Annotated in this window: 97 protein-coding genes, 2 tRNA genes, 1 rRNA gene and 1 riboswitch; of the genes, 73 read left to right on the top strand and 27 right to left on the bottom strand. The window is 65.8% G+C overall.

Annotated features, from left to right (window positions below):
• The 13 genes from rrf to ASF16_RS04675 all read left to right on the top strand — a co-directional run.
• Positions 1 to 86, top strand: a 5S ribosomal RNA gene (rrf, locus tag ASF16_RS04620); the annotation flags it as partial.
• Positions 87 to 250: 164 nt separating this feature from the next.
• The gene (locus ASF16_RS04625; protein WP_056163464.1) at positions 251 to 997 is read left to right on the top strand and encodes a 16S rRNA pseudouridine(516) synthase; all 747 of its coding nucleotides are present in this window, start codon (positions 251 to 253) and stop codon (positions 995 to 997) included.
• A 259-nt stretch (positions 998 to 1256) separates the two neighbouring features.
• Positions 1257 to 2243 (top strand): YncE family protein, encoded by a 987-nt coding sequence (locus ASF16_RS04630; RefSeq protein ID WP_082516746.1) that lies wholly within the window; start codon positions 1257 to 1259, stop codon positions 2241 to 2243.
• Between the two features lie 20 nt (positions 2244 to 2263).
• Positions 2264 to 3076 (top strand): polysaccharide deacetylase family protein, encoded by an 813-nt coding sequence (locus ASF16_RS04635; RefSeq protein WP_056163791.1) that lies wholly within the window; start codon positions 2264 to 2266, stop codon positions 3074 to 3076.
• Positions 3077 to 3157: 81 nt separating this feature from the next.
• On the top strand, positions 3158 to 4165 hold the full coding sequence (locus tag ASF16_RS04640; RefSeq protein ID WP_056163795.1) for a sterol desaturase family protein: 1008 nt from the start codon (positions 3158 to 3160) through the stop codon (positions 4163 to 4165).
• A 36-nt stretch (positions 4166 to 4201) separates the two neighbouring features.
• Positions 4202 to 5164, top strand: coding sequence for an EI24 domain-containing protein (locus ASF16_RS04645; protein WP_200926867.1), 963 nt, complete (start codon positions 4202 to 4204; stop codon positions 5162 to 5164).
• Positions 5161 to 5985, top strand: a complete 825-nt coding sequence (locus ASF16_RS04650; protein ID WP_056163471.1) for a molybdopterin-binding protein — start codon at positions 5161 to 5163, stop codon at positions 5983 to 5985. The genes ASF16_RS04645 and ASF16_RS04650 overlap by 4 nt, the downstream gene beginning before the upstream one ends.
• Positions 5986 to 6159: 174 nt before the next feature.
• Complete coding sequence (glnA, locus tag ASF16_RS04655) at positions 6160 to 7575, top strand: type I glutamate--ammonia ligase (RefSeq protein WP_056163798.1); 1416 nt, start codon at positions 6160 to 6162, stop codon at positions 7573 to 7575.
• A gap of 213 nt (positions 7576 to 7788) precedes the next feature.
• Complete coding sequence (locus tag ASF16_RS04660; protein WP_056163474.1) at positions 7789 to 8310, top strand: hypothetical protein; 522 nt, start codon at positions 7789 to 7791, stop codon at positions 8308 to 8310.
• A gap of 121 nt (positions 8311 to 8431) precedes the next feature.
• Complete coding sequence (gene glnL, locus ASF16_RS04665; protein WP_056163801.1) at positions 8432 to 9454, top strand: nitrogen regulation protein NR(II); 1023 nt, start codon at positions 8432 to 8434, stop codon at positions 9452 to 9454.
• A 40-nt stretch (positions 9455 to 9494) separates the two neighbouring features.
• Positions 9495 to 11204 (top strand): nitrogen regulation protein NR(I), encoded by a 1710-nt coding sequence (gene ntrC, locus ASF16_RS04670; RefSeq protein WP_056163477.1) that lies wholly within the window; start codon positions 9495 to 9497, stop codon positions 11202 to 11204.
• Between the two features lie 268 nt (positions 11205 to 11472).
• Positions 11473 to 11613, top strand: a complete 141-nt coding sequence (locus ASF16_RS26650; protein WP_235507258.1) for a hypothetical protein — start codon at positions 11473 to 11475, stop codon at positions 11611 to 11613.
• Positions 11586 to 12374, top strand: a complete 789-nt coding sequence (locus ASF16_RS04675) for a PA2169 family four-helix-bundle protein (protein WP_235507259.1) — start codon at positions 11586 to 11588, stop codon at positions 12372 to 12374. Before ASF16_RS26650 ends, ASF16_RS04675 begins: the two co-directional genes overlap by 28 nt.
• A gap of 190 nt (positions 12375 to 12564) precedes the next feature.
• Here ASF16_RS04675 and xth read toward each other — a convergent pair whose 3' ends face one another.
• From xth to ASF16_RS04695, 4 genes are all read right to left on the bottom strand, one after another.
• Positions 12565 to 13341: an exodeoxyribonuclease III gene (gene xth / locus ASF16_RS04680; protein WP_056163483.1), complete on the bottom strand. Its 777-nt coding sequence runs from the start codon at positions 13339 to 13341 to the stop codon at positions 12565 to 12567.
• A 606-nt stretch (positions 13342 to 13947) separates the two neighbouring features.
• Positions 13948 to 14436 (bottom strand): dihydrofolate reductase, encoded by a 489-nt coding sequence (locus ASF16_RS04685; RefSeq protein WP_056163486.1) that lies wholly within the window; start codon positions 14434 to 14436, stop codon positions 13948 to 13950.
• 13 nt (positions 14437 to 14449) lie between these two features.
• Positions 14450 to 15070, bottom strand: coding sequence for a DUF4337 domain-containing protein (locus ASF16_RS04690; protein WP_056163488.1), 621 nt, complete (start codon positions 15068 to 15070; stop codon positions 14450 to 14452).
• 103 nt (positions 15071 to 15173) lie between these two features.
• A complete protein-coding gene (locus ASF16_RS04695; RefSeq protein ID WP_056163491.1) occupies positions 15174 to 16013 on the bottom strand; it encodes a thymidylate synthase in 840 nt (279 codons plus the stop codon).
• 115 nt (positions 16014 to 16128) lie between these two features.
• Between ASF16_RS04695 and ASF16_RS04700 the strand changes: the two genes are divergently transcribed.
• The 13 genes from ASF16_RS04700 (at position 16129) to ASF16_RS04760 (ending at position 31875) form a co-directional block, all read left to right on the top strand.
• A complete protein-coding gene (locus tag ASF16_RS04700; protein WP_056163494.1) occupies positions 16129 to 16641 on the top strand; it encodes a hypothetical protein in 513 nt (170 codons plus the stop codon).
• Between the two features lie 83 nt (positions 16642 to 16724).
• On the top strand, positions 16725 to 17237 hold the full coding sequence (locus ASF16_RS04705; protein ID WP_056163498.1) for a sigma-70 family RNA polymerase sigma factor: 513 nt from the start codon (positions 16725 to 16727) through the stop codon (positions 17235 to 17237).
• Positions 17234 to 18319 carry a FecR domain-containing protein gene (locus tag ASF16_RS04710; protein ID WP_056163502.1) on the top strand — a complete coding sequence of 362 codons (1086 nt, stop codon included), beginning with the start codon at positions 17234 to 17236 and terminating at the stop codon, positions 18317 to 18319. The genes ASF16_RS04705 and ASF16_RS04710 overlap by 4 nt, the downstream gene beginning before the upstream one ends.
• Positions 18320 to 18626: 307 nt before the next feature.
• Positions 18627 to 21077 carry a TonB-dependent siderophore receptor gene (locus tag ASF16_RS04715; RefSeq protein WP_056163505.1) on the top strand — a complete coding sequence of 817 codons (2451 nt, stop codon included), beginning with the start codon at positions 18627 to 18629 and terminating at the stop codon, positions 21075 to 21077.
• 375 nt (positions 21078 to 21452) lie between these two features.
• Complete coding sequence (locus ASF16_RS04720; protein ID WP_056163508.1) at positions 21453 to 22787, top strand: sugar ABC transporter substrate-binding protein; 1335 nt, start codon at positions 21453 to 21455, stop codon at positions 22785 to 22787.
• Between the two features lie 234 nt (positions 22788 to 23021).
• Positions 23022 to 23885: a carbohydrate ABC transporter permease gene (locus ASF16_RS04725; RefSeq protein WP_056163511.1), complete on the top strand. Its 864-nt coding sequence runs from the start codon at positions 23022 to 23024 to the stop codon at positions 23883 to 23885.
• A 16-nt stretch (positions 23886 to 23901) separates the two neighbouring features.
• Positions 23902 to 24750, top strand: a complete 849-nt coding sequence (locus tag ASF16_RS04730) for a carbohydrate ABC transporter permease (RefSeq protein WP_056163515.1) — start codon at positions 23902 to 23904, stop codon at positions 24748 to 24750.
• Positions 24751 to 24801: 51 nt separating this feature from the next.
• Complete coding sequence (locus tag ASF16_RS04735) at positions 24802 to 25854, top strand: ABC transporter ATP-binding protein (RefSeq protein ID WP_056163517.1); 1053 nt, start codon at positions 24802 to 24804, stop codon at positions 25852 to 25854.
• Positions 25851 to 26585 carry an SDR family oxidoreductase gene (locus ASF16_RS04740; RefSeq protein ID WP_056163520.1) on the top strand — a complete coding sequence of 245 codons (735 nt, stop codon included), beginning with the start codon at positions 25851 to 25853 and terminating at the stop codon, positions 26583 to 26585. The genes ASF16_RS04735 and ASF16_RS04740 overlap by 4 nt, the downstream gene beginning before the upstream one ends.
• Before the next feature lie 19 nt (positions 26586 to 26604).
• Positions 26605 to 28008: a D-arabinitol 4-dehydrogenase gene (dalD, locus tag ASF16_RS04745; protein WP_056163523.1), complete on the top strand. Its 1404-nt coding sequence runs from the start codon at positions 26605 to 26607 to the stop codon at positions 28006 to 28008.
• Between the two features lie 30 nt (positions 28009 to 28038).
• Positions 28039 to 28971 (top strand): AraC family transcriptional regulator, encoded by a 933-nt coding sequence (locus ASF16_RS04750; protein ID WP_056163527.1) that lies wholly within the window; start codon positions 28039 to 28041, stop codon positions 28969 to 28971.
• A gap of 330 nt (positions 28972 to 29301) precedes the next feature.
• Positions 29302 to 30798, top strand: a complete 1497-nt coding sequence (gene xylB / locus ASF16_RS04755; RefSeq protein ID WP_056163530.1) for a xylulokinase — start codon at positions 29302 to 29304, stop codon at positions 30796 to 30798.
• Between the two features lie 33 nt (positions 30799 to 30831).
• Positions 30832 to 31875 carry a PfkB family carbohydrate kinase gene (locus ASF16_RS04760; RefSeq protein WP_056163532.1) on the top strand — a complete coding sequence of 348 codons (1044 nt, stop codon included), beginning with the start codon at positions 30832 to 30834 and terminating at the stop codon, positions 31873 to 31875.
• Between the two features lie 110 nt (positions 31876 to 31985).
• On the opposite strand, the gene ASF16_RS04765 is transcribed toward ASF16_RS04760, so the two are convergent.
• Positions 31986 to 32453: a GNAT family N-acetyltransferase gene (locus tag ASF16_RS04765; protein WP_056163534.1), complete on the bottom strand. Its 468-nt coding sequence runs from the start codon at positions 32451 to 32453 to the stop codon at positions 31986 to 31988.
• Positions 32454 to 32710: 257 nt separating this feature from the next.
• Between ASF16_RS04765 and ASF16_RS04770 the strand changes: the two genes are divergently transcribed.
• Positions 32711 to 33763, top strand: coding sequence for a hypothetical protein (locus ASF16_RS04770; RefSeq protein ID WP_235507260.1), 1053 nt, complete (start codon positions 32711 to 32713; stop codon positions 33761 to 33763).
• Positions 33764 to 33841: 78 nt separating this feature from the next.
• Here the strand turns inward: ASF16_RS04770 and ASF16_RS04775 are convergent, their stop codons facing one another.
• A complete protein-coding gene (locus tag ASF16_RS04775) occupies positions 33842 to 35260 on the bottom strand; it encodes an FAD-binding oxidoreductase (RefSeq protein ID WP_056163541.1) in 1419 nt (472 codons plus the stop codon).
• 123 nt (positions 35261 to 35383) lie between these two features.
• Positions 35384 to 35869 carry a DUF2069 domain-containing protein gene (locus ASF16_RS04780; RefSeq protein ID WP_056163544.1) on the bottom strand — a complete coding sequence of 162 codons (486 nt, stop codon included), beginning with the start codon at positions 35867 to 35869 and terminating at the stop codon, positions 35384 to 35386.
• 21 nt (positions 35870 to 35890) lie between these two features.
• Here ASF16_RS04780 and ASF16_RS04785 point away from each other — a divergent pair, with 21 nt between their 5' ends.
• Entirely contained in the window at positions 35891 to 37210 is a 1320-nt protein-coding gene (locus tag ASF16_RS04785) for a YihY family inner membrane protein (RefSeq protein ID WP_056163547.1), read from the top strand.
• A 48-nt stretch (positions 37211 to 37258) separates the two neighbouring features.
• On the opposite strand, the gene ASF16_RS04790 is transcribed toward ASF16_RS04785, so the two are convergent.
• Complete coding sequence (locus ASF16_RS04790; protein ID WP_056163805.1) at positions 37259 to 37648, bottom strand: DUF962 domain-containing protein; 390 nt, start codon at positions 37646 to 37648, stop codon at positions 37259 to 37261.
• A 202-nt stretch (positions 37649 to 37850) separates the two neighbouring features.
• Between ASF16_RS04790 and ASF16_RS04795 the strand changes: the two genes are divergently transcribed.
• Positions 37851 to 39173, top strand: a complete 1323-nt coding sequence (locus tag ASF16_RS04795) for a DUF418 domain-containing protein (RefSeq protein ID WP_082516748.1) — start codon at positions 37851 to 37853, stop codon at positions 39171 to 39173.
• A 60-nt stretch (positions 39174 to 39233) separates the two neighbouring features.
• Here the strand turns inward: ASF16_RS04795 and ASF16_RS04800 are convergent, their stop codons facing one another.
• Together ASF16_RS04800 and ASF16_RS04805 are read right to left on the bottom strand one after the other, a co-directional pair.
• On the bottom strand, positions 39234 to 40043 hold the full coding sequence (locus ASF16_RS04800) for an alpha/beta fold hydrolase (protein WP_056163550.1): 810 nt from the start codon (positions 40041 to 40043) through the stop codon (positions 39234 to 39236).
• A 5-nt stretch (positions 40044 to 40048) separates the two neighbouring features.
• Positions 40049 to 41359, bottom strand: coding sequence for an O-acetylhomoserine aminocarboxypropyltransferase (locus ASF16_RS04805; protein ID WP_056163552.1), 1311 nt, complete (start codon positions 41357 to 41359; stop codon positions 40049 to 40051).
• 153 nt (positions 41360 to 41512) lie between these two features.
• On the opposite strand from ASF16_RS04805, the gene ASF16_RS04810 reads away from it, so the two are divergent.
• Positions 41513 to 41962: a CBS domain-containing protein gene (locus ASF16_RS04810; protein ID WP_056163554.1), complete on the top strand. Its 450-nt coding sequence runs from the start codon at positions 41513 to 41515 to the stop codon at positions 41960 to 41962.
• Positions 41963 to 42037: 75 nt separating this feature from the next.
• On the opposite strand, the gene ASF16_RS04815 is transcribed toward ASF16_RS04810, so the two are convergent.
• Positions 42038 to 44269, bottom strand: coding sequence for an EAL domain-containing protein (locus ASF16_RS04815; RefSeq protein ID WP_056163557.1), 2232 nt, complete (start codon positions 44267 to 44269; stop codon positions 42038 to 42040).
• 139 nt (positions 44270 to 44408) lie between these two features.
• Between ASF16_RS04815 and aroC the strand changes: the two genes are divergently transcribed.
• Positions 44409 to 45506: a chorismate synthase gene (gene aroC / locus ASF16_RS04820; protein ID WP_056163561.1), complete on the top strand. Its 1098-nt coding sequence runs from the start codon at positions 44409 to 44411 to the stop codon at positions 45504 to 45506.
• A 105-nt stretch (positions 45507 to 45611) separates the two neighbouring features.
• On the top strand, positions 45612 to 47465 hold the full coding sequence (locus ASF16_RS04825) for a bifunctional UDP-sugar hydrolase/5'-nucleotidase (protein ID WP_056163565.1): 1854 nt from the start codon (positions 45612 to 45614) through the stop codon (positions 47463 to 47465).
• A 12-nt stretch (positions 47466 to 47477) separates the two neighbouring features.
• Here ASF16_RS04825 and ASF16_RS04830 read toward each other — a convergent pair whose 3' ends face one another.
• The 4 genes from ASF16_RS04830 to ASF16_RS04845 form a co-directional block, all read right to left on the bottom strand.
• Complete coding sequence (locus tag ASF16_RS04830; RefSeq protein ID WP_056163568.1) at positions 47478 to 48380, bottom strand: DMT family transporter; 903 nt, start codon at positions 48378 to 48380, stop codon at positions 47478 to 47480.
• Between the two features lie 443 nt (positions 48381 to 48823).
• Entirely contained in the window at positions 48824 to 49273 is a 450-nt protein-coding gene (gene nrdR, locus ASF16_RS04835; protein ID WP_056163571.1) for a transcriptional regulator NrdR, read from the bottom strand.
• A 21-nt stretch (positions 49274 to 49294) separates the two neighbouring features.
• A complete protein-coding gene (gene glyA / locus ASF16_RS04840; protein ID WP_056163574.1) occupies positions 49295 to 50539 on the bottom strand; it encodes a serine hydroxymethyltransferase in 1245 nt (414 codons plus the stop codon).
• A 36-nt stretch (positions 50540 to 50575) separates the two neighbouring features.
• Positions 50576 to 50727: riboswitch (ZMP/ZTP riboswitch) on the bottom strand.
• Positions 50728 to 50852: 125 nt separating this feature from the next.
• Positions 50853 to 51695 (bottom strand): lytic transglycosylase domain-containing protein, encoded by an 843-nt coding sequence (locus tag ASF16_RS04845; protein ID WP_056163577.1) that lies wholly within the window; start codon positions 51693 to 51695, stop codon positions 50853 to 50855.
• 1155 nt (positions 51696 to 52850) lie between these two features.
• Between ASF16_RS04845 and ASF16_RS04850 the strand changes: the two genes are divergently transcribed.
• Positions 52851 to 55667, top strand: coding sequence for a DUF349 domain-containing protein (locus ASF16_RS04850; protein WP_056163579.1), 2817 nt, complete (start codon positions 52851 to 52853; stop codon positions 55665 to 55667).
• 48 nt (positions 55668 to 55715) lie between these two features.
• A complete protein-coding gene (locus ASF16_RS04855) occupies positions 55716 to 56147 on the top strand; it encodes a GNAT family acetyltransferase (RefSeq protein ID WP_369817113.1) in 432 nt (143 codons plus the stop codon).
• 185 nt (positions 56148 to 56332) lie between these two features.
• On the opposite strand, the gene ASF16_RS04860 is transcribed toward ASF16_RS04855, so the two are convergent.
• Positions 56333 to 56417, bottom strand: a tRNA-Leu gene (locus ASF16_RS04860).
• 385 nt (positions 56418 to 56802) lie between these two features.
• Positions 56803 to 56887, bottom strand: a tRNA-Leu gene (locus ASF16_RS04865).
• A 19-nt stretch (positions 56888 to 56906) separates the two neighbouring features.
• On the opposite strand from ASF16_RS04865, the gene rnr reads away from it, so the two are divergent.
• Positions 56907 to 59243 (top strand): ribonuclease R, encoded by a 2337-nt coding sequence (gene rnr / locus ASF16_RS04870; protein ID WP_056163582.1) that lies wholly within the window; start codon positions 56907 to 56909, stop codon positions 59241 to 59243.
• 123 nt (positions 59244 to 59366) lie between these two features.
• On the opposite strand, the gene ASF16_RS04875 is transcribed toward rnr, so the two are convergent.
• Complete coding sequence (locus ASF16_RS04875; protein ID WP_056163584.1) at positions 59367 to 60404, bottom strand: alpha/beta fold hydrolase; 1038 nt, start codon at positions 60402 to 60404, stop codon at positions 59367 to 59369.
• Positions 60405 to 60558: 154 nt separating this feature from the next.
• Here ASF16_RS04875 and ASF16_RS04880 point away from each other — a divergent pair, with 154 nt between their 5' ends.
• Positions 60559 to 61308 (top strand): AraC family transcriptional regulator, encoded by a 750-nt coding sequence (locus ASF16_RS04880; RefSeq protein WP_056163587.1) that lies wholly within the window; start codon positions 60559 to 60561, stop codon positions 61306 to 61308.
• A 182-nt stretch (positions 61309 to 61490) separates the two neighbouring features.
• Here the strand turns inward: ASF16_RS04880 and ASF16_RS04885 are convergent, their stop codons facing one another.
• The 3 genes from ASF16_RS04885 to ASF16_RS04895 all read right to left on the bottom strand — a co-directional run bounded on the left by ASF16_RS04885 (position 61491) and on the right by ASF16_RS04895 (position 65890).
• A complete protein-coding gene (locus ASF16_RS04885; protein WP_056163590.1) occupies positions 61491 to 63023 on the bottom strand; it encodes a bifunctional ADP-dependent NAD(P)H-hydrate dehydratase/NAD(P)H-hydrate epimerase in 1533 nt (510 codons plus the stop codon).
• 251 nt (positions 63024 to 63274) lie between these two features.
• Positions 63275 to 64507: an FAD-dependent oxidoreductase gene (locus ASF16_RS04890; protein WP_056163593.1), complete on the bottom strand. Its 1233-nt coding sequence runs from the start codon at positions 64505 to 64507 to the stop codon at positions 63275 to 63277.
• 48 nt (positions 64508 to 64555) lie between these two features.
• Entirely contained in the window at positions 64556 to 65890 is a 1335-nt protein-coding gene (locus ASF16_RS04895) for an amidase (RefSeq protein ID WP_056163596.1), read from the bottom strand.
• A gap of 237 nt (positions 65891 to 66127) precedes the next feature.
• Here ASF16_RS04895 and rpsB point away from each other — a divergent pair, with 237 nt between their 5' ends.
• The 21 genes from rpsB (at position 66128) to ASF16_RS05000 (ending at position 88099) form a co-directional block, all read left to right on the top strand.
• Positions 66128 to 66883 carry a 30S ribosomal protein S2 gene (rpsB, locus tag ASF16_RS04900; protein WP_056163599.1) on the top strand — a complete coding sequence of 252 codons (756 nt, stop codon included), beginning with the start codon at positions 66128 to 66130 and terminating at the stop codon, positions 66881 to 66883.
• 122 nt (positions 66884 to 67005) lie between these two features.
• Positions 67006 to 67935 carry a translation elongation factor Ts gene (tsf, locus tag ASF16_RS04905; protein WP_056163602.1) on the top strand — a complete coding sequence of 310 codons (930 nt, stop codon included), beginning with the start codon at positions 67006 to 67008 and terminating at the stop codon, positions 67933 to 67935.
• Positions 67936 to 68000: 65 nt separating this feature from the next.
• Positions 68001 to 68723, top strand: coding sequence for a UMP kinase (gene pyrH, locus ASF16_RS04910; RefSeq protein ID WP_056163606.1), 723 nt, complete (start codon positions 68001 to 68003; stop codon positions 68721 to 68723).
• A gap of 51 nt (positions 68724 to 68774) precedes the next feature.
• Entirely contained in the window at positions 68775 to 69335 is a 561-nt protein-coding gene (gene frr, locus ASF16_RS04915; protein ID WP_056163609.1) for a ribosome recycling factor, read from the top strand.
• A 33-nt stretch (positions 69336 to 69368) separates the two neighbouring features.
• Positions 69369 to 70100 carry a polyprenyl diphosphate synthase gene (gene uppS / locus ASF16_RS04920; RefSeq protein ID WP_056163612.1) on the top strand — a complete coding sequence of 244 codons (732 nt, stop codon included), beginning with the start codon at positions 69369 to 69371 and terminating at the stop codon, positions 70098 to 70100.
• 27 nt (positions 70101 to 70127) lie between these two features.
• On the top strand, positions 70128 to 70985 hold the full coding sequence (locus ASF16_RS04925) for a phosphatidate cytidylyltransferase (RefSeq protein ID WP_056163615.1): 858 nt from the start codon (positions 70128 to 70130) through the stop codon (positions 70983 to 70985).
• A gap of 2 nt (positions 70986 to 70987) precedes the next feature.
• On the top strand, positions 70988 to 72166 hold the full coding sequence (gene ispC, locus ASF16_RS04930; RefSeq protein ID WP_056163617.1) for a 1-deoxy-D-xylulose-5-phosphate reductoisomerase: 1179 nt from the start codon (positions 70988 to 70990) through the stop codon (positions 72164 to 72166).
• 32 nt (positions 72167 to 72198) lie between these two features.
• Complete coding sequence (gene rseP, locus ASF16_RS04935) at positions 72199 to 73563, top strand: RIP metalloprotease RseP (protein WP_056163620.1); 1365 nt, start codon at positions 72199 to 72201, stop codon at positions 73561 to 73563.
• 43 nt (positions 73564 to 73606) lie between these two features.
• Positions 73607 to 75904 (top strand): outer membrane protein assembly factor BamA, encoded by a 2298-nt coding sequence (gene bamA, locus ASF16_RS04940; RefSeq protein WP_056163623.1) that lies wholly within the window; start codon positions 73607 to 73609, stop codon positions 75902 to 75904.
• Positions 75904 to 76428: an OmpH family outer membrane protein gene (locus ASF16_RS04945; protein WP_056163627.1), complete on the top strand. Its 525-nt coding sequence runs from the start codon at positions 75904 to 75906 to the stop codon at positions 76426 to 76428. Before bamA ends, ASF16_RS04945 begins: the two co-directional genes overlap by 1 nt.
• A gap of 24 nt (positions 76429 to 76452) precedes the next feature.
• Positions 76453 to 77439: a UDP-3-O-(3-hydroxymyristoyl)glucosamine N-acyltransferase gene (gene lpxD, locus ASF16_RS04950; RefSeq protein WP_056163630.1), complete on the top strand. Its 987-nt coding sequence runs from the start codon at positions 76453 to 76455 to the stop codon at positions 77437 to 77439.
• A 16-nt stretch (positions 77440 to 77455) separates the two neighbouring features.
• The gene (fabZ, locus tag ASF16_RS04955; protein ID WP_056163632.1) at positions 77456 to 77896 is read left to right on the top strand and encodes a 3-hydroxyacyl-ACP dehydratase FabZ; all 441 of its coding nucleotides are present in this window, start codon (positions 77456 to 77458) and stop codon (positions 77894 to 77896) included.
• A gap of 36 nt (positions 77897 to 77932) precedes the next feature.
• Entirely contained in the window at positions 77933 to 78721 is a 789-nt protein-coding gene (lpxA, locus tag ASF16_RS04960; protein ID WP_056163635.1) for an acyl-ACP--UDP-N-acetylglucosamine O-acyltransferase, read from the top strand.
• Positions 78722 to 78729: 8 nt separating this feature from the next.
• Positions 78730 to 79893, top strand: a complete 1164-nt coding sequence (lpxB, locus tag ASF16_RS04965) for a lipid-A-disaccharide synthase (protein WP_056163638.1) — start codon at positions 78730 to 78732, stop codon at positions 79891 to 79893.
• Positions 79859 to 80485, top strand: a complete 627-nt coding sequence (rnhB, locus tag ASF16_RS04970; RefSeq protein ID WP_056163640.1) for a ribonuclease HII — start codon at positions 79859 to 79861, stop codon at positions 80483 to 80485. The genes lpxB and rnhB overlap by 35 nt, the downstream gene beginning before the upstream one ends.
• A 21-nt stretch (positions 80486 to 80506) precedes the next feature.
• Positions 80507 to 81280, top strand: a complete 774-nt coding sequence (locus ASF16_RS04975) for an RNA methyltransferase (protein ID WP_056163643.1) — start codon at positions 80507 to 80509, stop codon at positions 81278 to 81280.
• 795 nt (positions 81281 to 82075) lie between these two features.
• Entirely contained in the window at positions 82076 to 83248 is a 1173-nt protein-coding gene (gene carA, locus ASF16_RS04980) for a glutamine-hydrolyzing carbamoyl-phosphate synthase small subunit (protein WP_056163647.1), read from the top strand.
• Between the two features lie 17 nt (positions 83249 to 83265).
• Positions 83266 to 83688, top strand: a complete 423-nt coding sequence (locus tag ASF16_RS04985; RefSeq protein ID WP_056163650.1) for a hypothetical protein — start codon at positions 83266 to 83268, stop codon at positions 83686 to 83688.
• A 10-nt stretch (positions 83689 to 83698) separates the two neighbouring features.
• Positions 83699 to 86965 carry a carbamoyl-phosphate synthase large subunit gene (gene carB / locus ASF16_RS04990; RefSeq protein WP_056163653.1) on the top strand — a complete coding sequence of 1089 codons (3267 nt, stop codon included), beginning with the start codon at positions 83699 to 83701 and terminating at the stop codon, positions 86963 to 86965.
• A 178-nt stretch (positions 86966 to 87143) separates the two neighbouring features.
• Entirely contained in the window at positions 87144 to 87620 is a 477-nt protein-coding gene (gene greA, locus ASF16_RS04995) for a transcription elongation factor GreA (protein WP_056163656.1), read from the top strand.
• 11 nt (positions 87621 to 87631) lie between these two features.
• The gene (locus tag ASF16_RS05000; RefSeq protein ID WP_056163812.1) at positions 87632 to 88099 is read left to right on the top strand and encodes a DUF4149 domain-containing protein; all 468 of its coding nucleotides are present in this window, start codon (positions 87632 to 87634) and stop codon (positions 88097 to 88099) included.
• Positions 88100 to 88284: 185 nt separating this feature from the next.
• On the opposite strand, the gene ASF16_RS05005 is transcribed toward ASF16_RS05000, so the two are convergent.
• Together ASF16_RS05005 and ASF16_RS05010 are read right to left on the bottom strand one after the other, a co-directional pair.
• Complete coding sequence (locus ASF16_RS05005; protein WP_056163661.1) at positions 88285 to 89079, bottom strand: hypothetical protein; 795 nt, start codon at positions 89077 to 89079, stop codon at positions 88285 to 88287.
• Positions 89079 to 89552: a YhbY family RNA-binding protein gene (locus ASF16_RS05010; protein WP_056163664.1), complete on the bottom strand. Its 474-nt coding sequence runs from the start codon at positions 89550 to 89552 to the stop codon at positions 89079 to 89081. Before ASF16_RS05010 ends, ASF16_RS05005 begins: the two co-directional genes overlap by 1 nt.
• Positions 89553 to 89652: 100 nt before the next feature.
• On the opposite strand from ASF16_RS05010, the gene ASF16_RS05015 reads away from it, so the two are divergent.
• The 6 genes from ASF16_RS05015 (at position 89653) to ASF16_RS05040 (ending at position 96719) form a co-directional block, all read left to right on the top strand.
• A complete protein-coding gene (locus tag ASF16_RS05015) occupies positions 89653 to 90315 on the top strand; it encodes an RlmE family RNA methyltransferase (RefSeq protein WP_056163667.1) in 663 nt (220 codons plus the stop codon).
• Positions 90316 to 90499: 184 nt separating this feature from the next.
• A complete protein-coding gene (ftsH, locus tag ASF16_RS05020; RefSeq protein ID WP_056163669.1) occupies positions 90500 to 92422 on the top strand; it encodes an ATP-dependent zinc metalloprotease FtsH in 1923 nt (640 codons plus the stop codon).
• A gap of 176 nt (positions 92423 to 92598) precedes the next feature.
• Positions 92599 to 93435 carry a dihydropteroate synthase gene (gene folP / locus ASF16_RS05025; protein WP_056163815.1) on the top strand — a complete coding sequence of 279 codons (837 nt, stop codon included), beginning with the start codon at positions 92599 to 92601 and terminating at the stop codon, positions 93433 to 93435.
• A gap of 107 nt (positions 93436 to 93542) precedes the next feature.
• A complete protein-coding gene (gene glmM / locus ASF16_RS05030) occupies positions 93543 to 94877 on the top strand; it encodes a phosphoglucosamine mutase (RefSeq protein ID WP_056163672.1) in 1335 nt (444 codons plus the stop codon).
• Between the two features lie 192 nt (positions 94878 to 95069).
• A complete protein-coding gene (locus ASF16_RS05035; RefSeq protein ID WP_056163675.1) occupies positions 95070 to 95648 on the top strand; it encodes a GNAT family N-acetyltransferase in 579 nt (192 codons plus the stop codon).
• Between the two features lie 24 nt (positions 95649 to 95672).
• Entirely contained in the window at positions 95673 to 96719 is a 1047-nt protein-coding gene (locus tag ASF16_RS05040; protein ID WP_082516750.1) for an amino acid ABC transporter substrate-binding protein, read from the top strand.
• Between the two features lie 295 nt (positions 96720 to 97014).
• Here ASF16_RS05040 and ASF16_RS05045 read toward each other — a convergent pair whose 3' ends face one another.
• Complete coding sequence (locus ASF16_RS05045) at positions 97015 to 99243, bottom strand: bifunctional diguanylate cyclase/phosphodiesterase (RefSeq protein ID WP_056163678.1); 2229 nt, start codon at positions 99241 to 99243, stop codon at positions 97015 to 97017.
• 166 nt (positions 99244 to 99409) lie between these two features.
• On the bottom strand, positions 99410 to 102388 hold the full coding sequence (locus ASF16_RS05050) for an EAL domain-containing protein (RefSeq protein ID WP_235507261.1): 2979 nt from the start codon (positions 102386 to 102388) through the stop codon (positions 99410 to 99412).
• A gap of 198 nt (positions 102389 to 102586) precedes the next feature.
• Here ASF16_RS05050 and ASF16_RS05055 point away from each other — a divergent pair, with 198 nt between their 5' ends.
• The 5 genes from ASF16_RS05055 (at position 102587) to ASF16_RS05075 (ending at position 108088) form a co-directional block, all read left to right on the top strand.
• Positions 102587 to 103423, top strand: a complete 837-nt coding sequence (locus tag ASF16_RS05055; protein ID WP_056163683.1) for a GNAT family N-acetyltransferase — start codon at positions 102587 to 102589, stop codon at positions 103421 to 103423.
• Positions 103423 to 104301 (top strand): UDP-2,3-diacylglucosamine diphosphatase, encoded by an 879-nt coding sequence (locus ASF16_RS05060; RefSeq protein ID WP_056163685.1) that lies wholly within the window; start codon positions 103423 to 103425, stop codon positions 104299 to 104301. The genes ASF16_RS05055 and ASF16_RS05060 overlap by 1 nt, the downstream gene beginning before the upstream one ends.
• Positions 104298 to 105389, top strand: a complete 1092-nt coding sequence (locus ASF16_RS05065) for a glycosyltransferase family 1 protein (RefSeq protein ID WP_056163689.1) — start codon at positions 104298 to 104300, stop codon at positions 105387 to 105389. Before ASF16_RS05060 ends, ASF16_RS05065 begins: the two co-directional genes overlap by 4 nt.
• A gap of 93 nt (positions 105390 to 105482) precedes the next feature.
• A complete protein-coding gene (ppk1, locus tag ASF16_RS05070) occupies positions 105483 to 107627 on the top strand; it encodes a polyphosphate kinase 1 (protein WP_056163820.1) in 2145 nt (714 codons plus the stop codon).
• Complete coding sequence (locus tag ASF16_RS05075) at positions 107624 to 108088, top strand: histidine phosphatase family protein (protein ID WP_056163692.1); 465 nt, start codon at positions 107624 to 107626, stop codon at positions 108086 to 108088. Before ppk1 ends, ASF16_RS05075 begins: the two co-directional genes overlap by 4 nt.
• A 158-nt stretch (positions 108089 to 108246) precedes the next feature.
• Here the strand turns inward: ASF16_RS05075 and ASF16_RS05080 are convergent, their stop codons facing one another.
• Complete coding sequence (locus tag ASF16_RS05080) at positions 108247 to 108828, bottom strand: hypothetical protein (protein WP_056163694.1); 582 nt, start codon at positions 108826 to 108828, stop codon at positions 108247 to 108249.
• A 97-nt stretch (positions 108829 to 108925) separates the two neighbouring features.
• Complete coding sequence (locus ASF16_RS05085) at positions 108926 to 110404, bottom strand: Ppx/GppA phosphatase family protein (protein WP_056163697.1); 1479 nt, start codon at positions 110402 to 110404, stop codon at positions 108926 to 108928.
• A gap of 264 nt (positions 110405 to 110668) precedes the next feature.
• Here ASF16_RS05085 and pstS point away from each other — a divergent pair, with 264 nt between their 5' ends.
• The 5 genes from pstS (at position 110669) to phoU (ending at position 115260) form a co-directional block, all read left to right on the top strand.
• A complete protein-coding gene (pstS, locus tag ASF16_RS05090; protein WP_056163701.1) occupies positions 110669 to 111691 on the top strand; it encodes a phosphate ABC transporter substrate-binding protein PstS in 1023 nt (340 codons plus the stop codon).
• A gap of 127 nt (positions 111692 to 111818) precedes the next feature.
• Positions 111819 to 112811, top strand: a complete 993-nt coding sequence (pstC, locus tag ASF16_RS05095; protein ID WP_369817112.1) for a phosphate ABC transporter permease subunit PstC — start codon at positions 111819 to 111821, stop codon at positions 112809 to 112811.
• Between the two features lie 37 nt (positions 112812 to 112848).
• Complete coding sequence (gene pstA / locus ASF16_RS05100; RefSeq protein WP_056163706.1) at positions 112849 to 113703, top strand: phosphate ABC transporter permease PstA; 855 nt, start codon at positions 112849 to 112851, stop codon at positions 113701 to 113703.
• A gap of 60 nt (positions 113704 to 113763) precedes the next feature.
• Positions 113764 to 114546, top strand: a complete 783-nt coding sequence (gene pstB / locus ASF16_RS05105; RefSeq protein ID WP_056163709.1) for a phosphate ABC transporter ATP-binding protein PstB — start codon at positions 113764 to 113766, stop codon at positions 114544 to 114546.
• A 12-nt stretch (positions 114547 to 114558) separates the two neighbouring features.
• On the top strand, positions 114559 to 115260 hold the full coding sequence (phoU, locus tag ASF16_RS05110; RefSeq protein ID WP_056163712.1) for a phosphate signaling complex protein PhoU: 702 nt from the start codon (positions 114559 to 114561) through the stop codon (positions 115258 to 115260).
• The last annotated feature ends 83 nt before the right edge of the window (positions 115261 to 115343 follow it).

Consider the following 115343-nt stretch of genomic DNA (forward strand, 5'->3'; position numbering starts at 1 on the left):
CTCCTTCCCATCCCGAACAGGACAGTGAAACGACTTTGCGCCGATGATAGTGCGGGTTCCCGTGTGAAAGTAGGTCATCGTCAGGCTCTTACAGCCCAAACCGCCCTTCTGCTCTATGAGTAGAAGGGCGTTTTGCTTTGTAGCTACGCTTCTGATTGGCACTTTGCAATGAGCATGGCCAGGATGACCAGTAATGCCGCAAGCTAAATCCTGGTGTGCTGATTAAAGGCACTGGCGTGCTGAGGACACAATGCAGTTACAAGACATTCTCTATTCGCAAGGGTTCGGGACGCGCCGCGTTTGTGCTGGGTTGATCCAGCAAGGATTCGTCGAGGTGAAACCGGCTGGTGAGTCGGCCTATCAGCAGTTGCTGGAGGCCGCTGCGCACATCGATGAAAACGGCCTGCACCTTCGGGTCCAGGGCGTCGAGTGGCCTTATCACGATAAAGCCTACGTGATGCTGCACAAACCTGCAGGAACCGAGTGCTCGCAAAAACCTTCCACCTATCCAAGCATCTACACGCTGCTGCCTGCTCCGTTGCGCCAACGGCCCACGAAGAGTGCGGTGCAGGGAATTCAGGCCGTCGGCCGCCTCGATCAAGATACGACGGGGTTGCTGCTGCTGAGCGATGATGGACAGTTCATCCATCGCATGAGCTCGCCCAAGAAGCACGTGCCCAAGGTGTACCAAGTGACGACCAAGCATCCTGTGGATGAAGTGCAAGTCTCGAAGCTGCTGGCTGGCGTGGTTCTGGACGACGACCCCAAGCCCGTAAAGGCCGCAGCCTGCGTGATGGTGGATACCCATCGATTGGATCTCACACTGACCGAAGGTAAGTACCACCAGGTCAAGCGCATGCTTGCAGCAGTGGGTAACCGCGTGGAAGGCCTGCACCGGTCCAGCATGGGCGCCATGGCACTTCCCGCGGATCTGGCTCCGGGCCAATGGAAATGGCTCAGTGAAGCGGATCTGCAACTGCTGACCCAAGCTGCTTAATGCGTTTTTGACGACCGTCCAGGTGAGTCCTTCGCGCTGATGAATCGGTCGCCAAAGCCTTCCGTCCATTCCAGCACACGTACTGGCGATGCGTTGGAGTGGGGCGTGTGCCACGGACGCTGCAATCAGTCCGATCATCGCTTGTCACCATTGGCTTACAAAAGCAAAAAATCGTTCTATATCAAGGATGTTACGTGTGCCGCACCGGGCTTTGCCAAGCCACGGCGCTACACTTGAAGGCTGTGTTGAAAGTGGCTTTGTGAAGATTTTTTCGATTGCACGCGTGTGCGTGGCCCTCGGTGGGCTGTGGATGTCGATGGGCGCTGTGTTGGCTGCACCGCCGCCGCCCTTGTTTGTGCTGAACTCTCTGGAGGCCAGTGTCAGTGTCATCGACCCTGCGACCTGGACAGAGACGTCGCGCATTCCGACCGGCAAGGAGCCCCATCACCTCTACCTCACCCCCGATGAGAAGTCGCTCATCGTTGCAAATGCTCTGGGTGACACGCTGACCTTCCTGGATCCGCGCACGGCGCAGGTCCAACGCACTGTGCGCGGCATCGTGGACCCGTACCACCTGCGGTTCACGCCCGACATGAAGTGGTTCATCACCGCTGCGAATCGGCTGAACCATGTGGACTTCTATCGCTGGGATGGCAAGGACATGACGCTGGTTCAGCGGGTCGCCACGTCGCGCACGCCCAGCCACTTGTGGATCGATAGCAAGAGCACGACGGTCTACTCGACCATGCAGGACAGCGACGAGCTCGTGGCCATCGACATTGCGACGCAGACCATCAAATGGCGCATCAAGACGGGCGCCATGCCAGCGGATGTGTACGGCAGCACGGACGACAAACGCGTGTTCGTCGGCCTGACGGGCAGTGACAGTGTCGAGGTCTTCGACGTGTCGGGCCGTGAGCCGGTGAGCATCCGCAAGATCAAGACCGGCAGCGGGGCGCATGCATTCCGCGCGGCAGGGGATGGTCGGCATGTGTACGTGAGCAATCGCGTGGCCAACACCATCAGCAAGATCGACATGAACACCTACCAGGTCGTGGACTCCTATCCCGTACCGGGCGGACCGGACTGCATGGAAGTGTCAGCCGACGGCCGGTTCCTCTATGTGAGTTCCCGCTGGGCGCGCAAGCTGTCGGTCGTGGACACCGAGACAAAGAAGGTGGTCCGCCAAGTCACGGTGGGCAAGTCACCCCACGGCGTATGGACACTGCAGCACGCGCCACGGTGATGGCTGATCCCGGCGTTGCCATGGTGGCACGGCGAACCCCGCGGAGACGGGTGCTTCGGTTTGCTACGGTATTGATAGCTGCTTGCGCTTACGTATCAAGCGGTAGCGCCCAAAATGCTTGTGAGAAACCAATCTATCTGACCTTTGATACTGGTCACATGGAGATCGCTCCCTTGGTGGCCGAGGTGCTCCATCGCCAAAAGGTGCATGTCACCTTCTTCGCGGCCAACGAGCGCACCAAGCAGGGCGACGGAAGCCTGGGCGACCATTGGGCGCCCTGGTGGAAGGCACGGGCGGCCGAAGGCCATGAGTTCGCCTCGCACACCTGGAACCACACCTACTGGCGCGCGGACCTTGGTGACGCGCGCAACCCGTCCTTTCGCGTCCGTCCCTCTGCGGGGTCGCGTGAGGGGCAAAGTTTTGTTCTGACGGCAGCCCAATACTGCGAAGAAGTCACACACGCTGCAGAGCGCCTGAAAGCCATCACCGGCAAACAACCGTTGCCGCTGTTTCGCGCGCCCGGGGGCAAGACCTCACCCCAGCTGCTGGCCAGCGCGGCGGCCTGCGGCTACGCCCACGTGGGTTGGTCGCCAGCGGGCTTTCTCGGGGACGAACTGCCCAGCGAGAGCGCCAGCAATGATTCCCTGTTGCGCAAGGCGCTGCGCGATGTGCGCAGCGGCGACATTCTGCTGGCGCACCTGGGGATCTGGTCGCGCAAGGACCCCTGGGCGCCTGCGGTGCTGGAGCCATTGATTGTGGGTTTGAAGGAACGTGGATTTTGCTTTCGCACGCTGCGTGAGCACCCCGACTACGCCAAGCCCGCAGGGCGGTAGCGGGCGTTGGGGGCCGGGCGATCGGCACACGACACGATGCAGCGCAGCAACGCGCAGGACTAAACCGGATGGAGCATGAGCATGGGTTGGCTAGGCAACGGGTTTGACACCGCGCAGCAGTGGCTGTTCGAGAGCGTGATGCAGCCCCTGATGTTTGCCATGGGGCTGGGCAATCAGCTGGAAAGCGGCTACGAAGCGTCGGGCTGGATCCTGGTGGGGGTGCTGCAGCTGGTGGTGATTGCTGCAGTGATAGGCCCTCTGCAGCGCTGGAAGCCCGTGGAGGCCGTCACCGACCGGGCCACGATCCGCACCGACATCCTGTACACGCTGATCCACCGGCTGGGTCTTTTCCGGCTCGGCCTTTTCCTGGCGGTGGACCCGCTGGCGGATTCCCTCTTTGGCGCCTTGCGGGTGGCCGGCGTCAGCACCTTCCAGCTCGACGGCGTGTGGCCTGGCATCACCGATGTGCCGTGGGTCAGTCTGCTGCTGTACCTCGTGGTGTTCGACTTCGTGGACTACTGGATCCACCGCGGTCAGCACCACTACGAATGGTGGTGGCGTCTGCATTCACTGCACCATGCGCAGCGCCAGATGACCATGTGGAGCGACAACCGCAATCACCTGCTCGACGACCTTCTGCGCGACACCATTCTGGTGGTGGTGGCCCAGCTCATCGGTGTGGCGCCTGGCCAGTTCATTGCCATCGTGGCCATCACGCAGCTCAGCGAGAGCTTTCAGCATGCCAACGTGCGGTTGTGGTTCGGGCGCTGGGGCGAACGGCTGTGGGTCAGCCCGCGGTTCCACCGTCTGCACCACAGCATCGGTATTGGCCACGAAACACTCAAGCCTCTTGCGCCAGGGGCTGGCGGTGGGGCCACGCACCGTGTGGTTCTGGGCGGGCACAACTTCGGTGTACTGCTGCCTTGGTGGGACATGCTGATGCGCACCGCCAACTTCGAACAACGTTACGACCCCACCGGCATCCGTGACCAGGTCGAGCCCGGCCCGGGCGGCCGCGTGCGCGACTACGGCACCGGCTTCTGGTCGCAACAGTGGCGGGGCGTGCTCCGGCTCATCGGGCGCGCCTGACGGGCCGTGCCACCCTCAGAAGGTATGCTCGCCGACATGGGACTACTGCTTGATTCTTTCTGGCGCGCAGCGGCCTATTGCCTGCGCCCGCGGGTGATGGCGCTGTCGGTACTGCCGCTGTTGGTGATGCTGGGCCTCGCGCTGGGCCTGGGCTATCTGTACTGGGACGCCGCAGTGCAGGGCATGCGCGGCATTCTTGACGCGTCCACAGTGCTGGCCACCTTCTGGAACTGGCTGCAAGGCTGGGGTCTGGGGGATGTGGCCTCGGTGGTGGCGCCTCTGATGGTGATTTTGGCAGTGGCGCCTGTGCTCGTGGTGCTGTCACTGCTGCTGGTGGCGGTGCTGATGACGCCGGCCCTGGTGAGCCTGGTGGCTGATCGGCGGTTTCCCAACCTCGAACGCAAGAAGGGCGGCTCCTTCATCGCCAGCGTGGCGTGGTCGCTCGGTTCGACCGCGCTGGCGTTGATCGCGCTGGTGGTGTCGGTGCCCCTGTGGCTGGTGCCGCCTCTGGTGCTGATTCTTCCGCCGCTGATCTGGGGCTGGCTCACGTACCGGGTCATGGTGTTCGATGCACTGGCCGACCACGCCAGCAAAGAAGAGCGCCAGGAGATATTTCGGCGCCACCGCAGCAGTTTGCTGGGCATCGGTATCTTGACCGGCTACCTGGGCGCTGCACCCAGCATCGTGTGGGCCTCAGGCGTGGTGTTCGCCGCTGCATTTGTCGTGCTCGTACCGCTGGCCATCTGGATCTATACCCTGGTATTCGCCTTCTCGTCGCTGTGGTTCGCCCACTATGGGCTGGCTGCACTGGAGCAATTGCGCGCAGAAAATGCTGCATTGGCCCACGCGCCGCCCGCCGGCACGACACTGACTCCCCGCGGTGCGCCGGACGTTGTGCCACCGGGCGTCGACGCCCCTGTGGCGGTGCCTACAGCACCGCCAGCCCCCGCCGCGCTGCCCGCGCCAGAACCATCAGCCCACGGAACCCCTGCACCATGACGACCCCCCAGTTCGGCCTCATCATCGTCGGCGACGAAATCCTGTCCGGCAAGCGCGCCGACAAGCACATGCCCAAGGTCATCGAGCTTTTGGCCGCCCGCGGGCTGGCCCTGTCGTATGCTGACTATGTGGGCGACAGCCCGGACCGCATCACCGCCACGCTGCAGCGCGCGTTTGCCTCGGGCGACGTCGTGTTTTCGTGCGGTGGCATCGGTGCCACGCCGGACGATCACACCCGGCAGTGCGCTGCGCGTGCCTTGGGACGCGACCTGGCGCTGCACCCCGAGGCAGAAGCCTTGATCCGCGAGCGCATGCAGGATGTGGCGCGGGAGCAGGGCGTGCCGTACGAGGCCGATCGCCCGGACAACCTCCACCGGCTCAACATGGGCACCTTCCCCGCGGGGGCAAGCATCATCGCCAACCCGTACAACAAGATCCCCGGCTTCACCTGCGAAGGGGCAGGGGGCGGGACCGTGCACTTTGTGCCGGGGTTTCCCGTCATGGCCTGGCCCATGATCGAGGCGGTGCTGGACCAGCATTACGCAGCACATTTCAACCGCACGCCGCAGACCGAGCAGTCCGTGGTGGTGTACGGCGCCATGGAGGCTGCTTTGACCCCTTTAATGGAGCGCATCGAAAAATTGCATGCGGGAGTCCGCGTGTTCAGTTTGCCCAGCGTGGATCATCCACAATACGGGCGGCATATCGAGTTGGGCGTCAAAGGGCCCGCGCCGCTGGTCCCAGCGGCGTGGGAAGACCTCCAGCAGGGTCTGCACGAATTTGGTGCGCAATGCGGCCCTGAATTGGTGCGCAATCTTTGAGGCACAAAGATAAATAGTGATTCGCACCTTATTGGTGCAATCCGATGTGTGCGCCCATGGTCTGTAGTCCGTGGCGCTCCTTCATAGTGCGGCGGCTGCACCCAGCTGGCACGCAAACTGCTTTTGTTTACGCAAAATCCTTTTTTCAACAAGCGCTTTACCCAGGAGAACCTGATGGCCAAGACCGTTGCAGACGTGATAAAGATGGTGAAGGAAAACGAAGTCAAGTTCGTTGACTTCCGTTTTACCGATACCCGTGGCAAGGAACAGCACGTGACCGTGCCTGTTTCCCACTTTGATGAAGACAAGTTCACGTCCGGCCACGCATTCGACGGCTCCTCGGTGGCTGGCTGGAAGGGCATCGAAGCTTCGGACATGCAACTGATGCCCGACCCGAACACGGCCAACATCGACCCGTTCTTCGAAGAAACCACGCTGTTCCTGCAGTGCGACGTGATCGAGCCCGGCGACGGCAAGGCATACGACCGCGATCCACGCTCCATCGCCAAACGCGCTGAAGCCTACCTGAAGGCCTCCGGCCTGGGCGACACCGCTTTCTTCGGCCCAGAGCCAGAATTCTTCATCTTCGACGGCGTGCGTTGGTCCAACGAACCCGGCAAGGTCATGTTCGAGATCGAAGAGTACGAAGCCCCCTGGAATTCGGGTGCCAAGCTCGAAGGCGGCAACCGCGGCCACCGTCCCACGGTCAAGGGCGGCTACTTCCCAGTGCCTCCCGTCGACAGCACGCAAGACATGCGCGCTGAAATGTCCCTGATCCTCGAATCCCTGGGCATCCCGGTCGAAGTGTTCCACCACGAAGTGGCAGGCGCTGGCCAGAACGAAATCGGCACCAAGTTCAGCACGCTGGTCGAGCGCGCCGACTGGACGCAGGTCCTGAAGTACGTGGTCTGGAACGTGGCCAACGCCTACGGCAAGACCGCCACCTTCATGCCCAAGCCCTACGCTGGCGACAACGGCTCCGGCATGCACGTGCACCAGTCCATCTGGAAGGACGGCAAGAACCTGTTCGCAGGCGACGGCTATGCCGGCCTGTCGGACTTCGCTCTGTACTACATCGGCGGCATCATCAAGCACGCACGTGCCCTGAACGCCATCACCAACCCTGGTACCAACTCGTACAAGCGCCTGGTGCCCGGCTTCGAAGCCCCTGTGAAGCTGGCCTACTCGGCCCGCAACCGCTCGGCCTCGATCCGCATTCCTTACGTGGCCAACCCCAAGGGCCGCCGCATCGAAGCGCGTTTCCCCGATCCATCGGCCAACCCCTACCTGTGCTTCTCGGCGCTGATGATGGCCGGCCTGGACGGCGTGGAGAACAAGATCCATCCCGGCGAAGCCGCCACGAAGGACCTGTACCATCTGCCGCCCGAAGAAGACAAGCTGGTGCCCACCGTGTGCCACAGCCTGGACCAGGCGCTGGAGTATCTGGACAAGGACCGCGGCTTCCTGACCAAGGGTGGCGTGTTCTCCGATTCCATGCTGGATGCCTACATCGACCTCAAGATGCAGGAAGTCACGCGTTTCCGCATGGCACCTCACCCTGTCGAATACGACATGTACTACTCGCTGTAATTGCCTGCCTGCAGGCTCTTACTTCCCAAAAGGCGGCGCAAGCCGCCTTTTTTCATGGCGCGCTAGCTTTTGACGGCCTGAAACGGAACCAGTGGCTGGGCCGTTGCATCCTTGTACAAAGCCCCGTGGGGGTCTGCTGGTGTTGGATTGGCGATGCACGGTGATTGGTGGATACTCCACCGCACCCCCTGCATGGCAGTGCGAGGAAACCGAATGAAGAAAACGCTCATCTCCCTGTTATTGATCGCTGCGGTGGCTCCGGCCGCCTGGGCGCAAGACCGCATCTACCGCTGTGGCAACGAATACACCAACAACGCCCAGCAAGCCAAGGAGCGCGGCTGCAAGCTGGTGGAAGGCGGCAACGTGACCGTGGTGCAGGGCAACCGCCCAGCGGGCGCTGCGGCCCCTGCAGCTGCGGCCCCTTCAACAGGCGGCGGTGGCGCCACCTCGGCTTCGCCACCGTCTGCGCCGCGCGTGAACACCAACGACCAGAAGGCCCGTGATTCCGATGCGCGCGCCATTCTCGAATCAGAGCTGCGCAAGGCCGAGACCCGCCACGCCGATCTGGTGAAGGAATACAACGGTGGCGCGCCCGAGCGCAATGCGCTCGACCTGCGCAACCCGCAGCGCTACATCGAGCGCACCGCAGAGCTGAAGGCCAACATCACCCGCAGCGAAAGCGACATCGCCGGCATCAAGCGCGAGATCGCGCGCCTGCCTGCTGCCGCCAACTGACTCGCTCACCGCAACCCCGCCCAAACCGCCACCAACCCGTAGTCTTTACAAGCGCGTGAATTCCCAGCACCCCACCGATGCCCCGTCCACCGACACGGGGCGTTTTCATTCTCTGGACCTGATGTCCACCCTGGTGGCCGTGCTGCGGGCCGACGGTGCGGTGCAGTTCGCCAACGCCGCGCTGGAAAACACCCTCGGCCTGTCGCGCCGGACCTTGGAGAACGCGGATTTCTCCACCTTCTTCACCGACCCCGCGCTGCTGCAGACCGCCCTGGCGGGCGCCCGTGGCAAGGACTTTGCCGCGCTGCGCTACGAGGCCGGCCTCAAGCGCGTGCACCAGGACCCTGTGCCCGTGCATGTGAGCGTGGCCGACGCCGAGCAGGTCGGCGAGATTCTGGTGGAACTGTGGCCGCTGGAGCAGCAGGCCCGCCAGGACCGCGAAGAGCGCCTGCTCGACCAGGCCCAGGCCAACAAGGAACTCATCCGCAACCTGGCGCACGAGATCAAGAACCCGTTGGGCGGCATCCGTGGTGCCGCCCAGTTGCTGGAGATGGAGCTCGAAAGCCGCGAGCTCACCGAATACACCCAGGTCATCATCCACGAGGCGGACCGCCTGCAAAGCCTGGTAGACCGGCTGCTGGCGCCGCACCGCCACCCCCATCTGGTGGGCGATGTCAACATCCATGAAGTGTGCGAGCGAGTGCGCTCCCTCGTGCTCGTGGAGTACCCGCAGGGCCTGAAGGTCGTGCGCGACTACGACACCTCCATCCCAGAGTTCCGCGGCGACCGGGCGCAGCTGATCCAGGCCCTGCTGAACATCGTGCAGAACGGCGCCCAGGCCCTGACTGAGCGCATCGCCGCGGGCGACGCGGTCATCACGCTGCGCACCCGGGTGGCACGACAAGTAACGTTTGGTCGCCAGCGATATCGGCTGGCACTGGAATTGCATGTCATCGACAACGGACCGGGCGTACCCGACGCGATCAAGGAGCGGATTTTCTATCCCCTCGTATCGGGTCGGGACGGCGGATCGGGGCTGGGGCTCACGCTGGCACAAACCTTTGTACAGCGGCACCACGGGTTGATTGAATGCGACAGCGTACCGGGTCGCACCGACTTCCGCATCCTGATCCCCTTGCCCTGAGGTCCCTGACACGCAACCACAGGGAAGGTAAGAAAAAGATATGAAGCCGATCTGGTTAGTAGACGACGACCCTTCGATCCGCTTCGTGCTCGAAAAGGCGCTGGCCCGCGAGAACCTGCCCACGCGCAGCTTCACCCACCCCCGCGAAGTGCTCGACGCGCTGGCCGACATCACCGCTGGCGACCCGGCCCGGCAAGGCCCCCAGGTGCTGGTGAGCGACATCCGGATGCCCGGCGGTTCGGGCCTGCAGCTGCTGGAGAAAGTGCGCGAACTGCAGCCTGGCCTGCCCGTCATCATCATGACGGCGTACTCCGATCTGGACAGCGCCGTGTCGGCCTTCCAGCGCGGAGCATTCGAATACCTGCCTAAGCCTTTCGACCTGCCCAAGGCGGTGGAACTGATCCGCCGTGCGGTGGAAGAAAGCCAACGCGAAGAGGTCATCGAAGAGCGCCAGGCCGAGACCCCCGAAATGCTGGGCCAGGCGCCCGCCATGCAGGATGTGTTCCGTGCCATCGGCCGCTTGAGCCAAAGCCAGGTCACGGTGCTCATCACCGGCGAATCGGGCTCGGGCAAGGAGCTGGTGGCCCGTGCGCTGCACAAGCATTCACCGGTGGCCGACGGCCCGTTTGTCGCCATCAACACCGCCGCGATCCCCAAGGACCTGCTGGAGTCCGAACTCTTCGGCCACGAGCGCGGCGCCTTCACCGGCGCGCAGACGCAGCGGCGCGGCCGCTTCGAGCAAGCCGAAGGCGGCACGCTGTTCCTGGATGAAATCGGCGACATGCCGTTCGACCTGCAGACGCGCCTTTTGCGTGTGCTGTCTGACGGCCAGTTCTACCGCGTGGGCGGCCATGCGGCCGTCAAGGCCCATGTGCGCGTGATCGCGGCTACCCACCAGGACCTGGAAAAACGCGTCAAGGAAGGCGGCTTCCGCGAGGACTTGTTCCACCGCCTCAACGTCATCCGACTGCGGCTGCCCGCGCTGCGCGAGCGGCACGAAGACGTGCCCGTGCTCACGCGCCACTTCCTGCAGCAAAGCGCGCGGCAGCTGGGCGTGGAGCCCAAGCGCATTGCCGACTCTGCCATCGCGCGGCTGGAGCAGTTCGCGTTTCCGGGCAACGTGCGGCAACTGGAGAACATCTGCCATTGGCTCACGGTGATGGCGCCTGCCCAGGTCATTTCGCAGCAGGACCTGCCGCCCGAGGTGCTGGAGGCCCCTGTGAACCCCTCAGCGCAGCGCGCAGGGGCCACTGGCGACTTGGCCGGAGCCCAGCAGGCGCCAGCATCTGCCGCTGCGGGGTCTGTTTACGCGGCAAACGCTGCATCCGCAGCGCCCGGCGAGCGGGTCGGTGGTCTGCATCCGCCGGTGCCCTCTGGCGCCGCCTCGACCGGGACCACAGCAGGCTACGGCGCCAACGCAAATTCGACGGCAGCGTGGTCCGGGGCCGTGGATGGCGGTGCGCCTTCGTCTGCCGGAGTTGCGACCGCCGCTGTGGGCGGCGCTCCGGGTGCAGGCGCAGTCAACACCTGGGAGCAGGCGCTGGAGACCGAGGCGCAAAGGCTGCTCGCTGGTGGTCAGCCCGAGGTGTGGGACGCTCTCACACGTCGCTTTGAATCGCGTCTGATCCGTACGGCATTGACCGCGACGCACGGACGCCGCATGGAAGCCGCGCAGCGCCTGGGCATCGGGCGCAACACCATCACGCGCAAGATCCAGGAGCTGGGGCTGGACGCGCCCGACGAAGCATAAAAATGGCCGCTGCCGCTTGATAGACAAGCGGTAAAAGCTATACATTTTGTAGCATCTGCGCGTGATGTGGCATGGCTTGCCGCGTTGCGCTGCAGAAGGCACACACCAGCGCCCCCATCCACAAGCCAAGGCTGGCGCTGTCCTACATTCAAGTCCTCCATGGGCCGACCCGCTTGGCGCGGCGTGACTTCAACAATGAATTCACTGTCAACCAACCGGAGAGCTTCTATGTCGGATTTCAATGATGCCAACCGCGACCCTTTGACCAATGAACCAGGTTCCCATCCTGTGGGCACCGGTGTCGGTGCTGCCCTGGGCGGCGCCGCAGCAGGTGCAGCCGCAGGTGCCTTTGGCGGCCCCGTGGGCGCCGCAGTCGGTGGTGTGGCTGGCGCAGTCGTCGGCGGCCTGACGGGCAAGGCAGCTGCTGAGGCAGTCAACCCCACCGCAGAAGACGCTTACTGGCGCGAAACCTACGAGCGCGAGCCCTACTACGTAGGTGGCCGCACGTATGACCAATACCGTCCTGCCTACGAGCTGGGCTGGTCCTCGGTGGGCCGCTACGAAGGCGACTTCGATTCGGTTGAGCCCCGCCTGGCGGACGACTGGCGCGCACGCCACGCCGATGGCCTGGCATGGTCCGATGCACGCCCCGCAACGCGTGCTGCCTGGGACCGCGCTTCCCGCTACGAAGCAGGCGACACCCGTCCATTCGATGTCGTCGACAACGATGACGTGGTCGATGTGCTGAACGACCTGCTGGAGTCGGCACGCGACGGCGAATATGGCTTCAAGTCGTGTGCCGAACACGCCAAGTCGCCAGAACTCAAAGCGGTGTTCCAGCGCCATGCGCAAGAATGCGCCGCCGCCGGTACCGAGCTGGAGCACGAAGTGCGTCGCCTGGGTGGCGAGCCAGCCTCCGGCGGCACGGTCTCGGGTGCGCTGCACCGCGGCTGGGTGTCTGTGAAGACGGCCCTGTCCATTCAGGACGACAAGGCGGTGCTGGAAGAGTGCGAGCGCGGAGAAGACGCTGCAGTGGCCCGCTATCGCAAGGCACTGAAGAACACGTTGCCCTCCCAGGTGCAGGCTCTGGTGCAGCGCCAGTCGCAAGGCGCACAGCGCAACCATGATGAAGTGCGCGCACTGCGCGACTCGTTCTCCTCGCGCACTTGATCTCCTAGGGGCGCAACCTTCAGACTGAGGGGCAGGGGTTTGGCGTAAAGCCAAACCGCTTCCCTGGTCTTCAAGTTGCCCCTGACTTTGGATCAAAAAAAGGGCTGCCATGTGCAGCCCTTTTGCTATGGAAAGAGCAAAGTTAGTTCATGGATGTCCGCGAGGCGCTAACGTTGCTACGTATTGGCCTTTACCCGAGAGTCGCCACCACCGGCGCGTGGTCACTCGGCTGCGGGTTCTTGCGCGGTGCGCGGTCGACCGTGCACGCAGTCACCGTGGGGCGCAGGGCCTCGCTCACCAGAATGTGGTCGATGCGCAAGCCGCGGTTCTTCTGAAAACCGAGCATGCGGTAGTCCCACCATGAATAGGTTTTTTCAGGCTGCTCGAACATGCGGAAGGTGTCGGTCAGGCCCAGGGAAATCAGGTCCTGAAAATGCTGCCGTTCCTCCACCGTGTGGTGGATCGTGTCCTTGAGTCCTACCGGGTCGAACGAATCACGGTCTTCCGGTGTCACGTTGAAATCGCCCACCAACGCCAGCCGTGGGTGCGCCGCCATCTCCTCGCGCAGCCACCGGTGAAGCGCCTCGAGCCACAGCATCTTGTAGGCAAACTTTTCGGTGCCGGGGGCCTGGCCGTTGACGAAATAACAGTTCACAAAACGCAATGGGCCGGCAGGGGTGTCCAGCGTGGCTGCGATCACCCGGGCCTGCTCATCCGTGTGGCCTGGGATGTTGCGCACCACATCCCGCAGGGGGTGGCGACTCAGGATGGCCACGCCGTTGTAGGTCTTCTGCCCGAAGGTCACCGTCTCATAGCCGGCTTCCTTGAGCGCGTCGTGCGGAAACTTGTCGTCGGTGAGCTTGAGCTCCTGCAGGCCCAACGCGTCCACCGGATTGGCCTGTAGCCAATCCAGCACCTGGGGCAGGCGTACGGACAGGGAGTTCACGTTCCAGGTGGCAATTTGCATAGTTGACATGATGATTGAAACAAGGGCCGCTCAGTGGCATGGGGTATCTGCGACATTCTGGCGGCCGGTAGTGGGCTCTGATTCGTGGATGGTACCTACCATCGGCGCGCGATTGGCATTGCTGGCTGGATCCGGGCGCGGCGCAACTTGCGCTGGCGCCTCTGCCGTTGCGGGAGGTTGTCCGACTTTCACGCGGTGCTTGTGGGGCGAGACTGGTGCCACCTTACCGATGGAGATTGTCCATGCGAGTCATTCATACGCAAACGCTGGCCCTGCCGCTGGCCTTGTCTCTGGCGATGGCCGCCTCGGCAGCGGCCGCGCAGGGCGTCAACACGCCCGCCGTGGTTCCAGGCCTGCAGCCTGCCCAGGCGCCGGCCTCCGCGCCTGCCGCACAGACCCCTGTGGGATCCCCGGTGGGCTCTCCCGGGTCCAGCCTGACGCCCGCCCAGACACCTGCGCCACCTCCCGCGCTTACGCCATCACAGACGCCAGAACCAGCGCCGGCCCAAACCCCATCCCAGACATCTGCACCGGTGTCGCAATAGCGCCGGCCGCAGCCCGCAGTACGCATACCGCGCCGCACACGCTGCTGCACGGAACAACGCTTCACGCTGCGCGCACGTAGCTCACAAAGCTGAAGGGCAGCCCATTGGTGCTGACATGCTCGCTGCGCTCCAATACCACCCATTCGTCGCCCACCACGGGCGCGTATGCATCGCCCTCGAAGTCCCGGTCGATCTCGGTCACTTCCAGCCGGTCGGCCAGCGGCAGGGCCTCCGCATAGAGCTGCGCGCCGCCGATGACCCACACCGTCTGGCCGGCGGTGCACTGCGCCAGCGCTTCCTGCAGGCTGCCTGCGCGGCGCGCGCCGTCAGCCTGCCAGTCACCCTGGCGCGTGACCACGATGTTGGTGCGGCCGGGCAGGGGGCGAAAGCGCGGTGGCAGCGAGTCCCAGGTCTTGCGCCCCATCACCACCGGGCAGCCCTGCGTGAGCTGCTTGAAATGCGCCATGTCCTCCGGCAGGTGCCAGGGCAGGGCGTTGTCCTTGCCGATGACGCCGTTGGCCGCGCGGGCGTAGATGAGGTGCAGGGGCATGTGTGCAGGCTCCTCAGATGTGCAGGGCCGCGGCCACGCCGACGCCCAGGCCCACGGCGGCGACACCGTACATGCCGTATTCCAGCCACTTCTTCTTGGTCAGCAGCGCAATCGCCGCCAGGGCGATGGCCACCTGCAGCGCCGTCGTGGCCTGGGCCCAGCGGTGGTGCTGGTGCATCTGCACTTCGCTTTGGCGGTCGAATTCGTGGGCGTCGGCTTCCAGCTTCTCGGCCACGACCTTGATCTCGTTCTTCTCGGTTTCGTAGCGCTGGATCTTGGTCTGGTAGCCGGCCTTGCGGTCCTCGGGCGCCAGGTCGCGGGCCAGCTCGGCCAGGGACTGCTTGGTGCTCTTGGACTGGAAGTAGTTCCACTGGTTGGACGCCTCGGTCTTCTTGATCGCAGCGTCGTTCTTGAGCAGGCCGGCATTGGCCTGCGTGGCCCCGCCCATGTACGAGAAGATCGCGCCCACCGTGGCCACGATGGCGGTGAACATCGCGATCTTGTTCATCGACGAGATGCCGCCACCCTCGTTGCCGTGCTCTGCAGCATGGTCGCTGTGGTCGCCGTGGCCCTGGGTCGCATGTTCCACCGCGTGGTCGTGGGGCCCGTGTACGTGAAATCCGCCGGAAGACATGGTTGATAGCTCGTGGTGGTGTGGTGGTGGTCTGCAGGCAGGGCACGGTGGCACCTGCCGATGGGCTCAAAAGGTCAGGGGCCGATGAAGCGCCGTGGCGGGATCAGACCGCCACGGGCGCCTTGATGGCTGGGTGGCACTGGTAGTCCAGCACTTCGAAATCTTCGAACTGGTAGTCGAAGATGCTGTCCGGCCGGCGCTGGATGTTCAGCACAGGGTAGGGGTAGGGCGTGCGCGCCAGCTGCGTCTGCACCTGATCGTGGTGGTTGCTGTAGATGTGGCAGTCGCCGCCGGTCCAGATGAAGTCGCCAACTTGAAGGTCGCACTGCTGCGCCACCATGTGGGTCAGCAGGGCGTAGCTCGCAATGTTGAACGGCACACCCAGAAAGATGTCCGCACTGCGCTGGTACAGCTGGCACGACAGCGTGCCGCGCCCGCCGGGCTCCTGCGCTGGCGCCACGTAGAACTGGAAGAACGCATGGCAGGGCATGAGCGCCATCTTGTTGAGCTCGGCCACGTTCCAGGCGCTCACGATGATGCGGCGCGAGTCGGGGTTGGTCTTCAGAGTCCGGATGACGTCGCTGATCTGGTCGATGTGCCCGCCGTCCGGCGTGGGCCAGCTGCGCCACTGCACGCCGTACACCGGGCCCAGGTCGCCATCTTCGCGCGCCCATTCGTCCCAGATGGTGACGCCGCGTTCTTTCAGCCAGTTGTTGTTGCTCGACCCCGTGAGGAACCACAGCAGCTCCTGGATGATGGAGCGCAGGTGCACCTTCTTGGTGGTGACGAGCGGAAAGCCTTCCTTCAAATCGAACCGCATCTGGTGGCCGAACACGCTGGTCGTGCCCGTGCCCGTGCGGTCCGACTTGTGCACCCCGTGGGTGAACACGTGGCGCATGAAGTCTTCGTATTGCGAGCGGACGGGGCGGGCGTGTTCTGTCATGGCGGTTGGAAGGCGAAAGACGCGATTTTAGAGGGGCGCGGGCCGCAGGTGCTGGACAGGCTAAGCTCGCACACCTTTTTGTCCAGCTGCTCTTTTCAGAAAGAAGCCCCCGATCATGCGCCTGGTCTCCCTAGCCCCTTTGTGCCGCGCCGTGCTGGCCGTTCTTCCATTGGCAATCTTGCTGCCAGGCTGCGGCGGCACTGCGCCCACCGCGTCCCACAAAGTCGTGCGCCCCGTGCCCACGGTCGCATCCGCCGCACCGGCCAACCCTTGGGCCAACCTGCAAACCCAGGTGGGCAACTATCCGGTGGGGGGCGCAGACTTCCTGCGCGCCGGCCCGCTGGCCGAGCGGCTGCGCGGGCTGCTCGGCCCGACCAACTACAACGTGCTGCTGGAGAACCTGCAGGTGAGCGGCCCCCTGCGTCAGGACGGCTCGATGCTCTACATCACCGGGAACCGGCAGCATGAGGGCGGCACGGAGGCCGCTGCCGTCGTGGTCCACGCCGCCAACGACACCGTGCGCGTGTGGCTGCTGACCGGTGGGGAGGAATGGGACGTGCAGGACCAGGGCACGCCGAAGACCTTGCCGGCCGACGTCGCCAGAATGATGGAAAACGCAGCGCGCTGAGCAGGCGCCCCCCGCGCGGGGCTGGGCACAACTGGGAATGCATTTCTATAATCAAGAATCATTCTCAAAAAGGCCGCCACGCCATGCCTGCCGCTCATCCCCTGCACGCGCTCTACAGCCACCACCACGGGTGGCTGCAGTCCTGGCTGCGCCGGCGGCTCGGTTGTGCCGACGATGCGGCCGACCTGGCGCAGGACACCTTCGTGCGCCTGCTCGCACGGCCCACCGCCATCGCCCCGGACGCGATGCGCGAGCCACGCGCCTACCTGACCACGGTGGCACGCGGGCTGCTGGTGGACTTCTGGCGCCGGGGTGAACTGGAGCGCGCCTACCTGGCAGACCTGGCCCTGCAGCCCGAGGTGCTGCAGCCATCCCCCGAAGAGCGCCTGGCCGCCGTGCAGATGCTCCACGCGGTCGATGCATTGCTGCAGGGCCTGACGCCGAAGACGCGCGCAGCGTGGCTGATGAACCGGCTCGATGGCCTCACGCATGCAGAGATTGCCGAGCAGCTGCAAGTGTCGGTGCCCCGCGTACGCCAGTACCTGGCCAACGCCATGCGCCACGCCTACCACCTGCGTTTTGGCGGCGCGGCGTGAGCAGTGCGGGCTGGACCACGGGTGGCCCACCTGGTGGTGCAGGCGACGACCACCCCGTGCCGCATGCCGTGCTGGAGGCCGCCATCGGCTGGCAACTGCGCCAGGGCGAGGGCGCGGCCTCGCCGGCGGACGCCCAAGCCCTGGCCGACTGGCTGGCCGCACACCCCGACCACGCCCGCGCCTGGCGCCAACTGGGCGACATCGACCAGCACCTGACCCGCGCCGCCGCAGGTCCCGGAGCCCGCGCAGCGTTGCTGCTGCCACCGCGCCGGCGCCGTTCTGCCCATGTGGCGGGCGCCGTGCTGGGCCTGGCATTGGCGGTGGCCTGCGGCGTGCTGGTGCTGGACCGCTACCAGCCCGTGGGCCAACTGCTGGCCGACCACCGCACCGCCACCGGCGAGCGCCGCACCATCGTGCTGCCCGACCAGACCGTGCTGCACTTGAACACCCGCAGCGCTGTGGATGTCGTGTTCAGCCAAGACCAGCGCACCATCCACCTGCGCGCGGGCGAGGTGGCCGTGGAAACCAGCCATGCCGACCCGGCCGAGCAGCGCCCGTTCGTCGTGCTGACCGAGGACGGCAGCCTGCGCGCTCTGGGCACCCGCTTCACCGTGCGCCGCTGGCCGCAGGCGCACGGCCCTGGCACCGATGAGGCTCAGGGCCGTGGCGCGCTTGCCACCGAGGTCGCCGTCACCCAGTCGGCCGTCGCGGCCCGCCCGGCGACCTGTGCGGCAGTAGCATCCGAGCCGTGCGCTGCCGAGCGCATCGTGTCGGCCGGGCAGGGCGCACGGCTGGCGGGCGGGCGGGTGGACCCGTGGGTGGCCCCGCCCGATGCCGACGCCTGGAAGAACGGCATGCTGGTCGTGGACAACCAACCCTTGGGCGAGGTGGTGGCCATGCTCGCGCGGCACCGGGTCGGCCACCTGGATGTCGACCCCCGTGTGGCCGGGTTGCGTGTGACGGGCACGCTGCCCCTGGCGGACACCGACCAGGCCCTGTTGGCGCTGACCGCGGCCGTGCCGGTGGACGTGGTCTGGACCACGCGCTGGTGGGTCACGCTCAAGCCGCGTGCTGCGCCCTGAGGATGAAAATGTGAAGAAAATCGGCCGCTACCGCTTGATGGGAAAGCGCTAGCAGCTATCAAAAGATGAGCAACTTGGTGCGGCTGATCGACGGTTCCATTCCGTTCAACCCAGATCCAGCAGCCCAAGCAGATCAACCCAGATCGCCCCTGCCAGCCGGCAACTCACCCACCAGCGATGCCGGCCCGAAAAAGAAATTGCCCCGGCCCCCTCTCACTTTTCGGCACCCGTTCGGCAATCAGACAGAGACCGTGCATTGGCGCGGTTGCCCCTCTTTTCTGACGTGACCCGTTTCGGAGCCTGACCCATGCCCTCTGCTCTTCTCCCCTTTCCGCTGAACCCCTGCGCTGCGGCGCTGCTGCTCGCGTTGGCGGCCTCTGCCGCGGCCGCACAGCCAGCCACGGTGCAGGCCCCTGCGGCCCCGGCCAGCGCTGCGGCCGTGCGCGACTACGACCTGCCCGCCGGGCCGCTGGGAGCAGCCCTCAACCGCATCGCGCGCGATGCAGGCTTGGCGCTCACCGCCGATGCGCAGTTGGTGGAAGGCCGCAACGCCGCGCCCGTGCGGGGCCGCTTCGATGCACCCGATGCACTGCGCCGCGCGCTGGCGGGTTCGGGGCTGGAGCTGTTGCGCACCGATGCAGGCGGATACACCGTGCGGCTTGGCGTGCCGATATCCACAGGGCCGTCGGCTCAAGGGTCCGCGCGCGTTGTCTCGCTGCCCGAGGTGCGCGTGGCCGCCGAGACCGACACCGAAGTTGCCATCGGCCCTGTGCACGGTTACGTGGCCAAGCGCAGTGTTACCGGCACCAAGACCGACACGCCCATCATCGAGACCCCGCAGTCCATCACCGTGGTGACGGCCGACCAGGTAGAGGCACAAAAGGCGCAGAGCATCGTGGACGTGCTCGCTTACACCGCAGGCGTCGGTTTTCGCGAGTCGAGCCGCGCCACGGAGGCCTTCGTGCTGCGCGGCTTTCAGGCCGACGGCAATTCGGGCAGCCTGTACCGCGACGGCACCAAGTACTCGAGCGGTCTTTACCAGGGCCAGCAAGAGCCCTACGGCCTGGAGCGCATCGAACTGCTGCGCGGCGCATCGTCGGTGCTGTACGGCAGCGCGGCGCCCGGCGGCGTCATCAACCTGGTCAGCAAGCGACCCACGCTCGAGCCGTTGCGCGAGTTCAATGTCGAGCTGGGTAGCTTCAGCCGCAGGCAAGTCTCGGGCGACTTCGGCGGCAAGCTGTCTGACAGCGGCGAATGGTCGTACCGGGTGACCGGGCTGCTGCGCCAGAGCGACACCTTCATCGACCACGTGAACGACGACCGGGTGTTCATCGCGCCCGCCTTCACTTGGAGTCCGTCGGCCGCCACGTCGCTCACCTTGCTGGGTCAGTACCAGAAGTCCGACAGCCGCTATGTGGCGGCGATGAGCCCTTTCGGCATGATCAAGGCGAATCCCAACGGTCGCATTGAACGCAATCGATTCATCGGCGAGCCCGCGGCGGATCAAGATCGTTTCGAGGATCGGTCGGCGCAGCTCGGGTATCTGGTCGAGCACGCGTTCTCCGACACCATCAAGCTGCGTCAGAACTTGCGCTGGAGCACGCAGGACGTTCGCTACGGCTACACCGCCGATTGGGGCTTTGCTGACGACAACCAACGCGTAATCAACCGGGGCGGCAGTCACACCAGCGCGCGCAACCGCGCATTAACGGCCGACACGAACGTGCAGATCCAATGGGGAAGCGAGGGATCGCGCCACACCACGCTCGTGGGCATCGACTACGCTACCCTGCGTGAGGACGCTGAGCGTTACGACTGGAAAGTCGCTCCGCTGGACCTGTTCGCGCCCGTCTACGGCAGCCCCTGGTTGAATCCCAGCAAGAACATCTATTCCGACAATCGACGCTTGGAGCGCACGGGAGCCTACATGCAGGACCAATGGAAGATCCGCGACCGGTGGGTGTTGCTGGCGGGCGTGCGCTACGACTGGACGGAGAATGGCATCTCGTCCTTCGTGGGCGACGGTAGCTGGTCGTATGAAAAGAACAATGCGTTGACTGGCCGCGTGGGGGCTGTCTATCTGGCGGACAACGGCCTGGCCCCCTTTGCAAGCTTCAGCCAGTCGTTCGAGCCCGCCGCCGGACGTGGCCGCCTGGGTGAGCGTTTCAAGCCCACGGAAGGCAACCAGTACGAAGTGGGTGTGCGCTATCAGCCTGAGGGTTCGCGGACGCTGCTCACCGCATCGGTATACCAACTGACGCAGCAGAACCGGCTGACGCTCGATCCTCTGGACGTGGGCTATCAAGTGCAGACTGGCGAGGTGCGCTCGCGCGGGCTAGAGCTGGAAGCCAAGACACGCGTGGGTAGCCATCTCACGCTGCTGGCAGGCTACGCGTACACCGATGCACGCACCACCCGTAGCAATACGGCTTCGGACGTGGGTGCACGCAACCCCTTCACGCCGCGCCACCAAGCCACTGCCTGGGCTGACTACAACATGGCTGGTGTCGGCTTGCCGGGCGTGCAGCTGGGCGGCGGCGTGCGCTATGTGGGCAGTTCCACGGGCTTTGCATTCCTCAACACCCGTGTGCCGAGCTACGCCGTGTTCGACCTCGTGGCCAGCTACACCACGGGCCCCTGGCGTGTGGCGCTCAATGTGCGCAACCTGGCCGACAAGACCTATGTGTCCAACTGCACCTACGGCTGCTTCTATGGCGAAGCGCGACGCGTGATTGCGACGGCCACTTATCGGTGGTAAGTGGGAAGGGCAGCGCGTTTCTGGCCCTAGCGGGCCAGGCCGCCCGACCTGCAGAAGCAGGGTCGCGCGGTTGGCAGGGCATCCTCAAATTGCTGTTGAGCGCTGACGGTCGTTCACATTGTTGCTATCTTTTGTGTAGCTTATGGGTAGTGCTTTCGACCCCGCGCGCTCCGTGTATCCGGGCTGGTTTAGATACCCAATTGACAAATCTAGGTATAAATCCTGAGTATCTGGTGCAAATTAGTATTTGTGGAGGCGTCTGGAGTACCAATCGAGCATCGCAGCATCGGTATCGTTCAGTCCGTCAATGCCTGCATGCCTTGCGCCGGTGTTGAAAGGCAGATTCCCATACCAACGACCGAGGAGACTTTTCCGATGCCACATTCCACCCCTGTCACCATGCCCCAGCGCCTGGCCGTCGCCGTTGCGCTGGCTTTGACGTCCCTGTGCGGCGCCGCCAGCGCGCAGACCGAGCTCGTGATCGCCACCGTGAACAACGGCCACATGATCGAGATGCAAAAGCTCAGCAAGAACTTCGAGCAGGCCCACCCCGACATCAAGCTCAAGTGGGTCACGCTCGAAGAAGGCGTGCTGCGCCAGCGCGTCACCACCGACATCGCCACCAAGGGCGGCCAGTTCGACGTGATGACCATCGGCATGTACGAGGCGCCCATCTGGGGCAAGAAGGGCTGGCTGCAGGAGCTCAAAACCGACGCCGCCTACGACGTGGACGACCTGCTGCCCGCCGTGCGGGGCGGCCTGTCCATCGACGGCAAGCTGTTCGCCGCGCCGTTCTACGGCGAAAGCTCCATGCTCATGTACCGCAAGGACCTGGCCGACAAGGCCGGCGTGCAGGTGCCCGAGCGCCCCACCTGGCCGCAGATCAAGGACCTGGCCGCCAAGATGCACGACCCCAAGAACGGCGTATACGGCATCTGCCTGCGCGGCAAGCCGGGCTGGGGCGACAACATGGCGTTCCTGACCACACTGGTCAACACCTTCGGCGGCCAGTGGTTCGACATGCAGTGGAAGCCGCAGCTCGAATCCAAGCCCTGGAAGGACGCGATCACCTTCTACGTGGACCTGCTCAAGAACTACGGCCCACCCGGCTCGTCGGCCAACAGCTTCAACGAGATCCTGGCACTGACCAACTCCGGCAAGTGCGGCATGTGGGTGGACGCGACCATCGCGGCGTCGTTCGTGAGCGACCCCAAGCAGTCCAAGGTGGCCGACCAGATGGCCTTTGCCCAGGCCCCCACCATGAACACGCCCAAGGGCGCCAACTGGCTGTGGTCGTGGAACCTGGCCATCCCCGCCGGTTCGAAGAAGGTCGACGCCGCGCAGAAGTTCATCACCTGGTCCACCAGCAAGGACTACATCCAGCTGGTCGCCAAGACCAACGGCTGGGCCAACGTGCCCACCGGCACGCGCAAGAGCACCTACGCATCGCCTGAGTTCCAGAAGGCCGCCCGCTTTGCCGCCGCCGAGAAGGTCGCCATCGACTCGGCCAACCCGACCGATTCGACCCTGCCCAAGAGCCCGTACGTGGGCGTGCAGTTCGCGGCGATTCCGGAGTTCCAGGCCATCGGCATCGCGGTGGGCCAGCAGATGAGCGCGGCGCTGGCGGGCAAGACGACGGTGGATGCGGCGCTGAAGGCATCGCAGGTGTCGGCGGACCGCGAAATGAAGAAAGCTGGCTACTACAAGTAAATAGGCATTCATTCGGCTACTGCGCGGGCCGATCCGGGGGTGGTGTTCCTCGCCGTACGAGAGTACGGCTGCGGTACAGCACCCCCACCTCGGACCGCTCGCTACGCCGGCTGAACGCTTACTTCTCCGATGTCGGTGGCTTCGCCGGATGCACGCCGACTCGAAGCCTGTCCTGTCGCTCTCTTCGCTCTGGCCTTCAGGGTGTGACCCCGTCCAGATTTCTCCGAGACTCCCATGAACCGCCGCCTGCTTCCCCGCCTGCTGCTCACGCCAGCCATGGCCACGCTCTTCCTGTGGATGATCGTGCCGCTGGTGATGACGATCTACTTCTCGCTCATCCGCTACAACCTCATGCAGCCCGACCAGACGGGCTTTGCGGGGCTGGAGAATTTCGAGTACTTCGTCACCGACCCATCGTTCGGCGCGGCGGTGGTCAACACCGTCTTGCTGCTGGGCAGCGTGATCCTCATCACGGTGTTCTTCGGCGTGGCGATCGCGCTGCTCATCAACGAGCCGTTTCCGGGCCGGGGCATCGTGCGGGTGCTGCTGATATCGCCATTCTTCGTCATGCCCACAGTGAATGCGCTGATGTGGAAGAACATGATGATGAACCCCATCTACGGCGTGCTCGCGCAGGTGTGGATCTTCTTCGGCGCGGCGCCGGTGGACTGGCTCACCGACCACCCGCTGTTCTCCGTCATCGTCATGGTGTCCTGGCAATGGCTGCCGTTTGCCACGCTGATCTTCATGACGGCGCTGCAGAGCATGAACCACGAGCAGCTGGAAGCCTCGCGCATGGACGGCGCCAACTACCTGCAGCAGCTGCGCTACCTGTACGTGCCGCACCTGGGCCGCTCGGTGGCCGTGGTGGTCATGATCGAACTCATCTTCCTGCTCAGCATCTTTGCCGAGATCTACACCACAACGGCGGGCGGGCCGGGCGATGCGAGCACCAACGTCACCTTCCTGATCTTCAAGCAGGCGCTGCTCAACTTCGACGCGGGCGTGGCCTCGGCCGGGGCGCTGTTCGCGGTCGTGCTGGCCAACATCGCAGCGGTGTTTTTGATCCGCATGGTCGGCAAGAACCTCGACAAATAAGACCAGAGGCACGCACATGACTGCAACCACCACACGACGCCGTTCCAACTTTCCGCTGGGCCTGCTGGCCCTGCGCACCGCTGCTGCCTGGGGCGTGGCGCTGCTGCTGTTCTTTCCGCTGGGGTGGCTGTTCCTCACCGCCTTCAAGACCGAGCTGCAGGCCATCGCGGTGCCGCCGCTGTTCGTCTTCACGCCCACGCTCGAGAACTTTCATGAAGTGCAAGAGCGCAGCGACTACCTGCTGTACGCCAAGAACTCGGTCATCACCAGCGTGCTGTCCACCCTGGTGGGGCTGATGCTGGCTGCGCCCGCGGCGTATGCCATGGCTTTCTTCAAGGGCAAGTACACCAAGGACATCCTCATGTGGATGCTGTCGACCAAGATGATGCCCGCCGTGGGCGCGCTGGTGCCCATCTACGTGCTGGCGCAAAAGAGCCACCTGCTCGACACGCAGCTCGCGCTGATCATCGTGTTCGCGCTGTCGAACCTGCCCATCATGGTCTGGATGCTGTACTCGCACTTCAAGGACATCCCGCACGAGATCCTGGAGGCCGCGCGCATGGACGGCGCCACGCTGTGGCAAGAGGTGCGCCTGGTGCTGCTGCCGCTGGGCATGGGGGGCCTCGCATCCACCGGCCTCCTGTGCCTGGTGCTGTCGTGGAACGAGGCCTTCTGGAGCCTGAATCTGAGCGCTGCCAAGGCCGGCACGCTGGCCACGCTGATCGCGTCCTACTCCAGCCCCGAAGGCCTGTTCTGGGCCAAGCTGTCCGCCGCGTCGCTGATGGCCATTGCACCCATCGTGGTGTTCGGCTGGTTCAGCCAGAAGCAGCTCGTTCAGGGCCTGACCTTCGGCGCGGTCAAGTAAATCCGCAGCCTGTCTTCCCACAGTTTTTCAAGATTTCAGGAACCTGATTCCATGGCCTACCTTCAACTGCGCGGCATCGAAAAATTCTTCGGCGAGCACCGCGCCATCAAGGGCATCGACCTCACCATCCAGCAGGGCGAGTTCATCGTCTTCGTCGGCCCGTCGGGATGCGGCAAATCCACGCTGCTGCGGCTGATCGCGGGGCTCGAAGCCATCGACGGCGGCTCGCTGATGCTCGACGGCCGCGACATCACGGACCAGCCGTCGAGCAAGCGCGACCTGGCCATGGTGTTCCAGAGCTACGCGCTGTACCCGCACATGAGCGTGTACGAGAACATGAGCTTCGCGCTCAAGCTCGCCAAGGTCGACAAGCAGGTGATCGACGACAAGGTGCAGAACGCCGCGCGCATCCTCAACCTCACCAGCTACCTGCAGCGCACGCCCAAGGAGCTGTCGGGCGGCCAGCGCCAGCGCGTGGCCATCGGCCGCGCCATCGTGCGCGCGCCCAAGGTGTTTTTGTTCGACGAGCCGCTGTCCAACCTCGACGCGGCGCTGCGCGGCCAGACGCGCGTGGAGATCGCCAAGCTGCACCGCGACCTGGGCGCCACCACCATCTACGTGACGCACGACCAGGTCGAAGCCATGACGCTGGCCGACCGCGTGGTGGTGCTGCGAGACGGCGTGATCGAGCAGGTGGGCACGCCGCTGGAGCTGTACGACAAGCCCGCCAACCAGTTCGTGGCCCAGTTCATCGGCACGCCGCAGATGAACGTGGTGCCCGTGGACAAGCTGCCGCAGCCCGTGCAACAGCAGGCCCCAACGGCCCGCGATGGTGCCGCCGTGGGCGCCATCGGCCTGCGCCCCGAGAACATCACCGTGCGCCACACCGGCGCCACGCCTGTGGGCGGCCAGGTGGACCTGATCGAAGCACTGGGCGCCGAGACGCTGATCTACGTCAGCACGCCCGGCGGCGCGCAGTTCGTCTCGCGCCAGAACGACCGCACGGGCCTGCGCGCGGGCGATGCGGTCAGCCTGGACATCGATGCATCGCACGCGCACTGGTTTGACACCGCCGGCCGCGTTGTGGCGGGCCACGCAGCATGAGTGCCGCGCAGACCCTGCAAGGGCAGGTGGCAGCGGTCACCGGCGCTGCCTCGGGCATCGGATTCGCCAGCGCCAAGGCCATGGCCGATGCCGGCGCGCGCGTGGTGCTGATCGACCGCGACGAAGCCGCGCTGATCAAGGCGTGTGCCGCCATCGGCCCCAGCGCCTTGACGCTGGTGCTGGACCTGCTCGATGCCAAACAATGCGCCAGCCTGCTGCAGCGCACGCTGGCGCTCGCGGGGCAGCTCGACATCTTCCACGCCAACGCGGGGCTGTATGTGGGCGGCGACCTGGTGGATGCCGACCCTGATGCCATCGACCGCATGCTGAATTTGAACGTCAACGTGGTGATGAAGAACGTGCACAACGTGCTGCCCCACATGATCGAGCGCGGCCGGGGCGACATCATCGTCACCAGCTCGCTGGCCGCGCATTTCCCCACGCCGTGGGAGCCCGTCTACGCGTCGTCCAAGTGGGCGGTCAACTGCTTCGTGCAGACCGTGCGCCGCCAGGTGTTCAAGCACGGCATCCGTGTGGGCTCCATCTCGCCCGGGCCCGTCATCACCTCGCTGCTGGCCGACTGGCCCGCGGAAAAGCTCGCCGAGGCCAAGGCCAGCGGCAGCCTCATCGAGGCCTGCGAAGTGGCCGACGTGGTGCTCTTCATGCTCACCCGCCCGCGCGGCATGACCATCCGCGACGTCGTGATGATGCCCACGAATTTTGATCTCTGAATACCCGTCTTCACGCACCATGAATTTCATCCTGCATCTGGGCCTGGGCTCCTTCCACCGTGCCCACCAGGCCGTCTACGTCCACCAGCTGCGCCAGCAAGGTGGCACGGGCTGGGCCATCGCGGGCGGCAACCTGCGCCCCGACATGGCCGACACCATCGCGGCCCTGCAGGCGCAGGGCGGCCGCTACACGCTCGAGACCGTCACGCCCCAGGGCGAGCGCAGCTACACCGTCATCGAATCCATACAGCGCGTGATCCCCTACCAGGACGACCTGGCCCCGCTGATCGCTGTGGGCGCCGACCCCACCACGCGCATCATCAGCTTCACGGTGACCGAGGCGGGCTACTACCTCGATGCCCAGAACCAGCTCGACTGGCCCACGTTTGCCGACCTGCGTGCCGACCTCGCGGCCGTGAAAGCCGGCCAGGCAGGCCACACCATCTACGGCGGCCTCGTCAGCATCCTGCGTGCGCGCATGCGCTCGGGCGCCGGCCCCGTCACGCTGATGAACTGCGACAACCTGCGCCACAACGGCGACCGCTCGCGCGGTGGCCTGCTGCAGTTCATCGACGCGCTGGGCGACGCAGAGCTCAAGGCCTGGGTGGTGCAGCACACCAGCAGCCCCAACGCCATGGTCGACCGCATCACCCCACGCCCCACGCCCGACGTGGCCGAGCGCGTGCGCGCGGCCACCGGCTGGGACGACAAGGCGGCGCTGATGGGCGAGAGCTTCATCCAGTGGGTCATCGAAGACGACTTCATCGCCGGCCGGCCCGACTGGGAGACCGTGGGCGTGGAGATGGTGCAGTCTGTGCAGGCGCATGAAGAGGCCAAGATCCGCCTGCTGAACGCCACCCACAGCTGCATTGCCTGGGCCGGCACGCTGGCGGGCTACCAGTACATCCACGAAGGCACGCACGATGCCGCCATCCGCCAGATGGCCTACGACTACGTCACCGACGACGCGATCCCCGTGTTGCTGCCATGCCCCATCGACCTGGCGGCCTACCGTGACGTGGTGCTGGACCGCTTTGGCAACCCCGCCATCGCAGACACCAACCAGCGCGTGGCCATGGACGCGTTCTCCAAGATCCCCGGCATGATCGCGCCCACCATCCGCGACAAGCTGGCGCAGAGCGCGCCGTTCGACAGCGTGGCCATGCTGCCCGCGCTGTTCCTGGCCTACCTGCAGCGCTGGCACGCGGGGCAGATCCCCTACACCTACCAGGACCAGGCCATGGACCCGGCCGTGGCGCACGCCATCTGCGACGCCGCCGACCCGGTCGCCGCGTTTGCCGCGGACACGGTGCTGTGGGGCGAGATGGCATCGCACCCGCGCCTCGTCGAGACGCTGCGCAGCGCCTATGCCCGTGTGCAGGCCTTTGCGGCCGGTCGTGCCGAGCCCGGGGCTTTGGTGTAAGTTGAACGCCCCGCCCACCGGAACGATGCCATGACCGTGAAGACGCCCGTCTCGCCACGCCAGACCAAGCCCGAGCTGGAGCACGACTATGTGCGCTCGACCGAGCTGGGCTACGAGCCGCCGGACACCGCGGGCTTCATCCGCTGCCTGTCGCACGGGTTTCCCACGCCGCTGGCGCGCTGGCACTACCACGACGAGTACGAGCTGCACCTCATCACCGCAACGTCGGGCAAGGTGTTCGTGGGCGACTGGATCGGGCAGTTCCAGCCCGGCCACCTGGTGCTGACCGGCCCGCGCCTGCCGCACAACTGGATCAGCATGGATCTGCCCGAAGGCGGCGTGCCGCTGCGCGACCTGGTGATCCAGTTCTCGCACGCGCCGCTGGTGGCCAGCAGCGAGAGCATCCCCGAGCTGCGCGAGGTGCTGCCCCTGCTGGAGCGCGCGCGCCACGGCATCGAATTCTTCGGCATGGAGTCGCAGGCGCAAGAGCACTGGCACCGCATCAAGGCGCGCCAGGGGCTGGCCCGGTTCGGTGCGTTCTGCGAGTTTCTGAGCGACCTGGCACGCTGCACCGACTTTCGCCTGCTGTCGAGCACCCAGCTGCAAAGCGAGGACAACGATGCCCAGCTGGACCAGATCAACGCCATCGTGAGCCGCATCACCGACCACCTGGCCGAGCCGCTGGCCGCCGCCGACCTGGCGCAGGAGCTGGGCATGACGGAAAGCCGCTTCTCGCGCTTCTTTCGCCGCGCCACGGGCAACACCTTCACCGACTTCGTGAACCTGGTGCGCGTGAACCGCGCCTGCCAGCTGCTCATGGAGTCCGACCGCTACATCACCCACATCGCGTACGACGTGGGCTTCAACAACATGGCCAACTTCAACCGCCGCTTCCTGGACGTCAAGGGCATGACCCCGAGCGAGTTTCGCAAGCAGGGGGCAGGGCGGTTCGGAAAGGTGTGAGATGGGCGGTGCCGTTCGTCGTGCCGTCCGTGGTGCCGTCCGTGACGCGGTAAGTGGTGCGGTAAGTGGTGGTGGGGCCGCAGGCAGATGCCGATGCGGCGATGAAACCACCCACCCCCGTCACCCAACCACCCACCGTTCGGGCTGAGCCTGTCGAAGCCAGGGCGTGCTTTCCGCTGACCCTCTCGCCGTGCGCAGCAATCTTCCATTTACAAGAACCTCGATCCACCATCCACCACCCACCGTTCGGGCTGAGCTTGTCGAAGCCAGGGCCCGCCACCGAGTCCGACCCTTCGCCCGCGTGCCATTCCACCGACCCCGCCATTCACCATGTACCTCGGAATCGATTTGGGCACCTCCGGTGTCAAGCTCCTGCTGCTCGACGCATCGCAGACCGTGCTGGCCACGGCCGACGCTGCCGTGCCCCAGCACCGCCCGCAGCCCACCTGGAGCGAACAGCACCCAGCCGATTGGCTCACCGCCACCGAAAGCGCCGCGGCCCAGCTGCGCGCCCAGGTGCCCGCCGCGTGGGCGCAGGTGCGCGGCATCGGCCTGTCGGGCCACATGCATGGCGCCGTGGTGCTGGGTGCACAGGGCCAGGTGCTGCGCCCCGCCATCCTGTGGAACGACGGCCGCGCCAGCGCCGAATGCGCGCAGCTCGAAGCCGCCGTGCCCACATCGCGCCAGATCACCGGCAACCTCGCCATGCCCGGCTTCACCGCGCCCAAGCTCCTGTGGCTGCGCACGCACGAGCCCGAGGTCTTCGCCAGGATCGAGCAAGTGCTGCTGCCCAAGGACTGGCTGCGCCTGCAGCTCACCGGCACGGCGGTGAGCGACATGTCCGATGCGTCCGGCACGCTGTGGCTCGACGTGGGCCGGCGCGACTGGAGCGACACCATGCTGCAGGCCAGCGGCCTCACCCGCGCGCACATGCCTGCTCTGGCCGAAGGCAGTGCGGCCAGCGGCGTGCTGCGCGATGACGTGGCCCGGCGCTGGGGGCTGCCCCTGGGCGTCGTCGTGGCCGCCGGGGCGGGCGACAACGCCGCCAGCGCCGTGGGCGTGGGCGCGCGGCAGGCGGGGCAGGGCTTCGTGTCGCTGGGCACCTCGGGCGTGGTGTTCCGCGTGACGGACGCGTTTGCGCCCGCCACCGACCGCGCGGTGCACGCATTCGCCCACGCGCTGCCAGGGCGCTGGCACCACATGTCCGTCATGCTCAGCGCGGCCAGTGCCTTCGGCTGGGTCACGCGCCTCACGGGGCAGGCGAGCGAGGCGCACCTGTCGGCCGCCGTGGGCGCGCTTTCGGCGGCACGACAGGCGCAGGCGCCCCTTTTCCTGCCGTACCTGAGCGGCGAGCGCACGCCGCACAACAACGCTGCCGCCACCGGCGTGTTCATGGGCCTCCGGGCCGAGCACGATGCGGCCGACCTGGCCTACGCGGTGATGGAGGGCGTGGGCTTTGGCCTGCTGGACGGCCTCAACGCCATGCGCGCTGCGCGCACGGCCCCGTTGGCCGCATCAGATAGCGCCGCCCTGGCCCTGGTGGGCGGCGGCGCCCGCAGCGACGCCTGGGCGCAAATGCTGGCCAGTGGCCTGGGCTGCGTACTGCACCGCCCGATGGGTGCACACGCCGCGGCTGCGCTGGGTGCCGCACGGCTCGCGGCCATGGCCTGTGGCGGCAATGACGGTCATGACGGCCATGAGGCGAATTGGTGCCAGCCGCTGCCCGCCGACGCCACCTTCACCCCGCAGGCCGCGCAGCAGGCGCTGCTGGCCGAACGCTACGCCCGCTTCGTGGCCCTGTACCCCGCGCTGCAGTCGCAGTTCTGAGCGCGTCCTTGTTTGCCCTTCATTCGCCCTGCCATGTCATCTTCTGCTCCTTCCTCCTCCTTGCCCGTTGATGCGCCTGCCGTCCAGGTCGCCGTGGCCGGCGAGGCCTTGATCGACCTGATCCGCAACCCCGACGGCACCTACCTGCCGTGCCTGGGCGGTGCGCTGTACAACCTGTGCCGCGCGCTGGCGCGCCAGGGCGTGGGCACGCAGTACCTCAACCCGCTGTCGCGCGACCGGTTCGGCCGCGAGCTGGCGGCGCAACTGCAGGGCGACGGCGTGCACCTGGCGCAGCCCGAGCCCGTGCAGCAGGTCACCTCCTTGGCCGTGGTCAACCTCGACGCGCAGGGCCACCCCGACTACGCGTTCTACCGCGACGGCGTGGCCGACCGCGCCGTGTCGGCCCACGGGCTGACAGCCGCATGCAGCGCCTTGCCCGCGCTGCAGCTGGTGTGTACCGGCGCCCTGGCGCTGGACGCGCGCGATGCTGCGGTCTACGTGCCGTGGCTGCAGGCGCAACGCGCTGCGGGGCACTGCGTGGTGGTCGACGCCAACCTGCGCCCGTCCGTCATGCCCGACCTGGCCGCCTACCGCGCACAAGTGCACGCGGCGCTGGCCGAGGCCGACATCATCAAGGCGAGCGACGAAGACCTGGAGCACCTGCAGGTGTCCGGTGCCGATGCACTGGCCCGCGCACGCCACCTGCTGGCCGCCAACCCCCGCGCCGTGCTGATGGCGCTGACCCTGGGCGGCGAGGGCGCCTGGCTGCTGCACAAGAACGGCGGCCAGTGGTTCGCCAAAGAGGCCCAGCCGCTGGCCGTGGTGGACACGGTGGGCGCGGGCGACAGTTTTCTGGCGGGCTTGCTCGCGCACCTGCTGCAGCGGTCGCAGGCGGGCGGGGCTGCTGACGGTGGCTTTGCGGCGTGGCTGAATGGCCTGTCTGCAGATGCGTGCCAGGCAGCTTTGCGCCACGCCCTGGCCAGCGCCAGCCTGTGCGTGATGGAGCGCGGCTGCGTGCCGCCCAGCTGGCAGGCTGCACAGGCGCGGGCGGCGCAATACCCGGCGCTGGCGCGGTAGCACACGGCGATTTTTTGAATGAAAGTTGCTCTACCGCTTGATGAGAAAGCGGTAGAGGCTATCAATTCAATAGCAATTGCAGTCCGTTTGAAACGGCTGCGGTCTGCCGGTCAAAGCTCCTGCGCATACACGATGAAGCCGTGGTGCTTGGCCATCTTGTCGTACAGCATGCGCCCGGCCGCATTGGTCTCGTGCGTCTGCCAATACACGCGCGACGACCTGGCGGCCCGCGCTGCGGCGTACACCGCGTCGATGAGCGCACGCCCCACGCCCCGGCCCCGCGCAGTTTCGCGCGTGAACAGGTCGCTCAGGTAGCACACGGGCTCGATGCGCGTCATGCTGCGGTGAAACACGCAGTGCGCCAGGCCCAGTAGCTCGCCGCTGGCGTCGTCCTGTGCCACCAGGCACCACATCGGCTCCGACTCGTCATGAAACCGCTGCCATGTGGTCTGGGTGATGTGCTCGGGCAGCGCGGTGGCGCCAAAGCGGCCGTAGAACCCGTTGTAGCCGTCCCAGAGCGGGCGCCAGGCGGCGTAGTCGGTGGGCTGCAGGGGGCGTACTGAAAATGCGTGGTTCATGGGCAGCTTGGCAGTGTTGCAGGTAGTTATTTTGGCGCAGGCAGTGCTCGAACATTGCATAGCCGCCAGCGATTTGCCTGCAGGGTACAAGGGCGAAAGTTGATGCGATCGTGACGGTGGGTGCGGCTCTTGCCAAGGCACGGGGCGGCAGCGTTGCGCGCTCGCATACGATGTGCGCTGGATTGCATTCCCTTCCTTTTTTTGCGTTCTGCCCAGTCATGAGCTATGTCCTGCACCTTTGGCGCCATCCCGTTCCTGTGTCCAGCGAGGACGCGCAAGCCATGCTGCGCGACCTGCGCCAGCAACTGAGCTTCAGCCCCGATGCTGCTGCGGGCCAACTGCTGGAGGCCATCGCATCCGCACTGCCCCCGGACGGCGAGCCGGACGACTACTGGACCGAAATCCCGGAGCCAGACCCCTTTGCATTGGTGCAAAGTCTCAGTCCCTCGGTGGCCGAGCTGGAGGTCGTACTGCCGGTGATCGAGAAGACGGCCATTGCGCTGGGCTGGGTGGTTTTTGATCCACAGAGCGGGCAGGTGCACACGCCCTCCGGGCAGGTGATCGGCCCTGCCGGGGCCGGCCCGGCCGTGGCGGATGTGCCTGTGTCGCCGGATCTCGACGTGTCACCCTCGGCGCGCAGCCGCTGGGTGCAGCAATCGCTGGAGCCCTTGTTTGCGCAGCGGGGATGGCGCAAGCTGCGGGGCGAAACCTGGTTCCAGAAAAAGCTGCCTGTGGGCGAGGCGCTGGTTTACTCGAAAATGGTGCGGGACACCTTGCACCACGGCGTGTGGATACGCCTTGCGATGCCCTCCCACCTGCAGCACGCGCTCAATATGGATGGCGGGCCAGACTTTACGGTGTCCCTGCAGCACTTCGCGCAGACGCACAGACTGCCCTTCACTTACCTGGAGCCGCCACCACTTTTCAAGCAACGGGCGGGAGGGGTGACCTACGAGTTGCCCATGGGCAGCGCAGACAGTGCTGCCACGCGCCGCGATGAGCTGGCAGCGTTGTACGACGGGCCCGTGCTGGACTGGCTGGACCAACTGCACACCCTGCAGGATCTGGACAGATGGGCCAACCGCGTGCCGGATGAAGAATGCCCCTTCGTGGGTCTGCGCCAACGCAGCGCCTACCGCTTGCTGAACCACCACCCTGATCTGCTGGTGGCTGCCGCAGTCAACGCCCCTGACTTCGAGCAACGCGCGCTGGAGCGGTATGCCCTGTACGAGGCCGATGCCTTTGGCCAGGGGTTGTTGCCACCTCTGCGCAAGCTGCTGGCTGCCTGCGGCCTGCACTTTGCACGCTGATGCAGCTGATGCAGAGCTGATGGTTGGGCGCCGCCTGCTGCACGCCGATGGACGCGGCGGGACAGCCGCTTGGTTTCGTCAGGCCTGCAGCACCCGCCCGGGGTTCATGATCCCCTGCGGGTCCAGTGCCGTCTTGATGGCGCGCATCATGCCCAGCGCCACCGGCGACTGGTACTTGGCCAGCTTGTCGGCCTTCAGCTCGCCGATGCCGTGTTCGGCCGAGAACGAGCCGCCGAACTCTGCCACGGCTTCGTAGACCAAGTGGTTCACCTGCGCTTCGTGGTCGCGCAGGAAGGCCTTGGTATCGCCTTCTGCGGGCGCCTGCACGTTGTAGTGCAGGTTGCCGTCGCCCAGGTGGCCGAAGTTGACCAGGCGCACGCCCGGGATCTCGCGCTGCAGCACCGCGTCGGTGTGTGCCACGAACGCGGGGATGCGCGAGATCTGCACCGAGATGTCGTGCTTGATGTTCAGGCCCTCTTCGGCCTGGGCGAGCGGAATGTTCTCGCGGATGTGCCAGAGCTGGTTCGCCTGCGTGAGGTTCTCGGCCACCACGGCGTCGGTCACGCAGCCTGCTTCGAACGCGGTTTCCAGCAGCGATTCGAAGCGGCCGCGCGCGTGTTCTTCGGATTCGCTGTCGGAGTTTTCGAGCAGCACGCACCAGGGCGCGTTCTCGTCGCCGAGGAACGGCACGCGCAGCTGCGGCATGTGCTTGCCCACCAGGCTGAGCGCGAACTGGCCCATCACCTCAAAGCCCGTCAGGCCCGCGCCCAGCTGCTTGTGGGCCAGGCCCAGCAGCTCGACCGCGTGCTCCATCGACGGCACGGCAGCCCAGGCGGTAAGGCGTGCGGCGGGTGCGGGGTACAGCTTGAGCGTGGCGGCGGTGATGATGCCCAGCGTGCCTTCGCTGCCGATGAACAGGTCGCGCAGGTCGTAGCCGGTGTTGTCCTTGCGCAGGCCTTTGAGGCCGTCCCACACCTCGCCCTGCGGGGTGACGACTTCGAGGCCCAGGCACAGCTCGCGGGCGTTGCCGTAGCGCACGACCTGCGTGCCGCCGGCATTGGTGCCCAGGTTGCCACCGATGGTGCAACTGCCCTCGGCCGCGAGCGACAGCGGGAACAGCAGGTCCGCCTTCTCGGCCACGTCCTGCAGGTTCTGCAGGATGCAGCCGGCTTCCACCGTCATGGTGAGGTTGTCAGTGTCCACGCTGCGCACCGCGTTCATGCGCGAGAGGCTCAGCACGACCTGCGTGCCCGAATCGTCGGGCGTGGAGCCCACGGCCAGCCCGGTGTTGCCGCCCTGCGGGACGATCGCCGTGCCGCTGGCGGCGCAGGCCTTGACCACGGCGGCCACTTCGGGCGTGCTAGCAGGGCGCACCACGGCCAGGGCCTTGCCGCGCACACGGCGGCGCCAGTCCTGCTCCCAGGCGGTGAGGTCGCCTTCGGTGATCACATGGGCGGGGCCGACGATGGCGCGCAGGGTGTCAAGCAAAGTGGTCATGGCAGAGCTTCTTCAAAAATCAGGAAAAAAGGTGTGGCAGCGGTGGCATCGGTCGAAGCGGTGACGGCAGCAGCATCCACGGTGTTGTACGGCATCGACGGCATCAACCTGCGTTGACAGGCATCAAGGCGCAGAGGTGGCCGCAGGGACTGCCGCCGCAGCTGCTGCTGCTGCAGCCGCCGCCTTGGCATTGCGCTGGCGCAGCCGCACGTGCAGCGTGCACGCGGTGAAGAGCACCAGGCACAGCGCCACCTCGGCCCAGGCGAGCCACTGCGACGGCGGCTTGTCGCTCCAGCCGCGCACCACGCCTTCGATGAAGTACAGCCAGATCACCAGGCTGACCCAGCGGTAGGTGTACATGCGGTTCTTGAGCACGCCCGCCAGCGGAATGCACAGCGGCAGCGCCTTGAGCGCCAGCCACGAGCCGCCGGGGCGCAGCGGTGCCAGCACCAGCTCCCAGGCCAGGCACAGCGCGATCAGCCCCAGCAGGCAGCCGGTGGCAACCCAGCGCGTGGCGGCCACGGCGTTGTCGGTGGGAGCTGCGGGCAGCGCAGTGGCTGGCAGGAGATGCGTGGAGGCGGTGGCGGGGGCGGCAGGGGAGGGCGTCATTGGGGTGGCATCATATCGGCCATGCCCTTCTCCTTACAGGCAGTAGCGTCGCGCTTCGAAGCGCTGATGACCGAGCTGTCCCACTTTCCCTGGAGAACCACCGCGCAGACCTTGCGCGAGCGGTTCCGCGAAGACCACCTGGGCCTGACCGCCAGCAGCCTGACCTTCACCACCATTTTGGCGCTGGTGCCATTCTTCACCGTAGCGCTGGCGGTGTTCACCGCCTTCCCCATCTTCGGCAAGCTGCAGGATGCGCTGCAAGGCTGGCTGGTGACCAGTCTGGTGCCCGACAGCATCGCGCGCCAGGTGCTGGGCTACCTGAACCAGTTTGCCGCCAAGGCCAGCGGGCTGGGGGTGGCGGGCTTTTCGATCTTGCTGGCCACGGCGCTGGCGCTGATCCTCACCATTGACCGCACGCTCAACGACATCTGGCGCGTGCAGCGGCTGCGGCCGCTGGGGCAGCGGGTGCTGATCTACTGGGCCGCCATCACGCTGGGCCCGCTGCTGATGGGCGCGAGCCTGGCGGTCACGTCGTATGTGATGTCGGCATCTGGCGGGTTGGTGCGGCGCCTGCCGGACGGGGTGCAGTTGCTGTTCGACTCCATCCAGTTCGTGGTGCTGGCGGGCGGCATGGCGTCGCTGTACCACTATGTGCCCAACACGCCGGTGAAGTGGCGGCACGCGTGGACGGGCGGTTTCTTCGTGTCGGTGTGCATCGAGCTGGCCAAGAAGGTGCTGGCGCTGTACCTGGGCAGCGTGCCGACGTACTCGGTGGTGTACGGCGCATTCGCCACGCTGCCCATCCTGCTGGTGTGGATCTACGTGGCCTGGGTCATCGTGCTGCTGGGGGCGGTGGTGACGGCCTACCTGCCCAGCCTGCTGGCCGGCGTGGCACGGCGGGCCACGGTGGCGGGGTGGAATTTTCAGCTGGCCATCGAGGTGCTGCAGGAGCTGCATCGCGCGCGCAGCCAGCCCATGAAGGGCCTGCGGCCGAGCCAGCTGGCGCAGCTGCTGCGGGTGGACGTGCTGCAGCTCGAGCCCGTGCTGGAGGCGCTAACGGCGCTGGACTGGGTGGGCGAGCTGACCGAGGCCGCCGTGAGCGCGTCCGACGTGCCCGAGCCGCGCTGGGTGCTGCTGGCCGACCCGGCACGCACACTGCTGGCCCCCTTGGCCGAAAAGCTGCTGATCGAGCGCGCGCCGAGTCTGGCACCGTTGTGGGAGCGCTCAGGGCTCGACCGGCTGTTCATGGCAGACGTGCTGGGCGATGCGGCCGAGGATGCGGTGGTGGCGGCGTTGGCGCTCCCAGCCACCCGGTCGTTCCAGTCGTTTGCTATCAAATAAATAGCTGCTGGCGCTTGTTGGATGAGCGGCAGGGGCTTTTTTGCCTGATCAGAAGCGCACCTTGCCCGTCCAGATGTCCTTGTACATCACCCAGTCGCCCATGAAGCTGTAGAGCGGCCGCTTGAAGCTGGCGGGCTTGTTCTTCTCGAAGCCGAAGTGCCCGACCCACGCGAACCCGTAGCCGCACAGCAGGCCGTACAGCAGGTACTGGGGCTGGCCCGTGACTACCAGCGCGGCCAGAAACGCCAGGCTGAGCGTGGAGCCCACGAAGTGCAGGCGCCGGCAGGTGCGGTTGCTGTGCTCGCTGAGGTAGAAGGGGTAGAACTCCGCAAAGCTCTTGAAGCTGCGCGGGTCGGTGCCGGCCGTGGAGGCGGGCGTGGGTGCAGGCGTGGCTTCAGGCGTAGCTTCAGGCGTAGGTGTCGGGGCGCTGACATGCATCGTTGTCTCCTGGTGGTGGTCCACGGCCTGTCACCGACGCTCTTGCACAATCGCTGCAGGCTCTGTGCGCTTTATACGCCTGCGCGCCCGCCAGCGGGTGCCGCCTTGGAGACGCGGGCAGGGCGGCGTGACCGCGCTGGTCGGCCGGTCCGTCCACCCCACAATTTCCAGGTTTTGGAGCGAATGCTTTGAATGCCGCCAGATGATCACCAACTTGCCCGCCGACCCACCGCCCTCGCATCCGCCTGCCAGTACCTTCGCCCCCCAGGACGGTGGCATCGACCCGCACCCCGAGCCTAACCCCCGCGTTGAACTCGGCCCCCACCGCGAACACGCTATCGACGCGCTGCGCGGCTTTGCGCTCCTGGGCATCCTCATCGTCAACTCGGGCAGCTTCGCGTCCACCTACTTTGGCCTGGGCGTGTTCGAGCCCGCGTTTTCCCGGCCTGTGGACCAAGTGGTGCGCTGGCTCGTGAGTTTTTTCTTCGAGACCAAGTTCTACCTGCTGTTCTCGCTGCTGTTCGGCTACAGCTTTGCGTTGCAGATGGAGTCGGCCCAGCGCGCAGGCGCTGCGTTCGGGCCGCGGTTTTTGCGGCGCTTGCTGGGCCTGTTGGTGCTGGGCGTGGCGCATGCGTGGCTGCTGTATGCGGGCGATATCCTGGTGACGTACGCCGTGCTGGGTTTGCTGCTGCTGGCGCTGCACAAGCTTCGGCCGGGCAGTGCGGTGGCGTTGGCGCTGGTGTTGCTGGCGCTGGTGTCGGCAGGCTGGGGCTTGATCGCCTGGGGCTTTGCGCAGGCCCCGATGGCAGAGGTGCCGTTGGCAGAGCTGCAGGCCAAGGCGCAACTGGCGGCCGATGCCTACCGTGCCAGCGCTGGGGACGCCATCTTGCAGCGGGGGCGCGACATGGCCGACGGTGTGTGGTTCGTGCTGGTGTTCGTGCAGGGGCCGTGCGCGTTGGCGATGTTTTTGCTGGGGCTGGCGGCGCGGCGTTCGGGCTATCTGGCTGCGGTGGCGCAGCAGCCTGCGCGGCTTGTGCGCTGGATGGCGTGCTGCCTGCCGATCGGGTTCGCAGGGGCTTTCGTGTACGCGTGGGGCCAAAGCAGCGGCACCCGCCAGAGCGACCATGTGGCGGCCGCTGCGCTCGCGGTGGACCTGGCCACGTCGCCTTTTCTCAGCCTGGGCTATGCCGCTGCGCTGTTGTGGGTGCTGCAGCGCGGGCCGCTGGGTCGCCGGCTGGGCGCGGCCCTGGCGCCCGCAGGCCGCATGGCGCTGTCGAACTACCTGCTGCAGTCGGTGGTGGGGGCCGTGGTGTTCACGGCCTATGGCTTCGCGCTGGTGGGGCAGGTGTCGCCGCTGGTGGTGCTGCTGGGCTGCGTGGCGCTGTACGCGGCGCAACTGGCGCTCAGTCGCTGGTGGATGGCGCAGCACGCCTACGGCCCGGTGGAATGGGGCCTGCGTGCGTTCACTCTGCTGCGCAGGCCCGCGTGGCGGCGCGACAGGCTCGCCGGAGACGCCCGAGAGTAAGCGCGTCTGGCGCGCACGGGGCCGTGTACTGCGTTACCGGCCCAGGCCCGATGGGCGGGCCTACTTCGCGAGGAAGTCGCGGATGGCCATCAGCGTCTCGTCGGGCGCCTCGCTCATCTGGTTGTGGCCCACGGGCAGGCTGGTGGTCTGCACCACCTTGCCGGCAGCGCGCGCGGCGGCCACCAGGCCCTGGGCGGCCTTGGGCGCGGTCATCTGGTCCTGCGCGCCCAGGGCGAACAGCACCGGGCACTGCACGGCCGCCATGGCCTGCTCGCCGTTGGCATAGCTGTCGCACGCCACGAAGCCGCGGTGGAACACGTTGACGGCAGTGTTGCTGCGCATCACCTTGCGGCCCAGCGCCATGCCCGCGTTGTAGACCCAGAAGCCCGCGCCCGACGGCGGCGCCAGCGTGCTGCGCGAGAACACGTTGACCATGCGCAGCGCCTTCTCGGGCTCGTTCAGCGCGGCGTCGATCAGTGCGGGCGACACCTTCATCGGGTAGGCCGTGCCCACCAGCACCAAATGGCTCACACGCGCGCCCAGGCGGGCTGCGGCTTCCAGCGCGATCAGCGAGCCGAAGCTGTGGCCCACCAGCGCCGCACGCTGCAGGCCTGCCGCATCGAGCAGGGCGGCGATGAAGTCCGCGCCGGCCTCCACGGTGGCCGGCGCCTCGCCCGCGCTGCGGCAGTGGCCGGGCAGGTCCACCGCCAGCACGTTCCAGCCGTGATTGGCCATGTAGCGGCTTTGCATGGCCCACACGCTGTGGTCGTTCAACACGCCGTGGATGAACACCACGGTGGGCTTGGCGGCGTCGAAGGGCTTGCCGCCGGTGTAGCAGTAGGTGGTACTGCCGTTGACTTGGATCTGCATGGTGATCAGGCCCCCGCTTTTTCTGCGGCCTTGAGGGCGCGCTTCAAGTCGTCGATCAGGTCGTCGGCATCTTCGAGACCGATGGACAGGCGGATCGTGCCCTGCGTGATGCCGGCGTTCACCAGCGCCTCGTCGCTCATCCGGAAGTGCGTGGTGCTGGCCGGGTGGATCACCAGGCTGCGGCAGTCGCCCACGTTGGCCAGGTGGCTGAAGACCTTGAGCGTCTCGATGAACTTCTTGCCCTGCTCGCGGTTGCCCTTGAGGTCGAAGCTGAACACCGAGCCCGCGCCGCGCGGCAGCAGCTTTTGCGCCAGGGCGTGGCTTGCATGCGACTCCAGCATGGGGTGGCCCACGCGCGAGACGAAGGGTTGGCTGGCCAGGAACTCGACCACGCGCGCCGTGTTGCGCATGTGCCGCTCCATGCGCAGCGGCAGGGTCTCGATGCCCTGCAGGATGAGCCAGGCGGTGTGCGGGCTCATGCACGCGCCGAAGTCGCGCAGCCCCTCGCGCCGCGCGCGCAGCAGGAACGCGCCCACCGAGCTTTCCTCGCTGAACACCATGTTGTGAAAGCCTTCGTAGGGCGCAGTGAGCTCGGCGAACTTGCCCGCCGAGCGCGGACCGTCCCAGTCGAAGCTGCCGCCATCGACCACGATGCCGCCCACCACCGTGCCGTGGCCCGACAGGAACTTGGTGGCCGAGTGGTAGACCAGGTCGGCACCCAGCTCCAGCGGCTTCATGAGCCAGGGCGAGGTGAGGGTCGAGTCCACCAGCAGCGGCACGCCCGCCTCGTGCGCGATCGCGCTGATGGTGGGGATGTCCAGCACATCGAGGCCCGGGTTGCCCACCGTCTCGCCGAAGAAGAGCTTGGTGTTGGGCTGCACGGCCGCGCGCCAGCCGTCGATGTCGCCGGGCTTGACGAAGGTGGTGTCGATGCCGAAGCGCGACAGCGTGTAGTGCAGCAGGTTCTGCGATCCGCCGTACAGCGCCGTGCTGGCCACGATGTGGCTGCCCGCACCCATCAGCGTGCAGATGGCCAGGTGCAACGCCGCCTGCCCGCTGGCGGTGGCAATCGCCCCCACGCCGCCTTCCAGGGCCGAGACGCGCTGCTCGAGCACCGCATTGGTGGGGTTGCTGATGCGGCTGTAGACGTGGCCGGGCCGCTCCAGGTTGAAGAGCGAGGCCGCGTGGTCGCTCGACTCGAACACGAACGACGTGGTCAGGTGGATGGGCACGGCGCGTGCGCCGGTGGCGGGGTCAGGCGTGGCGCCAGCGTGCAGCGCAAGCGTGTCGAAGCCGGGGTCGGAGTAGCCGGGCATGTGGTTTGTCTCCCAGAGGGTCAGGCGGATGTTCTGAATCCATGTCCTGCACAGTTGCTTGCGGGACAGGGCACGCGGCATTGTGGGCTATATTTGGTGGCAGACCTGTGCAGCGCGCGACGCGCTCTTTTCGCCTTCCCGGAGACCTACACCATGAAAGTCAGCGACATCCTTCGCGTCAAGGGCAACACCTTGTACACCGTCACCCCCGAGGAGCCGCTGGCCGACGCCGTGAACCTGATGGCCGAGCGCGACATCGGCTCGCTGGTGGTCATGGAGCTGGGTGACCTGGTGGGCATGCTCACCTTCCGCGAGGTGATCCAGGCCATCGTGAAAAACGGCGGCAGCGTGGGCACCATGCAGGTCCGCTCGGCCATGGACGATGCGCCCCTGACCTGCACGATGGAAACCGAGATGGACGAAGTGCGCCGCATGATGCTGGACCGCCACGCACGCTACATGCCGGTGATGGACCGCCGCATGCTGATGGGCGTGATCAGCTTCTACGACGTGGCCAAGGCCGTGGTGGACAGCCAGAACTTCGAGAACAAGATGCTCAAGGCCTACATCCGCGACTGGCCCGAGGACGAATCCGGCGGCTGATGCCGGGGGGCAGGGCATTGCCCCTGCACCCTGCGGCCCCAGCCTTGTTGTTCGCGGGCTGCGGTGGCGTCTTCGTCAGCGCTTGTGCGGTGCCTGCGCGCACAGCCAGGCCTCGATCTCGTCGGGCGGCATCGGCTTGCCGAACAGGTAGCCCTGCATCACCGGGCACCCGTGGGCCTGCAGCCACTGCTGCTGGCCGGGTGTCTCCACCCCTTCGGCCACCACCGCCATGCCCAGGCTGTGGGCAATGCTCAGCACCGACACCGTGAGCGCGCGCGCCGTGGGGCTGGTGGTGAGGTCCCGCACGAAGGCCATGTCCAGCTTCAGCTCCGAAATCGGCAGGCGGTGCAGGTAGCTCAACGACGAGTAGCCGGTGCCGAAGTCGTCCAGCGACAGCCTGAACCCCCGGCTGTGCAGGGTGTCGATGTTGGTCCGCGTCATGGGGCGCGCGTCCATCATCACGCTTTCGGTGATCTCCAGCAGCACGTCGCCGGTGCGCAGGCCGTGGCGCGCCAGCGCCTCGCAGACCTGCTGCGCGAACTCGGGCTGGTGAAAGCTGCGCCCCGACAGGTTGACCGCGACGCAGGGCACGTCATGCCCCGCGGCACGCCAGGCGGCCAGCTGTGCGCAGGCCTGGTCGAGCAGCCACAGCGTCAGCTCGTGGATCAGCCCCGCCTCTTCGGCCACCGCGATGAACCGGCCGGGCGGCACCATGCCCCAGTCGGCATGGTGCCAGCGCGCCAGCGCTTCCACCCCGTGCAGGGTGCCGGGTGAGCTGCTGAGCACCTGCGGCTGGTAGTGCAGCGTGATGCCGCTGCGCTCGGCCATCGCCTGGCGCAGCGCGCGCTCCACGGCCACGCGCTCCTGGGCGTGCCGGTTCATCTCGGCACTGAACAGCTGCAGGCTGTGCCGGTGGTCGCTCTTGGCCTGGTACATCGCCTGGTCGGCGTGGCGCAGCAAGGTGTCGATGCTTTCGCCGTCGCCGGGGAACATGGCGATGCCGATGCTGGCGTGGCAGACGTGCGCCTGGCCCTCGATGTCCATGGGCGCTGCCACGGCCTCCAGCAAGGAGCGGGCCGTCTGCACGGCGCGGTCGGTGTCGCATTCGGGCAGCAGCAGCACGAACTCGTCGGCCGCCAACCGGCCGATCAGGTCGTGCTCTCGCAGCGCACGGGACAGCCGCCGGGCGACCTCGCACAGCACGGCGTCTCCGGCAGCGTGCCCTTGGGTGTCGTTGACCTGCTTGAACCGGTCCAGGTCCACGAACAGCACGGCGCCGCCGTGCCGGGCAGCCTGCAGCTGGGCGAGCCGGTGCTCTGCGCTGTCGTGGAACAGTGCGCGGTTGGGCAGACCGGTGAGGGCGTCGAAGAACGCCAGCTGGTGCAGGCGCTGGCGGGTGGCGTTGCGCTCGATGGCCAGTGCGCACAGGTGCAGGCACATGTCCACCAGCCGCTCGTGCAGGGCATCGGGCTGGCGGGGCTCGCGAAAGTAGAACGCGAGCGTGCCGGCGACCTTGCCCTGGTGGTCGCAGATGGGGCTGGACCAGCACGCCTTGAAGCCGCTGGCGAGGTAGAGCGCGCGGTCCTGGTCCGTCCACAGCGGGTCGGTCGCGATGTCGGTGGTGAGCACCGGCTCGCGCCGGTAGGCGGCGGTACCGCACGAGCCGGCACTGGGGCCGATGGGCAGGCCGTCGATGGCCCGGCTGATGGCGGCGGGCAGGCCCGGTGCGGCCAGCGGGCGCAGACGGCCCTGGTCATCCACCGCCAGCACCGAGGCCGTGACCTCGGGGGCGATGCGTTCCACCTCGTCGCACAGCAAGGCCATGAGCCCGGACAGGGGCAGCTCGTTGACCAGGCCTTCCAGCACGCGCTTTTGCAGCATCTCGTGCATCTTGGTGAGCGTGATGTCGGTGAGGACGGTGATGCTGCCGCCGGGCCCGCCCGAGGCCTCGTCGGAGGCATTGATCATCATCGACACCCAGCGCGGCTGGCCCGACTTGCTGTACAGCAGCGTCTCCACATGGAACGAGCCGCTCGTGCCCAGGCTGCCGCGGATCTGCCCGAGCAGGTCGGGGTCGGAGCGCGGGCCGATGAGCACGTGGCTGAGGTTGCGCCCCAGCACTTCGTGGGCTTCAAAGCCGAACAGGCGGGCGAAGCCCTCGTTCACATACACCACCAGCCGCTCGCTGTTGCTCATCACGATGGCGTTGTCGCTGTCGTCGAGCGCCTTGCGCAAGGGCGCATCGGCCAGCCAGGCGGTGGGGGAGGGGCTTGGGATGCCGGGGCTCGGCGGGGCGGAGGTGGGCATGGAGGTCCCGGTGATCGTGCTGCGATGCTAGCAAGCGCGCAGGACAATGCCAAGGCCGCCAGCGTGGCCGCGCGTTGGCGCGGCGCGCCCAGGCCACACCCGGACTTTGGCGGCCTCTGCTCTGGGATAATCCTGCGCCATGAGCGGCAACACCTTCGGATCCCTATTCGCAGTCACCAACTTTGGTGAATCCCACGGCCCGGCCATTGGCTGCGTGATCGACGGCTGTCCGCCCGGCATGCCGCTGACCGAAGCCGACATCCAGGCCGACCTGGACCGCCGCCGCCCCGGCACCAGCCGCCACGTCACCCAGCGCAACGAGCCCGACGCGGTGGAGATCCTCTCGGGCGTGTACGAGGGCAAGACCACCGGCACGCCGATCGCGCTGTTGATCCGCAACACCGACCAGCGCAGCAAGGACTACAGCAACATCGCCGAGAGCTTTCGCCCCGGCCATGCCGACTACACCTACTGGCACAAGTACGGCATCCGCGACCCGCGCGGCGGCGGCCGGTCGTCGGCGCGCTTGACAGCGCCCACCGTGGCCGCCGGCGCCGTGGCCAAGAAGTGGCTGGCGCAGCGCTACGGCGTGCAGTTCCGGGCGTGCATGACGCAACTGGGCGAGCTGGCCATTCCGTTCGAGAGCTGGGACCACGTGCGCAGCAACCCCTTCTTCGCCCCCGTGGCCGACGTGGCGCAGTACGAGGACTACATGGACGCGCTGCGCAAGGCGGGCGATTCGTGCGGGGCCCGCATCCGCGTGCAGGCCACCGGCGTGCCCGTGGGCCTGGGCGAGCCGCTGTACGACAAGCTCGACGCCGACATCGCCTACGCCATGATGGGCCTCAATGCCGTCAAGGGCGTGGAGATCGGCGCCGGCTTTGCCAGCGTGGCGCAGCGCGGCACCACCCACGGCGACTCGATGACGCCCGGCGGGTTTCGCACCAACAACTCCGGCGGCGTGCTGGGCGGCATCAGCACCGGGCAGGACCTGGAGGTGAGCATTGCGATCAAGCCCACCAGCTCGATCATCAGCCCGCGCGAGTCCATCGACGTGCACGGCCAGAGCACCGAGGTCATCACCAAGGGCCGCCACGACCCCTGCGTGGGCATCCGCGCAGCACCCATCGCCGAGGCCCTGCTGGCGCTGGTGGTGATGGACCACGCACTGCGCCACCGCGCACAGTGCGCCGACGTGGCGCCGCCCGTGCCGCCGATCCAGGCGTCGTTCCTGTAGCCGCGGCGCAGCGTCGCCGCACCTTGGCGTCGGGCGGACCATGGCGGCTGGGCGTGCAGGAATGCGCGCCCTTTTTTTATTCGGTTGAGCAACAAAGGCACACCCATGCGCAGATTGAAGGCACAGGCATCCGTGGGGGCGGGATGGGCGCGCAGCGCTGCGGCGTGGGCGGCGGCAGGCGCTGCGGGCGCCTTGCTGGCGGGCTGCGGCACGGTGGCGCCCCCGCCGGGGCAGGCGGTGCCCGACCACATCGACATCACGCTCATCGGCTTCAACGACCTGCACGGCAACATGGAGCCGCCCCGCATGGCGCACACGGTGCAGACGGCGTCCGGGCCGGTGGAGGTGCCTGCGGGCGGCATGGCGTATTTCGCGAGCGCCATGGCCTCGCTGAAGTCCCGCAACCCGCACCACGCGGTGGTGTCGGCGGGCGACATGGTGGGCGCATCGCCCCTGGTGTCGTCGCTGTTCCTGGACGAGCCGACCATCGAGGCCGTCAACGCGATGCACATCGACTTCAACGCCGTGGGCAACCATGAGTTCGACCGCGGCTGGCGCGAGTTGCTGCGGCTGCAGCAAGGCGGCTGCGAGAAGTTCACCGTGCGCGAGCCCTGCCAGATCAGCCAGCCCTTTGCCGGCGCGCGCTTCGGCTTTCTGGCGGCCAACACCGTGCGGGTGGAAGACGGCCGCACGCTGCTGCCCGCCACCGGCATCAAGCGCTTCACGCAGGGCGGCGCCACGGTCACGCTGGGCGTGATCGGCCTGACCCTGCGCGCCACGCCCACCATGGTGAGCCCGTCCGGCGTGGCGGGCTTGCGCTTCGAGGACGAAGCGGACACGGCCAACGCGCTGATCCCGCAGCTCAAGGCCCAGGGCGCCGACGTGATCGCGGTGGTGATCCACGAAGGCGGCAACACCACCGCAGGCGTAGAGGCCACGAACTGTGCAGGCCTGTCGGGCGACATCGTGCCCATCCTGGAACGCCTGGACCCAGCGGTGGACGTAGTGGTCTCGGGTCACACGCACCAGGCCTATGTGTGCGACTACGGCACGGTGAACCCGGCCAAGCCCTTCCTTTTGACCAGCGCGGGCCAGTACGGCACGCTGCTCACCGACATCGCGCTGCGGGTGGACACCCGCACGCGCCGCGTGGTGAGCAAATCAGCGCGCAACGTCATCGTGCAGAGCGAGGCCTTCACCGGCAGCCAGGGGCGCGTGGACATGACGGCCGCGGTGCCGTCGTTCACGGCCGACCCGGTGGTGCAAAAGATCGTCGACACCTACCGCGCAGCCGCCGTGCCGCTGGCGCAGCGCCCGGTGGGGCAGGCGGCGGGGCCGATGCGGCGTGTGCCCACCCCATCGCTGGAGAGCACGCTGGGCAACCTGGTGGCCGACGCGCAACTGGCGGCCACGCAGGCGCCGGAGCAGGGCGGCGCGCAGCTGTCGTTCATGAACCCGGGCGGTCTGCGCGCCGACCTGGTGCCGGACGAACAGGGCCTGGTGCGCTACGGGCAGCTGTACGCGGTGCAGCCGTTCGGCAACCAGCTGGTGGTGAAGACCTTCACCGGCGCGCAGATCAAGGCGGTGCTGGAGCAGCAGTTTGCCAGCGGCACCAACACCGTCCAGCGGCCTCGCGTGCTGTCGGTGTCCGCAGGCTTTGCCTACCAGTTCGACCGGGCCCAGCCGCCCGGCGCGCGCGTCAGCCAGTTGGTGCTGCACGGAGTGCCGCTGCAGGACGACACCCCCGTGCGGGTGGTGATGAGCAGCTACCTGGACAGCGGCGGCGACAACTTCACCGTGCTGACCGAAGGCCGCGACCGCCTGGTGGGCGGGCTGGACCTGGATGCGCTCGAAGCGTACTTCCGCACGCAGAGCCCGGTGGCGGTGCCCGCCACAGACCGCATTCGGTCCGCCGCATCTACCGCACCGACAGCACCTGCCGCACCACCGGCGCGCTGAGGCGGGTGTCGGCTACCCCTTTCCAAGGCGCAGCGCGGCCAGCCAGCGCAGGGGGTTGAAGCCCGTCACCAGCCCGGTGGCCACCAGCACCAGCGCGCCGCCCCAGAGCATGCCGGGGCCCAGCGCCTCGCCCAGGAACACATGGCCCCAGGCCACGCCGAACAGCGGGATCATGAACGCCGAACTCATGGCCGCCACCGGCGACACCTGGGACAGCACGCGCAGGTTGAGCCAGTAGGCCAGGCCCGAGGTGAAAACGCCCATCACCACCACCGCCGCCACGGCACCGGTGGTAAAGCGTGCTTCGGGCAGGCTCCAGGCCGCGCCCGGCAGCAGCAGCACCAGCGCGGCGGCGTGGATGCCCGCCGCGATCGACAGGGGCGACATGCGCGTGGTGGCGCGCTTCATCCAGGTGGTGGAGATGCCATAGCAGGCCGACGCGACGATGCAACCCGCCGCAGCGATCAGCAGCGCGGGCGTGGGCTGCACCGGGCCCAGCTGCACGATCAGCGCCACGCCCGCAAAGCCGCACAGGCAGCCCAGCCACTTGCGCAGGCTCAGCGTGTCTTCCTTCATCCACGCAGCGGCCAGCACGCTGAACGGAACGGCCATGGTGTTGAGCAGCGAGCTGTAACCCGCTGGCAGATACAGGGCCGCCCACGAATACAGCAGAAAGGGCGCAGCGACCGTGAGCGTGCCCAGCCCCAGCAGCTCGCGCCAATGGCGCCACGGCCAGCGCTCGCCTGCCACGCGCATGATGCCGATCAGCGTGAGCGTGGCCAGGCCAATGCGCAGCGCCGCCATCACGTTGGGCCCGAGCACGGGGCTGGCGATGCGGATGAAGAGGAAGGAGGCGCCCCACAGGGCAGAGAGCAGCACCAGCTGCAGGAAGTGGCGGGATTTCACCGGGGGCATTGTCGGGCACTGCGCTGGGGCTGGCGGCACTGCTCAAGCGGTGGTTTGGGAAGAAAACGGGCTCTACCGCCCGACTGGTGAGCGCCAGTAGCTATTGAAAATATAGCAATTCAATGGTGGAGTGCGGTGTGCAAATAGCGGAGGTGCGACGCGACGTGCGGCATTCGACATGTAGTGGTCGATGTAGAAGCGATGCGCGCAACTGCCATGGGTACCGCTGCAGCAGGTGCAAGTTCCAAGGGGGCTTACAGCAGGGCGGGCCACCAGCAGCGGGTGGCCAGAGGCCGGTCAACAGGCGTACCAGACGGCTGAGGCCATCACAATAATGCCGCTATAAAAATAATAGCTACTGGCGCCCGTCAGATAAGCGGTAGCCGGTATTTTTGCCAATATTGTCGAAGAACAAGCCACGCCCAACCGGCCCGTGGTGAGCCAGTCGCGACTTACTTGCGGACCTCGTCCACCATCGCGCGGAAGTCGTCGATGTCCTCGAAGCTGCGGTACACGCTGGCAAAGCGGATGTACGCCACCTTGTCGAGCTTCTTGAGCTCGCGCATCACCAGCTCGCCGATGCGCGCGGACATGACTTCACGCTGGCCGAGGTTGAGCAGTTTTTCCTCGATGCGTTCGATGGCGCTGTCGATCTGCGTGGTGCTCACCGGGCGCTTGCGCAGCGCCAGGTTGAACGAGCCCTGCAGCTTGCCGCGCTCGTACTCGATGCGTCGGCCGTCCTTTTTCACGATGGCCGGGAAGCTGACTTCCGGCCGCTCGTAGGTCGTAAAGCGCTTGTCGCAGGCGCCGCACTGGCGGCGGCGCCGGATGAAGTCCCCGTCTTCAGACACCCGTGTTTCGACGACTTGCGTTTCGAGGTGGCTGCAGAAGGGGCACTTCATGGATGCGGATCAGCGTGATTTTTAACGGTAGACAGGGAAGCGGGCGGTCAGGGCGTTGACCTTCTCGCGCACGGCGGCGATGTTGGCTTCGTCGCGTGGGTTGTCCAGCACGTCGGCGATCAGGTTGGCCGTGATGCGTGCTTCTTCTTCCTTGAAGCCGCGCGTGGTCATGGCGGGGGTGCCAATGCGCACGCCGCTGGTCACCATCGGCTTTTCAGGGTCGTTGGGGATCGCGTTCTTGTTGATGGTCATGTGGGCGGCGCCCAGCACGGCCTCGGCTTCCTTGCCGGTGATGCCCTTGGCGCGCAGGTCGACCAGCATCACGTGGCTTTGCGTGCCGCCGGAGACGATGCGCAGGCCGCGTGCGGTCAGCGTCTCGGCCACCACCTTGGCGTTCTTCACCACCTGTTCCTGGTAGGCCTTGAAGTCGGGCTGCAGCGCTTCCTTGAAGGCCACGGCCTTGGCCGCGATCACGTGCATCAGCGGGCCGCCTTGCAGTCCGGGGAAGATGGCGCTGTTGATGGCCTTCTCGTGCTCGGCCTTCATCAGGATGATGCCGCCGCGCGGGCCGCGCAGGCTCTTGTGCGTGGTGCTGGTCACGACGTCGGCGTGGGGCACGGGGTTGGGGTACACACCCGCGGCGATCAGGCCGGCGTAGTGGGCCATGTCCACCATGAAGATCGCGCCCACGTCCTTGGCCACCTTGGCAAAGCGTGCAAAGTCGATGTGCAGGCTGTAGGCCGATGCACCGGCGATGATGAGCTTGGGTTTGGTTTCGTGGGCCTTCTTTTCCATCGCTTCGTAGTCGATGGCTTCGTTGGCGTCGAGCCCGTAGGAGACCACGTTGAACCACTTGCCCGACATGTTCAGCGGCATGCCGTGCGTCAGGTGGCCGCCTTCGGCCAGGCTCATGCCCATGATGGTGTCGCCGGGCTTGAGGAAGGCCAGGAACACGGCCTCGTTGGCAGACGCGCCGCAGTGAGGCTGCACGTTGGCTGCTTCGGCGCCGAAGATCTTCTTGACGCGGTCGATGGCCAGTTGCTCGGCCACGTCCACATGCTCGCAGCCACCGTAGTAGCGCTTGCCGGGGTAGCCTTCGGCGTACTTGTTGGTCAGCTGGGTGCCCTGCGCCCACATCACGGCGGGGGAGGCGTAGTTCTCGCTGGCGATCAGCTCGATGTGGTGCTCTTGGCGAGCGTTCTCGGCCTGGATGGCGGCAAAGACTTCGGGGTCGGCTTGTTCGACAAGAATATTGCGGTCGTACATTTTTTGGCAGTCCTATGAACTTGTGTCCCTTGAAACAAGGGCTGCCCAGGCGAACGGCTGAACGCGGCGGGCATGACACCCGTGCGGCACGCTCCCCAGTGGTTCACAAGAGGCCAGCCCTTGTCGGTTTCCACGTCAGCGGCAGTCCCGTACAGGAGCTGCGCCTATCGCCAGTTGCGTACCCCGCTAGTGTACTTGAGGTGAAGAGTCGGGTGGCATCGCCGGAGGGGGCAAGGTGCGATGCCCTGGCGCAAGAGCTATCGCAAGAAGCGCGCTGCGCGCAGCGCAGCCATCAAGAACCAGTGGCCTGCTATCACAGGTCGGCCAGCAGGGCCACCTTGTCGGCGCTCGGGGCCACGGGGGTCGTGGCGGGCGTGTTGGCGGCAGGCACCATCTGTGGTGTTGCCTGGGTCGACAGCATGGGCGGTGCCGTGGGCATGTTGCGGCCACCGGCCACCTGGCGCAGGCGGAAGTGTTCGGCCATCACCTTGGCGGCATAGCCACCGTCATCGGCCAGGTTGGCAGCACCCACGTAAAAACGCAGGCCGCCTTCCACCGAGCCAGCGCGGGCGATGCATTCCTGCAGCACCTTGACGCCCACGCGCAGATTGCTCACGGGGTCGAACGCGGCAAAGTGGCCACCGAAGTTCTGGTACTTGTCGGTGTGGATGTTGGTCATCACCTGCATCAGGCCCTGCGCGCCCACGGCGCTTTGCGCAAACGGGTTGAAGCTCGACTCGATGGCCATGATGGCCAGGATCAGCGTGGGGTCGATCTTGGCGCGGGCGCCGATGTCGTAGGCCTCGGCCACCAGCACGGCCAGCGGTTCGGGCGCCACGCGGTACTTCTTGCTCAGCCAGAAGGCGACGGCGGCCTGCTCCTTGGGCAGGTCCTTGGGGTTGCCCGCGGTGGCGCGCTCGCTCGCTTCGGGCTCGATGGGCATGCCGACCACTTCAACCTGGCGCGCCTGCAGCCAGTTCATGAGCTGCTCTTCGCCGGCCTGGCGCAGGTCGGGCCGCGCCGTGAGGGTGATGGCCACAAAGGCCACAGCCAGGCCGATGAGGGCGAAGCTGTTGTGGGTGATTTCAACGAAGCCTTCGGTCACGTCGGACACGAAGGTCCGTACGCCGGAGACTAACTTTCCTGACGCTGTCATAGCTCTTCCTTTCTGAAGCGCAGCAGGACAGGCGAGTAGGTCAGTCAGTGACTGAGCCTGCGCCTTTCCCGGCTATCGCCTGGATTGGTACGCCATCGATCCGGGGCCGCACGGTGGGGGAACGTGCTCTGGGCCCTGGTCGACTTAGCCGGGTTCGGCAGCGGGTTGGGGTTTTTACTAGCCCTGTTTTTGGGGCTGGCGGATTCTAGAAGTTCACTAAATACATAGTCAATACTAAGAAACGTATTTTATAGATTGATAAGTCATGAAAAACATGTGAAAAATCACAGGTTTCGGGTGTTTTTGGCTGCGCAGAGCACCATGTGGCGACATGGCTTGTTACAAGCCGATGTCAAATTCAATCGGGCGGGATGGCGCCATTGAGAATGCCGTTTGAGTTCGCTTCGCAACTTTGTTAAGGTTCACCTGCCTGTAGTTTTCAGGCATCGCCGGACGAAATAAGTCTCCCGCCGAAGGCATTCAGTGCCCCGGTGCAGCAGACAAAACTTCCATGGCACCCCCCTGGAGGCAATACCTTGCCTCCTCGCCTTGCGGACCTTCATCTCCGCTTTGCGACCGATGGCAAAGACCGTTGTGTCAGCCGTCAAGCCCGGCAGGCAGGCCTTTTTGGCACTGTCTGTCGGGCTTTCTTGTTGGGGCGTGCGTCTCGTTGATTTCTGAGTGACCTGTGCGCCTGTCACTGCGCCGTCGGCGGCTGCACTTGGGCTGCGTGGTGCGGGACGTGCGCACGTGCTGCACGCGTGGTACATGCAGCTCGTGGCGCCAGCAGATGCTCGCAATACATGGCGCTGTTTCAGTGCTTTGCGCGTGACAGCCCGGCCCGGTCCGCAGCTCACACTTTTTGCCCAATTCGTGCGGACGCTCCCTTGGCAATTGGGCATTGGCGTCTATATATAGATAATGGGGGCTGTCCCTGGTGGCGCGTGGCCACTGACAAGGCCCGCAGCGAGAGAAGTCCTGCCCCGAGCCTTGTGTCAGATCACATCTCGGGGCCTGGCGTGGTGCCCGCAAGGGCCCGAACCCAGAACCCGGTGAAAATAGCCCCTTTGTCGCCTCGGCTCGCATGCAGTGCGGTGGCCGTGGCAGGTCCTTTTGGCAGTGCGCCAGGGGACGCCCTTGTTATCCATTGGATCCATGTTTCCATTTTTTTCCCGCAGCAAAATGTCCGACGCACCTGACGTGAATCCGGCTCCGGCCAAAACCCATGAGCCCCATCCGCTGGATGCGCTGACCGGCGGCGCTTTTTCGGCCGCCACGTCTGGCGAGCGCGCCTCCCGCATCCGTGACTGGCTGGCCACGCAACCCGCGCCCGAGCAATTGCAAGAGGTGTTCAAGGAGCTGAGCGGGCGTGACAAGGGTGCGGCACGTGCCGTGCGCGAGCGCCTGGACGAAATCCGCCGCGCCAAGGGCCAGGAAGTCATCTCGGCCGAGTGGGCCGAGAAGGCCCAGGCCCTGCTGTCCGCACCCAAGCTCAACATCGCCGATGCGCTGGCATGGCAGCGCGATGCCGCCAAGGCAGGTGCGCCGCTGTCGCGCGAGCCGCTGTCGCTGCTCAAGGTGCAGGTGGCCGACCGCGTGAAGGTGATCGAAGATCTGCAGCACCGCGTACAGGTCCAGCGCGAGGCCGCTGTGTTGCTGGCCCAGCGCATCGAAGTGCTGTCCACCAAGCCCTGGCGCGACGCGCAGGCTGCGCTCGAACTGCTGCGTGCCGATGTGGCCCGCTGGCAGGAGCAGGCGCAGGAATTGACCGGCGACGCGAGCTGGGCCAGTGTGGAAGCGCGCTTCCCGCCGCTGCTCGATGCATCGCGCACTCAACTGTTGGTGGTGTGGGAGGCGTTCCAGCCGGCTCTGGCCCAGGCCGTGGCCGCCGCAGAAGACACCAACGCACCGCTGCCGCCGGTGCCCGTGTGGGCCGACGAACTGCGCGCTGCGCGTGGCCTGCCCACGGAAGCGGCTGCCGCTGCTGCAGCAGCAGCCAAGCCTGCCCGCGCGCCCAAGCCCAAGGTCGCCCCCGAGGTGGTCGAGAAGGCGACCCAGGCCGTGCGCACAGCGCTGGACACTCTGGAGAAAGAAACCGCAGAAGGCCATGGCAAAGCCAGCGCCGGTGCTGCCGCCGCGCTGCGTGCGGTGCTCAAGGTGCACGGCAAGCACATCGACAATGCGCTCGAACAACAGGTCCACACGGCCCTGGTGGCCGCTGGCGAGCTGGAAGGCTGGCAGCGCTGGAGCGCCGACCAGGTCCGTGAAGACCTGGTGGCCAAGGCCGAAGCGCTGCTCAACCGCCCCGACGGCCAGGCCCTGGGTGGCCGCAAGATGCAGGAAACCCTGCGCACCCTGCGCGAGCAGTGGAAGCAGGCAGACCAGGGCGGTGCGCCCAACCACGCGCTGTGGAAGAAGTTCGACGAAGCCTGCAACGCCGCGCACAAGGTCGTGGAAGCCTGGCTGGACAAGATCCGCTCGGAAGCCGCAGAGCACAAGGCCCAGCGCCTGGCACTGATCGAAGAGGTCAAGGCCTGGACGCAGGAGCACTCCACATCGGGCGACTGGAAGGCGATCAACCGCGCCCTGCATCAGTTCGGCGACCGCTGGCGCGAAGGCGGCCATGTGGGCGAGAAGCTGTTTGCCGAACTGCAACCGCTGTGGAAGCAGGCGATTTCAGGCGCTGCGGCACCGTTTGAGACTGCACAAAAGGACAGCCTGGCCCGCCGCCACGCCATGATCGACGAAGCGACGGCCCTGGGCGCTGCGCCCGCGCTGCGCATCGACGCGATCAAGGCGCTGCAGCAACGCTGGCAGGCCGAAGCGCAGACCGTGCCGCTGGATCGCAAGCACGAGCAAAAACTGTGGGATGCCTTCCGCAAGCCTATCGACGAAGCCTTCAACCGCAAGTCGGCCGACCGCGAGCGCTCGGTGACCGAGCTGAGCGCGCGCGACCGCGTGGTGCTCGATGCCTCCAAGGCGCTGGAAGCGGCCAACGCCACTGGCGATGCGCAGCAGATCCGCTCTGCCTTGCAGGCACTGGAAGCCGCCCTGCGCGGCCAGGCCCAGGCGGCAGAGGCGGCCAGCGCTGCCGCAAAGGCCGAACCATCCGCGGCCCCGGCGCCCGCGCCGGCAGATTCTGCCGAGCCAGCTGCAGGTGCTGTCGAACCAGTGGCTGGTGAGTCAGCAGCAGAAGGCGATGCCGCCGCTGCCGCCGCTGCCGCCGACGGCACGGACGCGGATGCATCGGCACCCGCGCCTGCTGCTCCGGTCGCTCCACCCAAGCCTGCGCGCCCCGTGGTGGCGGTGCGTGGCGATGACCGCCCCGGCATGAAGAAGGATGCGCCTGCAGCCCCCGGCCGCGGCGCGCGCCCGGGTGACCGCCGTGACGGCCGTCCTGGTGACCGCGATGCAGGCCGTGGTGCCCCGCGCAGTGATGGCCGCTTCGGTGGTGCAGAGCGGGGCGACCGCGGTGGCCGCTTTGGCGACCGCCCAGCATACGAAGACCGTGGCCCCCGTCTGGGTGACACCGCCTTCCGCGCCCAGCGCGATGCCATGGAACATGCGCAGCAGGCCCTGAAGAAGCTGGCAGCCCAAGCCCATGGCGAGGCGCTGACCCAGTTGATGACCGCGTGGGAAAAGCGCGATGCAGCCCTGGTGCCCAGCACCCAGGATCTGGGCTCCGGCGTGACCGCATCCGTGCGCAGCGCCTGGACGCAGGCCGTGTCGTCCGCACCCAAGGGCGAGGCTGGCGAGGCCCTGCTGCGCCTGGAGATGGCAGCCGACGCACCCACGCCGGCCGAGCACATCTCGGCGCGGCGCATGCTGCAGCTGCAATTGCTCACCCGCCGCAATGACCCGGCACCTGCGCAGACCTGGGGTCAGGACGCCGCGCGCGTGCTGGCAAGCCCGAGCGACGCAGGCAGCGCACGCCGCCTGCAGACCGTGCTCAAGACACTGCTGCGCAAGTAAATTGGCGCCAGCCAGCAGGTAATGGCCATGGCTGACGCGTTGCCGCCTGTGCGCATTCGTGCGTTCAGGGTGGCCGACGAGGCCGCCGCAGTCGCGCTATGGCGTGACTGCGGCCTGGTGCGTCCGTGGAACGATCCGCACAAGGATATTGCCCGCAAGCTGCTGGTGCAGCCCGAGCTTTTTCTGGTCGCCACCGTGGCGCACGACGGGGAAGATCGCCTGGTCGGAACCGCCATGGCCGGCTATGACGGACACCGGGGCTCGGTGTACTACCTGGCGGTGGCACCCGGTCACCAGCGCCTGGCGCTGGGGCGGCGGTTGATGGCAGAGGTTGAAGAGCGGTTGCTTGCCATGGGCTGCCCCAAGACCAATGTGCTGGCGCGCACCGGGAACGCCCAGGTGCTGGGCTTCTACGACAAGCTGGGCTACGAGCGCCACGAAGCGTTCAGCCTGGGCAAAAGACTGATCCCCGATATCTGAGAGCGTGTGGGCAGTTGGCGGTGCGCGCAGTGCTGCACTCAACTGGAAACTGACCTGCTGCGCCTGCGCTTTGAAGTAGGGCAGGCCGGTACTGCGCCGGACTCCGCGGCACTCACCAAAGATGCCGCGCACAAACCGTGCACAAACAAAAAAGCCGTTGCGAATGCAACGGCTTTTCATGTGTTTGGTGCCCAGGAGAGGACTCGAACCTCCACGATGTTACTCGCTAGTACCTGAAACTAGTGCGTCTACCAATTCCGCCACCTGGGCTTTCAGATCAGCCTCGAATTATAGGACAACAAATTGGGGTGCCGGATCAAATAGTGAAAATTTTTGAAAAATGTCTCCGACGCGTTCTGTGGGAGGCCTTTTGGGAATGCGGTGCGTAGAGAGAGCGAGGGAGAGGGTGTGTGCGCGGCACGACACGGCATTGCTTGGCGTAGTGACCGGAGTGTCGGGCAACGACGGGGCAAAGCCTCGCGCTTCGCGCCGTAGTGCGCAGCACGCTGTAGCCGACAACCCGATGATGCCGATCCAGGGACCGCACGTGACGGAAGTCGATGCGGGTCGCGGCGACTGGATCGGAAAATAAAAAAGCCGCTGTGGGTACAGCGGCTTCGATATTTTGAAAACCTTCACGGGTTCTCGTTAAACTTGGTGCCCAGGAGAGGACTCGAACCTCCACGATGTTACTCGCTAGTACCTGAAACTAGTGCGTCTACCAATTCCGCCACCTGGGCATTTCAGGAAAGACTAAGATTGTATATCAAAAAAACCACCCCCGGCGCGCAGTCCGCGCATTTGTCGGACGAGATTGAAGGCAGCGTGCAGGGGCACCGTGATGGACACGGTTTCGTCATCCGTGATGATGGCGAAGGCGACATCTATATCCCCCCCAACGAAATGCGCGCCGTCCTGCACAAGGACCGTGTGCGCGTGCGCATCGTGCGCCAGGACCGCCGCGGCCGTCCCGAAGGCCGCGTGGTCGAGATCATCGAACGCCCGCCGCAGCCCATCATTGGCCGCCTGCTGCAGGAAAGCGGCGTGTGGCTCGTCGCGCCGGAAGACAAGCGCTATGGCCAGGACGTATTGATCCCCAAGGGCGCCACGGGCGCTGCCAAACCCGGCCAGGTGGTCGTGGTCGAACTGACCGAGCCGCCCGCACTGTTCGGCCAGCCTGTCGGCCGCATCACCGAAGTGCTCGGTGAGGTGGACGACCCGGGCATGGAGATCGAGATCGCGGTGCGCAAGTACGGCGTGCCGCACGAGTTCTCGGCCGAGTGCCTGGCCCAGGCCAAGGAGCTGCCCGACAAGGTGCGTGCGCAGGACAAGAAGCGCCGCGTGGACCTGACCGACGTGCCCCTTGTCACCATCGACGGCGAAGACGCGCGCGACTTCGACGATGCCGTCTACTGCGAGCCTGCCAAGGTCGGCCGCAGCAAGGGCTGGCGCCTGCTGGTGGCCATTGCCGACGTGAGCAACTACGTGGAGACCGGCAGCGCCATCGACATCGATGCGTACGACCGCGCCACCAGCGTGTACTTTCCGCGCCGCGTGATCCCCATGCTGCCCGAGAAGCTCAGCAACGGCCTGTGTTCGCTCAACCCCGATGTGGAGCGCCTGTGCATGGTCTGCGACATGCTGGTCACGGCCAAGGGCGAGGTGCATGCGTACCAGTTCTATCCGGCCGTGATGCACAGCCACGCACGCTTCACCTACACCGAGGTGGCGGCCATCCTGGCCAACACCCGCGGCCCCGAGGCGAGCAAGCGCAAGGACCGGGTCAAGGACCTGCTCAACCTGCACGACGTGTACCGCGCGCTGCTGATTGCACGCCAGGCGCGCGGCGCGGTGGACTTTGAAACCACCGAGACGCAAATCGTCTGCGACGAGAACGGCCGCATCGAAAAGATCGTGCCGCGCACCCGCAATGATGCGCACAAGCTCATTGAAGAGGCCATGCTGGCCGCCAACGTATGCAGCGCTGACTTCATCGCGCAGGGCGGCCAGCCCGGCCTGTTCCGCGTGCACGAAGGCCCTACGCCCGAGAAGCAGGAAATCCTGCGCAACTACCTCAAGGCCATGGCCGTGGGCATGACCATCGGCGACGACCCCAAGCCGGGCGACTTCCAGGCGATTGCCACGGCGACCAAGGACCGCCCCGACGCGCAGCAGATCCACACCATGCTGCTGCGCTCCATGCAGCAGGCCATCTACACGCCCATCAACAGCGGCCACTTCGGTCTGGCGTTCGACGCGTACACCCACTTCACCAGCCCCATTCGGCGCTACCCTGACCTGCTGGTGCACCGCGTGATCAAGGCCATCCTGGCCAAGACGCAGTACAAGCTGCCATCGCTGCCCACACCGGGCGAGGCGCATGCCAAGCTGGCCAAGCGCCTGGCCTCCCGCGTCGCCGCGCCCGGCATGAAGCCGCGCAAGGACGTCAAACCGCCGAGCCGCGAAGTCCAGGCCTGGGAGGCCGCCGGCCTGCACTGCAGCGCCAACGAGCGCCGTGCCGACGAGGCCAGCCGCGACGTGGAAGCCTGGCTCAAGTGCAAGTACATGCGCGAGCACCTGGGCGAGGAGTTCAGCGGCGTGGTCAGTGCGGCCACCAGCTTCGGCATCTTCGTCACGCTGGACGCCATGTACGTCGAAGGCCTGGTGCACATCACCGAACTCGGTGGCGAGTACTACAAGTTCGACGAGGCGCGCCAGGAGCTGCGCGGCGAGCGCACCGGTATCCGCTATGCCATCGGCGCGCGGGTGCGGGTGCAGGTCAGCCGCGTGGACCTGGACGGCCGCAAGATCGACTTCCGCCTAGTGCGCGAAGGCGAAGAGCTGCTGGGCCGTGCGCTCAAGGACAAGGGTGTCGGCGGCGGTGGCCCTGGTGGTGGTGGCAGCGCGCGCAAGTCGGGCGGCCGGTCGGGCGGGCGCAAGGCTGACAAGGGCCCGGCCCCGTCGGCTACCGAGCAGGCGGGCCTGTCGCGGGAGCGTGCTGCACGCTCGCCGATCCAGTCCTTGAAAGCGTCGGTCAAGAGCGCCGTGGCCGGCAAGCAAAACAAGGCCAAGGCGCGCAAGCCGCGCCGCAGCTGACCGAGGCGGCGCTCGCCCGTGCCCACGGCTGCGTGCCTGGGCAACGGGCATCTGCCTGCCTGAGCTGGGTGCTCACTTATTGATAGCTGCTAGCGCTTGATGGACAAGCGGTAGCGGCTATTTTTATTTCAAGAAGCCGCCAGCCGCCCGGGCAGATTGGGCAGGCTGGACAGAATGAGCAGCCTCGGCCAGCGACCCCAGAAAACGGGCGTATCGCTGCGCTGTGTCTGCCGGTGCTTCCATCATGGGCAGGTGGCCGATGCCGGGCAGCGTTTCGGCCTTTGCCTGGGGCAGCAGTGTCTGCAGCCGCTGCAGCCCTGACGGGTCGAACACGCGGTCGCTGCCGCCCCACAGCGCAAGGGTGGGGTGGCGCTGCAACTGGTCCAGATGCTGCTCCAGCAGGTAGCGGTCCTTCAACTGCGCGTCCCACAGCCGGGTGTTGGATGCCGCGTTGCGCAAGGCATCCTGCTCGGAGGCCTGCAGGATGGGGTAGGGGAGAAAGGGGCGCTTTTCAAACACCAGCGCCATCATGGCGTCAAAGGCTGCCGCATCGTGCGCCACAAGGGGACGTTGCCCCGCGTCGATCAGCCGGTCCATCGCGCTGGGTTGTGGGGACCGGATGCCGTGCGGTGCACCGATGAAGGCCACGCTGGCCACGCGGTCCGGGTACTGCACCGCAAAAAGCGCGGCGATGGTGCCGCCCATGGAATTGCCCGCCAGGTGAACGCGCTCCAGACCCACAGCATCGAGCCACGCGGCCAGGCGCTGCGTGTGCGCGGCATAGTCGTACGGCTGATCGTCACGCCGGGTGCTCTCGCCAAAGCCGGGAATGTCGGGGGCAATCACCCGGTACTGACCGGTCAGGGGTCGCGCAAAATCCACCCAATGGTCCTTCTCCGCAAAAATGCCGTGCAGCAAGACGATGGGCATGCTGCCGTCGCGCGAGCCCTGCGGCGCGGGGGCTTGGGGCGTGCCGCTGTCCAGATAGTGCACGGTGTGCATCGCGGCGGTGATGGTCTTTTCTTCCATGCCCGACAGGCTGCGGTTCAGATGCAGCAACGGCTCCTTGAACAGCGACGGAGCACCGTAGTAGAGCGCGGGGGCGCTCATCAGGGCCAGGGTTGCTGCAGCAGTAGCAGAAAAGAAAGCGATGCGTTTCAAGAGTGGGTCTCCCTGAGGTGGTGTGTTCATGCTGCGGTGGCGCGGGCTGCGTGGGGGGGTGGGTGGAGCCACGCAGGTCCCCGGTACGTCATCGCGTCATGGCGGCCGGGCGAGGCTACCGAGAACACGCTCATAAAACTTGCAGGTTTGGGCTATGCCAGCGACCAACACACTGACTCTCTGCACTGACAAGGCGCTCTATGTGGGCGAGATTCCGGCCACGGGCTGGCATTGCCATGCGGCTCCGGTTCTGCTCATCGGCCTGTCGGGCCGGTTTGCGTTGCACTGGGGCGCCGGGCGGGCAGAGACGTGCCGCAGCGCGCTGGTGGCGGCGGGCGTCGAGCACGTGTTCGACCCGTGTGGCGAGACGGTGGCGTTGGTGTACCTAGAGCCCGACTCCCACGAGGCACGCAGCCTGCGACGACCGTTCGAGCAACTGGGCGGGGTGGTGCTGGATGTGGCGGTGCCTGTGGCGGCGCGCAGCACCATGGATACCTATCTGCGCCACTTCGACCTGCCCGCATTGCTGCCGTGCGTGGGCGGTGACCCGGGGCGGCCGCTGGATGCGCGGGTGGCGCGCAGCCTGCAGGCTTTGCGCCATCCCCCGCAGGAGCGCCGGGAGCGCATTGCACGCGCCGGGCTGGCCACTGGCGTGCAGCTGTCCACCTCGCGTTTCAACCACCTGTTTCGCGCCGAGATGGGCGTGAGCCTGCGCAGCTACCGGGTGTGGTCGCAGGTGCGGCTGGCCATGGCGGGCCTGGCCGTCAGCCCCCGCCTGACCGACGCGGCACTGCACGGCGAGTTTGCCGACTCGGCCCATTTCAGCCGCATGTTCCGACAGACCTTTGGCATGACGCCGTCGAGCGTGCTCAAGCCCTTGAGGCAAGTCACGCTGCTGGCGTGAGAGTCAGGCAGGCGCTGCACCCAGCAGCGCGCCCTGTGCACATGATGCTGGGGTCGAGGTAGAGGGATAGGTCGAAGTCAATGCAGGTCTGCGGCGGCCTGGGTTGCCTTGCGGCGCAGCTCACCCAAGGCAACGCGCGATGTTCGATGTCGATGTGTATCTGCTGCACGCAATGCGTTGCGTCAGCCGCCCAACCGCCGCGCCAGCGCGCTGGCGGTCAGTGCCTGGCCCGCAGGCCATGCATCCGCAGCCTGGCCGTGCAGGTAGACCGCTTCGCTGGCTGCGCGCAAAGCGCTGGCACCTGCGGCCAGGTGGGCCCCCACCATGCCGGCCAGCACATCGCCGGTGCCTGCCGTGGCCAGCCGGGCATTGCCGGTGGGGTTGATGGCCGGCGCCCGGTCCGCCGCCGCCACCACGGTGCCTGAGCCCTTGAGCACCGCCACACAGTTGAACTGGGCAGCCAGCTGGTGCGCCGCGGCCAGGCGGTCGGCCTGCACCTCGGCGGTGGACAGGCCCAGCAGCCGTGCGGCTTCGAGCGGGTGGGGCGTCAGCACCGTCGGCTGGCCGCGCTGGCCGCGTGCGACCACCAGCGCATGCAGCGCGGCATTGGGGGCGATGGCGTTGAGCGCATCGGCATCCAGCACCAGGCGCGCCGCGCGCTCGATGACGTCGGACAGCACGCGCTCCACCGCCTGGCCGCCGCCACAACCGCAGACGACGGTGAGTTGCTCCAGGTCCAGCGCTTCGAACCGGCGGAACATGAGTTCAGGCTGCTGCAGGTCCAGCTGCAGGTGCCCGTGGTCGAGCAGCGCGACCAGCACCCGGCCCGCCCCCGCATGCAGGGCCGCCGATGCCGCCAGCAGCGCCGCGCCGCCCATGCCCATGCCGCGGTCGGCCAGGCCCTCGCCACCCACCACGGCCACATCGCCGTAGCTGCCCTTGTGGCTGGCATGCGCGCGCGGCGTGGCCTGGGCGGGGCCCGACAGCCAGGCAGAGGGGGTTGCCTGGCCGATGTCCATGCCCAGGGTGTCCAGCCACACCTGCCCTGCCGCATCGCGCCCGGCGGCGGTGAACAGCCCGGGCTTCAGGGTGAGCAGGCTCAGTGTGTGGCGCGCGGGTGCAGTGTGGTGGGCGGCAGGCAGATGGTGCTCGGCCGCAGGCGCGAGGCCGCTGGCAAACTGGCCGGTGTCGGCATCCAGCCCGCTGGGCAGGTCGACGCATAGTACCGGCGCCGGGCTGGTGCGCAGTGCGTGCAGGCAGGCCAGCAGGCAAGGGTCCGGCACACGGCTGGGTGCGGTGGGTTTAGACGACACGCCGATGCCCAGTAGCGCATCGATGCACAGGTCTGCAGCCGTCATCTGCTCGGGCGGGCCATCGGCCCAGCACACGCCCGCATCGCGCGCCCGGTGCCACGACGCCAATGCGTCGGCGGGCGCGCGGTCGGGCTCGCCCAGCCAGGTCACCACCACCTGGCGGCCGCTGCGCTGCAGATGGACGGCGGCTTCCAGGCCGTCTCCGCCGTTGTTGCCCGGGCCGCAGGCGATCCACACCGTGCGGGCGTGTGGGGCAAGGGCCAGGGCCAGGCGGGCCACGGCAGCGCCCGCGCGTTGCATCAGCGTGTGCGGGGGCAGGGCGGCTGCAGCCGCGTGCTCGATGCGCCGGGTAGCGGCGGTGTTGAATAGCGGGTGGGGCTGGTGGGGCGCGATGCGGTGCATGGGGTGTGAGGCTGCGCGCCAGGTGCGGTCCGAGACCGCTGACGGCGCACTGCAATGCTGCAAGCTGTGGTGGCGGTCATTGTGCCCCTCGCGCGCCTCGTGCCCTGCGGGGGTAGGGGGGCTTCATGGTGTTGGTGGGGATCGAAAGATGCCGGCCTCAGCAGCCTGCCTGCCCGGCCGACGACGTTGCACAGCCTGCCGGTGCGCCAGGGGCAACGGCGCGCCGCGTGTGCTGCGGGCGCCGGGGCAGGTCAGAACCTGCGCATGCCCAGGCCGTCGAGGTTGATTTCGGGTTCGCGTTGCGCAACCAGATCGGCCACGGCCCGCGCGCTGCCGCAGGCCAGGGCCCATCCCCCGGCACCGTGGCCGGTGTTGAGCCACAGGCCCGGCAGGCCGCTGGCGCCCACCACCGGCGCGCCGTCGGGCAGCATGGTGCGGGCGCCGCGCCAGATCTGCAAGCTGGCGGACAGCTGTGCGCCGCCCGGAAACCAGTCGTTGAGCGTGCGGTACAGGCGCTGCAGCGTCGGTGTGTGGTGCTCGGCATTGGCACCCGCCAGCTCGGCGCCACCGGCGATGCGCACGCGCTGGCCCAGCCGGGTGATGCTGATCTGCTGGGCCATGTCCACCACGCTGGAGCGCGGGGCGTGGGTGTCTTCCCGCAGCGGCGCGCTGACCGAATAGCCGTACACGGCGGTCATCGGCAGGCCCAGGCCCAGCGCGGGCAGCAGCGCGGCAGAAGCCATGCCCGCGCACAGCACCACCGCGTCGAAGCGGTGCAGCTCGGCCTCGCCCTGCACGGTCACGCCGGTGGGGCTGCTGCTGACGCGGTTGATGCGGGTGCCGAACGCGAACTGCACGCCTGCGCCCTGCGTGCCCTGGCGCAGCAGCTGGGCAAACAGGCGGCAGTTGCCCGCCCAGGCGTCGGGCAGGTGGATGGCGCCGGCCAGCGGTGCTTCGGGCGACAGGCCGGGCTCGATCTTGCGTGCCGCATCGGCATCGATCTCGTGCACGGCCACGCCCGCATCGCGCAGCACCTGCAGCGCAGGCTGCAGCGCCTGGCGTTCGGCCTCGCTGCGCAGCAGCACCAGCCGGCCGTCGCAGGCTTCGAAGTCGAGTTCGTGTTGGGTGGCAATCGTCTTGAGCCGCGCCAGGCTGTACTGCGCCAGGCGTTCGAGGGCTGGGGCGGGGGCACTGTGCTGGCGGGCGGCGCTGCGCCAGCGCCACAGCCACGCCAGGTTGGCGCGCCCGATGCCGCCGGCCAGCCGCAGTGTGGCTTGGGCGCCCGTGAGCCGCAGCGCCTGGCCGAAGCCGGGCACGGCCCAGGGGTTCAGCACATGGGGGGCCAGCAGGCCGGCCGTGGCAAAGCTCGCCTCTTCGGCCGCAGCGCTGCGCTGTTCAAAGACGGTGACCTCGTGGCCGTCGCTGGCCAGTTCGTAGGCAGTGGTGACGCCGACAATGCCGGCGCCCACGATGGCAATCTTCATGAATATGCGGTTTTAGGCCGGTAGCGCTTGATAGGCAAGCGCTGACAGCTATTGTTTTTGTAGTATCTGCTCGATCTGCTGGCCGACATTGAGCACCGCATCATCCCGCAGCGCCCCGTGCCAGACCATGATGCCGACCGGGAGTTCCCCGGCCACGTGGCAGGGCAGCGAGAGCGCGCAGCCGTCCAGCAGGTTGATGGCGCTGGTGTTGCGCAGCAGCAGGTTGTTGACGCGAAAGAACTCGGTGTCGCGCTCGGCCCCGGGGGCCACGTCGGACAGCAGTGGCGCCACGATGGGCACGGTGGGCGACAGCAGGGCATCGTACCCGTCGATGGCATCCTGTATGCGCGCTATCCACTGCTGGCGCGCCTGCAGCAGGTCGATGTATTCCCAGGCCATCACCGTGGCGCCTTTTTCGATGCGCTGGCGCACCCGCGGGTCGTAACGCTCCGGCACCTGCTGGAGCAGGTCGCGGTGCCAGGCATAGGCTTCGGGCGCGGCAAAGCCGTAGGCGGGCTGCTCCTGCACGGCCGGCAGGTCGATGGTGTCAATGGTCGCCCCGGCCGCGCGCAGCGTGGAGAGGGTGCGCTCGAACGCCCGCGCCACGGTGGCGTCCATGCCGTCCAGGAACAGCGTGCGGGGCATGGCCAGGCGGTACTGCGATAGCGGTGCCTGGCTGCGCGTCACGCGCCGCGCGGCCAGTATTTCGTGCACCACGATGGCATCGCGCACCGTGCGGGTCAGTGCGCAGGCGGTGTCGAGCGTGGTGGACAGCGGCACGGCACCCGACGTCGGCACGAGCCGCGCCGTGTTCTTGAACCCCACGATGCCGTTGAGCGCCGCCGGAATGCGGATGGAGCCGCCGGTGTCCGACCCGAGGCCTATAAATGCCGCCCCCGTGGCCACCGAGACCCCGGCGCCTGACGAGGAGCCGCCCGGCACGCGCGGCGCGCCAGGCAGGGCGCCGTGGCGCGCGTCGAATGCCGCCGGAGTGCCGAAGTGCGGGTTCACACCCACGCCCGAAAAAGCGAACTCCACCATGTTCGTGCGGCCGATGACGGCGGCGCCCGCAGCCCGCAGCCGCGCCACCGCAGGGCTGTCCTGGGCGGCTGCCGGCGCCCCTGCCAACGCCGTGGAGCCGGCTGCCGTGGGCTGGCCTGCGATGTCGAACAGGTCCTTGACCGAGACCGCCAGGCCCGCCAAAGGCAGGCGGTCGATGCCAGGTTGCACCGCAGTGGTGCGTGCGGACTCGAAGTCCGTGCGCAGAAAGCTGTGGGTGTTGGCGGGTGCCAGCGCTGCGTCCATGCAGCGCTCGAGCTCGGCTGGAGCGGTGGCGGCGCCACCCTGCAGGCGGGCGCGGGTGGCGGTCAGGTCGGCAAACATGGGTATGCTAGAATCCTTGGGTTTTGCTGGGAGCAGTAGCGCGGGCAGGGCGGCAGTGCAGAGGGGGAATCGATGTCGAGTCGATTCGTTCAATGAAAGCACCGTAGCCGGCGCGTGTGGCAGCTTTCGCAAGACTAATCGCAAACCAGCCCTGTCAAGGTGTTGCGCTGCTGGTGCAAACGCACCGCATCGCAAGTATTGGGGCTGGATTTTAGACCCAACCTTTGGAGTATTTTTATGTCCGTTACCATGCGCGAAATGCTGGAAGCCGGTGTCCACTTCGGTCACCAAACCCGCTTCTGGAACCCCAAGATGGCCCCCTACATCTTCGGCCATCGCAACAAGATTCACATCATCAACCTGGAAAAGTCGCTGCCACTGTTCCAGGAAGCCCAAAAGTTCGCCAAGCAACTGGCTGCCAACCGCGGCACGATCATGATGGTCGGCACGAAGCGCCAAGCCCGTGAAATCCTGTCCACCGAAGCCCTGCGCGCAGGCGTGCCCTTCGTGGACCAGCGCTGGCTCGGCGGCATGCTGACCAACTTCAAGACGGTCAAGACCTCGATCAAGCGCCTCAAGGACATGAAGGCCCAGCAAGAAGCTGGCCTCGACAGCCTGAGCAAGAAGGAGCAACTGACGTTCTCCCGCGAAATCGCCAAGCTCGAAAAGGACATCGGCGGCATCCAGGACATGGCTGCTCTGCCAGACGCCATCTTCATCATCGACGTGGGCTTTCACAAGATCGCCGTGGCCGAAGCCAAGAAGCTGGGCATTCCGCTGATCGGTGTGGTCGATACGAACCACTCGCCTGAAGGCATCGACTACGTGATCCCCGGCAACGACGACTCGGCCAAGGCCGTGACGCTGTACGCCCGTGGTATCGCTGACGCGATCATCGAAGGCCGTGCCAACGCCGTGAACGAAGTGGTCAAGGCCGCTACGACGACCGAGAGCTCCGACGAGTTCGTGGAAGTGCAAGAAGCCGCCGCCTGATACCCGGCTGCGCGACTCGTCGCGAATGAAAGCGGGGCTCCTGGTTAGCCCCCTTTTTTTTAGGCTGAATCCAATCCGATCCGATCGATCAATCGATTGAACTGAACACTGAAGGAATAAAGATGGCTGCAATTACCGCAAGCATGGTCGCCGAACTGCGCGCCAAGACCGACGCTCCCATGATGGAATGCAAGAAGGCCCTGACGGAAGCCGAAGGCGACCTGGTCAAGGCTGAAGAGCTGCTGCGCGTCAAGCTGGGCACCAAGGCTGGCAAGGCCGCTTCGCGCGTCACCGCCGAAGGCGTGGTCGCCAGCTTCATCAACGGCGACGTGGGTGCGCTGGTCGAAGTCAACAGCGAAACCGACTTCGTGTCGAAGAACGACAGCTTCCTGGCCATGGCCAGCGCCGCTGCCAAGCTGGTGGCCGAGCACAACCCTGCCGACATCGAAGCCCTGGGCGCGCTGCCCTACGAGCAAGACAGCTTCGGCCCCACGCTCGAAGACGTACGCAAGGGCCTGATCGGCAAGATCGGCGAGAACATGTCGTTCCGCCGCTTCAAGCGCTTCAGCGGCTCCAACCTGGCGGCCTACCTGCACGGCTCGCGCATCGGTGTGGTGGTGGAGTTCGACGGCGACGCTGCTGCCGCCAAGGACGTTGCCATGCACGTGGCTGCCATGAAGCCTGTGTCCCTGACCAGCGCCGACGTGCCTGCCGACCTGATCGCCAAGGAGCGCTCGGTCGCTGAAGGCAAGGCCGACGAAGCCAACAAGGAGCTGGTCGCTGCCGGCAAGCCCGCGCAAAGCGCCGAAATCACTGCCAAGCGCATCGACGGCGCCGTGCAGAAGTACCTCAAGGAAGTCTCGCTGGCTGACCAGGTCTTCGTGAAGGCCGCCGATGGCAAGCAGACCGTGGCCCAGATGCTCAAGGCTGCCAACACCAACGTGAAGGGCTTCACGCTCTACGTCGTGGGTGAAGGCATCGAGAAGAAGGTCGACGACTTCGCCGCCGAAGTGGCCGCACAGGTCGCTGCTGCCAAGGCCGCTGCAGCCTGATCGGCTGTACCCAAGCCCTGCCCCCACACTCATTGCCGTACGTATTGCCACTGGAGAAAACACACATGTCCAACGCCGCACCAGCCCACAAGCGCATCCTGCTCAAGCTGTCTGGTGAGGCGCTGATGGGTGATGACTCCTTTGGCATCAACCGCGCCACTATCATTCGCATGGTGGAAGAGATTGCCGAAGTGACCCGCCTGGGCGTCCAGGTGGCCGTGGTGATCGGTGGGGGCAATATTTTCCGCGGTGTGGCGGGCGGCTCGGTCGGTATGGACCGGGCCACGGCCGATTACATGGGCATGCTGGCCACGGTGATGAACGCACTGGCCCTGGCCGACGCGATGGACAAGCAGGGCCTGGTGGCCCGCGTGATGTCCGCCATTGCCATCGAACAGGTGGTCGAGCCCTATGTGCGCCCCAAGGCGCTGCAGTACCTCGAAGAAGGCAAGGTCGTCGTCTTTGCCGCCGGCACCGGCAACCCCTTCTTCACCACCGACACGGCTGCGGCCCTGCGCGGTGCCGAGATCGGTGCCGAGCTGGTGCTCAAGGCCACCAAGGTGGACGGCGTTTATACTGCCGACCCCCAGAAGGACCCCACCGCCACGCGCTATACGAAGCTCAGCTTCGATGAGGCCATGTCCCGCAACCTGGGCATCATGGATGCCACGGCGTTTGCGCTGTGCCGCGACCAGAAGCTGCCGGTGCGTGTGTTCTCCATCATCAAGCACGGCGCCTTGAAGCGCGTGGTGATGGGTGAAGACGAAGGTACGCTGGTTTACGCTTGATGATTTGCCGCCGCGCTGTGCATTGCCGGTGACTGGCTAGAGGAGAACAACATGACGATTGCCGATATCAAGAAAAATGCAGAAACCAAGATGGACCAGTCCATCACGGCGTTCAAGAACAACCTGCAGAAGATCCGCACCGGCCGTGCCAATCCTGCATTGCTCGACTCGGTCCAGGTGGAGTACTACGGCTCTTTCGTGCCGCTGAGCCAGGTGGCCAACGTCTCCTTGATCGACTCGCGCACCATCAGCGTTCAGCCCTGGGAAAAGGGCATGGGTGCCAAGATCGAAAAGGCCATCCGCGAAAGCGACCTGGGTCTGAACCCTGCGTCCATGGGTGACCTGATCCGCGTGCCGATGCCGCCCATGAGCGAAGAGCGCCGCAAGGAAATGACCAAGCTGGCCCGCAACGAGGGCGAGAGCGCCAAGATCGCCGTGCGCAACCTGCGCCGCGATGCCAACGAATCGGTCAAGAAGCTGGTCAAGGACAAGCTGGCGTCCGAAGATGACCAAAAGCGCGCCGAAACCGACGTGCAGAAGTTCACCGACCGCCACATCGCCGAAGTCGATGCACTGGTGGCGGCCAAGGAACAGGAAATCATGGCGGTCTGAGTTCCCGTTACCAGGGTTCTCTGAACGTTTTGCATGTCTGAATCTCCGGTGGTGCCTCACCACATCGCCATCGTCATGGATGGCAACGGCCGCTGGGCCAAGCGCCGCTTTCTGCCGCGCCTGGCAGGCCACAAGCAAGGGGTTGATTCGCTGCGCCGCTGTGCGCGCGCCTGCGCGCAGCGCGGCGTTGCGGTGCTGACCGTCTTCGCTTTTTCTTCCGAAAACTGGAATCGCCCGGCCGATGAGGTGTCCGGCCTCATGGAGCTGCTGGCCATGGCGCTGGCGCGCGAGGTGCCCGAGCTGAAGAAGGACGGCGTGCGCTTGTACTTCGTGGGCGACCGCGCCGGCCTGTCGCCCAAGGTGCAGGCTGGCCTGGCCCAGGCAGAGGCCGCCACTGCTGGCAACGACCGCCTCATTCTGAACGTCTGCTTCAACTATGGCGGGCGCTGGGACATCGCGCAGGCGGCGGCGTCTTTGGCCGCGCGTGGAGAGCCCATCACCGAAGCCAGTCTGCAGGGTGCGATGGGCCTCGCCCACGTGCCAGACCCCGATCTCGTGATCCGCACCGGGGGTGAAATGCGGATCAGCAATTTTCTGCTGTGGCAGGCCGCATACTCCGAGTTCATCTTCAGTGACCGGCTGTGGCCGGATTTCGACGAGTCGGCGCTGGATGAGGCGATTGCAGCCTACAGTGGCCGCGAGCGCCGTTTTGGTAAAACCTCCGAACAGATCCTGTCCGCGCATCCCCAGTCGATGCCCGGTTGAGAACCTGAACGGGTTCTGAAAGGTCCCATGCTCAAACAGCGTGTCATCACAGCCCTGGTCCTGCTGGCCATCTTGTTGCCGGCTCTTTTTTATTCGTCCACCGTGCCGTTCACCGTCGTGGTGCTGGTGCTGATGGCCGCTGGTGCTTGGGAATGGGGCCGCCTGAGCGGTTTTGGCCAGGCAGGGTCGGTGGCCGTGGGTGCTGCATGCGTGGCCCTGTGCGCCGGCTCGTGGGCGCTCGGCTGGGTGGATCGTCCGCTCACGGGACTGTGGGTAGTGGGCGGCGGGCTGTGGGTGCTCTCGACCGCATGGCTGCTCAAGGAGGGCGTGCCGGGCTGGGCTCGCATTCCGTCCGCGGTGCGTCTGGTCGCTGGGGTGCTGGCGCTGTGGCTGGCCTGGCTTGCGGTGGTGCAGGCGCGCAACGTGGGCATCAACTTTTTACTGTCGGTGCTGCTGCTGGTGTGGGTTGCCGACATCTTTGCCTACTTTGCCGGCCGCGCGTTCGGTTTGCGTTTCAGCAAGGGCAAGCTCGCTCCGTCGATCAGCCCCGGCAAGAGCTGGGAAGGCGTGTGGGGCGGGCTGGCCGGCGTGGTGGTCATGGCCTTCATCTGGGTGGCGGCCGATGCCCACTGGCAAGCGGCGGTGCCGAGTTTCTACAGCCGCATGGCACAACAAGGCTGGTGGATGCTGGTGATCGCGGCACTGTTCATGGTCGCCATGAGTGTCTCGGGTGATCTGGTCGAATCGCTGATCAAGCGCAGCGCCGGTGTGAAGGACAGCAGCAACCTGCTGCCAGGACACGGCGGCGTGCTCGACCGTGTGGATGCCTTGCTGCCCACCTTGCCGCTGGCCATGATGCTCACGAGCCTGACGGCCACTATTTGATGATGAAACAACGACTCACGGTCCTGGGCTCCACAGGCTCCATCGGTACCAGCACGCTCGATGTGGTGGCCCGCCACCCGGACCGCTTCGAAGTATTTGCCCTGAGCGCAGCCACGCAGGTCGAGCTGATGCTGGCGCAGTGCGCGCAGTTCAAGCCCCGCTTCGCCGTGATGGCCAGCGAGCCGCATGCGCGGGAGCTGGCCGATAAATTGAAGGCCAATGGCCTCCCCACGCAGGTCCTGCAAGCGGCAGATGCTCTTGAAACGATAGCGTCACATCCTGAGGTGGACGCCGTCATGGCGGCGATCGTGGGCGCTGCAGGTTTGTCGCCGTGCCTCGCGGCGGCCCGCGCTGGCAAGCGCCTGCTGCTGGCCAACAAGGAGGCCTTGGTGGTCGGCGGCGGGTTGTTCATGCAGACCGTGAAGCAGGGCGGGGCCACGCTGCTGCCGATCGACAGCGAGCATTCGGCCATCTTCCAGTGCCTGCCAGAAGACCCCGCCACCTGGCCAGACCGGGTGGACAGCATCCTGCTGACTGCATCAGGCGGGCCCTTCCGCCAACGCGACCCCGCCACGCTGTCAGAGATCACGCCGGCCCAGGCCTGCGCGCACCCCAATTTCTCGATGGGGCGCAAGATTTCGGTGGACTCCGCCACCATGATGAACAAGGCGCTCGAAGTGATCGAGGCGCGCTGGTTGTTCGACCTGCACCCGGACCAGATCAAGGTGGTGATCCATCCGCAGCAGATCATTCATTCGATGGTGCAGTTCAAGGATGCATCGATCCTGGCCCAGCTGGGCACGCCCGACATGCGCGTACCCATCGCCTGCGGCCTGGCCTGGCCCGAGCGCATTGCCAGCGGAGCGAGCCGGCTCGATTTTTCCACGCTGTCTGCGCTGGCCTTCGAGGATGCCGACGCCATCCGCTTCCCCGGTTTGCACCTGTCCTGGCAGGCGCTCAAGGCCGCAGAAGGGACCACAGCCGTCCTCAATGCCGCCAACGAGGTCGCTGTAGGGGCATTTCTGCAGGGGCGGCTGCGGTTTGATCGTATCCACGCGGTAAATCTTGCAACTTTGGATGCGGTGTCGCCCTCCAAGCCAGATTCACTGGCTGCGCTGCTGGACCTGGACGCCCAGGCTCGCCATGCTGCCGAACATGCGGCAGTCCGCATGGCGGCCTGAGCGCCTCCCCAGAGATTTACGGAAACCCCACCATGCTGCTCACCATCGTTGCCTTCATCGTCGCCCTGGGCATTCTGATTGCCGTGCACGAGTACGGGCACTACCGCGTGGCGGTGGCATGCGGCGTGAAGGTACTGCGGTTCTCCGTGGGGTTCGGCCACCCGCTCCTGCGCTGGCAGCCCAAGGGGTCGCCCACGGAATTCGTGCTCGGAGCCTTCCCATTGGGCGGCTACGTCAAGATGCTCGACGAGCGGGAGGCGCCGGTCGCGCCCGAAGAGCGGCATCTGGCCTTCAACACGCAGCCGCTGCGCTCGCGTGCCGCCATCGTGGCGGCAGGGCCCACTGCCAATCTGCTGCTGGCGATGCTGCTCTACGCCATCGTGAACTGGAACGGCGTGCAGGAGCCCAAGGCGGTGCTGGCCAGCCCTGTGGTGGGCTCGGTGGCCCACAGCGCAGGCCTGCGTGGCGGTGAACTGGTAGCGCAAGCTGCGCTCGGCACCGACGACCTGGAACCTGTGCGCTCGTTCGAAGAACTGCGCTGGCTGCTGACGCGCGGCGCTCTGGAGGGCGACACCGTGCGCCTGGATGTCCAGCCCCAGTCGGGCGCGGCGCACCGCGAAATCCGGCTCGACATGTCCAAAATCGACACCCGCGAGGCTGACGCACAGCTATTCCGCAAGATCGGCATTCTGGGGCCCTGGACACGGCCGGTTCTGGGTGACGTGATGGCCGATGGAGCCGCCGCACGCGCCGGATTGCGCCAGGGCGACGTGATCCTGAAAGTGGGCGCCACCGATGTGGTGGACGGCCAGCAACTGCGTGAGCTGATCCGCCAGTCGGTGAACGGTACGCAGCCTGTCACCCAGCCTTGGCGCATTGATCGCTCTGGCCAGGTGCTGAACCTGGACGTAGCGCCGGAGGCCAAGTCCGAATCGGGCACCACCGTGGGCCGCATCGGCGCCTATGTGGGGGCGGCGCCGGAATTCGTGACGGTGCAGTACGGTGTGCTGGAGGGTGCGTGGAGTGGCGTGGTCAAGACCTGGGACGTGTCCATCCTCACGCTGCGCATGATGGGCCGGATGGTGATCGGCGAGGCGTCGCTCAAGAACCTGAGCGGGCCACTCACCATTGCAGACTATGCCGGCCGCTCTGCCAGCCTGGGCCTTACGCAGTACCTGGTCTTCCTGGCGCTCATCAGCGTCAGCCTGGGCGTGCTGAACCTGCTGCCGCTGCCAGTTTTGGACGGTGGGCACCTGATGTATTATCTTTGGGAGGGTGTTACGGGCAAGGGAGTGTCGGACGCATGGATGGAACGCCTGCAGCGCGGAGGCGTTGCAGTGTTGCTTGTCATGATGTCCATAGCCTTGTTCAACGACGTCACCCGGCTTTTTGGCTAACTTTTGCCGCACTTGCAACGCAACTGCGGCTCCAGCTTCATTCATGAAAAAACACATCAATCGCCTGGGCGTGCGTACTGCATCGGCCGTTGCAGCCATGATTTTCGCTGCCAATGCGGCATGGGCATTGGAGCCCTTCAAGGTGCAGGACATCCGCGTCGAGGGTCTGCAGCGCGTGGAGCCTGGCACCGTGTTCGCATCCATGCCCCTGCGTGTGGGCGACGACTACAGCGACGAGAAGGGTGCAGCCGCCATTCGTTCGCTGTTCGGCCTGGGCCTTTTCAAGGATGTACGCCTGGAAGCCAGCGGCAATGTGCTGGTGGTAGTGGTGGAAGAGCGCCCTACGGTGGCGGACGTCGACTTTGCCGGCACACGCGAGTTCGACAAGGACACGCTCAAAAAAGCCATGCGCGATGTGGGCCTGACCGAAGGCCGCCCCTACGACAAGGCGCTGACCGACCGCGCCGAGCAGGAGCTCAAGCGCCAGTACATCAACAAGAGTCTCTACGGCGCTGACGTGGTGACCACGGTGACGCCCATCGAGCGCAACCGCGTCAACCTCACGTTCACGGTGACCGAGGGCGAGCCCGCCAAGATCAAGGAAGTGCGCATCGTCGGCAACAAGGCATTCAGCGAATCCACGCTCAAGGGCCTGTTCGATCAGGACACGGGTGGCTGGCTCAGCTGGTACACCAAGTCCGACCGCTACTCGCGCGCCAAGCTCAATGCCGACCTGGAGACGCTGCGCTCGTACTACCTGCAGCGCGGCTACCTCGAATTCCGCGTGGATTCCACGCAGGTCGCCATCTCGCCGGACAAGCAGGACATCTCCATCATCGTCAACGTGACGGAAGGCGAGCGCTATGTCGTCTCCGGCGTGAAGCTCGAAGGCAACTACCTCGACCGCGATGACGAGTTCAAATCGCTTGTCACCATCCGTGCCGGCGAGCCCTACAACGCGGACCAGATCACCGAAACCACCAAGGCTTTCTCGGAGTATTTCGCGCGCTTCGGCTTTGCCTTTGCCCGCGTCGAGGCCGTGCCGGAAATCGACCGCGAGAACAACCGCGTCGCCTTCGTGCTGCAGGCCGAGCCATCGCGCCGCGCTTATGTGCGCCGCATCAACGTCAGCGGCAACAACCGCACGCGCGACGAAGTCATCCGCCGTGAGTTCCGCCAGTACGAAGCCTCGTGGTACGACGGCGAGAAGATCCGCCTGTCGCGCGACCGCGTGGACCGCCTGGGCTTCTTCACGGAAGTGAACGTCGAGACCCAGGAAGTCCCGGGCTCGCCAGACCAGGTGGACCTGGTGATCAACGTGGCTGAAAAGCCCACGGGCTCGCTGCAGATGGGCGTGGGCTTCTCCAGTGCCGAAAAGGTGTCGCTGTCGTTCGGCATCAAGCAGGAAAACATCTTCGGCTCGGGCAACTACCTGGGCATCGATGTGAACACCAGCAAGTACCGCCGCACGCTGGTGTTCAGCACCACCGACCCGTACTTCACGAAGGAAGGCATCTCGCGCACGCTGGACCTGTACTACCGCACGGACAAGCCGTACGAAGACCAGGGCGGCAACTATCAGTTGGTGACCACCGGGAGTTCGGTGCGTTTCGGCGTGCCTTTCAGCGAGACCGACACCGTGTTCTTCGGTGGCGGCCTGGAGCAGACCAAGATCAAGCCGGGCACCAACATCCCTGCCACGTACCTGGCCTATGCCGACCAGTTCGGCTACAGCAGCACGTCGATTCCGCTGACTATCGGCTGGTCGCGTGACGAGCGTGACAGCGCGCTCGCACCCAACTCTGGCCGCTACCAGCGCCTCAATTCGGAGTGGTCCGTGGCCGGCGACGCCCGCTACGTGCGCGCCAATTACCAGTACCAGCACTATGTTCCGCTGAACAAGCGCTTCACGCTCGCGTTCAACGGCGAGGCGGGTATCGGCAAGGGCATGAACGGCCGTCCGTTCCCCGTGTTCAAGAACTTCTATTCGGGCGGTCTGGGCTCGGTGCGCGGTTTCGACCAGGGCACGCTGGGGCCGCGTGATGTGACCGGCGCGTCTCTGGGCGGGCCGAAGAAAGTCACTCTCAATGCGGAGCTGATCGCTCCGTTCCCTGGCGCTGGGAACGACCGGACCCTGCGCGTGTTTACCTTCTTTGACGTGGGTAACGTGTACGGAGAGAACGACAAGGTCACCTTCAGTGACATGCGTGCCTCCGTGGGGCTGGGTCTGAGCTGGATTTCCCCACTCGGCCCGCTGCGTCTGGCGTTTGCGCAACCGGTGCGCAAGTTCGCTGGCGATAGAATCCAGAAACTGCAATTCCAGATTGGAACGTCTTTCTAATGAAATCCTTTTCTCGCCATATCTCCTTGGCCCTGCTGCTCGGCGCAGTCGCCGCCGCAGCCCCTGTGCAAGCGCAAGAGTCCTTCCGCGCCGGTTTTGTCAATACCGACCGCATCTTCCGTGAGGCCACCACGGCCAAGGCTGCCCAGGCCAAGCTCGAGCAGGAATTCGCCCGCCGTGAAAAAGAACTGGTAGATCTGGGCAACACCCTGAAGACCGCCAGCGAAAAGTTCGAGCGTGAAGCGCCCACCATGGCCGAGAGCCAGCGCACCACGCGCCAGCGCCAGCTGGTGGACCAGGACCGTGACTTCCAACGCAAGCGCCGTGAATTCCAGGAAGACCTGAGCGCCCGCAAGAACGAAGAACTCTCCCAGGTTCTCGAGCGTGCCAACAAGGTGGTCAAGCAGGTCGCAGAAGCTGAAAAGTACGACGTGATCCTGCAAGAGGCCGTCTACATCAACCCCAAGCACGACATCACCGACAAGGTGATCAAGGCACTGAATGCCGCTGCCGGCGCCAAGTAAGCCGCAGCGCAGGACAGGTGGCGCGTGAGCTTGCTTCTCGGGCACATTGTTGATGCGCTCGGTGGCTCGCTGGAGGGAGGGGCGGTGGCTGACACCACCATTTCCCGCATCGCGCCACTGGAGGTTGCGGGCCCGGGGGACCTCAGTTTTCTGAGCAACCCACGCTACCAACAGCAACTGGCCGCCTCCCGGGCGGCCTGTGTCATTGTGGCGCCCGCCATGCGCGAGGTGGCGTTGGCGCGTGGCCCGTGCATTGTTGCGGACAACCCCTACGTCTATTTTGCAAGGGCTACCCAGCTCTGGCGCCAGCATCTGGCACCTGCTGCCGTGCAGGGCTCGGTGCATGCCAGCGCGGTGGTGGACCCGACTGCCCAGGTACACGCCACGGCCACCATCGGCCCGCTGTGCGTGGTCGAACGCGGGGCTCGCATCGGTGCTGGCACCGTGCTCAAGTCGCGCGTCACGGTCGGTGAAGATTGCCACATCGGCGAGCGCTGCATCGTGCATGCCGGCGTGGTCATCGGTGCCGACGGTTTCGGGTTCGCCCCCGAGAAGGGGCAGTGGGTCAAGATCGAGCAGCTCGGCGCCGTCCGCATCGGCGACGATGTCGAGATCGGGGCCAACACCTGCATCGACCGCGGTGCACTGCAGGACACCGTCATCGAAGACGGCGTGAAGCTCGACAACCTGATTCAGGTGGGGCACAACGTGCGCATTGGCAAGCACTCGGCCATGGCCGGTTGCGTGGGTGTGGCCGGCAGTGCGACCATCGGTGCGCATTGCACCGTGGGCGGAGGCGCCATCGTGCTGGGGCATCTGGAGCTGGCCGACAACGTGCACATCTCGGCGGCCACCGTGGTCACGCGATCCATCACCCGGCCAGGGCAGTACACGGGCATGTTTCCCATCGACGACAATGCGCGCTGGGAAAAGAACGCTGCGACACTCAAACAATTGCACAGCTTGCGCGAGCGCATCAAAGCGCTGGAGCAGGCACTGAAAGCAGCATGAACGGAAGAAGAACTCGATGATGGATATCCACGCAATTCTCAAGCAACTGCCCCACCGCTACCCTTTCTTGCTGGTAGACAAGGTGATCGAGCTTGAGAGCAACACCCGCATCAAGGCGATCAAGAACGTCACGTTCAACGAGCCTTACTTCGGCGGGCATTTTCCAGGGCGTCCCGTGATGCCCGGCGTGCTGATCCTCGAAGCCCTGGCCCAGGCGGCCGGGCTGCTGGCTTTCGATGCCATGGGCAAGGTGCCCGATGAGAACAACATCTATTACTTCGTCGGCATCGACGGTGCGCGTTTCAAGCGCCCCGTGGAGCCGGGTGACCAGTTGATCCTGACCATCACCATAGACCGCGTGCGCGGCGGCATCTGGAAGTTCAAGGGCGTGGCGAGCGTGGGCGACGAGGTGGCCTGCGAAGCCGAACTCATGTGCACCATGCGCAGCGTAGGCTGATGGCCGCTGACACCGCTTTGACTTGACCTGTAGACCGTGAGCAATATCCATCCCACTGCCCTCGTGGCAGACGGCGCGAGCCTCGACCCGTCCATCACGGTGGGGCCGTACGCGGTCATTGGTCCGCACGTGAAGATTGGCCCAGGCACGGTCATCGGTCCTCACTGTGTGGTCGAAGGCCACACAACCATCGGGCAGGACAACCGCATTTTTCAGTTTGCTTCGGTCGGTGCGGCCAATCAAGACAAGAAGTACAAGGGTGAGCCCTGCGAGTTGGTCATCGGCGACCGCAACACCATCCGTGAGTTTTGCACGCTGCACATCGGCACGGTGCAGGACAAGGCCGTCACTCGCATCGGCGATGACAACTGGATCATGGCGTACACCCACGTGGCACACGATTGCGTGGTGGGCAACAACACCACGCTGGCCAACAACACCACGCTGGGCGGCCACGTCGAGCTGGGTGATTGGGTCACTGTGGGTGGCCTCACGGGCATCCACCAGTTCGTCAAGGTGGGTGCGCACGCGATGGTTGGTTTTGCCAGTGCGGTGTCACAGGACGTGCCACCGTTCATGATGGTGGATGGCAACCCCCTGTCGGTGCGTGGCCTCAATGTGGAGGGCCTGCGCCGCCGTGGTTTTTCGGCAGAGCGCATCGCGGTGATCAAGCAGGCGCACCGGCTGCTGTACCGCCAGGGTCTGACCCTTGCGGCGGCCCGCACCGCCATTGCCGATTTGCCGGTAGCACACCCCGAAGCGGCGGCTGATGTGGCGATGGTGCTCGGCTTTCTGGACCATTCCACACGCGGCATTGCCCGCTGATCGCCAGCATGAACGCATCCCCCCGCGTCGCCATGGTGGCGGGCGAAACATCGGGCGATCTGCTGGCAGGGCTCCTGCTCGATGGCATGCAGTCGCATTGGCCTGCGCTGCAGTCCTTCGGCATCGGCGGGCCGCAGATGGCGCGCCGCGGCTTTGATGCCCGTTGGCCCAGCGAGAAGCTGGCCGTGCACGGCTACAGCATGGAGGTGCTGCGCCGCCTGCGTGAGTTGCTGTCCATCCGCAAGTCGCTGCGGAGCGACCTGTTGAAGAACCGACCCGACGTGTTCATTGGCGTGGACGCCCCTGATTTCAACCTGGGCCTCGAGGCCGACCTGCGGGCAGCGGGCATCAAGACGGTGCACTTCGTCTGCCCCTCGATCTGGGCATGGCGCGCAGACCGCGTCGAGAAGATCCGCCGCAGCGCGGACCATGTGCTGTGCATCTTTCCGTTCGAGCCCGAACTGCTCGCCCGGCACGGCATCGAGGCGACCTACGTCGGCCACCCGCTCGCTGGTGTGATTCCGATGGTGCCCGACCGCTCTGCCGCCAGGGCGCAGTTGGGCTTGCAGGATGCGGACGAGGTCGTGGCCATCCTGCCGGGCAGCCGGTCGTCCGAGATCCAGTACATCGCCAAACCATTCTTCGAGGCTGCAGCGCTGATCCATCAAGCGCGACCAGCTACTAAATTGATAGTGCCTGCAGTCCCCGCGCTGCAAAGCCGCATTGCGCAGGTTGCGCGGGAATGCGGCTTGCAGGATGCAGTACAGATCGTGGCGGGCCAGTCGCATGCCGTGCTGGCCGCCTGCGACACCACGTTGATCGCCAGCGGCACCGCCACGCTCGAGGCAGCGCTGTTCAAGCGGCCGATGGTCATCGCGTACCACATGCAGCCCCTGAGCTGGTGGCTCATGCGCCGCAAGCAGTTGCAGCCGTGGGTGGGGTTGCCGAACATCCTGTGCGGTGAATTCGTGGTGCCCGAGTTGATCCAGGACGCCGCCACGCCCGAGGCACTGTGCGCCGCCACACTGGATTGGCTGGACGCACGCAGGCACAATCCATCCCGTATCAGCGCGCTGGAGCAGCGCTTTACCGCGCTGCACGAAAGCCTTCAACGCAACACACCCCAACTGGCAGCCGATGCGATCCAGAAAATCCTCGCTCGCACAGCCTGAGCAAGCCAGCCTGCAATGGCACCCTCCCGGACTGCTGGCCGGGGTGGATGAGGCGGGCCGCGGGCCGCTGGCCGGCCCGGTGGTGGCCGCTGCGGTCATCCTGGACGACCTGCATCCCATCGCGGGCCTGGCCGACTCCAAGACCCTGACCGCAGCCCGGCGTGAGAAGCTCTATGACGAGATCCGCGCCAAGGCCCTGTGCTGCTCCATCGCCGAAGCCACTGTCGAAGAGATCGACAGCCTGAACATCCTGCAAGCCACTATGCTCGCGATGCGCCGTGCCGTGATCGGCCTGCGCCTCAAGCCCGTGCGGGTGCTGGTGGACGGTAACCGCCTGCCCCTGCTGGACGTGCCTGCCGAGGCGATCGTCAAGGGCGATGCGCTGGTGCAGGCCATCTCGGCCGCCTCCATCCTGGCCAAGGTGCACAGGGACCGCTGGTGCGCACAGATCGACCAGGACTTTCCCCACTACGGCTTTGCCGGCCACAAGGGCTACGGCACGGCTGTGCACATGGCCGCGCTGCGCGAGCACGGCGCCTGCATTCACCACCGGCGCTCGTTCGCCCCGGTGGCCCAAAGCCTGTTCGTGTAATTGGCCAGCCCGACCGCGTCGATGACATCACCTTCCGTCACCCCCATCCATTCCCGCGACAACGCTTTCGTCAAGGACCTGCGCCGCCTGGCGCAGGACAGCACGGCCTATCGCAAGCAGGGCAGGGTGTGGCTGGAGGGCGACCATCTTTGCCGCGCCGCGCTGGAGCGGCACAAGCGCCCAGCGGTGGCAGTGTTTGCAGAGTCTTTTTGGCCGCTGGCGCAGGTGGAGTGGGCGCAAGCAGCTCCTAAAATCATAGTGCTCTCGGATGCACTGTTTGCCGAGATCAGCGGGCTGGAGTCGCCTGCGCGCATGGGCTTCCTCCTCGACCTGGCCCCGCCCGCGGCTTTGCGCCCCGACGCCGCCACCGTGGTGCTGGACCGCGTGCAGGACGCAGGCAATGTGGGCTCCATCCTGCGCAGCGCCTCGGCGTTCGGATTCCGTCAGGTGGTGGCCGTCAAAGGCAGTGCGGCGCTGTGGTCTCCCAAAGTGCTGCGTGCCGGCATGGGGGCGCACTTTGCGCTCGACCTGATCGAAGGTGTGGAACATGCCGAACTGCAGGCGCTGCAGGTGCCCCTGCTCGTCACCAGCTCCCACGCAGGCGACTGGCTGCACCGCGCCGCATTGCCCTGGCCCTGTGCCTGGGTGATGGGGCACGAAGGGCAGGGCGTGTCGCCGGTGCTGGAAGAGCGCTCTGCGCTGCTCATCCGCATTGCGCAGCCTGGCGGCGAGGAGTCGCTGAACGTAGCGGCCGCTGCCGCCATTTGCCTGCATGCGAGCGGTGCTGCGCGCTGAAGGCGTTGAGCTCGGGGGGGCTTCGCGAGTGGGTTGGCAAGGTGCCGTGAAAGCCCGCCCAAAAGCGAAGCGGGCCGACTTGCTTACTGCTGGTTGCGCAGGAGCTGGCGCACAAAGTCAGCTTGGTTGGGCGCGTCTTTTTCGGTGGTGAACACGACCTGTTGACCTTCGACGCGAATCTTCAGGGCTGACGCGAATTTGCATTGCACCTGACCCGGGCTGGCAGTCTTGGTCTTGACCGCAGGGGGCTGCGGAACAGGGGTTTCAGTCGGATCGATGCCCAGTCCACCCAGGTCTTCACTGGGGTGTCGCAGGCGGCGCTGACATCCTGGTCCATTTTGGCCAGATCAGCCTGTGCGCCGGCCCTGCGCTTGATGCGGTCAAGCGGCCAGTTTTTCCTGCACGCCTGCAGGTTCGCCAGTTTGAAGGCCCTGGTCTTGTCTTCGTGGAAGCCCCGCATCACGCCGTCGCGCTTGCCGGGCAGTTACGCCACCTGCTGCTCACCCCCGACATGAGCATCGGTCTGCTTTGCGCAGCAGGCCGTAGTTGCGGCCATCGATGCGGGTGGTACGCACGTTGCGCGCTGTGCCTTGCCTTGCGTAACAAGGTTATGCAAGGTCTGCATTTGCCGCTGAGAGGAGCCCGAAGGGTATAATCGGGAGCTTTTCTCGCAACAGCGTCGCCCGATCGCACCCAAAGCAAAAATCTATCTGAGAGCAGCCACCAGCACTGCGTACGTTTGCGTGTACGAGTGGCCTGCAGGCGCCGGGCGACCGTAACCATCCGGAGAACCCAGTGCTTTTGTCTCTCAAGGGAAACTTCCCGCCCGCCATCCTGGCGCTCGCAGACGGCACGGTCTTTATCGGCAATTCGATTGGTGCCACCGGCACCACCGTCGGCGAGGTGGTGTTCAACACCGCCATCACCGGTTATCAGGAAATCCTCACCGACCCCAGCTACTGCCAGCAGATCGTGACACTCACGTATCCGCACATCGGCAACTATGGCGTCAACACCGAGGATGTCGAAGCCGACAAGGTCTATGCCGCGGGCCTGATCATCAAAGACCTGCCACTGCTGGCCAGCAATTTCCGCCAGACGGAAACACTGTCCCAGTACCTCGTGCGCGAGAACACGGTCGCGATCGCCAACATCGACACCCGCAAGCTGACCCGCCTGCTGCGCAGCAAGGGCGCGCAAAACGGCGCCATCGTCGGTCTGGCCCAGGGCCAAGTGGTGACGCAGGCGCTCATCGACGAAGCCCTGGCGGCTGCCAAGGCGGCTCCCAACATGGCCGGGCTGGACCTGGCCAAGGTGGTGTCGACCAAGGCCTCCTACGAATGGACGCAGACCGAGTGGGTGCTGGGCACGGGTTACGGCAAGCTGGAGTCTCCCCAGTTCCACGTGGTGGCTTACGACTACGGTGTGAAGCTGAACATCCTGCGCATGCTGGCCCAGCGCGGCTGCAAGGTCACTGTGGTGCCGGCACAAACGCCTGCCGCCGATGTGCTGGCCCTGAAGCCTGATGGCGTATTCCTGTCCAACGGCCCTGGCGACCCAGAGCCCTGCGACTACGCCATCGCCGCCACCCGCACCATCGTCGACAGCGGCGTGCCGACGTTCGGCATCTGCCTGGGGCACCAGATCATGGCCCTGGCCGCGGGCGCCAAGACCTTCAAGATGACGAACAGCCACCACGGCGCCAACCACCCCGTGAAGGACCTGGACAACGGCCGCGTGAGCATCACCAGCCAGAACCACGGTTTCGCGGTGGACATGCAGTCGCTGCCGGCCAATCTGCGTGCCACGCACGTCAGTTTGTTCGATGGCACGCTGCAGGGCCTGGCCCACAAGGACAAGCCGGCGTTCTGCTTCCAGGGTCACCCCGAGGCCTCGCCCGGCCCGCACGACATCGCCTACCTGTTCGACCGCTTCACCGACGCCATGCGCGCGGCCAAGGCGGCCTGAAATCAAGGAACAGCGCCATGAAATTTTTCAGCTTCCCCCTCGCGACCCTCGAAAGAGCGATCCACAAGCGCGTCCTGACGCTGCCGTCGCCCCACCGCGAATGGTTCACCGAGCGATGGGCGCAAAAGCCCTACAAAAAGGCCTTTGTCGAAAACAAGGCGATGCCCCTGATCACGCTCGTGGCCAAGGGCAAGACGCTGGACGACGCAGAGTTCGAAGAGCTGCTCAAGGACTGGGAAGTGACCTTTTATGACGCTGAAGAGGAAGTCCTGCGCCCGCTGATCCAGGGCGACGGCCTGCTGCAACTGATGCAGAAGAACCTTCCCCCTGCGCGGGCCGAGGCGCTGCTCACCAAGCTGACCGCCCGCCGCCCCCAGGCAGACGCCGCACCCTCTGTAGAGACCCCTGGCTCCCAGGCAGCCGAACCTACGATCGACTGATCGACGCACCATGCCAAAACGCACAGACATCCAAAGCATTCTCATCATCGGCGCTGGCCCAATCATCATCGGCCAGGCCTGCGAATTCGACTACTCCGGCGTACAGGCCTGCAAGGCCCTGCGTGAAGAGGGCTACAAGGTCATCCTGATCAACAGCAACCCCGCAACGATCATGACCGACCCGGCCACGGCCGACGTGACCTACATCGAGCCCATCACCTGGCAGACGGTCGAGAAGATCATTGCCAAGGAGCGCCCCGACGCCATCCTGCCCACCATGGGCGGCCAGACTGCGCTCAACTGCGCGCTGGACCTGTGGCACAACGGCGTGCTCGACAAGTACAAGGTCGAGCTCATCGGCGCCACGCCCGAAGCCATCGACAAGGCCGAAGACCGCCTGAAGTTCAAGGACGCCATGACCAAGATCGGTCTGGGCTCCGCGCGCTCGGGCATCGCCCACAGCATGGACGAAGCCTGGGCTGTGCAAAAGAGCGTGGGCTTTCCTACCGTGATCCGCCCCAGCTTCACGCTGGGCGGCACGGGCGGCGGCATTGCCTACAACCCCGAAGAATTCGAAACCATCTGCAAGCGCGGCCTGGAAGCCTCGCCCACCAACGAGCTGCTGATCGAAGAGTCGCTGCTTGGCTGGAAGGAGTACGAGATGGAAGTGGTCCGCGACAAGGCGGACAACTGCATCATCATCTGCTCCATCGAGAACCTCGACCCCATGGGCGTGCACACCGGCGACTCGATCACCGTGGCCCCCGCGCAGACGTTGACCGACAAGGAATACCAGATCCTGCGCAATGCCTCCCTGGCAGTGCTGCGCGAGATCGGTGTGGACACGGGCGGCTCCAACGTGCAGTTCTCGATCAACCCGCAAGACGGCCGTATGGTCGTGATCGAGATGAACCCGCGCGTCTCGCGGTCTTCGGCGCTGGCCTCCAAGGCCACGGGTTTCCCGATCGCCAAGGTCGCTGCTAAGCTGGCCGTGGGCTACACGCTTGATGAGCTGCGCAACGAGATCACGGGCGGCATCACGCCCGCGTCGTTCGAGCCCTCCATCGACTACGTGGTCACCAAGATCCCGCGTTTCGCGTTCGAAAAATTCCCCACGGCCGACAGCCGCCTGACCACGCAGATGAAGTCCGTGGGCGAGGTCATGGCCATGGGCCGCACCTTCCAGGAATCCTTCCAGAAGGCCCTGCGCGGCCTGGAAGTAGGCGTGGACGGCATGAACGAGAAGACCCAGGACCGTGAAGTGCTTGAAAAGGAACTGGGCGAGCCCGGTCCCGAGCGCATCTGGTACGTGGGCGACGCGTTCGCCATGGGTTTGTCGGTCGATGAAGTGTTTGACCTCACCAAGATCGACAAGTGGTTCCTGGTGCAGATCGAGCAGATCGTGAAGATCGAGCTCGACATCGACAAGCTGGTGGCAGAAAAAGGCGAGGGCGCCCTGGCTGCGCTCGACGCGGGCACGCTGTTCACGCTCAAGCAAAAGGGTTTTTCCGACCGCCGCCTGGCCAAGCTGCTCAAGACCACCGAAAAGGCCGTGCGCGAAGCACGCCACGCGCTGAAGGTGCGCCCGGTGTACAAGCGCGTGGACACCTGCGCGGCCGAGTTCGCCACCAACACGGCGTACCTGTATTCCACCTACGAAGCTGCCACGCACGGCGGCGTCGCGGAATGCGAGTCGGAGCCCACCAACAACAAGAAGATCATGGTGCTGGGCGGTGGTCCGAACCGCATCGGTCAGGGCATCGAGTTCGACTACTGCTGCGTGCACGCGGCGCTGGCGATGCGCGAGGACGGCTACGAGACCATCATGGTCAACTGCAACCCCGAGACCGTCTCCACCGACTACGACACGTCCGACCGCCTGTACTTCGAGCCTGTGACGCTTGAGGACGTGCTGGAGATCGTGGACAAGGAAAAGCCGGTCGGCGTGATCGTGCAGTACGGCGGCCAGACGCCTCTGAAGCTCGCCCTCGGCCTGGAAGCCGCTGGCGTGCCCATCATCGGCACCAGCCCCGACATGATCGATGCCGCCGAAGACCGCGAGCGCTTTCAAAAGCTGCTGGGCGAGCTGGGCCTGCGCCAGCCGCCCAACGCGACTGCGCGCACCGAACCCGAGGCCCTGGAAAAGGCCGCCGCCCTGGGCTACCCCCTGGTGGTGCGCCCCAGCTACGTGCTGGGTGGCCGCGCGATGGAAATCGTGCACGAGCAGCGTGACCTGGAGCGCTACATGCGCGAAGCCGTCAAGGTGAGCAACGATTCGCCCGTGCTGCTGGACCGCTTCCTCTCCAACGCCATCGAGTGCGATGTGGACTGCGTGCGCGACTCTGCCGGCGTCACCTTCATCGGTGGCGTGATGGAGCACATCGAACAGGCGGGCGTGCACAGCGGTGACTCCGCCTGCTCGCTGCCCCCGTACTACCTGTCGCAGCCGACCATCGACGAGATCAAGCGCCAGACCGCCGCCATGGCCGAAGGCCTGAGCGTGGTCGGCCTGATGAACGTGCAGTTCGCCATCCAGGAAGTGGACGGCAAGGACGTGATCTACGTGCTGGAAGTGAACCCGCGCGCCTCGCGCACGGTGCCCTTCGTGAGCAAGGCCACCGGCATCCAGCTGGCCAAGGTGGCCGCGCGCTGCATGGCCGGCCAGACGCTGGCATCGCAGGGCATCACCAAGGAAGTGACACCCCCGTACTTCAGCGTGAAGGAGGCCGTGTTCCCCTTCGTGAAGTTCCCGGGCGTGGACACCATCCTCGGCCCCGAGATGAAGTCCACCGGCGAAGTCATGGGTGTGGGCAAGACCTTCGGCGAAGCCTTCGTGAAGAGCCAGCTCGGCGCGGGCACCAAGCTGCCCACGTCGGGCAAGGTGTTCCTGACCGTGAAGAACGCCGACAAGCCGCGCGCGGTGGACATCGCCCGCCAGCTCGTGGCCTTGGGCTTCGAGCTCGTGGCCACCAAGGGCACGGCCGCCGCGATCGAAGCGGCTGGCGTGCCGGTCAAGGTGGTCAACAAGGTCACCGAGGGCCGCCCGCACATCGTGGACATGATCAAGAACAACGAGATCGTGATGGTGATCAACACCGTGGAAGAGCGCCGCAATGCGATCGCCGATTCGCGTGCGATCCGCACGAGCTCGCTGCTCGCACGCGTCACGACCTTCACCACGATCTTCGGTGCCGAAGCTGCGGTGGAAGGCATGAAGTACATGGACAAGCTCGACGTGTATTCGGTGCAGGAACTGCACGCGCAACTGGCGGCCTGAAGGCCCCCCAAAAGCGGCATAATTGGCCGCTGAACAACACCGCCGCGCGGCAACGTGCGGCGGTTTCCTTTTGTAGGGTCGCCAATCGCACAGCATTGCTTGCCATGCGGGCTGACCGACCGGTGCAGCGCTAGAGGCGCGCGCCGGCCTTGTTGACCTATGGAGACGAACGAAGAACATGGCCACCATTCCAATTACCAAGCGCGGCTCTGAAAAGCTCAAGGAAGAACTGCACCGCCTCAAGACCGTGGAGCGCCCCGCAGTCATCACCGCCATCGCCGAAGCCCGTGCGCAGGGCGATTTGAGCGAAAACGCCGACTACGACGCTGCCAAGGACCGCCAGGGCTTCATCGAAGGCCGCATCCAGGAAATCGAAGGCAAGCTCTCGGTGGCGCAGGTGATCGACCCCAGCGCTGTCGACGGCGGCGGCAAGGTGGTCTTTGGCGCCACGGTCGAGTTGGAAGACGAAGAGTCCGGCGAAGCCGTCAAGTACCAGATCGTGGGCGAGGACGAGGCAGACCTCAAGCAAGGCCTGATCAACATTTCGAGCCCCATCGCCCGTGCGCTGATCGGCAAGGAAGAGGGCGACACCGCCGAAGTGCAGGCACCCGGTGGCGTGCGCCGCTACGAAGTGGTGGGCGTGAGCTACCAGTGATCATGCGGGGCATGTTCCAGCGTCTTCCCGCCCTGGTGGCTGCCCTGTGGTGGGGCAGTTTGACCACCATCGGGTTCCTGGTGGTGCCCCTGCTGTTCGCGCACCTGCCGTCGCCGTCCATCGCCGGCAACATGGCGGCCAGGCTGTTTGCCGCGCAGACCTGGGTGACTGTCGTGTGCTGCGTGGTGCTGCTGCTGATGTCTCGCCCCAAACATGCGATAGCGCAGTACCCGTGGGCGAAGTTTGCTATGATTTTTATACTGGGCGGCATGCTGCTGGCACTGCTGTCCCAGTTTGGCGTGGCGCCACGCATCGTGGCTCGCCAGGACCTGCGCCTGTGGCACAGCGTGGGGTCCGTCATGTATGTGCTGCAGTGGGGCTGCGCGTTGGCGGTGCTCTGGAGCACCCTGCGTCCGGGTGCCACCGATGCACCTGTGGCCTACGCTGACGATGCGTCTGTCGACACCGATACTGTCTAAAACCGTTGGGCGGTTGACGCTCGGCAGTGCTGCGAGAGGGGCGAACCGTTCCTCTCCCCCGTCAGAAAGTCAGCAGGTCAATCAGCTGCTGAAGGCGCCTGCACCGGCATCTGCTCAGGCATCCGGCACCCTGGCGTTGTGATGCGGTGCACTGCGTGACGCTGGTGCCCGCAGTGCGCCTTTATTTATTCCCGCCAATGCTCTGCCACCCAAGTGGCCGGCCGGATATAGCGAAACCGGCGGTTGCGCCGCCCGGCCAGCGCATCGGGCGGATTGCATTCCCCGTGGAAGATCACGATGCGGGCCCCCGGCGGCACCAAAGGGGGTCGCCAGTAGTTGGTGGGCCAGGGAGGAATGCCGTGGTATTTGAAGCTCGGGCACCACTCGGCGGGCCAGTACTGCAGCTTGCCTTGCTGGTGCAGGAAGTCTGACAAATAGGCCTGCTCGTTGCGAAACTCCTGCCGAATCTCGGCAAAGTGCGCGCGGAAATGCTCCAGCACGTCCGGGTGCGCGCCCAGCTCGAACCGGTAGACCGATGAGTTGCCGGTGATGCGCCACGGACGCTTGTAGTCGTGAATGATCAGGAACTGGCCGGGCTGGGTGAAGAAGCCCTCCAGACTGCCGGTAACGACCACATCCACATCCAGGAACAAGGCAGTGCCTCGCAGCCCGTGCAGATCGGCGGCGAAGGTGGCCAGCTTGGTCCAGCCGCGCTCCGGAATGCCGGGCGGCAGGTCGAGCGCCGGAATGGGCAGGCACAGCACCTCGCTGCGAATGCCGGCACTGTCGTCCGTCAGGCAGACGAAGCGAAAGTCCCCAGGCAGATGCCTTCGCACCATCGCATAGAGCCGATTGACATATTCGGGGCCGTATTTCGTGCCCCACTTCATGCAGAGGATGTGGCGCACAGGCACCGGGCTGGCCGGGCCGGGTGGGGCGGCAGAAGCTGCATTTCCTGCAGAGGCTGCAGGGACGCTCATCAGTCAGCCTGGCGCTTCTTGATGGACTTTTGCTTGGGCTTGGCGCGCTTGATCTGGCCGCCGGAGGTCAGGCGCTGGTTACCCAGAACGCGCAGCTGCTTGATTTCCGGGCGCTGGCCGCCGCGCTTGCTGAACTTGAGCACCTTCACATCGCGCGGGCCGGGCATGCGGTCTTCGTCCACCGTCTTTTCCTTGGCCGGGATGGGGCGCCAGAGCACCAGCAGCTTGCCGATGTGTTGCACGGGGGCGGCATTGAGGTCGGCGGCAAGTTCCTGGTACATCAGCTCGCGGGCTGCGCGGTCATCGCCGAACACGCGGACCTTGATGAGTCCGTGGGCATTGAGCGCGGCGTCGATCTCTTTTTTGACGGCAGGGGTCAGGCCGTCGCCGCCGACCAGAACCACGGGGTCCAGATGGTGGGCATCAGCGCGGTGAAATCGTCGCTCGGCGGGGGTCAGTTGAATTTGGGGCATGGGCCGTATTATCCGCGGCCTGCCGTCCGGTGGCCGTATTTCGTCGGGCGCGTGGGGCGCAAGGACGGCAATATCGCGTGTCGAGAGACAATACGGCGGTATGAAAGTCAAAACGCAGAGCAAGAAGGTCAACAAAGCCTGGCTGAACGACCACGTGAACGACACGTACGTCAAGCTGGCCCACAAAGAGGGCTACCGCGCACGGGCGGCCTACAAGCTCAAGGAGATCGACGAGCAATTCGGGCTGGTCAAGCCGGGCTACACCGTGGTGGACCTGGGCTCGACGCCCGGGGCCTGGAGCCAGTACCTGCGCCGCCGGATGTCGCCCACCGGTGCGGCGGCGGGGCAGCTCAACGGGACCATCATCGCGCTGGACATCCTGCCCATGGAACCCGTCGAGGGCGTCATCTACCTGAACGGGGATTTCCGCGAGGCCGATGTTCTGGCACGGCTGGAAGAGGCCCTGGCCGGCAAGGTGGTGGACGTTGTGGTGTCCGACATGGCGCCCAACCTGTCGGGCATCGAGTCGGCCGATTCGGCCCGTATCGCCCATCTGGTCGAACTGGCGGTGGATTTTGCTTGCAACCATTTGAAACCGGACGGGGCGCTGGTGGTGAAGCTGTTTCACGGCAGCGGGTACAGCGACCTGGTGACGCTGTTCAAGCAGACCTTCAAGGTGGTGAAACCCGTCAAGCCCAAGGCGTCGCGCGACAAATCGTCGGAAACTTTCCTGGTGGGAATGGGCCTGAAAAAAGCGGCCTGACGCGCCTTGTCCAAGGTCAAGAAGCGTGAATTACGGCCGCAAAGCCCGTGCTGTTTCCATGGCCGCTAGGGGGAATAGCTATGGCCGGGTGTCTTGAAAGACCTAAAATGAGCCACACATGCGAGCCGTGACGTGACGTGACGGCAGTGTGTCCGTTTTCTGTTTCCTGCAACTGGAGCCCCGCTTGAATAATCAGTGGTTTTCAAAAATTGCCGTGTGGCTGGTCATTGCCATGGTGCTTTTTACGGTGTTCAAACAGTTTGACACCCGTTCAGGCGCCAGCGCAGGCCACGTCGGCTACTCGGAATTCCTTGAGGAAGTCCGCAGCAACCGCATCAAGAGTGCAACCATCCAGGAAGGCCAGGGCGGCACCGAGATCGTGGCCGTCACCAACGACGACCGCAAGATCCGCACGACCGCCACCTACCTCGACCGTGGCCTCGTGGGCGATCTCATCAACAACAACGTCAAGTTCGACGTCAAGCCGCGCGAAGAAGGCTCCCTTCTCATGACCCTGCTGGTCAGCTGGGGCCCCATGCTGCTGCTGATCGGCGTGTGGGTGTACTTCATGCGCCAGATGCAGGGCGGCGGCAAGGGCGGTGCCTTCAGCTTCGGCAAGAGCAAGGCGCGCATGCTGGACGAGAACAACAACCAGGTCACGTTTGCGGACGTGGCCGGTTGCGACGAGGCCAAGGAAGAAGTCAAGGAAGTCGTCGACTTCCTCAAGGACCCGCAAAAATTCCAGAAGCTCGGCGGTCGCATTCCGCGCGGTCTGCTGCTGGTGGGGCCTCCCGGTACCGGCAAGACCCTGCTGGCCAAGTCCATCGCGGGCGAAGCCAAGGTGCCGTTCTTCAGTATCTCGGGTTCTGACTTCGTGGAAATGTTTGTCGGCGTGGGCGCAGCCCGGGTGCGCGACATGTTCGACAACGCCAAGAAGAACGCTCCCTGCATCATCTTCATCGATGAAATCGACGCCGTGGGCCGCCAGCGTGGCGCGGGCCTGGGTGGCGGCAACGACGAGCGCGAACAGACCCTGAACCAGATGCTGGTCGAGATGGACGGCTTCGAAACCAACCTGGGCGTGATCGTGGTGGCTGCCACCAACCGCCCGGACATTCTGGACGCGGCCCTGCTGCGCCCCGGTCGTTTCGACCGCCAGGTCTACGTGACGCTGCCCGACATCCGTGGCCGCGAGCAGATCCTGAACGTGCACATGCGCAAGATCCCGATCGGGCAGGACGTGGCCCCGAACATCATCGCCCGCGGTACGCCCGGCATGAGCGGTGCCGACTTGGCCAACCTGTGCAATGAAGCTGCCCTGATGGCTGCGCGCCGCAACGCACGCACCGTGGAAATGCAGGACTTCGAGAAGGCCAAGGACAAGATCCTCATGGGCCCCGAGCGCAAGAGCATGGTCATGCCCGAAGAAGAGCGCCGCAACACGGCCTACCACGAGTCGGGCCACGCCCTGATCGGCAAGCTGCTGCCCAAGTGCGACCCGGTGCACAAGGTCACCATCATCCCCCGCGGCCGTGCCCTGGGCGTGACAATGAGCCTGCCTGCACAGGACCGCTACAGCTACGACCGCGAGTACATGCTCAACCAGATCAGCATGCTGTTCGGTGGCCGTATTGCTGAAGAAGTGTTCATGAACCAGATGACCACTGGTGCCAGCAACGACTTCGAACGTGCCACGCACATTGCGCGCGACATGGTCACCCGTTACGGCATGACGGATGCCCTGGGCCCGATGGTCTATGCGGAAAACGAGGGCGAGGTGTTCCTGGGCCGTTCGGTGACCAAGACCACCACGATGAGCGAGCAGACCATGGAAAAGGTCGACATGGAAGTGCGCCGCATCATCGACGAGCAGTACAACTTGGCCCGCCGCCTGATCGAAGAGAACAGCGACAAGATGCACGCCATGGCCAAGGCCCTGCTCGAATGGGAAACCATCGACACCGAGCAGCTGGACGACATCATGGCCGGCAAGGAACCACGTCCGCCCAAGGACTGGACGCCACGCACGCCTCCCTCATCGGGCGGCGACAACTCCAGCGGCGGCACACCTGCCGTGGCCACGGACACCGCTCCTTCGGCTGCCTGAAGGCTGAGGTGCATTTGAACCGCTGAACGGGGCCTTGTGCCCCGTTTTTCTGTTTCCGCACTGCCGATCTTGCAGCGTTGCATTTCACTCCTCCTGTCCATGCCCATCTCCCAGCGATTTGTCCGCTGCTTTGTTGCGTTCAATAGCTGCGTGCGAATGGAGCATCTCCGGTGACCATGATCTGGCAGACCTCCCGCTTCGTCATCGACCTCTCCCGTCCGCAGATCATGGGAATCGTCAATGTGACGCCCGATTCGTTTTCGGATGGCGGACACCACGGCTCCACCACTGCGGCGTTGCGGCATTGCGAGCAGTTGCTGAGCGATGGCGCGGACATCCTCGACATTGGTGGCGAGTCCACGCGCCCAGGCAGCCCGGCGGTGCCTCTGGATGAAGAGCTTGCCCGCGTGGTGCCCCTGGTACGGGATGCCATCAGCCTCGGCGTGCCGATTTCGGTAGACACCTACAAGCCCGAGGTCATGCAAGCCGTCCTGGACCTGGGCGCTGACATCGTCAACGACATCTGGGCGCTGCGCCAGCCGGGCGCCGTCGCCGCCGTGGCCGCGCACCCGCGCTGTGGCGTGTGCCTGATGCACATGCACCGCGATCCGCAGACCATGCAGGCTGCGCCCATGGAGGGCGATGTCGTAGCGCAGGTGCTATCTTTTTTAGAGCTGTCAGCGCAGAATCTGCTGGCCGCAGGCGTGCAAAAGGATCGCATCGTGGTCGACCCGGGCATTGGCTTTGGCAAGACCGTGGCGCAGAACTTCGCCCTGCTGGCGCACCAGCAACGGCTGCGCGATGCGGGCCATGCGGTGTTGGCCGGGTGGTCGCGCAAGTCGTCGCTGGGTGCGGTGACGGACCTCCCTGTGGACCAGCGCATGGTGCCCAGCGTGACCGCAGCCGTGCTGGCTGTGGAGCGGGGAGCATCTGTCTTGAGGGTGCATGACGTGCGGGATACCGCGGCGGCGTTGAAGGTGTGGGGTGCGATGCAGCAGCAGGCCGCGGGCTGACGCTGCGATGTGTCGCCCGCGCTGGTCGGCGCAGGCGGTGCGGTTTTTTCAGGGCGCCGAGGGGCGCTCTACAACGAATAACGAGATACACGAGGAGACGCTCGAACATGACACGCCAATATTTTGGAACCGATGGCATCCGCGGTACGGTGGGGCAGCCCCCCATCACCCCGGACTTTGTGCTGCGCCTGGCCCATGCCGTGGGCCGCGTACTGCGCCGCACCGAAGAGCGCCCCACGGTGCTGATCGGCAAGGACACCCGCATCTCCGGCTACATGCTCGAGAGCGCGCTCGAGTCCGGCTTCAACTCCGCCGGGGTAGACGTGGTGCTGCTCGGCCCTCTGCCCACCCCCGGTGTGGCCTACCTCACGCGGGCCCAGCGGGCCAGCCTGGGGGTGGTCATCAGTGCCAGCCACAACCCGTATCCCGACAACGGCATCAAGTTCTTCAGTGCCCAGGGCACCAAGCTGCCCGACGCGTGGGAGCTGGCGGTAGAGACGGCCGTGGCAGAACCACCCGTGTGGGCGGATTCGGCCAGCCTCGGCAAAGCCCGGCGCCTGGACGATGCGGCCGGCCGCTACATCGAATTCTGCAAGAGCACCTTTCCGCAGGACCTCACTCTCAAGGGCGTCAAGATCGTGGTGGACGCTGCGCACGGTGCGGCCTACCAGGTGGCGCCCAAGGTGTTTCATGAGCTGGGGGCCGAGGTGCTGTCCATCGGCTGCGCGCCCGACGGCCTCAACATCAACCGCGACGTGGGTGCCACCCACCCCGATGCGCTGGTGCGCGCCGTGCGTGCCAACCGCGCGGATTACGGCGTTGCCCTGGACGGCGATGCCGACCGGCTGCAGGTGGTGGACGCCACCGGTCGTTTGTACAACGGGGACGAGTTGCTGTACCTGATGGCCGCCGACCGCATGGGCCGCGACGAGCATGTGCCCGGCGTGGTGGGCACGCTGATGACCAACATGGCGGTGGAAGTCGCATTGCAGGCGCGCGGCGTGAAGTTCGTGCGTGCCAAGGTGGGTGACCGGTACGTGCTGGAAGAGCTGGCCCGTAACCGCTGGGTGCTGGGCGGAGAGGGCTCCGGCCATCTGCTGGCCCTGGACCGCCACACCACGGGCGACGGCCTGGTGAGTGCGTTGCAGGTGCTGCAGGCCTGCGTGCGCAGTGGCCGCACGCTGTCCCAGTTGCTTGCCGAGGTCACGCTGTATCCGCAGGTACTGCTCAACGTCCGTCTGGCGCCGGGGCAGGACTGGAAGGCCAATCGTCTCTTGGAGGACACCACGCGCAGCGTGGAGCAGGAGCTGGGCTCGTCAGGCCGTGTGCTGATCCGCGCCAGCGGCACCGAGCCGCTGCTGCGGGTGATGGTGGAAGCGCGTGATGCCCAGCAGGCCAGCCTGTGCGCGCAAAAGCTCGCCGACGCGGCCCGTGCTGGCTGATCGCGCCGAAGCATCTCGCGGGCAGCCGGCCCAGCCGCTCAGCCCGGCCAGCCCAGCCCAGCCCAGCCCAGCCAGTCGCTTACCTGTCTCCGCTTGCCGAAAAGTGGGCGGGTGGGGCGATCCGGTACGCTGTCACCGTGACTGCCGAAGCCACCTTACCGAAGCCACTTTAAGCCGCTCAGGATTCCTCTCATGTCGTCTGCCGCTTTGACTTCCACTTCGACACCCATCGCCATCGCCATCGACGTCCGGCGCGTGGACTTTGCCAACGCCCGCGATACACAGGCCTTGGTCGATCTGCTCGACGGCTATGCGCGCGACGCAGCGGGCGGCGGCGAGCCGCTCAGTGACGAGGTGAAGCAGGGGCTGCCAGAGGCGCTGCGGCAGCGCCCACAGGCCTTCAGCGTGATCGCCTGGGCTGCAGACCCTTTGGCTTCAGGGGGCGAAGTGCCCGTGGGGCTGGTCAATTGCCTGGAGGGCTTTTCTACCTTTGCCTGCAAGCCTTTGGTCAACTTGCACGACGTGGTTGTCGCGCCCGGGTGGCGCGGCCACCGCATCGCGCAGAGCATGCTCAAAGCCGTGGAGGCGATGGCGCGCGAGCGTGGCGCCTGCAAGCTGACGCTGGAGGTGCTGTCGGGCAACCACAGCGCCCTGCGCGCCTATGAGCGCGAGGGCTTTGCGGCCTACACTCTGGACCCCAGCATGGGGCAAGCGCAATTTTTGCAGAAGGTGCTGGACGGGGCAGGGTACCTGCCGCCGGCCGCACCCTGAAAATTTCCCAGGAGATAACACCGCATGAAGACATCGTGGGACCAGATCGCTGTGATGGGGTTTGCCGCATTGACAGCGTTGACAGCCCTGGCTGCGGCGCCCTCGGCGCATGCCGGCAAGACGCTGGACGGCATCAAGGCGCGGGGGCAACTGGTGTGCGGCGTCAACACCGGCCTGGCCGGGTTTGCGATGGCCGACGCGAGCGGCAAATGGTCGGGCCTGGACGTGGACGTGTGCCGCGCTTTGGCGGCCGCGGTGCTCGGTGATGGACAGAAGGTCAAGTACGTGCCGGTGGACGTGCCCCAGCGCTTTACCGCGCTGCAGTCGGGCGAGGTGGACGTGCTCTCGCGCAACACCACGTTCTCGCTCACGCGCGACGCATCGCTGGGCTTGCACCAGACGGTGGTGACCTACTACGACGGGCAGGGCTTCATCGTCCCCACCAAGAGCAAGATCAAGAGCGCCCGCCAGCTCAAGGGGCAGACCGTGTGCGTGCAGTCGGGCACCACCACCGAGAAGAATCTGCTCGACTATTCACGCGCCAACGGCCTGGACGTCAAGCCCGTGATGTTCGAGAAGATCGACGTGGCCACCAGTGCCTATCTGGCGGGCCGCTGCACGGCCTACACCACGGATGCGTCGGGCCTGGCGTCCTTGCGCAGCACTGTGCGCGACGGAGCTGCGGTACACACCATCCTCCCGGACCTGATCTCCAAGGAACCCCTCGGCCCCCTGGTACGCCGGGGCGACGACGAGTGGTTTGCGGTGGTCAAGTGGGTCATTTACGGCCTCATCGAATCCGAAGAATATGGCGTGACGCAGGCCAACGCGGACCAACTGAAAGCCAGCAGCACGAACCCGGTCGTGCAGCGCATTCTGGGCACGTCGGAAGACACGGGCAAGCTGCTGGGCCTGGACCGGGACTGGATGCTGCGGGCCGTCAAGACCACGGGCAATTACGGCGAAATCTTCGACCGCAATGTCGGCCCCAAGTCCGCGCTGGGACTGCCCCGCGGGCTGAACAACCAGTGGAACAAACAGGGGCTGATGTACGCCTTCCCGATCCGTTGAAGACTTGACGGTGTTTACGGCGTAACGGCGTGGGGTGTGACTGCTACCGCGGTGGATACGGCCCAGCGTGCCGGTAGGCCTGCTGCTGCGTGGGTAGCAGCAGCAACAGCAACAGCGCAGAAGCACCTTGGGGCTGCAAAGAGGTCGGCTCTTGGCTTGCTATTAAAAATATAGCTGCTTGCGCTTGTCTATCAAGCGGTAGGTCTTGTTTTTATCTAGATCCGATGCGCAGTGGCCCTGAGCTGGAGGCAAAGTTGTCGCACTGCAGAGGTGTGTTGTCTTGGCGCAAAGACAGTCAGTGCACCAGTTGCTGCCGCATGAAGACTTCCAGCTCCGGTGCGGCCAGGGGCATACTGAAGTGGTAGCCCTGCGCCTCGTCGCAGCCTTGTTCCAGCAAAAAGGCCAGCTGCCCTTCCGTTTCCACACCCTCTGCCGTGGTGCGCATGCCCAGTGCCTGGGCCATGCGGATGATGGCGCTCACGATGGCTCGGTCGTTGCCATCGTCGCCCAGGTCGCGCACGAACGATTGGTCGATCTTGAGCTTGAAGATCTGAAAGCGCTTGAGCTGGCTCAGCGATGAGTAGCCCGTACCGAAGTCGTCCATCGACATGCGTACGCCGCGCGCATGCAGTTGGTCCATGGTGGCCACGGCGGCATGGGGGTCGTCCACGGCCACGCCTTCGGTCAGCTCTAGTTCCAGCGCATTTGGCGGCAGGTCGAACTCCGCCAGGACGCGGCTCACCATCTCGGGCAGTTGCGGCTGGCGGAACTGGATCGCCGACAGGTTCACTGCCATCATCAGGCCAGGGAATCCATCGGCGCGCCACACCTTCAGCTGTGCCAGCGCCGTGCGAAGTACCCACTCGCCAATCTGCAGGATCTGGCCGCTGTCTTCGGCGATAGGGATGAACTCTGCAGGCGAGATGGCGCCCAGTTGCGGGTGGTTCCAGCGCAGCAGGGCCTCCACGCTGCGCACGGCGCCTGTGGTCAGGCTCATCTGGGGCTGGTAGTGCAGTTGCAGCTGGTTGCGCTCCAGGGCGCGGCGCAGGGCGTTTTCAAGCTGCAGCGCGCGCACGGACTGGGCCTGCATCTCGGGCGTGAAGAACTTGAAGGTGTTGCGCCCATCGAGCTTGGCCCGGTACATGGCCACGTCGGCCGACTGGGTCAGCGTGTCGAAGTCGGCGCCGTCCTGCGGAAACAGTGCGATGCCCATGGAGGGCGCCATGGTCAGCTCGTGGTGATCGATCTGGTAATGCTGGCGCGAGGCCTCCTGCAGCTTGCCTGCCACGCGGGCTGCGCCGTGGGCATTGGCACCCGGTAGCAGCAGCACGAACTCATCGCCGCCCAGGCGCGACACGGTGTCCTTGTCCCGCACCACGGCGCGCAGCCGCTTGGCGATCTCCACCAGCAGCACATCGCCCACGCGGTGGCCCAGCGAGTCGTTCACGTGCTTGAAATGGTCCAGGTCCAGGAAGATCACGGCCAGCGGCGTGTTGCCCTCCTGCGCCACGCGGATGGCCTGCTGCGCCCGTTCGGACAGCAGCGTGCGGTTGGGCAGGCCGGTCAGGGCGTCGTAGTGGGCCAGCCAGTAGATGCGCTCCTGGTCCGCCTTGCGGTCGCTGATCTCGCGGTGCAGGTTGTCCACCGTCTCGCGCAGTTCCTGGGTGCGGTCCTGTACCTGTTGCTCCAGGTCCTCGTGCGCCCGCGCCAGGGCCGCTTGGGCCTGTTTGCGCTCGGTGATGTCCATGGTGATCCAGATGGCGCCCTGCGACGCGTCCGCAGGGTCCAGCGACTTGCTGCGCACTTCGCAGATCACGGGGGTGCCGTCCTTGCGGCACAACTCCACCTCGCCCTCGTAGGTCAAGCCTGCCGCCATGGGCGGATAGCACCGGCGGCCCACCTCGTCCCAGGCCGCGTCGCTGGCATACCAGCGGCGCGACGAGCTGCCGACCAGCTCGCCAGGCTGGTAGCCCAGCATCTGCTCGAAATGGTGGTTGCAGCGCGTCAACTGCCGGTCGCGCAGGAAGACGATGCCCACCATGGCACTGTCGAACAGCAACTGTTTTTCGCTAACGGCCGCGTTCAGTGCGGCTTCGGCGCGTTTTTGTTCGTCGATGTCGTCAACGATCCAGATCGAGCCTTCGGCCGTGTCGTGCGGATTGATGAGGCGCCCCGTGAGGCTTCCCCAGAACAGGCTGCCATCGCGCCGGCGCAGGGGGCGTTCGATGCGAAACGACTGGCCCTGTGCCAGCACCGGGTAGGCCGTGCGCCCCAGTTCCCTGAAGGCGTCGCGGTCGGGGTAGAAGGCTTCGGTGTTTTGCCCCACCACCCGCTCGGCACTGGCGTAGCCAAAGATCTCCGCATACCGCTGGTTGCACCGCACCACGCTGCGCTGGCGCAGAAAGACGATGCCGACGCCTGCACTGTCGAGCAAGGTTTGCTGTTCGCGCAAGGCGCGCTGCAGGGGTGTTTGGGGGGCGGCTCCAGGACGCTGCAACTCTGGAGCGCCGTAGGGCGCGGACATGGAAACCGGGAGCGATGGAATGCCGGAGGCAGGAAATTTGTACCAAATTGTAGCAGTGCCACCTCACAGCCGAACCTGCGGGCGGATGGCTGCTCGGTAGTGCAGCCCCTGAGCACCTGCACAGCAGGCGTTGCTCGTGCTCACCTTCACCTGCTTGCTGGCCCCTTCAGAGCTTTGCAGCTACAGCAGGCTGTGCCAGATGGCTGCGCAGGTACGCTTCGAAGTCAGCTGCGGGCAGGGGCCGGCTGAAGAGGTAGCCCTGGCCCTCGTCGCACCCCTGCGCCCGCAAGAAGTCGAGCTGCCCATCGGTCTCCACGCCCTCGGCCGTGGTCTGCATGCCCAGGGCTTGGGCCATGCGGATGATGGCGCTCACGATGGCGCGGTCGTTGGCATCGTCTTCCAGGTCCCGCACGAACGACTGGTCGATCTTGAGCTTGTAGATCTGAAAGCGTTTGAGATAGCTCAGCGACGAATATCCGGTGCCGAAGTCGTCCATCGACAGGCGCACGCCACGGTCGTGCAGCTGGTCCATCATGGCCAGCGCGGCGGCGGGGTCGTCCACGGCAGCGCCCTCGGTCAGCTCCAGCTCCAGCCGCCGCGCGGGCAAGCCGGCCTGCACCAGGCAGCGCGTGACCATCTCGGGCAACTGCGGGTGGCGGAACTGCACGGCCGACACGTTCACCGACACGGCCCTGAGCGGCAGTTGCATGTCCAGCCAGCGCTTGATGTCGTTCACGGCGGTGCGGATCACCCATTCGCCGATCGCGACGATCATGCCGCTGCTCTCTGCCACCGGCACGAACTCGGCGGGTGACACCATGCCCAGCTCGGGGTGGCGCCAGCGCAGCAGGGCCTCGGCGCCCACCAGCTTGCGGGTGTCCAGCGACACCTGGGGTTGGTAGTGCAGCTCGAACTGGTTGCGCTCCAGGGCGCGGCGCAGGGCGTTTTCGATCTGCAGCGCGCGTGCGGTGCGGGCCTCCAGGTCGGCGGTGAAGAAGCCGTACCGGTTGCGTCCATTTTGCTTGGCGCGGTACATGGCTGCATCGGCCCGCTGGTAGAGTGTGTCGAATGTTTCACCGTCCGCCGGGTACATCGCAATGCCCACCGACAGCGTGGTCGTGAGCTCGTACGGGTCAAGCTGAAAGGGTTCAGCCACCGCTACCAACAGCTGGTTGGCTACCTCCGCGGCCGCGGCTGCCGAGGTGGCGGGCAAGAGCAGCAGGAACTCGTCGCCACCCAGGCGCGACACGGTGTCGTGCGACTGCAGCAGCGACTGCAGCCTGCGCGCCACCGCCACCAGCAACACGTCGCCAATGCGGTGGCCGAGCGAGTCGTTGACGTTCTTGAAGTGGTCCAGGTCCAGAAACAGCAGCGCCAGGGTGCCGCCGCGGGCCCGCTCGTCGTCGATGTACCGCTGGGCCCGCTCGGCCAGCAGTGCGCGGTTGGGCAGCTCCGTGAGCGGATCGAAATGCGCCAGGCGCTGGATGCGGTCTTGCGCCTCGCGCTGCTGGGTGATGTCGCGAAACAGCGTGATCGAATGCGTCACCACCCCTTTGCCGTCGCGCACGCTGCTCACCGACAGCCACTGCGGGTAGGTCGTGCCGTCCTTGCGGCGTCCGCGGACCTCGCCCTCCCAATGCCCATCCTGCGTGAGCCGCGCATACAACGTGTCGGCATCGAAATCCCGCACGGACTCTGCCGCGGTGAGCAGGCGCACCGACTGGCCGATGGCCTCCGCCTCTGAATAGCCCGTAATGCGCGTGAACGCCTTGTTGATGCGTACGACGGTGTGTGTCGCGTCGGCGATGACGATGGCTTCGCTGCTCTGGTCGAACACCTGGGCGGTGAGCTGCAGCTGCTCTTGCGACCGCTTGCGTTCGGTGATGTCGCGCGAGAGCACGATGTACCGTGGTGCATCGCCGCCAGGCGCGGCGGTCTTGCGCGCGGCAGACAGCTCGAACCAGCTGGTGCCCAGGCCGGGCAGGTCGACCATGATCTGCCGCCCGTTGGACCAGCCGTGCTGCTCGGCCTCGTGCAGCACGTCCATCACTGCAAGCGCCGCCAGCGCGGGCAGCATGTCCGTCACATTGCGCCCGATCAAATCCTCCACAGGAGCCATCAGCAGTTCTGGCCGCTGGCTGTGCACGCTGCAATAGCGGCCCTCCTGGTCGATTTCGAACAGCGGATCGGGGATGGCGTCGATGGTGGCGCGCAGCTGCTGCTGCGTGGCCTGGATCTCGGCCGTGCGCTGCTCGACCTGTTGCTCCAGGCCTTTTTCGTGCGCCTTGAGCCTGAACAGCAGCCAGGCGAGGTACGCCATCATCAGTGCAAACCCCAGGCCCAGGGCACACCGCACGGCCAGCACGCCGGGGTGGCCCCAGCCCTGCGCAGGGGCCAGGCTCAGCATCCACTGCCCGTTGGGCAAATTGAGCGGCCTGCCAACAGCCTGCTCGGCGGCGGGCGGTGGCACAGAAGCTGCAATGGTCTGCTCTTCCTGCGTGCCAGGCCGCACGCGCCACAGCCGGTAGTGGTAGCCGCGCTGGGTCAGCTGCGGCAGCCGCGCCACGTCCAGCACCTCGGGCAGGCGAATCGTGACGTACGTGAAGCCCCAGAACGTGCGCTGGCCCTGCGCGTTGTCGAGGTACACCGGCTGGCGCCCCACCACGCCCAGCCCGCCCTGCACCAGCTCCAACGGGCCTGCCAGCGTCAGGCGGCCGGACTCGCGGGCGCGCGCGGCCTCGGGGCCCTGGCGGGGGTCGTTGAGCTGGTCGAATCCGATGACGTTTTCATTGCCCTGGCGCGGCACAACCTGCTTGACCACCCCCTGGGGCGCCAGCCCCATGGCTGCGATGCCGGGGTAAAACGGCAGCAATTGCGTGCCGATGTCTTCGAACTGGGTGACGGTACCCCGGCCCTGCCGGACCAGAGCCACCAGGGTGTTGTTGGCCGACAGCGCCAGCTCGATGGCCCGCTGCAGCGCCTGCACATGGTCGCCTGCGATATCGGCCACCTGGGTGCGCTGCTGATCGCGCTCTTGCTGCTCCAGCGTCCAGATCAGCCCGGCCGCACACAGCTCTGACAGAACAAAAACCACCAGTGGTCCCGTGAGGGACCTGCGGGATCGGGCGGGGAGGGTGGTCTGCACGGCGAGGTTTCCTGAATCCATTATGCAGGCGCACGGGCCCCCTCCCGCGTCGTGGAAAACGCTTGCCTGTCATGCCGCTGACATGCCATCGACATGCCGATGTCATGGGCCCATCCCACACTGCGGCGCAGGGAACAGATTCCCTGGCCGCTGCGGGAATGTTCGCTCCTGTGGCCCTACATCAGGAGATGTTGCACCATGAATGAGCTGTCCGCCTTGACGCCGATCCTGCCCCACGATGCGCTGCCCCATGGCGCCCTGCAAGCCCCAGGTGCCGTGCCCGGCGCAGCAAGGACAGCGCCCGAGCGTGGCGCCATCCAGGTGACCTGGGCGCGGCACGAAGATGAAGTGCGCCAGGCGCAGAAACTGCGGTTCGATGTGTTCGCGGCGGAGATGGGCGCTCGATTGACGACCCCCATCGCCGGCCACGACGTGGACCTGTTCGACGATTATTGCGAGCACCTGTTGGTGCGCGATGCTCAGAGCCAGCAAGTCATTGGGACTTACCGAGTGCTCACGCCAGCCCAGGCCCGCCGCGTCGGCAGCACCTACAGCGACACTGAATTCGATCTGACCCGCCTGCGCACCCTGCGTCCGCGCATGGTCGAACTGGGCCGCAGCTGCGTGCACCCGGACCACCGCCACGGCGGCGTGATCATGGCGCTGTGGAGCGCGCTGGCCGACTTCATGGTGCGCAACCAGCTCGACACCATGATCGGCTGCGCCAGCATTCCCATGCTGCACAACGGCGTGATCAGCGGCGATGCCGCCGCCAGCATCTGGAACCAGGTGCGCCAGACGCACCTGGCCCCCATCGAATACCACGTGCTGCCCCGCCTGCCGCTGCCCATCGACCAACTGGACGGCTCGGTCTTCGTGGAGCCGCCGGCCCTGATCAAGGGGTACCTGCGCCTGGGTGCGCGGGTGCTGGGCGCCCCCGCGTGGGACCCGGACTTCAACACGGCAGACCTGCCCATGCTCATGCGGCTGGCAGACCTGCACCCGCGCTACCGCAAGCACTTTCTGGGGGCCTGATGCGCGCCGCGTTCGACGCGCTCGGCGACTGGACTGCACACGTGGGAGGTGGGCAGGACCCTGCCGCCGACGCCGCCGACGACGCGCATCCACCAGGACACCGGCATCTGCGAGCGGTGTTCATCTCCGACCTGCACCTGGGCACCCCCGGCTGCCAGGCCGAGGCCCTGCTCGACTTCCTGAAGCACCACCCCAGCGACCATCTGTACCTGGTGGGAGACATCGTGGACGGCTGGCAACTGCGCCGCCGCTGGTTCTGGCCCCAGGCCCACAACGACGTGGTGCAAAAGCTGCTGCGCCGTGCGCGCAAGGGCTGCCGCGTGGTCTTCGTGCCCGGCAACCATGACGAGTTCGCCCGCGCCTTCGTCGGCCACTCGTTCGGCGGCATCGAGGTGGCCGAGGACACCGTGCACACCACGGCCGACGGCCGCACGCTGTGGGTGACGCACGGCGACTACTTCGACGGCGTGATCCAGTGCGCCAAGTGGCTCGCCTACGTGGGCGACAATCTCTATGAGTTCACCCTCAAGCTCAACCGCTACCTGAACACCCTGCGCGCGCGCATGGGGCTGCCGTACTGGTCGCTCTCGGCGTACCTCAAGGGCAAGGTCAAGAAGGCGCTGAACTACGTGACCGACTTCGAGGTGGCGGTGGCTGCCGAGGCCCGCCGCCGCGGCCATGGCGGTGTGGTGTGCGGCCACATCCACCGTGCCGAGATGCGCGAGATCGACGGCACGCTGTACTGCAACGACGGCGACTGGGTGGAGAGCCGCACTGCGCTGGTAGAACACATGGACGGCCGGCTCGAACTGGTGCAATGGCATGCGCCCGCGCCGCAACGCGCAGCGTCCCCTGTGGCAGCGGAGGCTACGGTATGAGAATCGCACTGGTCACCGACGCATGGCGTCCCCAGGTCAACGGTGTGGTCACCACCCTCCTGGAGCTGGTGCATGAGCTTGAGGCGCTGGGGCACGAGGTGCGGGTGATCGAGCCCGGCCAGTTCCAGACGCGTCCCTGCCCGGGCTATGCGGGCATCGACCTGGCGGTGCGCCCCGCAAAGCAGGTGGCCCGCATGCTCGACGAGATCCAGCCCGACGCCATTCACCTGGCCACCGAGGGTCCGCTGGGCTGGGCCGGGCGGCGCCATTGCCTGCGCAAGGGCCTGGCCTTCACCACGGCGTTTCATACCCGCTTTCCGGAGATATTGCAGGCAGCCCTGCGCGTGCCGCTGTCGTGGGGGTATGCGCTGTTCCGGCATTTTCATCGGCCTTCGTCGGGTGTCATGGTGCCCACGCAGGGCGTCCTGCAGATGCTGGCACAACGGGGCTTCGGCAACTTGCGCCTGTGGACGCACGGCGTCGACACGCAGGCATTTTCTTTCCACGGCGAAGTGGCCCACAGCCCGCTCACGGGCACGCTGGCCCATCCCGTTGCCTTGTACGTGGGGCGGGTGTCGTACGAGAAGAACATCGAGGCCTTCCTGCAGCTGGACATGCCGGGCACAAAAGTGGTCTGCGGCGTCGGGCCGCTGGAGGCGCGCCTCAAAGCCCGCTACCCGCAGGTCCGCTGGCTGGGCATTCTGGAGCGGTCGGCGCTGGCTCGGGTGTATGCGGCGGCCGATGTTTTCGTGTTTCCAAGCCGCTCGGAAACCTTTGGCCTGGTGATGCTGGAAGCCATGGCCTGCGGTACGCCGGTGGCGGCATTCCCCGTCGACGGGCCCATGGAAGTGCTCGGGGCCCATGCGGGCGAGGCACCGCAGGGCGGCGTGCTGCATGACAGCCTGCTGATTGCTGCGCAGGAAGCGCTGGCCATTCCCCGGTGCGAGGCGCGTGCCCGTGCATTGGATTTCACCTGGGCACACGCGGCACGCCTGTTCGAGCAGCACCTCGTACCTGCGCGCTCCGGCACCGTGACGGTGCCGCCATCTGTCACAAAATCTGTCACATCACTGTCATCTGGGCGTTAAATACTGAGGTCATCCCGCATTTGCCGCGTTGGCGTACCCATGCTGCCTTTGCTTTCCGATGACGCTGCCGCCATGCGGTTCGATACCGCTGCCATGACCGAACACCCTCTCGCTGCCTTGTCACATGACCGTCACGACGGTGCCCCGGCTGCACTGACGCAGGCCGCGCAGTTGCCTGCGTTCCTTGACCGCGACCACAGCATCCTGGCCTTCAACGAGCGCGTGCTCGACTGGGCGGTGCGCAGCGATGTGCCGCTGCTGGAGCGGCTGCGCTACCTGTGCATTGTTTCTTCCAACCTCGACGAGTTCTTTGAAGTGCGGGCTGCGCCGCACATCACCGCAGCGCAAAAAGGCGAAACGCAGGGCCGCTACTCCACCGCCTCGTTCGAAGCCGTCGCCGCCAAGGTGCACGGCCTCGTCGAGCGCCAGTACGCGCTGTACAACGAGGCGCTGGTCCCCGCGTTTGCCGAGCATGGCATCCGCATCTTGGGTCACGGCGAGCGCTCGCCAGCGCAAAAGCGCTGGGTGCAGGACTACTTTGCCAGCGAAGTGCGGCCCCTGTTGATCCCGGTGGGGCTTGATCCAGCGCACCCGTTTCCGCAGGTGGCCAACAAGTCGCTCAATTTCATCGTGCGCTTGAAAGGGCACGATGCCTTTGGCCGCGAAAACGAAATCGCCATCGTCAAGGTGCCACGGGCTCTGCCGCGGCTCGTGCGCATCCCGGAGCGCGTGGCCTCCGAGCGGAACCTCTTCGTCAGCCTGTCCAGCATCGTGCGGTCCCATCTGGAGGATTTGTTCCCCGGCCGGGAGGTCACGGAGTTCTCGCAGTTCCGGGTGACCCGGCACTCGGACCTGGCACTGGACGAGGAAGACGTCCGCAACCTGCGGACCGCGCTGCGCCAGGGGCTGCAGCACCGCCACTACGGCCAGGCCGTGCGGCTGGAAGTGTCCTCCGGCTGCTCACAGTTCCTGTATGACTTTTTGCTCGCGCAGTTCGGCCTGCCTGCGGCGGCCCTGTACCGTGTGCAAGGCCCCGTGAACCTGGTGCGCTTGACGCAACTGGTGGACCTGGTCAACGACCCCTCGCTGATGTTTGCGCCGTGGAACTCCGCGTGGCCGCGCCAGTTGCAGCCCGGCATGCCGATCATGGAACAGCTGCGGCGGCGCGATGTGTTGATCCACCAGCCGTTCGAGAGCTTCGACGGCCTGCTGGCATTCCTGCGGGAGGCGGTGAACGACCCCAACGTGCTGGTCATCAAGCAGACCATCTACCGCACGGGGTCGGATTCAGAACTCATGGACCTCCTGACCGAGGCGGTGCGCCGCGGCAAGGAGGTGATGGCGGTCGTGGAGCTGAAGGCGCGCTTTGACGAAGAAGCCAACATCAACTGGGCTGAGGCGCTGGAGTCCATCGGCGCGCAGGTGGTGTACGGGGTGGTGGGCCTCAAGACCCACGCCAAGATGCTGCTGGTCACGCGCAGGGAAGGGCGGCAGCTCAAGCGCTACGGGCACCTGTCCACCGGCAACTACAACATGCGGACCGCCAAGCTCTACACCGACCTGAGCTACCTCACTGCCGACGAAGACATGACCGCCGACATGGACGGCGTCTTCAACCATCTGGCCAGCCAGAACCGGCCCCCCCGGTTGCGCAAGCTCATGTTGGCCCCGTTCCATCTGCACCGGCGCATGCTGGAGAAGATCGAGCAGGTGGGCCTGGCGGCCAGCCGGGGCGAGGATGCCCGCATCGTCGCCAAGATGAACTCTCTGACGGACGAGGCGCTCATGCGGGCGCTCATCCTGGCAGGGCAGCGCGGTGCGCGCATCGACCTCATCGTGCGCGGTGCGTGCATGCTGCCGGCCGGGCTGCCGGGCGCGACGGAGAACATCCGGGTGCGCTCGGTCATCGGACGATTCCTGGAGCACACGCGGGTCTTTTACTTCCTGGCGGGCGAGCAGGAGGACCTGTACCTCTCCAGCGCCGACTGGATGAACCGCAACATGATGCGGCGCGTGGAACTGGCCTGGCCTGTGACCGACCCGTCGCTGCGCCAGCAGATCGTGGACGAGTGCCTGGTAGCCTATCTGCACGACAACCGCGATGCCTGGACGCTGAATGCGGAGGGCGGTTACGACCGTGCCGCGCACCCGACCGACGGCGTGGGTGCGCAAGACGCACTGATGGTTCGCTACGGGCCTGTGCCGCCCGCGGGGGCTGTCGAGCAAGGGGCTGCATGATGGACCTGATCCTGTGGCGCCACGCAGAGGCGGAAGAGCCGCAAGAGGGCCATGACGACCTGGCGCGGGCGCTGACGCCACGGGGGGAGAAGCAGGCAGCCCGCATGGCCGTCTGGCTGGATCGCCAACTGCCCGAGGGGCTGCGCGTGCTGGCCAGCCCCGCCCGGCGTACCGAGCAGACGGCCAGTGCCCTCGGCCGCAAGTTCAAGATGCGCGCCGAATTACTACCAGGGTGCACCCCGCAGGAGCTGCTGGAGCTGGTGCAGTGGCCGCGTTCGAAGGGCGCCGTGCTGGTCATTGGCCACCAGCCAGTGCTGGGCCAGACCATTGCGCAACTGATGGGCCTGCAGGCCGCAGACTGCGCCGTGCGCAAGGGGGCGGTGTGGTGGCTGCGGCAGCGCCAGCGCATGGATGAAAGCCAGACGCTGCTGCTGGCGGTCCAATCGCCGGACCTGCTGTAGGCGTTGCCTCGCGGTGGGGCGGCCGGCGGCAACTGCAGAGCAGATCAGCCCCTCAGTCCATCAACCCCTTAGGCACGGAACACCTCGGCCAACGTGTTGACCAACATCGCCCTGTGCTTGCTGGGCGCGTCTTCACCGGCCCCACCTTCGCAATAAGTTTATTTGCGGGTGGCCTTGGCCGTCTTCGCTGCAGGCTTGGCCGCGCTGGATTTTGCGGGTGCGGGTGCAGCAGGTGCAGGCTTGGCACTGGTTGCCTCGGCTTTAGGGCGACCTGTCTTGATGGATGGCACGGCTTGCAAGGCAGAGCGCAGGGCGCTGTCCGACAGGGCCGCCAGCACCTTCAGGCCGGCACGCAGCAGCTCGCTTTTCTTGACGGGCTGGGCCAGTGCGGTCGAGCGCTGCTTCAGCGTCTCGATCACTGCGTATTCATCTTTGGGGATGGTGAAGCTGTCGCGCACCAGCTTGGGCTTCTTGGCCTTACTGTCCTTGGCGCTGTCAGCCACCGGGGCCTTGGCGGGCTTTGCAGGTTTGACGGCTTTTGCAGCAGGTGGCTTGGGTGCTGCGGCCTTGGGCTTGGCGGCGGGCTTTGCCGCAGCCTTGGTCGTGGGCTTCGCGGCGGGTTTGGCCACTGGCTTGGGCGCTGCAGCAGTCGCTTTCACCGGCTTGGCGGCGGGGGCCGGGGTGGCAGCAACGGCGGGAGGGGTGGGGGTGCTGGAGGTCGGAGCGCTGGAAGTTGTCATGGTGCAGGTTGAATAAACGGTATAAACAGTTTATACCGTTTTAAGCCCGCACTCAACCAGGACGCCGCTGGCGCCCGCGTGCCGCAGTCCTCTCCATTCAGGCCAGGCCGACGGCCAACTCCCAGGGGGTCTTCAGCCAGGCCTGCGTTTCCTCGCGCAGCAAGTGCGCCGACTGCGGGTACGCGGCAGCCCAGCCAGGGCGCGCCGCCAGATGAAAACGCGGGCCATCCTGCCGCAGCGCAAGACCCGCGGTGTCCGGGTCGCGGCGGGCGTGGCACAGGGCCACAGCCAGGCGCAAGCTCAGCAGTTGCAGCGCGAACATCGGGTCCAGCAGATCCGCCTCGATCTTGCGGACCTTGCCGCGTTGCCCCTGTACCAGGATTCCCAGGCGGTGTAGTTCCGGCACGGCAAAGCCGGCGGCGTCGGTGTTGTCCAGGATGTAGGCGCCGTGGCGGTGGTAGTCGCTGTGCGAGACGAGGCAGCCGATCTCGTGCAGGCGGGCTGCCCAGTCGAGTTTGCGTGCGGCGCGCTCGCTGCCGGCGGGGGCGGCCTGGTCGAACAAGGCGCATGCCGTGCGCGCCACCCGCTCGGCATGTTCGGCATCCACCCCAAAACGCTGCATCAGCCCGTTCACGGTGGTGGTGCGCAGGTCGGTGCCGGGCTGCTCGCGGTCCAGCAGGTCGTACAGCGCGCCCTGGCGCAGCGCGCCTTGCGCGACCTGCATCTGGTCGATCTCCAGCAGGTCGAACACAGCCCGCAGCACGCTGACGCCGCCGCCGATCACGGCGCGGCGCTCTTCCTTCAGACCGTCCATGCGCAAGCGTTCGGCCGTCTGCGCGCGCAACAGCCGCTCGTGCAGCCACGCCAGCCCCTCGCGGGTGATGGTGCCGGGCGTGCCTCCGGCAGCGGCCAGAATGTCGCCCACCGCACCCGCCGTGCCGGACGAGCCATAGGCCACCTCCCACGCATCCGGGCGAAACGTTCCCAGGGCCTCGTCGAGCACGGCCTTGGCCGCAATCTCTGCGGCGAGGAATGCCGTGGCCGTGAATTCGCCTTGCGGAAAGTAGCGCTGCGACCAGGCCACACTGCCCACGCGGAACGATGCCACCGCATGGGGCGTGAATTGCTGTCCCAGAATGAGTTCGGTAGACCGCCCGCCGATATCGATGACCAGACGGCGTTCATCGGACTGGGGGAGCAGGCGTGCAACGCCCTGGTAGATCAGGCGCGCTTCTTCGGGGCCCGACACCACGTCGATCGGGTAGCCCAGCATCTCGCTGCCGCGCGACAGGAATTCCTCGCGGTTGCGCGCCTCGCGCAGGGTCTGCGTGGCCACGGCGCGCACCTGGGCGCGGGGAAACCCCGCCAGGCGCTCGCCAAAACGCGCGAGACACGCCCACCCGCGCTCCATGGCCTCCGGGGTCAGGTTGCGGTCTTCGTCCAGCCCGTTGCCCTGGCGGACGGTTTCTTTCAGATATTCGACCCGCTGTATGTGACCGAACTCGTAGCGCCCTATTTCAAGGCGAAAACTGTTGGAGCCGAGGTCGACTGCGGCGAGGCGTGTGCCGTTGTGCATATTGTTCTGGTAGGAGCTTCAACCGGCATCCTACCGCGTGCCACGGCGCATGGAAGCTGCTGCCCGCGCACGGCAGGAGAAGAGGAGGGAATGGCCAGCGTCAAGCCAGTGTGTTGTGGTTGTGTGACGGGTTCGTGACATTGCCTTTTGGGTGTTTTACCTCTGTAGCGCACGGTCGAATGGGTGGCTTTTTGTCACTGAATTGTCATCTTGGCCCCCTAGAGTTCACGGTGTTCCTGTTAACCCTAGTCCAAAGGTAACCTCATGAAACGCACATTTCTCAAAACCGTTGCAGTCGCACTGGCCACCTTCGCGGTCGGTGGTGCCTTTGCAGCGGACATCACCGGCGCTGGCGCTACCTTTCCCTTCCCGATGTACGCCAAGTGGGCAGAAGCCTACAAGAAGGAAACCGGCACGGGCCTGAACTACCAGTCCATCGGCTCGTCCGGCGGCATCCGCCAGATCCGCGCCAAGACCGTCGTGTTCGGCGCCACCGACGCCCCGGTCCCCGGTGCTGACCTCGACAAGGACGGCATGGTGCAGTTCCCCGCCATCATCGGCGGCACGGTGCCCGTGATCAACCTGGATGGCTTCAAGCCCGGCGAACTGCGCGTCACGGGCCCCGTGCTGGCCGACGTGTTCCTGGGCAAGATCGCCAAGTGGAACGACGCCAAGCTGGCGGCCCTGAACCCCGGCAAGACCCTGCCTGACCAGAACATCACCGTGGTGCACCGCGCCGACGGCTCCGGCACCACCTTCAACTGGACGGACTACCTGTCGGCCGTGAGCAAGGAGTGGGCTGACTCCGTGGGCAAGGGCGCTGCCGTCAAGTGGCCCGCAGCGTCGTCCGTGGGCGGCAAGGGCAACGAAGGCGTCGCCGCCAACGTCTCCCGCGTGAAGGGCTCCATCGGCTACGTCGAATACGCCTACGTCAAGAAGAACAACATGAACTTCCTGCAGCTGCAAAACGCTGACGGCAAGTACGTGAGCCCCGACGACAAGACCTTCGCCGCCGCTGCCGCCAGCGCAGACTGGTTCAGCGTGCCCGGCATGGGCATCTCGATGGTCAACGCCAAGGGTGCCGACAGCTGGCCCGTCAGCACGGCCTCGTTCATCCTGATGTACAAGGACCCGGCCGACAAGGCGCAATCGGCCGAAGTGCTCAAGTTCTTCGAATGGGCCTTCAAGAACGGCAAGGGCATGGCCACCGAACTGGACTACGTGCCCCTGCCTGACAGCCTGACCGCCGAGATCCGATCGAAGGTCTGGTCGCAAATCAAGAAGTAATTAACTCCAACAATAAAAGCAGTCTGCCCCAAAATAGTACCCATCGGCCGGCCGGTCTGGCCGATGGGTACTGGTTTGTGGGGCCTCCAGAAGCCAGATGGGAGTCAACATGAGCGTGGGAACCACCATGAGTTCGCAACCCGTGTCCGTCAACAAAGTGACGGGCGCCCCCACAGAGTCCATGGTCTCGATTGCCAAGCGGCAACGCCTGCAGGACATCTTTTTCCATCGCCTGACCCAGAGCCTCTCGCTGCTGGTGCTCGCAGCGTTGCTGGGCATCATCGTCTCTCTTTTCGTCTACGCGTGGCCTACGTTCCACAAGTTCGGTGCCCAGTTCATCTGGCGTGTCGAATGGGACATCATCAATGAAGAATTCGGTGCCGCGATCGCCATCGTCGGAACCCTGGCCAGTGCCGGCATCGCACTGCTGATTGCGGTGCCGCTCGCCTTCGGCATCGCCCTGTTTCTGACGGAAACCTGCCCCGTGTGGCTGCGCCGCCCGCTGGGCACGGCCGTGGAGTTGCTGGCGGCCGTGCCATCCATCATCTACGGCATGTTCGGCCTGTTCGTGTTTGCGCCGCTGTTCGCAGACTACTTCCAGATGCCGGTGCAAAAGCTGCTCGGTTCCATGCCGCTGGTGGGCTTTTTGTTTGGCGGCAGCACCAACGGCTTCGGCATCCTGGCGGCGGGCATCGTGCTCGCGTTCATGGTGCTGCCCTTCGTGGCTGCAGTGATGCGTGACGTGTTCGAGATCGTCCCTCCCATCCTGCGCGAGTCGGCCTATGGCCTGGGCTGCACGACATGGGAAGTGGTGCGCCGCGTGGTGCTGCCCTACACCCAGAAGGGCGTGATCGGCGGCGTGATGCTGGGCCTGGGGCGCGCTCTGGGCGAGACCATGGCCGTGACCTTCGTCATCGGCAACGCCAACCGCATGCCCACGTCGCTGTTCTCGCCCGGTACGTCCATCGCTTCCACGCTGGCCAACGAGTTCGGCGAGGCTGCGGACTTCCACCTGTCCACGCTGTTCGCCCTGGGCTTCCTGCTCTTCGTCATCACCTTCGTGGTGCTGTCGGTCGCCAAGATCATGCTGCTGCGCGCCGAGAAGGCCAAGGGCCTGTAAGCCCTTCCATGAATCCACTCTATTGAGGCCAAGCTCCATGGAATTCAACCAAACAATCTACAAGAAGCGCCAGCGCTCCAATGCCATCGGTCTGACCCTGTCCCTGGGTGCGATGGTGCTGGGCCTGTTCGTGCTGCTCTGGATCCTGAGTGTGCTGCTGTCCAACGGCTTCGCCGCGCTGGACTGGAACATGTTCACCCAGTCGACCCCGGCCCCGGGCTCCGAAGGCGGTGGCCTGGCCAACGCCATCGTGGGCAGCCTGATGATGGTGGGCTTCACCGTGCTGGTGTCCACGCCCATCGGCGTGTTGGCCGGTGTTTACCTGGCCGAGTACAGTGGCCAGAGCAAGACGGCAGAGCTGACCCGCTTCGTGACCGACATCATGCTGTCTGCGCCGTCCATCGTGCTGGGGCTGTTCGTCTACGCGATCGCCGTGGCCACCGTGGGCAACTTCTCCGGCTGGGCCGGCAGCCTGGCCCTGTCGCTGATCGCAGTGCCTGTGGTCGTGCGCACCACCGAGAACATGCTGCGCCTGGTGCCCGGCAGCCTGCGCGAAGCGGCGTTTGCCCTGGGTGCACCGCGCTGGAAGGTCTCCGTCATGGTCACGCTGCGCGCAGCGCGCAGCGGTGTGATGACCGGCCTGCTGCTGGCCGTGGCCCGCATCAGCGGCGAGACGGCGCCCCTGCTGTTCACCGCACTGAACAACCAGTTCTTCAGCACCAACATGAACGCTCCCATGGCCAATCTGCCCGTGGTGATCTTCCAGTTTGCGCTGAGCCCGTATGAAAACTGGGTGCGCCTGGCCTGGGGTGGTGCATTGCTCATCACGCTGTCGGTGCTGATCCTCAACGTCGTGGCGCGGGTTTTCCTGCGCGAGAAGACCCGCGGCTGACCTGTCTGACCAGACACGCAGACACGCACCCCCAGACATCTCCATTTTCAGGATTTGACAATGAACGCCACCGCTACCGCCACTGCCAGCAAGAACGCGCTGGAACTGCGCAACCTGAGTTTCTTCTACGGAAAATTCCAGGGCCTGCGCAACGTCAGCCTCAACATCGCAGAGCACAAGGTCACCGCTTTCATCGGCCCCTCGGGCTGCGGCAAGTCGACCCTGCTGCGCACGCTGAACCGCATGTACAGCCTGTACCCAGGCCAGCGTGCCGAGGGCACGATCAACTTCTACGGCCAGGACATCCTGGATGCCAAGCAGGACATCAACCTGCTGCGCGCCCGCATCGGCATGGTGTTCCAGAAGCCCACGCCGTTCCCCATGTCCATCTACGACAACATCGCCTTCGGCGTGAAGCTCTACGAGAGCCTGAGCAAGAGCGAGATGGACGACCGCGTGGAATGGGCGCTGTCCAAGGCCGCGCTGTGGACCGAAGTGAAGGACAAGCTGCACCAGAGCGGCCTGTCGCTGTCCGGCGGCCAGCAGCAGCGCCTGTGCATCGCACGCAGCGTGGCGGTGAAGCCTTCGGTGCTGCTGCTCGACGAGCCCACCTCGGCGCTGGACCCGCTGTCCACCGCCAAGATCGAAGAGCTGATCGACGAACTCAAGCACGACTACACCATTGCCATCGTGACGCACAACATGCAGCAGGCCGCACGCTGCAGCGACTACACCGCCTACATGTACCTGGGTGAAATGATCGAGTTCGGTGCCACCGAACAGATCTTCTTCAAGCCCGAGCGCAAGGAAACCGAAGACTACATCACCGGCCGTTTCGGCTAAGGAGACAACGAGATGCCCGATAAACATCTTTCCTCGCAGTTCGACAGCGAACTCAACAGCGTCTCCGCCCGTGTCATGGAGATGGGCGGCCTCGTGGAGTCGCAGATCCGCCAAGCGGTCTATGCCTTGTCCCAGTTCAGCCTGGAGGCCGTGGAAACCGTCGCCTCGATGGAGACCCGCATCAACGCGATGGAGGTCGAGATCGACCAGGAGCTGTCGTCCATCATCGCCCGCCGCCAGCCCACCGCGCGCGACCTGCGCCTGCTACTGGCCTTCTCCAAGGCCACGGCCAACCTGGAGCGCATGGGCGACGAGGCCAACAAGATGGCACGCATGGTGCGCTCCATCATCGAGAGCGGCGCCCCGCGCTCGCTGCCGTCGAGCGACCTGCGCACCGCCGCCGAGCTGGCTTCGGGCCTGCTGCGCAAGACGCTGGACGCGTTTGCGCGCCTGGACGTGAAGGCCGCCGTGGCCATCCTCAAGGAGGACGACCTCATCGACAAGGAGTTCGACGGCTTCGTGCGCAAGCTCGTCACCTACATGATGGAAGACCCCCGCACCATCTCCCCCAGCCTGGACCTGCTGTTCCTGGCCAAGGCGATCGAGCGCATCGGTGACCACTCCAAGAACGTGGCCGAGCTGATCATTTATCTGGTCAAGGGCAAGGATGTGCGCCACACTGCCCTCGACGAGATCGAGTCGGCCGTTCTGTGAGAAGAAAGGGCTTTGGCAACACCATGACAGAACTCACTCCCATGCTCCGCCGCCACGCGGGCCGCTGCTTTCTGAGCGCAGCG

Origin of the sequence: Acidovorax sp. Leaf78, from assembly GCF_001422735.1 — a bacterium.
Lineage (GTDB): Bacteria > Pseudomonadota > Gammaproteobacteria > Burkholderiales > Burkholderiaceae_C > Acidovorax.

Excerpts from the sequence above, each read along its gene's own strand:
- ASF16_RS04625 (WP_056163464.1), top strand. The coding sequence starts at position 251 with ATGCAGTTACAAGACATTCTCTATTCGCAAGGGTTCGGGACGCGCCGC.
- ASF16_RS04635 (WP_056163791.1), top strand. The coding sequence starts at position 2,264 with ATGGTGGCACGGCGAACCCCGCGGAGACGGGTGCTTCGGTTTGCTACG.
- ASF16_RS04640 (WP_056163795.1), top strand. The coding sequence starts at position 3,158 with ATGGGTTGGCTAGGCAACGGGTTTGACACCGCGCAGCAGTGGCTGTTC.
- ASF16_RS04645 (WP_200926867.1), top strand. The coding sequence starts at position 4,202 with ATGGGACTACTGCTTGATTCTTTCTGGCGCGCAGCGGCCTATTGCCTG.
- ASF16_RS04650 (WP_056163471.1), top strand. The coding sequence starts at position 5,161 with ATGACGACCCCCCAGTTCGGCCTCATCATCGTCGGCGACGAAATCCTG.
- glnA (WP_056163798.1), top strand. The coding sequence starts at position 6,160 with ATGGCCAAGACCGTTGCAGACGTGATAAAGATGGTGAAGGAAAACGAA.
- ASF16_RS04660 (WP_056163474.1), top strand. The coding sequence starts at position 7,789 with ATGAAGAAAACGCTCATCTCCCTGTTATTGATCGCTGCGGTGGCTCCG.
- glnL (WP_056163801.1), top strand. The coding sequence starts at position 8,432 with ATGTCCACCCTGGTGGCCGTGCTGCGGGCCGACGGTGCGGTGCAGTTC.
- ntrC (WP_056163477.1), top strand. The coding sequence starts at position 9,495 with ATGAAGCCGATCTGGTTAGTAGACGACGACCCTTCGATCCGCTTCGTG.
- ASF16_RS26650 (WP_235507258.1), top strand. The coding sequence starts at position 11,473 with ATGAACCAGGTTCCCATCCTGTGGGCACCGGTGTCGGTGCTGCCCTGG.
- xth (WP_056163483.1), bottom strand. The coding sequence starts at position 13,341 with ATGCAAATTGCCACCTGGAACGTGAACTCCCTGTCCGTACGCCTGCCC.
- ASF16_RS04685 (WP_056163486.1), bottom strand. The coding sequence starts at position 14,436 with ATGCCCCTGCACCTCATCTACGCCCGCGCGGCCAACGGCGTCATCGGC.
- ASF16_RS04690 (WP_056163488.1), bottom strand. The coding sequence starts at position 15,070 with ATGTCTTCCGGCGGATTTCACGTACACGGGCCCCACGACCACGCGGTG.
- ASF16_RS04695 (WP_056163491.1), bottom strand. The coding sequence starts at position 16,013 with ATGACAGAACACGCCCGCCCCGTCCGCTCGCAATACGAAGACTTCATG.
- ASF16_RS04700 (WP_056163494.1), top strand. The coding sequence starts at position 16,129 with ATGCGCCTGGTCTCCCTAGCCCCTTTGTGCCGCGCCGTGCTGGCCGTT.
- ASF16_RS04705 (WP_056163498.1), top strand. The coding sequence starts at position 16,725 with ATGCCTGCCGCTCATCCCCTGCACGCGCTCTACAGCCACCACCACGGG.
- ASF16_RS04715 (WP_056163505.1), top strand. The coding sequence starts at position 18,627 with ATGCCCTCTGCTCTTCTCCCCTTTCCGCTGAACCCCTGCGCTGCGGCG.
- ASF16_RS04720 (WP_056163508.1), top strand. The coding sequence starts at position 21,453 with ATGCCACATTCCACCCCTGTCACCATGCCCCAGCGCCTGGCCGTCGCC.
- ASF16_RS04725 (WP_056163511.1), top strand. The coding sequence starts at position 23,022 with ATGAACCGCCGCCTGCTTCCCCGCCTGCTGCTCACGCCAGCCATGGCC.
- ASF16_RS04730 (WP_056163515.1), top strand. The coding sequence starts at position 23,902 with ATGACTGCAACCACCACACGACGCCGTTCCAACTTTCCGCTGGGCCTG.
- ASF16_RS04735 (WP_056163517.1), top strand. The coding sequence starts at position 24,802 with ATGGCCTACCTTCAACTGCGCGGCATCGAAAAATTCTTCGGCGAGCAC.
- ASF16_RS04740 (WP_056163520.1), top strand. The coding sequence starts at position 25,851 with ATGAGTGCCGCGCAGACCCTGCAAGGGCAGGTGGCAGCGGTCACCGGC.
- dalD (WP_056163523.1), top strand. The coding sequence starts at position 26,605 with ATGAATTTCATCCTGCATCTGGGCCTGGGCTCCTTCCACCGTGCCCAC.
- ASF16_RS04750 (WP_056163527.1), top strand. The coding sequence starts at position 28,039 with ATGACCGTGAAGACGCCCGTCTCGCCACGCCAGACCAAGCCCGAGCTG.
- xylB (WP_056163530.1), top strand. The coding sequence starts at position 29,302 with ATGTACCTCGGAATCGATTTGGGCACCTCCGGTGTCAAGCTCCTGCTG.
- ASF16_RS04760 (WP_056163532.1), top strand. The coding sequence starts at position 30,832 with ATGTCATCTTCTGCTCCTTCCTCCTCCTTGCCCGTTGATGCGCCTGCC.
- ASF16_RS04765 (WP_056163534.1), bottom strand. The coding sequence starts at position 32,453 with ATGAACCACGCATTTTCAGTACGCCCCCTGCAGCCCACCGACTACGCC.
- ASF16_RS04775 (WP_056163541.1), bottom strand. The coding sequence starts at position 35,260 with ATGACCACTTTGCTTGACACCCTGCGCGCCATCGTCGGCCCCGCCCAT.
- ASF16_RS04780 (WP_056163544.1), bottom strand. The coding sequence starts at position 35,869 with ATGACGCCCTCCCCTGCCGCCCCCGCCACCGCCTCCACGCATCTCCTG.
- ASF16_RS04785 (WP_056163547.1), top strand. The coding sequence starts at position 35,891 with ATGCCCTTCTCCTTACAGGCAGTAGCGTCGCGCTTCGAAGCGCTGATG.
- ASF16_RS04790 (WP_056163805.1), bottom strand. The coding sequence starts at position 37,648 with ATGCATGTCAGCGCCCCGACACCTACGCCTGAAGCTACGCCTGAAGCC.
- ASF16_RS04795 (WP_082516748.1), top strand. The coding sequence starts at position 37,851 with ATGATCACCAACTTGCCCGCCGACCCACCGCCCTCGCATCCGCCTGCC.
- ASF16_RS04800 (WP_056163550.1), bottom strand. The coding sequence starts at position 40,043 with ATGCAGATCCAAGTCAACGGCAGTACCACCTACTGCTACACCGGCGGC.
- ASF16_RS04805 (WP_056163552.1), bottom strand. The coding sequence starts at position 41,359 with ATGCCCGGCTACTCCGACCCCGGCTTCGACACGCTTGCGCTGCACGCT.
- ASF16_RS04810 (WP_056163554.1), top strand. The coding sequence starts at position 41,513 with ATGAAAGTCAGCGACATCCTTCGCGTCAAGGGCAACACCTTGTACACC.
- ASF16_RS04815 (WP_056163557.1), bottom strand. The coding sequence starts at position 44,269 with ATGCCCACCTCCGCCCCGCCGAGCCCCGGCATCCCAAGCCCCTCCCCC.
- aroC (WP_056163561.1), top strand. The coding sequence starts at position 44,409 with ATGAGCGGCAACACCTTCGGATCCCTATTCGCAGTCACCAACTTTGGT.
- ASF16_RS04825 (WP_056163565.1), top strand. The coding sequence starts at position 45,612 with ATGCGCAGATTGAAGGCACAGGCATCCGTGGGGGCGGGATGGGCGCGC.
- ASF16_RS04830 (WP_056163568.1), bottom strand. The coding sequence starts at position 48,380 with ATGCCCCCGGTGAAATCCCGCCACTTCCTGCAGCTGGTGCTGCTCTCT.
- nrdR (WP_056163571.1), bottom strand. The coding sequence starts at position 49,273 with ATGAAGTGCCCCTTCTGCAGCCACCTCGAAACGCAAGTCGTCGAAACA.
- glyA (WP_056163574.1), bottom strand. The coding sequence starts at position 50,539 with ATGTACGACCGCAATATTCTTGTCGAACAAGCCGACCCCGAAGTCTTT.
- ASF16_RS04845 (WP_056163577.1), bottom strand. The coding sequence starts at position 51,695 with ATGACAGCGTCAGGAAAGTTAGTCTCCGGCGTACGGACCTTCGTGTCC.
- ASF16_RS04850 (WP_056163579.1), top strand. The coding sequence starts at position 52,851 with ATGTTTCCATTTTTTTCCCGCAGCAAAATGTCCGACGCACCTGACGTG.
- ASF16_RS04880 (WP_056163587.1), top strand. The coding sequence starts at position 60,559 with ATGCCAGCGACCAACACACTGACTCTCTGCACTGACAAGGCGCTCTAT.
- ASF16_RS04885 (WP_056163590.1), bottom strand. The coding sequence starts at position 63,023 with ATGCACCGCATCGCGCCCCACCAGCCCCACCCGCTATTCAACACCGCC.
- ASF16_RS04890 (WP_056163593.1), bottom strand. The coding sequence starts at position 64,507 with ATGAAGATTGCCATCGTGGGCGCCGGCATTGTCGGCGTCACCACTGCC.
- ASF16_RS04895 (WP_056163596.1), bottom strand. The coding sequence starts at position 65,890 with ATGTTTGCCGACCTGACCGCCACCCGCGCCCGCCTGCAGGGTGGCGCC.
- rpsB (WP_056163599.1), top strand. The coding sequence starts at position 66,128 with ATGTCCGTTACCATGCGCGAAATGCTGGAAGCCGGTGTCCACTTCGGT.
- tsf (WP_056163602.1), top strand. The coding sequence starts at position 67,006 with ATGGCTGCAATTACCGCAAGCATGGTCGCCGAACTGCGCGCCAAGACC.
- pyrH (WP_056163606.1), top strand. The coding sequence starts at position 68,001 with ATGTCCAACGCCGCACCAGCCCACAAGCGCATCCTGCTCAAGCTGTCT.
- frr (WP_056163609.1), top strand. The coding sequence starts at position 68,775 with ATGACGATTGCCGATATCAAGAAAAATGCAGAAACCAAGATGGACCAG.
- uppS (WP_056163612.1), top strand. The coding sequence starts at position 69,369 with ATGTCTGAATCTCCGGTGGTGCCTCACCACATCGCCATCGTCATGGAT.
- ASF16_RS04925 (WP_056163615.1), top strand. The coding sequence starts at position 70,128 with ATGCTCAAACAGCGTGTCATCACAGCCCTGGTCCTGCTGGCCATCTTG.
- ispC (WP_056163617.1), top strand. The coding sequence starts at position 70,988 with ATGAAACAACGACTCACGGTCCTGGGCTCCACAGGCTCCATCGGTACC.
- rseP (WP_056163620.1), top strand. The coding sequence starts at position 72,199 with ATGCTGCTCACCATCGTTGCCTTCATCGTCGCCCTGGGCATTCTGATT.
- bamA (WP_056163623.1), top strand. The coding sequence starts at position 73,607 with ATGAAAAAACACATCAATCGCCTGGGCGTGCGTACTGCATCGGCCGTT.
- ASF16_RS04945 (WP_056163627.1), top strand. The coding sequence starts at position 75,904 with ATGAAATCCTTTTCTCGCCATATCTCCTTGGCCCTGCTGCTCGGCGCA.
- fabZ (WP_056163632.1), top strand. The coding sequence starts at position 77,456 with ATGATGGATATCCACGCAATTCTCAAGCAACTGCCCCACCGCTACCCT.
- lpxB (WP_056163638.1), top strand. The coding sequence starts at position 78,730 with ATGAACGCATCCCCCCGCGTCGCCATGGTGGCGGGCGAAACATCGGGC.
- rnhB (WP_056163640.1), top strand. The coding sequence starts at position 79,859 with ATGCGATCCAGAAAATCCTCGCTCGCACAGCCTGAGCAAGCCAGCCTG.
- ASF16_RS04975 (WP_056163643.1), top strand. The coding sequence starts at position 80,507 with ATGACATCACCTTCCGTCACCCCCATCCATTCCCGCGACAACGCTTTC.
- ASF16_RS04985 (WP_056163650.1), top strand. The coding sequence starts at position 83,266 with ATGAAATTTTTCAGCTTCCCCCTCGCGACCCTCGAAAGAGCGATCCAC.
- carB (WP_056163653.1), top strand. The coding sequence starts at position 83,699 with ATGCCAAAACGCACAGACATCCAAAGCATTCTCATCATCGGCGCTGGC.
- greA (WP_056163656.1), top strand. The coding sequence starts at position 87,144 with ATGGCCACCATTCCAATTACCAAGCGCGGCTCTGAAAAGCTCAAGGAA.
- ASF16_RS05000 (WP_056163812.1), top strand. The coding sequence starts at position 87,632 with ATGTTCCAGCGTCTTCCCGCCCTGGTGGCTGCCCTGTGGTGGGGCAGT.
- ASF16_RS05005 (WP_056163661.1), bottom strand. The coding sequence starts at position 89,079 with ATGAGCGTCCCTGCAGCCTCTGCAGGAAATGCAGCTTCTGCCGCCCCA.
- ASF16_RS05010 (WP_056163664.1), bottom strand. The coding sequence starts at position 89,552 with ATGCCCCAAATTCAACTGACCCCCGCCGAGCGACGATTTCACCGCGCT.
- ASF16_RS05015 (WP_056163667.1), top strand. The coding sequence starts at position 89,653 with ATGAAAGTCAAAACGCAGAGCAAGAAGGTCAACAAAGCCTGGCTGAAC.
- folP (WP_056163815.1), top strand. The coding sequence starts at position 92,599 with ATGATCTGGCAGACCTCCCGCTTCGTCATCGACCTCTCCCGTCCGCAG.
- glmM (WP_056163672.1), top strand. The coding sequence starts at position 93,543 with ATGACACGCCAATATTTTGGAACCGATGGCATCCGCGGTACGGTGGGG.
- ASF16_RS05035 (WP_056163675.1), top strand. The coding sequence starts at position 95,070 with ATGTCGTCTGCCGCTTTGACTTCCACTTCGACACCCATCGCCATCGCC.
- ASF16_RS05040 (WP_082516750.1), top strand. The coding sequence starts at position 95,673 with ATGAAGACATCGTGGGACCAGATCGCTGTGATGGGGTTTGCCGCATTG.
- ASF16_RS05045 (WP_056163678.1), bottom strand. The coding sequence starts at position 99,243 with ATGTCCGCGCCCTACGGCGCTCCAGAGTTGCAGCGTCCTGGAGCCGCC.
- ASF16_RS05055 (WP_056163683.1), top strand. The coding sequence starts at position 102,587 with ATGAATGAGCTGTCCGCCTTGACGCCGATCCTGCCCCACGATGCGCTG.
- ASF16_RS05060 (WP_056163685.1), top strand. The coding sequence starts at position 103,423 with ATGCGCGCCGCGTTCGACGCGCTCGGCGACTGGACTGCACACGTGGGA.
- ASF16_RS05065 (WP_056163689.1), top strand. The coding sequence starts at position 104,298 with ATGAGAATCGCACTGGTCACCGACGCATGGCGTCCCCAGGTCAACGGT.
- ppk1 (WP_056163820.1), top strand. The coding sequence starts at position 105,483 with ATGACCGAACACCCTCTCGCTGCCTTGTCACATGACCGTCACGACGGT.
- ASF16_RS05075 (WP_056163692.1), top strand. The coding sequence starts at position 107,624 with ATGATGGACCTGATCCTGTGGCGCCACGCAGAGGCGGAAGAGCCGCAA.
- ASF16_RS05080 (WP_056163694.1), bottom strand. The coding sequence starts at position 108,828 with ATGACAACTTCCAGCGCTCCGACCTCCAGCACCCCCACCCCTCCCGCC.
- ASF16_RS05085 (WP_056163697.1), bottom strand. The coding sequence starts at position 110,404 with ATGCACAACGGCACACGCCTCGCCGCAGTCGACCTCGGCTCCAACAGT.
- pstS (WP_056163701.1), top strand. The coding sequence starts at position 110,669 with ATGAAACGCACATTTCTCAAAACCGTTGCAGTCGCACTGGCCACCTTC.
- pstC (WP_369817112.1), top strand. The coding sequence starts at position 111,819 with ATGAGTTCGCAACCCGTGTCCGTCAACAAAGTGACGGGCGCCCCCACA.
- pstA (WP_056163706.1), top strand. The coding sequence starts at position 112,849 with ATGGAATTCAACCAAACAATCTACAAGAAGCGCCAGCGCTCCAATGCC.
- pstB (WP_056163709.1), top strand. The coding sequence starts at position 113,764 with ATGAACGCCACCGCTACCGCCACTGCCAGCAAGAACGCGCTGGAACTG.
- phoU (WP_056163712.1), top strand. The coding sequence starts at position 114,559 with ATGCCCGATAAACATCTTTCCTCGCAGTTCGACAGCGAACTCAACAGC.